This window comes from Parabacteroides goldsteinii (assembly GCF_020091425.1).
GTDB lineage: Bacteria > Bacteroidota > Bacteroidia > Bacteroidales > Tannerellaceae > Parabacteroides > Parabacteroides goldsteinii.
Genome location: NZ_CP081906.1, coordinates 1211098 through 1326440, shown reverse-complemented (window position 1 = coordinate 1326440; position 115343 = coordinate 1211098). Strand labels below are relative to the sequence as shown.

Genomic DNA, 115343 nt, shown 5'->3' with positions numbered 1-115343 from the left:
CCAAGTCACCGACGGAGACTCCGGAAGCCCAATCGTTCAACAGTCCCTCAAACAAGGGGCGGAAGGATATAACACCTTCCTTTATTATAACCGGATAACGCGCCGACTGTTCACTGCCGGCTGCCTGCTCCAGTTTTACAGGAGCCTCGGCCTGATGGGTCGACACGTCGCACAACCCCAAGAGGGAGGCGACGGCATCAAACAGCCGGCCGGCACCCGAGGTATAGGGCGTATTGACGCCTCTCTCCATCATCGTCATCAGCAGGCGGATTTTATCCGCACCTACCCGTTCGGGAAAGCCTTCCGGGAAAGGGGCGGAATCTCCCCAATAATGCCACAGATAAGCGACTGCCATCCGCCAGGGTTCCACAGCCGCCTTATCGCCACCGGGCAGCGGGACATATTCAAAATGCGAGAGGCGGCGGTACTCTTTGCGGTCGCAGAGGAAGAACTCACCTCCCCAGACCTTTCCGTCGTCACCCAGCCCCGTCCCGTCCAGGACGATGGCAACCACTTTCTCATGCAAGCCATATTCCAGCATGCAGGCTGCCGCATGAGCATGATGATGTTGTATTTTCAGCAGAGGCAATCCGGTACGTGCGGCGACGCGCTCCGCTTCCTGCGATGAGAGATAATCAGGATGCATGTCGCAAGCCAGTACAGAAGGGATAAAACGAAAAAGATGCCGGAAGCGGTCCAGCGATTCCGTGTAGAAGCTGAATGTCTCCCAGTTCTTCAGGTCACCGATATACTGGCTTTGCAGAATGGTATCCCCTTTTCCCAAGGCAAACGTATTTACTTTCTCCGCACCGAAAGCCAGGATACCTTCCACGGGAATGTCGGCAAAGAATGGCTCCGGTACATAGCCGCGCGAACGGCGCACCAGGCAAGGTTGCCCGCCGCAAACCTGAAGGACTGAATCGTCCACCCGGTTATGAATATCCCTGTTATGGTGAAGCAGGAGAGCGACCTTTCCGGACAACTGCTCCGCGGCCTCGTCCGGAGTTATGGCGATAGGGTAATCGCTCAGGTTGCCGCTTGTCATCACCAGGGCCGGTGTGTCGAGGGCGGCAAACCAATCCTCATGCAACGGCATATAAGGCAACATACAACCCAAGGTCCGCATGCCGCGGTTTATATCGTCCGCCAGTGCTTTCTTTTGTTTCAGCAAGACAATCGGGCGGCGCCAGGAAGACAGACAGTCTTCTTCGACCGGGCCCGCCTCCGCATAATGCCGCAAATGTTCCATATCGCGGAACATAACGGCAAAAGGCTTGCTGTCACGTTGCTTTATCGCCCGCAAACGTGCCACCGCCTCCCCGTTCAGGGCATCGCATATCAGATGATAACCGCCAATGCCTTTCGCCGCTATCACCTCGCCTTCACGAAGCAGGCGGACGGACAGGTCCAGCAACTTATCATACTCCTTTATCTTTACATTATTATATATGGCATAATAGAAAGGCCCGCAATGATTGCAGGCCACAGGCTGTGCATGGAAACGGCGGTCGCTTACCGTCGTGTATTCCCTCCGGCAGTCGGGACACATGGCAAAGGCGGCCATCGTGGTCTGCTTCCGGTCGTAAGGCAAATCGCGGATGATGGAGAAACGGGGGCCGCAATGCGTACAGTTGATAAAAGGATAACGCAGGCGATGCGGCTGCCTCATCCGGTCGGAAAGGCATTCGGGACAAACAGCGATATCGGGCGCCACCTGCGTCACCTCCTCCGAATCGGAACGGCTGGGTGTAATCATAAAATCCGGATAATCCGTATCTGCAACATCGGCTTCTTCCCATTGAACACTATGGATCGAAGCAACTGCCGGATGCTCATTTCTGATCCGGGAAATAAAAAGTTCCCGCTGCTCCGGAGTCAGGATCGCACGGATCGACACTCCGTTATTCCGGTTACCGACCTCTCCTTTTATCTTCATCTCATTTGCTATACGATAGATAAAAGGACGAAAGCCAACGCCTTGCACTAACCCACGGATTGTCAATATCGATATTCTCACACTGTTTGTTTTACTATGCTCACAAATATAGAGGGTTTAAGTTTAACAAACAACCGAACCCGGCAACAATAGAGATAACTTTTATCTATAAATTAATAGATAATATGTATCATTTAACACACCTTTTCCCAAACATATTGCCTACTTTTGGAGTTGTTAATAAAAAACAAATCAGCTTATGTGTCTGGCAATACCTGGTAAAATTATAAGCATAGACCGTTCCGAGCCTGAGCTGGCCATGGCCAGAGTTGACTTTAGCGGCATCACCAAAAACATTTGCATCCAATGGGTCGATGTGACGGAAGGCGATTATATCCTTGCTCATGCCGGAATGGCGATCTCCGTAGTGAATGCACGAGAGGCAGAAGAAACACTGGAAGATTTAAAGAAACTCCAACGCTTATGAAGTACGTCGATGAATATAGAAATAACGAACAGGTACAGGCACTCCTGCGGGCTATCAGAAAGGTAACGACCCGGCCGTGGCACATCATGGAGATATGCGGCGGGCAAACCCATGCCATTGCCCGTTACCGCCTGGAAGAGATGCTGCCACAGGAAATCCGGCTACTTCACGGGCCGGGATGCCCGGTTTGTGTGACTCCGGTTAGTCTGATTGACCAGGCACTTGAACTGGCGGGACAATCCGATATTATTCTGGCTTCGTTTGGTGACATGATGCGTGTGCCGGGCACAAAAGAAGATTTATTGCAGGCAAAGGCACACGGCGCAGATGTCCGAATGCTTTATTCCCCGCTCGATGCGGTCGAACTGGCGGAAACAAATCCGAAGAAAGAGGTTGTCTTTTTCGCCATTGGCTTTGAAACAACCGCCCCTGTTCATATGATGGCGTTAAAAGAGGCACAACGGCGAAAGTTAAGCAATTTCTCGTTACTCACGTCACTGTTCACAGTTCCTCCGGCCATAGACGCGATTCTTTCGGACCCGGGAAGTAAGGTAGACGGATTTCTGACCGCCGGACACGTCTGTGCCATCACCGGAAATGCGGTTTACCACAAGCTGGCCGAACAATATAAAACGCCGATGGTCGTCACAGGCTTCGAGCCGGTCGACCTGCTATATGGCATTTACCGTTGCCTGCTCCAGTTGGAAGGCGGAAGTCACGTTGTCGAGAATGCCTACCGGCGTGCCGTCCCCGAAACGGGTAACCCGGCCGCCCGCGCATTGATGGACGAAACGCTCGAGGCATGCGACCAGGAGTGGCGGGGCATCGGCATCATTCCCCACAGCGGTTTACGATTAAAGAAAACATATGCAGCCTATTCCTCCCGGGAGAAATTCCCATTCCATCCGAATGGAACAGAAACCCCATCCGAATGTATTGCCGGAGACATCATGCGGGGCGTGAAGCAACCCGCCGACTGTCCTTTCTTCGGAAAGGGTTGTTCGCCGGAACGCCCGAAAGGTGCACCGATGGTTTCGTCGGAAGGAGTTTGTGCGGCTTACTATAAATATAGAAAAATATGAACTATCCCGTTCCCGTGCTTGACACGGGATCGCAGAGGCATAGACCGTTTCCTATATGTATCTTTTGATACAGCCTGCTCCTTTGCGGCCCCGTGTCAAGCACGGGGACAAGATAGTTCAAATATGATAATAATGATTATGAAGAACGAAGATTTTAACTGCCCGATACCGTTGAACGATGCCGACTGTGTGCTGATGGCGCATGGCGGTGGCGGGAGGATGACGCATCAACTGATAAGCAACATCTTCTACCCCGCCTTCCGCAACCCGTTGCTAGAACAGGACCACGATGGCTGCGTATTTCCCGTTCAGGAAGGGCGTATGGCATGTTCGACCGACTCTTTCGTGGTCGACCCGATTTTCTTTCCCGGAGGCGATATCGGCGACCTGGCGGTGAACGGGACGGTGAACGACCTTGCCTGCTGCGGTGCCCGTCCGCTTTACCTCACTGCCGGGTTCATACTCGAAGAGGGCCTGCCGCTTGCCGACCTGCAACGCATCGTGCAGTCCATGAGGAAGGCGGCCGACAAAGCCGGCGTGCAGATTGTCGCCGGTGATACCAAGGTGGTGGAACGTGGCAAATGCGACAAACTCTTTATCAATACCAGCGGCATCGGAGTCGTCGCCGAAAGCATCCGCATCGCCCCCGACCGCGTACAACCCGGAGACGCAGTGATTTGCAGCGGTCCTATCGGAGCGCATGGCATCACCATCCTTTCCGCCCGCGAAAGCCTCGGATTCGAAACAAATCTGAAAAGTGATACCGTTTCGTTAAACAATATGCTCTCCCGGTTGTTAAAAAATATAGAGGAAGTCCATGTGCTCCGCGACCCGACACGTGGCGGGGTGAGCGGAACACTGAACGAAATTGCGAAAGCGGCCAACGTTGAAATCATACTGGACGAAGCGGCCCTCCCCATCCCCGATGCTGTAAGAGGCGCTTCGGAGATACTGGGACTCGACCCGCTGTATGTCGCCAACGAAGGGCTGGTGCTGGTCATCCTCCCCGAAGCACTGGCGGAAGAAGCACTGGTCGTCATGCGCAGTTTCCCGGAGGGAGAAAAGGCTACCGTCATCGGACGGGTGGAAAAGAAAGGCAACGCAGTGGTGAAGATGAGGACACTTTACGGCAACTACCGGATAGTCGATATGCTGAGCGGCGAACAGCTGCCGCGTATCTGCTGAAAAGAGGCGGACTTGTCCGGCACCCGGACCCGGGAAGGTCCGACACTCAGACCCGAGCAGGTCCGGCACCCGGACTCGGTAAGGTCCGCCCCCCGGATAAGTTCGCACCTGAAAACGGAGGCCGATTTGTTACGGCATCCGTAAACGGGCAGTTACGACACCCGTAAATGAGCAGTTACGACACCCGTAAACGAACACTTACGACTGCCGTAATAAAACAAAGAAACCAATAAATTACGAAAATATGGATAACAAAAGACCAACCGTCTACGAGGAATGCCGGCAGAAAGGCATCTCCCGAAGGGATTTCCTGAAATTCTGTACCACCATGGCCGCCTTTATGGGACTGGAAGCCTCCGGTGTCGCCCAGGTTGTCAACGCACTCGAAACCAAGCCGCGCCTGCCGGTCATCTGGCTTCACCTGCAAGAATGCACCTGCTGTACGGAATCGTTCATCCGTGCCGCCCACCCTATCGTGGCGACCCTGCTTCTCGACAAAATCTCACTCGATTATACGGAAACCCTGATGGCTGCCGCCGGCGAACAGGCCGAAGCTGCCAAGGAAGAGACCATGAAGAAATATAAAGGTGAATACCTGCTTATGATTGAAGGCTCGATTCCGACGAAAGACGAAGGTTATTGCTGTGTCGGCGGCAAAAGCGCCCTGCAAATCACCCGCGAGGCTGCCGAAGGCGCCAAAGCCATCATCGCCTGGGGAAACTGCGCATGTGCCGGTTGCGTGCAGGCGGCCAACCCCAACCCGACCGGCGCAAAAGCGATCCATAAGGTTATCAAGGGGAAACCAATCATCAACGTACAAGGCTGCCCGCCAATCGCCGACGTCATGGCAGGTGTAATCATCTATATGTTGACATTCGAGCGTATGCCGCAACTCGACGGGCTGGGACGTCCGCAGATGTTCTATTCGCGCCGCGTGCACGACACCTGCTACCGCCGTGCCAACTTCGACGCCGGCCTCTTCGTGGAGAGCTTCGACGACGAGAACGCCAAGCATGGGTATTGCCTCTACAAAGTGGGATGCAAAGGGCCGAGCACCTACAACTCCTGCGGTATCATCAAATGGAACGAAGGGACGAGCTACCCTATCCAGAGCGGGCACCCCTGCCTCGGTTGCAGCGAAGAAAACTTCTGGGACAACAGCCCGTTCTATAAACGGATGCCCGACGTACACGGGTTCGGCATCGAAGCGACAGCCGACCAGATTGGCCTTGCCCTGGGAGCCGCGACAGCAGCCGGCATCGCCGTCCATGCCGTAGCCACCAACATCCGGAAGAAGAAACTGATCGACAACGAAGAACCGGAAAGCAAATCTACCATCTAACTAAATTAGCAACACCATGTCTGAAAGAATCGTTATAGACCCTATTACCCGTATCGAAGGTCATCTCCGGGTAGAGGCAGCCATCGAAAATGGCAAAATCAAAGATGCATACAGTTCCGGTACGATGGTACGCGGAATCGAAAACATAGTACGCGACCGCGACCCGCGCGATGCCTGGGTGTTCGTAGGCCGTGTTTGCGGCGTGTGTACCTCCATCCACTCGCTTTGCTCGGTTCGCGCCGTCGAGAATGCGCTCGGCATCAGTGTTCCGCCCAATGCCGAAATGGTGCGCAACATCATGGAAGCGGTGCTCTACATGCACGACCATACGGTGCATTTCTACCAGTTGCATGCCCTCGACTGGGTCGACATTGTTTCCGGCCTCAAGGCAGACCCGAAAGCGGCCGCCCTCCTCGCCCAGCAGCTGTCGCCGTGGCCCAAAAACACGGAAGGCTATTTCACAGAAATGCAAAACAAGCTCAAGAAGTTCGTCGCCAGCGGTCAACTGGGCATCTTCGCCAACGGGTATTGGGGGCACCCGGCCTACAAACTGACGCCGGAGCAAAACCTGATTGCCACCATCCATTACCTCGAAGCATTGGAATGGCAAAAAGAGATTGTCAAAGTACATGCCGTCTTCGGCGGAAAGAACCCGCATCCCAACTTCCTGGTCGGCGGCATGCCGTGCAGCATCGACCTGAACGAGGCGAACGCCATCAATGCCGAACGTCTCGCACTGGTGAAACAGAAGTTGCAGGAAGGCAAGGATTTCATCGACCAGGTGTATATTCCCGACCTCCTGATGATTGCCGGCGTATATAAAGACGAATGGAGCAAGATAGGCGGCGGCGTAAGCAATTACCTTTCCTACGGTGATTTTCCCCTGCATGGATACGCCGGTGTAGAAGATTACATGAGTCCGCGCGGCATCGTCCTCGACCGCGACCTGAGCAAGGTTCATCCGGTAGACGCCAACTCGCCGGAGGAAATCAAAGAATATATCTACCACTCCTGGTACAAATACACCGAAGGCGATAAAGCCGGTCTCCATCCGTACGAAGGAGAAACGAACCTCGAATATACCGGTCCGAAACCGCCCTACAAGCATCTGAACGTAGACGATAAATATAGCTGGATTAAAACGCCCCGCTGGAAAGGGCATGCTATGGAAGTCGGCCCGCTGGCCCGTCTCGTCGTAGCCTATGCCGCCGGAAAGGAACCGCAGAAGACAGCTGTCGACAATGTGCTGAAGGCACTCGACCTCCCCGCCTCCGCCCTCTTCTCCACCCTGGGCCGCACCGCTGCCCGCGGCATCGAAACCCAGTTGGTCGCTCAATGGTCGCTCGAGTTTTTCGACCAGTTGATGAAGAACCTGGAAAATGGCGACTCGCGCATGGCCAACCCGGTCATGTGGGAAAACGAGAACTGGCCGAAACAGGCGCAAGGGGTCGGCCTCTGCGAAGCTCCGCGCGGCGCACTGGCTCATTTCGCCGTCATCGAGAACAACCGGATGAAGAACTATCAGATGGTAGTCCCGACCACCTGGAACGCTTCGCCGAGAGACGAGAACGGCAACCTGTCACCCTACGAATCAGCCTTGATAGGCACACCGATACACGATGCCAATCAACCGCTTGAAATCCTCCGGACCATCCATTCCTTCGACCCGTGCCTGGCCTGTGCCGTACACCTGTATGACGAGGAAGGGAAGTATGTGCACCAAATGGATACGTTTTAAAAAGTATTGCTATGAAAAGTCGTAAGAAACGTCTGAGAGAAGTATACGTATGGGAGTTGCCCGTACGTATTTACCACTGGGTGAATGCATTGTGCATCGTCATACTTTGCATTACCGGGTTTATCATTGCCGACCCTCCGGCCATGCTGAATGCTTCGGAAGCCTATTTCAGCTATTGGTTCGGCGTGGTCCGTTTCATCCACTTTGTAACGGCATTCGTGTTTTTCTTCAACTTCGTGTTCCGCCTGTATTGGGGATTCGTGGGAAACCGCTTTGCCCGCTGGAACAACTTCATCCCGTTGAAGAAATCGCAATGGCAGGAAGTATTGGAGGTAATCAAAGTCGATATACTGATGATAAAGAACAAGCCGGTCGACAGTATCGGGCATAATGCGCTGGCGAGCTTAATCTATTTCGGCACGTTCTGGGCCTTCCTGCTGCAAAGCATTACGGGTTTCGGGCTGTATGCCAAAATGAGCCAGTCTGCCTTCCCCCAGCTGTTTGCCTGGACCGTCCCGTTGATGGGCGGCGACCTGATGGCGCGGCAGATACATCATTTCCTGATGTGGTTCTTCATCCTGTTCGCCATCGTCCATGTATATCTGGTATTCTACCACGACTACATCGAACAGCGCGGTGAAACCTCCTCCATCATCGGTGGCTGGAAGTTCATCGAAGAAGAGATAGCCGACAAGGAAGAAATAACAGAGACAGCCGAAACAATCACAAAGGCGGCAAAGAAAAGCAAATAATGAAAAAGAAAACTCTTATATTAGGTGTCGGCAACTTGTTGCTGAAAGATGAAGGGGTCGGTATACACGTCATCCGCGCCCTGGAGAAAGAAACGCTTCCCGCCCACGTCACCCTGATGGATGGCGGGACGGGAGGTTTGCATCTTATCAGCTGGCTCACTGGTTACGACCATATCATCATGGTAGACGCCACCCTCGACAGCAATCCTCCGGGCACCGTCCGTCTCATCTGTCCGAAATACGCCAGCGATTATCCTCCGTTGATGAGTGCCCACGAAATAGGTCTTCGCGACATGATTGAAACAATGATTCTGACCGGCGACCTGCCGGAAGTACATCTGATTGTCGTCTCCGCCGCCAACCTGAACGAGGTCAATATGGAACTGACTCCGGAAGTAGAGGCTTCTATTCCGGAGGTGATAAAGGTTATATGGGGATTGATTTGATTAATCTATTTTCCTACAAATTGCTTGAAGCTAGACGGATTTCGTCGGGCTTTGGCTGACCAGTCTAAATGTATTACCATATACGCATTTCTTTACGTAACTCATCAGTTGAATACACCCGCCCGTTGGCAAAATCATCTTCTGCTTCTGCCAACTCCTGTCTTAATTCTTTGGAGGAAGATGGGTAATAAGGATATTCTCCAACCTCTTCCCTTCCCAGCGACCGCAAATAATCAACCGCCTGCGAAAGGCGCTCCGGGTCGAAGATATTCATCAATTCATTGATTGCTGCCAGCTTCAGGCTGGCGGTATCCTGTGGCAGACCATAAGAAACAGCAGGTTCGGAGACGGGCTGAGACTGTGGAGTTTCGTCTGTGCTATAAGGCTTTGTCGTCATATCGATTGTCTTTTTATTGGTGATGGGCAAATATAAGGATTTATAGAGAAACCCTGTTACTCAAGCGCAGAATTAACAGAAAGAATCTGCTAATCCTGCGCCCGAACCGGAAACCTAAGCAACTCAATAAGGAGAGTTGCTATCCTGATATTCCCGGACATTATCCTTGTTTACGACTGTCGCCGGCATTACAATCTGTTTTTCCTCAATCGTTTTGCCTTTCAGCACATCATCAGCCAAGTCTATGCATTTGGTAATCATGGACGGCGAATAAAGCGTAGTCGCAACATCCGTGACCGTTGTAGAAAGTATCAATGAGAAGAAAGCCTGCGACCCGCCACAACCGACAACGACCTTGATATCATTGCGGCCGGATTCATTGATGGCCTCGATTACACCCGATGCCACCTCGTCATCCTGGGCATAAAAAGCATCCACCGACGGATCATCGGCCAGGATACGGTCTGCGGCTTCCTTGCCGTTAGCGCTGGTATATAATGAAAGAGTCTGTGTAGTCACCTGCGTTGAAGGTGATTTGGATTTCAGTTCCTCTGTAAAAGCATCTACACGGGCATCACTCGACGCTGGGTCTTGTGTAATCTTAAAAGCCACTGCATGACCGGCTCCTTTCGAGGCGACATACTCTGCGGCATTTTTACCGGCAGCCGCATTGTCCCCCTGTACCAACGCGGTATAGCCATCAGTCACTCCGTCTTCAAACATAATGACCGGAATCCCTGCCGAGAAAGCGACATCAAGTGCATCCTTGGCAATACCTTCGGGAGCGACCACCAGTATCTGACAGCCTGATTCCACTGCCATACGAATCTGGTTCGCCTGCTGTGCTTTGTCTTTGGCTACATAAGTCGTATAACTCAGCCCTTTCGATTCCAACTGATTTGTGGCATAATAACTCAGGGCTGTACGCCAACTGTTTGTCTGGCTTTTCAAACAAACTGCCACCTGCGGATGTTGTGACGGACACGGCTCGTCATCATCGCTGCAAGCCGCAAACAGGATTAGTACAGAAAGGATAGTACAGGTAATAGTTAATAATCTCCTTAATAAAAATGGTCTGTTCAATCTTGATAATGTAATCGTTTTCATGTTAGCTAATTTTAATTCATATTATATGATAACTTCAATCAAAAGCCTTACAACGAAAGCGAAACTATGCAATACCGGTGCCATTTCCTAAAAACGGCAATAGACAATTCAATAGACAATTACTATAACAGACTTCTATCTATTGATTTACAAACCATTTAAAATCGACTCATGTAATCTTCCAACGATACGTCTTTGTCCAGCTCCAACTTTTTCCGCAAACGGAAGCGGGAGGTATTCACACTTGCCCGGTTATTTCCGAGGGCAAAAGCTATTTCTTCCGACGAAAGATTCAGACGAATTAGCATAGCCAGCAACTCATCATTACGAGTCACAGCCGAACAAGCCTTCCGCAACCCCGACAGGAACGACGGATAGAGAAGGCAGAACTGGCGACGGAACTCCTGCTCCTCTTCCGCAGTCAGCAAACGGGGAGAAAGACTGTTTATCACCTCCTGCATTGTATGCTGGGCATCTGCCGTTTCAATCTGCATACGTAGTTCTTCGTTTTTACGGTTCAGGTTCTGCCGCTCGGTCAGCATCTGCCGGAGCTGACCTTCCTTTTCCTCAATCAGCCGGAGAGATTTCTTATGACGCATACTCAGCCAAAGCAAAAAAGCAACGCCCAATAAAAAGGATAAGATGCCAATCAGGATATAATATTGCAGGGTACGTTTCTGCAACTGCAACTCGGAACGCAACAACCGGTTATCCTGCTCCTTTTCCCTTGTTTCATATTTAACCCGGAATTGCGAAATTAATCCGGCATTCCGGCGTTCGGTAAACTGTTGGTTAGCCTGATGAGCCATCAGCAGATAGCGGGACGATTCGGCTGGGCGCATTGTTTCTGCATACAGTTTTCCCAACGCATAATAGACCAGACGCTGCTGATTCACCAATTGGTTCTTCTCTATATAGTCACAACAGGCCTGATACGCTTCTATGGATAAGGCCGTCTCCCCTACCTCTGCCAACACATCCCCCAACAGGCGGTATGTCAGGACCGACAAGTTATTCAACGGCCTATCTTTCAACTGCCCGATTAATTGGCGAGCCGAAGCAATAGCCATTCCGCCCTGCCCTTTCGTCTCGCTTACAGCCAGAATACAGGTGTAATTATCATAAAATTCATGATAGAACGAATTTTGTGAACGGTCCGGCATACGAACCTGCATACTGTCCAGCAAAACGGCAGCCTTTTCATATTCTTTACATTGAAGAGCATAATAAACGGATAAATTATCTACCCGGAGAAAGGCATCAGGAACACCGCTCCGGTCGGCAGCTTCACGGGCTTTATCAAGATGGAGCATTACTTCCTCTTCCAAACCCCATTCATCGTAGAGCTGGACAACATTTGTCTCGGCAGCACACAATCCATACGGGTTCTTTTCCCCTTCACCGGAAGCCAGCAGAGCATCATAAGCTGCAAGGGCCTGTTCAAATTCTCCCACCTGCTGATACTGAAAAATCAAGTTACCCAGCACAAACACGATCTTCGACTGGTCTTCCAGTGTTTTTATAATCTCAAGGCTCCGTTCGCCACAGGCAATCGCCTTGCGTATTTCGCCAGCCTGGTTATAAATGACGGATGCAATGCCATTGTCCACGTAAAGTTGCTCATTCTCCCTGCCTTCCTCTTGCCGCGACAAGGCACGGTCTATCAGAGCAACGGCTTCTTCCAGGCGCGTAGCTTCATAGAGGGAATAAGCTGTACTGATTTCCACACTACGGGGATAATTCCGTACAAACCAAAGTTTGTTTTCTTTATATATATGGCTGAAATAGTCTGCCCCGTCTTTCCGTTGCCCGCCAAAGATATAGCAATAGACCAATTGCAGGAATCCTTCATCCATTAGGGTGGCGACAGATTTTATGTCATCATCCGTTGGTTCCAGGGATATTAATTGCTGATAAACCGATATGGCGGCAGGATAATCCTCCCCTTTTTGCAGTTCACGGGCTTTGTCAAACAACTCTTGTGCATGGCTGTAAGGTCCGGATAATGAATCCGGTTCCAATGTAACCTGATTATTTCGAGATTTATGGTTTCCGCATCCGGACAATATCAAACAAAATACTAAAAGTAAAGTGGTTATTCTACTCATTTCAATAGGCTTAAATTGATTCTGGCTATTCTTCTTTTCCAGAATAATACCACGAATATACCACTTTTTAGATTAGATAAAAAACGTTTAAATGCTCTATTTCAGAATATAATAAAGCATCGCTGCCAGCGCAAAGCCTGCAAGCGGTGCAATTCCGGGTATCCAGGCATACTCTTTATATTTCGCTATCCATCGCCCAGTTCATTGTCCGTCCGACCGCCTTATGCCAATCGGAAAGTAAAGCCAAAGCTGTTTCCGGTTTCATCTTGGCAGTGAAGATGGTATCCAGCGACCACTGCTCTTTCAACTCATCCATATCTTTCCAGTAGTTCACTGCCAACCCGGCCAGATAAGCAGCTCCTAAAGCAGTTGTCTCAATTATACTGGGACGGACTACCGGACAGCGGCTGATATCCGCCTGAAACTGCATCAGGAAATTATTAGCAATCGCACCGCCATCCACCCGAATCTCCTTCGGCTTGGCGTGAATATCATTCTCCATCGCGATCAGTACATCATATACCTGGTAACAAATACCTTCCAACGCAGCACGTGTCAGATGCGCAGCTGTCGTACCGCGGGTAATGCCAATAATAGCTCCCCGTGCATACTGGTCCCAATAAGGAGCTCCCAAACCGGTCAACGCAGGTACGAAATAGACACCGCCATTGTCCGGAACCGACTTCGCCATCTGTTCCGTGACCGGAGCATTCGGTATCAACCCGATACCGTCACGGAGCCACTGGATAGCCGCACCACCGACAAACACACTGCCTTCCAATGCATAAGTTACTTTATCACCCAGCTTCCAGGCAATGGTCGTCAGCAGGTTGTTTTGTGAAAGCACCGGTTTGTCCCCGGTATTTACGATCATAAAACAGCCCGTACCATAGGTCGTCTTCATCATACCTTCTTCCAGACACAGCTGTCCGAACAGAGCCGCCTGCTGGTCACCCGCCATTCCCGAAACAGGAATACCGGCTTTAAATATCGGGGTAGAAGTCTCACAATAAACCTCGCTGCTGCTCTTCACCTCCGGCAACATGGAGGCCGGGATTGTAAACAGATCGAGCAACTCCTGATCCCATTGCATGGTATTTATATTGAACAACATGGTCCGGGAGGCATTTGTAATATCCGTAATGAATTGTGTACCCCGTGTCAGCTTCCAGATCAGCCAGGAATCGACTGTTCCAAAGCAAAGTTCACCCCGTTCCGCCCGTTCACGGATACCTTTTACATGATCCAGTATCCATTTTACTTTAGTTGCCGAGAAGTAGGCATCGATGACCAGTCCGGTCTTTTGCTGAATAAAATCGGAATAACCTTCCGATTTCAACTCCTCACAATAATCAGCTGTGCGGCGATCCTGCCACACAATCGCATTGTAAACAGGAAAACCCGTCTCACGGTCCCACACAATCGTCGTCTCACGCTGATTGGCTATACCGATACAGGCAATATGGTCATCCGTCACATCGGCTTTCGCCATCGCTTCCTTGATCGCAAGCGACTGTGTATACCATATCTCGTTCGGGTCATGCTCTACCCAACCCGGCTTAGGAAAATATTGCTGGAACGTTTTCTGAGAGAGTGTGATGACCTGTCCCTGACGATTAAACAGGATGGCCCGGGAAGTAGTTGTTCCCTGATCGATAGCCAATACATATTTATGTCTGAAATTCATGTTATATCACTTTATAATCTGTAAACCACTTTCCTTTGGAATAAGTTCAGATCTTCTTAAAAAATGAACTCCCGCAAATCTAATAAATTATTCAGATTTGCGGGAGTCTCATATAATCAATCTTGTTTACTATTCAAACATTTTATCAATGCCTCCGGGATCTGCCGGGATATGCTTGCGTTCTTCCTCCGTGATGGTTTTACAAGGATTTGCATATTGTTCCGGAATATCGAAATCTTCCTCTTCCGAATAGCCGAGCGTCTTATCAGCATATACTTTCTGCATGAATAAACCATAGATCGGCAACGCCATACTGGCCCCCTGACCTTCAGACAAACGGTCGAAATGGATGGAACGTTCTTCACCTCCAACCCAGCAACCCGACACCAGGCTAGGTGTAAAGGCCATGAACCAACCGTCGGAATTATTTTGCGTCGTACCGGTCTTACCGCCCATCGGAGCCTTGATTCCATAACGGAAACGGACACGGCTGCCTGTTCCGCCATCGATCACATTCTTCAACATATGAAGCATCTTATAAGAAGCATCTTCTGTCAGCACTTCACTCATCTGTGAATTAAAGGAGGCAATCGTATTTCCATACGGATCCTCGATATGGGTTACATAGATCGGTTCAGCACGGATACCTTTATTTGCAAAAACAGTATAACCGCTTACCATTTCGCCTACCGAAACGTCAGGAGTACCGAGACATATCGAAATTACAGGATCCATCTGATTCTTCAATCCAAAAGAGTGAAGCAGGCGCACGAAAGTATACGGAGACATCTGGCTCATCAGCCATGCCGTCACCCAGTTATCCGAATTTTGCAATCCCCATTGGATAGAAACACGTTCACCAACCCGCTTGGCGCTGGCATTACGCGGAGTCCAGGGGATACCGTTCTCGTCAAAATATGTATTTTGTACATGCATCATTTCGTCGCATGGACTGAAACCTTCAATCATCGCCAGAGAATAGAGGAACGGCTTGATAGTAGAACCGATCTGACGGCGTCCGCCATTCACCATATCATACTGGAAGTCATTATAATCGATACCACCCACATAAGCCTTCACATAACCATTACGCGGATCCATCGACATAAAGCCGGTACGCAGGAAGCTTTTATGGTAACGGATAGAGTCCATCGGCGACATGATCGTATCGACAGCCCCGTTCCAGGAGAATACACGCATATCGACAGGTGTATTGAACACTTTGCGTATCTCATCTTCCTTCTCCCCTGCCTTTTTCATAGCCCGGTAACGATCGGTCTGATGCATGGCACGCATCATAATCGTATCCACTTCACCCGGACGAAGATCGATTGAGAAAGGAGCCTGTTTCTTCTTTTGGTTGGCTTTAAAAAAAGCCGGTTGCAGATCTTTACTGAAATGCTCACGGACAGCCTCTTCCGCATACTGCTGCATACGGGAATCGATCGTCGTATATATTTTCAGACCATCAGTATAAAGATTATAATACTCGCCATCAGCTTTCTTGTTCTTGTTGCACCAGCCATAGAGAGGATTGGTTTCCCAAGCCAGAGAATCTTCATAAAACTGCTGTTTCTGCCAACCTCTGTACGTGCTACGATCCGGTTTGGGACGGGTCATCAGGATACGCAGATATTCACGGAAGTAAGGAGCCGGACCATCCTTATGGTCCATACGGGTGAAATGAAGAACCAGCGGCAAAGCCTTCAACGAATCGCATTCGGCACGGGTAATGTAACCAGCTTTCTGCATTTGTTCCAGTACCGTATTACGGCGTCCGCGTGTACGTTCATTCTGACGCTTCGGATTAAAATAAGAAGGGTTCTTACACATACCGACCAAAGTTGCGGCCTCCTCTATCTTCAGATTCTTCGGAGTAGTCCCGAAATAAACTCGAGCAGCCGACTGGATTCCTACCGCATTATACAGGAAGTCAAACTTATTCAGATACATATTAATGATCTCTTCCTTTGTATAATAACGTTCCAACTGAACAGCAATCACCCATTCGATCGGCTTCTGGAAAAGACGTTCCATCAAATTATCTGCATTCGGTGAGAAAAGCTGTTTTGCCAACTGTTGAGTGATAGTACTACCGCCACCACCACTTTTCTGCATCAGGATACCGCGTTTTACAACAGCACGGAAAAGTCCCTGAGCATCAATACCACTATGTTCGGTGAAACGAACATCTTCAGTTGCAATCAAAGCCTTCACCAAATCGGGCGAAAGGTCCCGATAATTCACAAAAATACGGTTATCTTTACTATGCGCATAACTACCCAGCGTCTTTCCATCTGCCGAAATAACCTGGGATGCATATTTATCGATCGGATTTTCTAGCTGTTCTACGGGGGGGACATACCCGATTGAACCATTTGCAATAGCTGTAAATATCAGAAACACAGTTCCCACTGCTGCAACGAACAGTACCCAAAATGAAATTATAATGCCTTTTGTAATCTTAGATGCCATCTTTATTATTCACTTAGAAACCGCAAAGATAGGAAATTAATTCAATAAGAGGGAAGTAAGAGATATGGGTTTCATATTTTTCAGGATTGATTACATTCCATAAAAAGGAGAAGTACAGTTATTCTTGTTTAAAACGGGCCTCCACTTCGTTTAAAACGGGCAAAATCTCGTTTTAAACGAACTTTACCCCCGTTTTAAACAAGATTTTGCTCGTTTTAAACCAACATTATTACTCCTAAACTGATCAACCCGATAAATATCCAAAGGACAACACCTTGCACCATCGGGCGTACGCCTACCTGTTTGATTACTTTCCGGGATAATCCGGCACCGATCAAAAACAGGGTAACCGTTAAACCTTTCTTTGCCAACCAAACCAGTGAACCTGTTATCGTTTCAGGAATTGTCAGGAAAGTATTTGCAACCATAGCCAGAATAAAGAAGAAAATAAACCAGGGTATGCTGATCTTTGCACCTTTCTGTTTGAATATAAACATGGTAGCAATCGTTACCGGGATAATCCATAAAGCACGTGTCAACTTGACCATTGTAGCTATTTCAAGCGCTTGCTCACCGTAAGCGGCACCGGCCCCCACGACAGAACTCGTATCATGTATGGCAATAGCCGCCCACATACCGAACTGCTCCTGGCTCATTCCCAGCAAATGTCCGATAGGCGGGAAAATAAACAATGCGATCGCATTCAGAATAAAGATTGTTCCGAGCGACATCGACATCTCATTGTCGTTGGCTTTTACTACCGGGGCAACGGCTGCTATGGCACTTCCTCCGCAAATCGCAGTTCCGGCGGAGATCAGATAAGCCGTTTTCCGGTCCATCATCAATCTCTTACCCAGATACATACCTAAAGCCAACACGGCAACAACCGATACGACCGTAAAGAGCATCCCTTCTTTTCCGGTTCTCAGCGATTCATGCAGATTCATACCGAATCCCAAGCCTACTACAGAGAACTGCAATAAATATTTAGACGTTTTCTTACTGAATTTCGGGAAAGGTTGTCCGGCTGTCATTCCCAGCGCAAGACCCAGAAACAGAGCTATAGCCGGAGAAATAAAAGGCATCAGACAAAGAACGAATAGGAGAATGAAAAGGGGTTTGTTGTACTTCGTCAGCACTTGTTCAATTGTGTTCATTTCTTATAATATCATTTAGTTATCCTTTGTTTTTGACGGCGCAAAGGTAAGCTTTAAAAAGATATCGAACCAATCACATTATGGAATAGCTGATAACTTGAAGTTATAACACCCTTTTCATTCCGATTGTTCAGATTTTAGCCAGTGCCTGCTCCAGATCTACAAGCAAATCTTCTATGTGCTCCGTTCCTATCGAAAGGCGCACTGTTCCCGGATAAATCTCCTGTTCCGCCAGTTCTTCTGCATTCAACTGCGAATGTGTAGTACTGGCCGGATGAATAACCAAAGATTTTACATCGGCTACATTTGCCAGCAGGGAAAAGATCTCCAGGCTGTCGATAAAACGATGTGCTTCTTCCTGCCCTCCTTGTATCTCGAAAGTAAAGATTGAACCGGCGCCTTTCGGGAAGTAACGTTTATACAACGCCTGATCGGGATGCTCCGGCAAAGACGGGTGATTCACTTTTTTCACCTTCGGATGATTTTGCAGGAAGTCAACTACTTTCAGAGCATTTTCAACATGACGTTCCACACGCAATGAGAGAGTTTCCAATCCCTGTAACAAAATAAATGCATTGAACGGACTGATGCAAGCCCCCGTATCACGTAACAAGACAGCACGGACACGGGTCACATAAGCCGCAGGTCCGGCAGCCTCCACAAAACGTACCCCATGATAACTCGGATCAGGTTCTGTCAGTTGCGGGAACTTACCGGAAGCCACCCAGTCGAATTTGCCGGAATCGACAATGACACCTCCCAGCGACGAACCGTGTCCACCGATGAATTTTGTTGCCGAATGCACTACAATATCCGCACCATGTTCGATCGGACGTATCAGATAAGGTGTTCCGAAAGTATTATCCACAATCAGGGGAATCTTATGACGATGGGCAATGGCTGCCACCTCTTCTATAGATATAATATTTGAATTCGGATTGCCCAAGGTTTCGATAAAGATTGCTTTCGTATTTTCCCGGATAGCCTTTTCAAAATTAGACAAGTCAGCCGGATCAACAAAAGTGGCAGTTACCCCATAAACCGGCAAGGTATGTGCCAGCAGATTATAGCTACCTCCATAAATTGTCTTTGCCGCTACAATATGGTCGCCGGCACGTGTAATATTCTCGAATGCATAGGTAATGGCAGCTGCGCCCGAAGCGACAGCCAACCCGGCAACGCCTCCTTCAAGAGCCGCCACACGCTGTTCAAAAACACCTTGCGTTGAATTAGTCAAACGACCGTAAATATTTCCCGGATCCTGCAAACCGAAACGGGCTGCCGCATGCGCCGAGTTATGAAACACATAGGAAGTCGTCTGATAAATGGGTACTGCACGGGCATCTGTTGCCGGATCCGCCTGTTCCTGTCCTACATGAAGCTGTAAAGTCTCGAAATGTAATTCTCTTTTTGCCATGATCTTATTCTTTTTTTATTTGACTTATTACTGTATCATTTTCCAGCAAAAGTATCATACAAAGAAACATCAAACAAGAAATTATACAAATACAGAAAATAATACTATTTTTACGCCGTCATACAAACAGAATCAACTATACAACAATTAAAAAGAATCAGATAAAAGAATTTTATTCTATGGAGACTTTAGACAAAAAGGATTTGCAGATCCTCCGCACGCTACAGGAAAATGCCCGGCTGACAACAAAAGAACTTGCCGCCCGGGTGAACCTTTCATCAACCCCAGTCTTCGAACGCCTCAAACGTTTGGAAAACGGAGGATATATAAAGAAGTATATAGCCGTATTGGATGCAGAAAAACTGAATCTGGGTTTTGTCGTCTTCTGCCGCGTCAAGCTCAGCAAACTGAACAGGGAGATTGCGACCGAGTTCACACGGATCATACAAGATATCCCCGAAGTAACTGAATGTTATAACATATCAGGCAGTTACGACTATCTGTTAAAGATCCATGCCCCAAACATGAAATACTACCAGGAGTTTATCCTCAATGTTCTGGGAACAATAGACAGCCTCGGTTCACTGGAAAGTACTTTTGTGATGGATGAAGTGAAACACGATTACGGCATCCACATCTGATTTACTTATAGGCTTGCATATACCGGATGAAACTCTCTTCCAGTCCCCCGCTCTGTCCCTGTAACTGTACAAAGGAAAACATACGTTCGGCAGAAAAATTTGTGATATCGATCACTTTCAGCACTCCCGACATCAGTTCACGGGTAACGGCACGTACCGACACGATTGCCAGTGCATCCGAATTTTCCAGAAACAATTTAATACTTTCAGTACTTCCCAACTGCATCAGTACTTTCAGTTGGGATAGCTTGACCTGATGTTCGGCCAATGTGGACTCCAAAACAGCCAACGTCCCTGAACCATTTTCACGCAGCACCAGCGGAAGTGTGCAAAGTTGGTCCAACGTCAGTTCTTCATACCGGGCCAGTTTACTCCCGGTATGTGTAATAACGACCAGTTCATCTTTCATAAAAGGCGTATAATGAAGAGAACTCTGCCGGGCATTCCCCTCCACCAGTCCCAAAGTGATCTTACCTTCACACAAGGCTTTTTCAATATCATGACTATTTCCGTTCAGCAGGGAAGCCCGAATGTCAGGAAATTTTCGGATAAAGGAAGACAAGATGGGAGGCAATACATACTGGGCAATCGTCGTACTGGCCCCCAGGCGCAGGTCGCCACAGATATTATCGGTCAGCAGATTCATCTCGAAGTCCAGTTGCCGGTAAGCAGCCAGCAGCGTATTGGTATGCGACAACAACAATTCGCCGGCCCGGGTCAGCACAATACGGCTACCGGTACGGTCGAACAACGGCGTCTTATACTGCATCTCCAGTTCATGAATATGCTTACTTATAGCCGGTTGACTGATATACAACTCCTTCGAAGCTTTTGTAAAACTCAGGTTAGTCGCTACGCTATAAAATACCTTCAGACGAAAATCCATATGCCTATAATCTTTTAAATAAACTTATCAGGTACAAAGATATGGGTTTATTTACATACTTTTGTATAACCAATACATGAAGGCAATATGAAGATCAATAAAAAATTAATTACGACAATCGCCGTTATCACTGTTACCCTGTTCTTTATCCTTCCGGGCATAGGGTTCAGTATTCTGAACTGGGGCGTTCTTCCTCCGGAGAAACTGACCCCGCTCGTCATCGAACAAACGAATAAGTTTCTTGACGCCCATCTGGATTGCGAGCGGATCGAACTGACTTATTTTGAAACATACCCACATCTGGGCATCCGGCTCACGAACGGCCATCTAATCTCACATACAGCTGAAGATTCAACGACACACAAGGAAGAACTGGCCATTCCGTCCGATTCCCTGATCGCTTTCAAATCCGCCGTTATCTCTTTCCGGCCAACCGATTATCTTTTTAACGGCAAGATAACAATAGGCGAAATCAGTATCGAAGAACCCCGTTTCTATGGCTATGTGAATAAGAAAGGTGCTGCCAACTGGGATATCTATTCCACAGAGACCGACTCTGCCGACACCGGCAAAAAGCCGTTGCCTCCCATCGACCTGCAAAAAGTACGCATCACAAACGGCCGTTTCACTTATGATGACCGCGAAGCCGATCTGTTTGCTGAAATAAACGGCTTCTTCCTCAACCTGGACGGTTCGCTGACCGACGGAAAGAATAAACTGGATATTGAAACAGGCTCAACTTCCATCCTGTTCAGCAGTCCGACTTATACACTGGAAAACAAACTGGCCCTGAAACTGAAAAGCCAGCTTTTACTTTCTGACAACTTCAACACGATCACGTTGAACGATGCCGAACTACTCGTTAACAATCTTCCTTTTACAGCCAACGGCTCTGTCAGCAGTTTACCGCCGCTGAAACAAACTAAAATAGACATGGAAGTCGGCCTCAAAATATCCGACATGAACGATTTATTGAAATTCATTCCCGATGCCTATTTCCAAAACAGAGATAAAACACTGGCAAAAGGAGCTATCATCATGGAAGGGAACATACACGGTTACCTGGGAGACAGCATTGTTCCATCTGTGAACCTATGTTGTAAAATAGAAAACGGTTCTTACCACGTCAAAGGCCTCAAACAAGGAATCGACACCATACAGATGGATATGGACCTCCATCTGAACGGCATGTATCCGGATTCTTCTTTTGTCTCACTGGAACAACTGAGATTAAAAGGACTGACAACCTCTTTGGATATGCGTGGAAAAGTAACCAACCTGCTGACTTCACCGAATGTCGACGCCAATATAAAAGGTAAGATCGACTTCACACGGCTTGCACAGGAATTTCTGAACCCGGACACCCTGTTCCTCCAGGGAGTAATGGATGCCGATCTTTCCGCTTCATTTAATGTAGATGACTTACTGGACAGTCAATACGGCAAAGTTCACGCTTCAGGCCGGTTAAAAATAGATACGCTGAAGGCTTATAGCAAACCGTTAGGTATGGACGTCTTTATAACAAATGCTGGCTTCTCGGTCGACTCCACCCAACAGGGCAGTTCTTATCTGGAAAATAAAGACCTGTTAAGTATATCTTTGTCGGTAGACAGTTTGAACATCAAATACCAGGATGACATCAATACAAATATCAGCCGGCTGGCCATACAGGCAAAAACATCGCCTGTCATAGATACGACAGCCGTTATCCCCATGACTGCACAACTGAAATTTGACTATCTGCGTACCCGCCTGCCCGATTCCGTATGGCTGGTAGCCGGACAAACCGTCATGAAAGGTGGAATCAAATCGTCAGCCTCCAATAAACGGATACCCACCGCAGGTGCCACCATCTCTGTCGATACCCTGCGTTACTTCATCCTGCCGATGCGTACCGGAATGATACTTGCCGGAAACACATTCAATCTAGAAGCACTCCCCTATCGGGATGCCGTGCGCCAGCGAAGACTTGCCCGAGCCGATACGACATCGCAGGCCACCAATACAACCAGACAAGCTCGTATACGCCGCCCAAGAACAACCGATCAAATCCAAACAGATACCACCGACGTGACAACACGATTATTACGTCGCTGGGAAGTCCGCGGCAGCCTCTCCTTCAACAAAATGAGAGGGTTCAGCCGCCTGTTGCCCATCCCCATGCGAATGGATCAGACTACCATGAAATTCAATACCAATGATATTACACTTACCAATGCCCACCTGCATCTGGGAAAAAGTGATTTTATGCTGAACGGAGAAATAAACCGTATCCGCCAGGCCATGCTTCGGGGAGGGAAACTACGGGGTAACTTCTCACTGACATCCGATTATATCGACTGTAACCAGCTAATGAAAGCGATGAACTCCGGCATGCAATATTCGGAACAACATCTCGCTACAGCCGGTCAATCAGTAATGGACGAGGAAAGTTTTGTTACCATGGATACCCATACTCTACAGGATTCCATTGCAACAGCGACACTGGATACAACAGACCGGGTATTTGTCATCCCGGCTTATCTGGACATAACGCTTCACACAAACGCCCAAAAGATCGACTTCAAGGATGCCGAACTTACCAATGTACTCGGTGAAGTGATTATCCGCGATCAAAGTATCAATCTTAGCAACCTCAAGATGGATTCAAATATCGGTCGCGGAAACATGACCATGTTCTACACGGCTAAAGACTATAGCGGGGCATCCGCCGGTTTCGATCTCGATATGGAAGATGTAATGGTTGAGAAACTGATCGGATTGTATCCGGCCATCGACACACTCGTCCCGATGTTACGTTCTTTTGAAGGAGTAGTCGACTGCCAGGTGACGGCAACCTGCAAGATGGATTCCACCATGTCGCTGGAACTTCCTTCCCTGCACTCAGCCTGCTATCTGCATGGGGAAAACATGGTGCTGCTGGACGGTGAAACTTTTACTGAAATATCCAAGACGCTTATGTTCAAGAACAAAAAGCGGAATGTGATCGACAGTATATCGGTCGATCTGGCCATCAAAGACAATAAAATAGAAGTATTCCCCTTCCTGGTGGAAATGGACAGATATAAAGTAGCGGTCGGAGGAACCCATAACCTGGATATGACCTTCAACTATCATCTGTCTGTACTCAAATCACCGGTTCCGTTTAAACTCGGAATCGACATCACCGGTAATCTGGATGATTTCAAATATAAAATTGTAAAGTGCCGCTACAAAGACCTTTTCAAACCGGCTAAAGAAGCGGAGCTGGACAGTACGCGGACAAATGTCCGGAAAGAAATACGGGAATCGATACGTAACCAAATAAAAGAGACTGCTCCCGAACTGGTGAGCAGCCTCTCTCCTAATCATACGGTAACTCCTCCGGAAGGAGAAACCAATGCTTTATAATTCACGACCGGAGTACATCCGGTCGTAATATTTCATATAATCGCCACCCGTGATGTCTTCTACCCACTGTTGATTTTCCAGATACCAGCGGATTGTTTTTACGATGCCGACTTCAAATGTCGTTTCAGGAGTCCAGCCAAGTTCTTCTGAGATTTTCGTCGGGTCAATAGCATAACGCATGTCATGTCCGAGGCGGTCCTTCACAAAAGTAATCAGGCTTTCATTAATCCAGTCGACAGCAATTTCTCCGTCCGGACCAATCTCTTTCTTTTTCAGCACCTGGCGATATTCAGGCTGTTCGGTCATTAAGCGATGGATTGTGCTGATCGTCAGTTTTACAATCTCAATGTTTTGCTTTTCGTTATGACCACCTACATTATAAACTTCTCCTACCCGTCCACGATGAATAACAGCATCGATAGCCTTGCAATGATCTTCCACATACAACCAGTCTCTTACATTCTTCCCGTCACCATATACCGGCAGGGATTTTCCTTCCAGGATATTCTTTATAATAAGAGGAATCAGTTTTTCCGGAAAATGATAAGGGCCATAATTATTGGAACAACGGGTAATGCTTACCGGCATTTTATAAGTATCGAAATACGCTTTTACAAATAAATCGGCACTTGTTTTGGAGGCGCTGTACGGACTTCTCGGATCCAGCGGAGTCGTTTCATGGAAATAACCTTCCGCACCCAGGCTACCGTAAACTTCATCTGTAGAAACCTGATGGAAACGTACGCCTTCACGCCACTGAGGATAACCGGCCTCGTCTTTCCCCGTCACCCAGGCTCTGCGGGCTACATCCAGTAAATTTTGTGTTCCCAGAATATTAGTTACAAGGAATAACTGCGGATTCTCAATACTACGATCCACATGACTTTCTGCAGCAAAATTAACTACATAATCAAAATTATACTTAGCGAAAAGTTCATCAGCCAACGTACGGTCACAGATATCGCCTTTCACAAACTCACAACGTTCGCCATCGATATCTCCTGCTATCGTACCCAGATTTCCTGCATAAGTCAACAAGTCGAGAACTACAATCTTTATATCCTGATGCTCTGCCAGCATATATTTGATAAAGTTAGCACCAATAAAACCGGCAGCACCGGTAACCAGATAAGTCTTCATCGTCCGTATTATTTAAATGTAAAATTATATTCCGCCTCACTGAACAGAGGCGCTTTTGTATCTTTCTCTGATAAATTTACAGCATCGATATCTGTAATTCCCCAATCCACACCTATCGCCGGATCATCAAAACGAAGTCCTTTTTCATGGCTGGGCATATAAGGGTTATTCACTTTATAAGTAAAAATCGCTTCGTCGCTCAACACGTGGAATCCATGGGCAAATCCCTGCGGAATAAAGAACTGTCGTTTATTCTCTGCCGAAAGTTCAACCGATACATATTTTCCGAATGTCGGAGATCCGGCACGCAAATCGACGGCAACATCCAGAACACGTCCTGTGATCACCCGCACCAACTTCGACTGCGAATAAGGAGCCAATTGATAATGTAATCCTCTAAGTACTCCCTTGGAAGAACAGGACTCATTATCCTGAATAAAATTCACTTTACCGATGTGTTGTTCAAACTCAGATTGTTTAAATGCTTCCATAAAATATCCCCGTGCGTCATTAAACACCTTAGGTTCAATGATCCAGACACCGGGTATTTCCGTTTCTATATAATTCATTCCTTTATATTTATACTAACAGGGGACAAAGTAACTTCTTTTTCCTTAGTTCTGCAACAATCAACGCCTGCAAAAAGAATGAAAAAGATTTGCATATCTCAAACATAATGCCTTTCTTTGCACTCGCAAAAATGATAAGACGTTATTTGAAATAGATGGTTCCTTGGATGAGTGGCTTAGTCAGCGGTCTGCAAAACCGTGTACGGCGGTTCGAATCCGCCAGGAACCTCTTTATAATTAAATTTGATATCCGGTTCCTTGGATGAGTGGCTTAGTCAGTGGTCTGCAAAACCATGTACGGCGGTTCGAATCCGCCAGGAACCTCACAGAACAGAAGGGTTAGAAAGTTTTTTCTAATCCTTCTGTTTTTTATACCCATTTGCACTTGCCACCAACTCCTCAAAAAGAAATTATGCCGTTCAACAGCACTTTAATGTCGTCTGTGAAATATATTTTGTGGTTAAATCAGGGACTTCTACATTTGCCGCCGAAAACAAAAGATTATAATTACAAGTAATGAAACAAAATGTATTTCTATTATTAGCTTTTACTGCCTCATTGGTAGCTTGCAACCCTTCTCCTAAACAGGTTTCCACAACGGAAATAGTGGAGATAACCAATACACTGCCACAGAAGAAAACAGACGTTTATAATGTAGATTCACTGGTAAAAGATGACTGCAACAATCCGGAACTTTGGATGGGGCATCTTAAAAACGACCTGATGAAATTCTGGGACGGGAAAGATATGCCGGAAGGAAAAAGCGTATTCTTCTCCACCTTCAGAGGTAATGACGGACAAGTTATCCCGGAAGATTCCACACAATGGCCGGAAGAATATAAGGAAGCAATGAAAGATGAGGACTTGGTAGGATTGGTAGAAGAAGCTACCAAATATAATTATATCCGCGCTCATTCCCGCCAAACCTTTGCCTATGGTATTGCATATAATATGACAGGAGACACTTCCTATCTACAGAAATGTCGCTTGGGAGCAATGGCTATCCTACAGGCAATGGACGAGAACAACGGCCTGTACAACAAACAGGATATTAAAAGTGGTGAATGGATGGATCCTGCCGATGAACGCAACAGCCAGGATTTAGCTTACGGAATCACCGGATTAGGATATTATTACTACCTGACTCACGATGAAGCCGTTCTAAAACCGTTGCTAGCAGCTCGCAAATATATCTTCGATACTTATTTTGATGAAGGAAAAGATTTCCTGACCTGGTTACCTAAATCCATAACCGAAGGTAATGGCAAAGTTGAGATCGTTTCCCAATTGGACCAGTTATATGCCTACATGCTTTGGGTAACTCCCTCCTTGCCTGAACCCTATCAGACAGAATGGAAAGCTGACCTGAAAAAACTGGCAAATGTAATGATCAACCATTTCTATAGCGAACGTTACGGTACATTCTGGGGAAGCGCAACAAACGACTTTTCCAAAGAATTGGGCACAGACCATACCGACTTCGGTCATTCTGTAAAAGCAATGTGGGTCATTTATGAGATCGGTAAAATTACAGACGACATCACGTATGTGAACTTTGCCCGTGAAAAGATAAAGGTGATTTTAAACCGTGCTTATATTAAAGAAGACGGTGCATGGGCACGTCGTTACGATATTGACGGGACACTGGATAAAGATAAAGAATGGTGGGGACTAGCCGAACTCGATCAGGCAGCAGCTATACTTTCACTGAATGACCCTTCTTACCTGCGGTTCACAAATAATACCTATAAATATTGGTTTAAATACATGGTTGATAAACAAAATGGCGAAATATGGCATATGGTAGATCCGGAAACAAATCAACCGATACTGAAATATCCGAAGGTACATGCCTGGAAAACATCTTTACACAGCTTTGAGCATTGCTTCCTGGGTTATGTTATTTCAAGTTATCACCGCAATCAACCAGTTACATTATATTATGCGTTTACAGATAAAGAATCGATCTCTTCTAAAAATGTAAACCCATATTTCCTACGCGGCCATATAAAGGAACAGAAAAAAGGCGAAGCTATTTCATTAAATAAAAATGATAAAGGACGTAACGTTGTAGAAATTACTTTCGATTACATTCATTAAACCAGTACCTAACCCAACTCACATATAATTCTCGCTTTGTAGGTGTGCCGATTCACGTTGGCACACCTTTTTAATAACTAAAACGGCATTTTACACACACAATCCCTATAAATCAAGACAGCCAACAACACAAACAACGTGATTGGAGGTAATATGTGACAGGAAACAACACCCTGAGACTCAATTAGCAAAGAGTACTTTTAATAATTAATGATTATTCGCATTACAGATTGATTTATTTGTCTATTTTTGCGCACTCATTTTAATATTCAATATGAATAATGTGCTGATTCTTTTAGACAGTCTGAATGATTGGAAACCGTATTACAAGACAAGCAGTATCTTAACTGTTTCCGATTATTTAAAAAACAAATCTCTCCAAAAAGAAAAGGGGAGTAAATTTGTCATCAACCTCAGTAATGACTACAGTTATAATTCCGAAGGATATTACTGTTCATTACTGGCTCAAACCCGAGGACACAAGGTGATTCCCGGAGTAGATATCATCAATAAGCTGGAAGCCGGGGCAGGTGTCCGAATGGACCGGAATTTACAGAAGCTCTGTTATCAATGGATACAGAAAAACGATATTACCGACGATATCTGGTATCTGAACCTCTATTTCGGGACTTGCCAGGAAAAAGGGCTGGAGAAAATTGCCCGGTTCATCTTCGAAAACTATCCTGCTCCCCTCCTTAGGATCAGTTTTAATACCCGGGCTAAGAACCAGATCGAATCCATTCAACTCTTGTCATTGGAACAACTGAACGATGAAGAACAAAGTTTCTTCGCTGAAGCGCTCGACCGTTTCAACAAAAAGGTATGGCGTGCACCCCAAACCGTTAAATCCGCCCGCTATAGCCTGGCTGTATTATACGATCCGGAGGAAAAGTTCCCGCCCAGCAACAAACAGGCCATAAACAAACTGTTGGAAGTAGCCAAAAAGATGGATATACATGCCGAACTGATCACGGAAGAAGATGCCACCCGTCTGATGGAGTTCGATGCTTTATTTATACGTACGACGACTTCACTGAACCATTACACCTTCCGGCTTTCGCAATTGGCAAGGCAGAACGGAATGGTCGTGATAGACGATCCGTTATCCATCATCCGGTGTACAAATAAAGTATTCCTGAATGAATTATTTGAAAAGGAAAAGATACCGGCTCCCCTCTCGATGCTGATATTCAAGTCAAACGAAAATACATTCGAACAGATCAGCAGCCAGTTGGGATCACCGTTCATCCTGAAGATTCCGGATGGTTCTTTCTCTTTCGGGATGAAGAAGGTGACCAACGAAGCGGAACTGGAAGCAGCACTCGACCTGCTGTTTGAAAAATCGTCCATCCTCCTCGCCCAGGAATTTACTCCGACTGAGTTCGACTGGCGGATTGGCATCCTGAACGGTGAGCCGTTGTTTGCCTGCAAATATTATATGGCCAAAGGACACTGGCAAATCTACTGTCATTATGATTCGGGAAGAAGCCGGTGCGGACTGGTCGATACCATTCCTATTTATCAGGTTCCCCGCAAAGTGCTCGACACGGCAGTCAAAGCGACTTCATTTATCGGAAAAGGATTATACGGAGTCGATATGAAAATGGTCAACGACCGCGCCATGGTTATCGAGATCAACGATAATCCGAGCATCGACCACGGTATCGAAGACGCTGTACTGGGCGATGACCTGTATTACAGGATACTGAATCATTTCGGACGTATGTTGGATATGAAACACTTCTAAAAGATGGAACAGGAGATTATAACCAGGCAGGCAACCCGGGCAGACCTGGACGGGATTATGAGAATAGAGACATCTTGTTTCGGTCCGGACAGCTTTTCCAAAAAACAATTCGTCTATCTGATCACAAAAGCCAAAGGAATGTTTTATATCGTTGAATACCAAGAGAGAATAGTCGCTTATGTTTCTCTCTTGCAAAACGATCATACCCCCAATCTGCGCATCTATTCTTTAGCCGTACATCCCGGTTTCAGAAGGCAGAAGCTAGGGCAGCACCTGATAGACAAAACGATCGAATTTGCCAGACAGCATAATCATCCAAAGATTACGCTCGAAGTAAACGTATCAAACCCGGCAGCGCTCCGTCTTTACCAAAAAAACAAATTCGAACCGGTCCGCACAATAAACAATTATTATGCGGACGGTTCGAACGCTTATTCCATGCACCGGGAAGTCGGTTATTTATAGATCTTTGCAGCATATCCGCCACCCGGAGCCATTTTGATCTTCAGCTTACGGTCGGCGGGAACCGGGATGATTTCTTTTTTATAATCGCAGGCGGCACGGTCGGCATTGATACCGTCTTTGAAAAGTTCCAGTTTGTAATTGCCGTCACCCAGGAAAGAAAGATCCAGTTCCATCTCGCGCGGCTCCCAATTGGTCAGGGCACCCAGATACCAGATATCGTCGTGCTGGCGGGCCATCGCGATATATTCGGATACTTTTGCATCGAGCACCTGTGTTTCGTTCCAAACGGTCGGGATGTTTGCGATAAACTCGGTACATTCTTTTTCACGCATATAATTGGTCGGATTATCACAAAGCATATTCAGAGGCGATTCGAAAATCACATAAGTAGCCAGCTGGCGGCAACGGGTACCCTGGCTCATCGGTTCGGAGTTGACCGGACGATAGTTGGCACGGGTTGCATTCCGCATAGCCCCCTGTGTATAATCTACCGGACCGGCAACCATACGGATGAACGGGAATGTTACGTCGTAAGTAACCATATCGTAAGAGGCAGGCGACCATTTCAACTGTTCCAAACCATTTACCCCTTCATAATTGATTACGTTTGGATAAGTACGCTGCAAACCGGTCGGTTTACATATGCCGTGAAAATCGACCAGCATCTTATATCTGGCACAAGTTTCTGCCGAGCGGTACAAGAAATTGATAAGTTCCTGATCGTCACGGTCCATAAAGTCAACCTTGAAACCTTTGACACCCATATCCGCATAATGCTTTACCACATTCTCCATGTCACGGTCGAAAGCATAAAAGCCTGCCCAGAGGATAATATCCACATTCTTCGATTTGGCATACGATACGATTTCCTCCATATTGATTTCCGGGATGACTTTCAGCAAGTCAGCTTCCAGGTTAACAGCCCAGCCCTCATCCAGAATTACATATTCGATGCCATGCTCGGAAGCGAAGTCAATATAATATTTATAAGTATCGTTATTGATACCGGCACGGAAGTCCACTCCGTAAATGTTCCAGTCGTTCCACCAGTCCCAGGCAACCTTACCCGGTTTGATCCAGGAAACATCACTTACACGGGAAGGAGAAGCCAGGCGATACACCATATCGCAATCGACCAGCTGCTTGTCATTTTCAGAAACGACAAATACACGCCACGGGAACGAACGGTTTCCTTTGGTTTTAGCTATAAAATCTTCACGTTCCTTGACCAGCATCTGAAGGCGGTTATGTCCGCCCTGTTGTTTTACCTTCGGATAAGGGGCATGCACAGATTTCAGAGAGGGTTTATCTGTTGCATTGTTCAGGAACATACCCGGATAGTCTTCCAAATCGGCTTCGGTGATACACAGTTTCTTTCCGTTACCCAGATCCACCAGATAAGGGAGGATCATCAAACGCTTGTCGTTCAGTTTGGTGATAGCTTCATTCACATAAGGTTGCTCAAACGAGTTGGAGAACTGTTCTTCGAATGTCGGCTTCGTACTGTTCACATAAGCAGAAAATGTCTTATGGTCTGTCGAGAAGTTATAGGTTGCCGCTTCGTCTGCAACGACAATCTCCCCTTTCTTACGGGTAATGAAACGATAAGCCAGTCCATCGTTATATAAGCGGAAGGCGATACTGTAATCTCCACGGAAAGAAATCGTCATTTCATTATAGATATCGCTTACTTCCGTCTTCTTATAGAAAGGAGAAGGGATCACTTTGTCTACCGACCCTTTGGTTACTTTCGATACTTTTGGTTTTGCTCCCAAAACTTCTCCATTCTGTAAAGTCATGGAGATTGCGGATGGAGCCAGGACCTCTGTTCCGTCATGAATCAGGGAAAATTCTACATTATCACCTACGGTAACTACCGTTTGCAGTTTTCTGTCCGGCGATTGTAACTGATAACTCTTCTGAGCCATCAACGACATGCTTCCGGCCAGAAGGAATACGAGCAGTGCTTGTACTTTCATGGTATTTTTACTTTTTGTTTAACTATGGCAAATATACATGAATAAATAAAAATAGAATTCCTGAAATTGTTTTATCTTTGTCAATATCGTATCAAAAAGTAACATAAACACATAATAACGACCATGAAAAGACTCTTTTGCCTACTATTTTTCTGTATGGCATGCCTTTCTGCCGGGGCACAATGGAAATGGCAGAATCCGATGGATGCTGGTTTTCCTGTAGTACAAAACCAGGGATGGCCTGATGAAATAGGTTACAAATATGTCCGTCTGCCTGATCGGGCAGAGAAGGAAATAAGACCCGACGTATGGAACCTCTCCCGCAACTCGGCCGGGTTAGCGATCCACTTTTATAGTAATGCCCCACAGATCACCGTCCGCTACAAAGTGAGTGGCGGATTGAATATGCCGCACATGCAAAGTACCGGTGTATCTGGCGTCGACCTGTACAGTATCGACAGCAACGGAAAATGGGGCTTTTGCTTCGGAAACTATTCTTTCGGAGATACCATAACATACAGTTACAGGAATTTAGGTCAGGACAGCTATCATAACCGTGGATTTGAATACCGTCTTTACTTACCTTTATATAATACAGTAGAATGGATGGAGATCGGCACTCCCGAAGGCAACGAACTGACCTTTATCCCGCAATCGCCGGAAAAGCCGGTCGTACTCTATGGTACCTCCATCGCACAAGGAGCCTGTTCCTCCCGTCCGGCTATGGCCTGGGCCAATATCCTGCAACGTTCGCTGGGCTATCCGCTTATCAACCTGGGATTTTCCGGAAACGGGAAACTGGAAAAGGAAGTGCTGAACTACATCATAGAGCAGGATGCACGTATATATATCCTGGATTGCCTGCCTAACCTGACACCAAACACCGAACAGGAAGTTACAAACCTGGTCGTTGCCGCCGTAAAACAAATCAGGGCGACCCGCAACGCTCCCATCCTGCTTGTCGAACACGCCGGATATAGCAATGCATCGACCGACAAGGGACAATATGAACTATATACCCGCCTCAACAGAGGCTCGCAAAAAGGTTTCCAAATACTACAATCGGAAGGTGTGAAAGACCTCTACTACCTGACACACGACGAGCTCGATTACTCGCCGGATGCCTGGGTAGATTACGTACACCCCTCCGACCTGGGCGCACAGACTCAGGCGACAGCCGTAGAAAAGAAAGTACGTGAAATACTCCGTATCCCGGAAGGTAACCGCCCTACCTGCCAGCCGATAACCCAACGCCGCGAACCGAACAATTACGAATGGCAAAAACGCCATCGCGAAATATTGAGCCATATCAAGCAGCACCCTCCCAAAGCCGTTATCATAGGCAATTCAATTACGCATTTCTGGGGAGGCGAACCTGCCGGCCCATTAAACAGAGGTCCGGAAAGCTGGATGAAATACATGGCAGCCGCCGGTTTCCAGAACCTGGGATATGGTTACGACCGCATCGAAAACGCACTCTGGCGTATCTACCACGATGAACTGGACGGTTACGAAGCAGAGAAGGTCATCCTGATGATCGGAACAAACAACATGGGTTCCAGTACGGACGAAGACATTGTAGAAGGTCTACGATTCCTTATCACAGCCGTTCGTAACCGCCAGCCGAAAGCAACGATCCAGGTAATGGGTATCCTTCCCCGTCGCGAACATGAGGACTGGGTGAAAAACATCAACCGGAATATCCGGACGATGGCCGAGGAGGAAAACTGCCTGTTCGGCGATGCAGGGCCAGCCTTGCTCCTTCCCAACGGAAAGATAGACGAATCCCTCTTCTCCGACGGATTGCATCCGAATGAAAAAGGATACCGGTTAATTGCTCCGATTATTAAATAACGACCTACGTACCAGCCAGAAAGAAACGGACAAGGTACATATCTCAGCGATCGGTACATCATACCAGATGGCATCGATACCGAACACGGCAGGGAGGACAAGTATGCCGATTCCCACAAATACGAGTCCTCTCAAAGCTGAGATAATAATAGATATCTTAGCATTCCCTATCGCCGTAAAATAACTGGAAGCCAATATATTCAACCCGCACAACAAGAAGGCGAAACAGTAAATCGAAACACCCCTCGAAGCAATCTCAAAAGCCTCGCTCCCATGATCCTTAAAAAAGAGTCCGATCACCTGCTCGCCAAACAGCAACAACAGCAAAAACAGACCGATCCCGATCAGCGAATTCGTCCGCGCCGCCAATTTCAGGATCGATTTGATACGTTCCTGTTGTCTGGCCCCGTAATTATACCCGATAATAGGAATGATCCCATCCGATATGCCAAGGAATACGGTCGTTCCGATAAACAATATATAATTGATTGCCGTAAATGCAGCCACCCCACTCTCTCCCAGATACCTCATCATGGTAATATTGAAAAGAAATACCGTAATCGCCACCGACAACTCCGACATACCTTCGGACGAACCGTTATAGAAAGCATTCCACACCAGCCGCCGGTCATAGCGTCCACGCTGCACGGCAACTACTTCATGACGTGAAAACAGACGGGGCACATTGAAACAGGCTCCCATCGTAAAAGCAATACCGGTAGCCAGTCCGGCTCCCATAACGCCCCACCCCAGAACGGCAACAAACACGAGGTCCAGAACAATATTCAGAACCACAGTCATCCCCATAACAGAGGTCGCATACAACGGATGCCCCATCGCCTTGATTATATAGTCGCCGAAAAACATCGCACACAGCAGCGGGAAGAAAGGAACGAGCGCCCGTATATAATGTACCGCATCGGGTAACAACACTTCGTTCGCCCCCAAAAAAGAAGCAATCTTTCCTGCTGACAGAAAAATAACCAGGCTCACCACCACGGACATCCCCAGCAAAAACACGAATACCGAGCGCAAAGCATCATTAGCCTCCTGCTTATCCCCTCTTCCGAGGCTGATACTGACAAGGGTTTGCCCCCCGATACCCATCACGATTGCAAATGCCGAAATCAAACTGTAACACGGCAAAACCAGATTCACACTGGCAAGCGCATTGGCTCCTACGAAACGTCCCAACACAATCCCGTCGATCACGGATTGTATACCCAGGAACAACAATCCCGCAACGCCGGGAAGTGCATACTTCATAAATAAGCGGGGAATCTCACCTGTCAACAATAATTTCTCCCTTTCCAGGCGGAAGAGAGCTTTGTCTTTATTCATAAATCAACTCACTTTTGGTTTCCGGCTGCAAAGGTAGGGAGGTCTTTTCAGAGAAAAATTACCATAGGATAATTTCGGTCTGCTCTTTTTATTTAGAAGAAGAACGAATACGGCTCAACGATTGAGGAGTGATCTGGAGATAAGAAGCGATATGCTTGAGAGGCACTCGCTGGAAAAGTTCGGGATTGCTGCGCAACAAGGCTTCGTATTGCTCGCGGGCATCACTCCAACTATCATTAATAAAATAATTTTCATACTCCCGGAGGTAATAATCAAGCAGTTTGAGTCCCCAGACAGCTATGTCGTGCGACTGCTCGAAAAGCTCTTCCAGTCTGCGGGCAGGGATACGGAGCAAGTCCGAATCTTCCACCATCTCGATATTATAAGCGGCAATATCCCGGTAGACGAAATTTATCATTTCGCCATCCGAAGCGAACCATAATGTGATGTCTTTCGTTTCCCTTTCGACATAAGAACGGATCAATCCCTTCCTGACGAACCACACGAACGGATCACGGTCACCCTCCCTGATAAGAAGATCGCCCTTCGGGAAAGAAACCTCGTCCATCTCATCGATCAGAAGCCGGATGGCTTCGTCCGACATCGGATAGATCAATCGCTGTTGTTCTATGAATTTATCCATCGGACTTCTGTAAAAGTTCCAGTAACATTGTCAAAGCGGCATCGGCTGCCGACTGTATGTTTTCAGCCCGCACCGTACCGAAATGATAACAATGCGAAACGACCTGTTCCTTCAAAGCGGCAGCGATCCAGACCGTTCCTACCGGTTTTTCGGGACTTCCCCCGCCCGGTCCGGCAACTCCCGACGTCGCCACCGAGCAATCGCATCCTAACGTACGGATAGCTCCCTGCGCCATCTGCTCCACCACTTCACGGCTCACAGCACCGTGAAGACGCAAACTGTCTTCCGAAACTCCGAGCACATTATGTTTCACCTCGTTGCTATAAGAAACAACGCCCCCGACAAAATAATCGGAACTACCAGCCACTAGGGTAATCATATTGGCGATACGCCCGCCCGTACAGCTTTCCGCTGTACCCATTGTCAAACCTTTCGAACGCAAAAGTTCGCCAAGTTGTTCGCTGAGCGAATTATTATTATTCATATCGTTTTATTATCAGGTTTAAATGTTTTAATAATTATCAGAAACGAGTCTGTTTATAGTAGCAGGTTGTAACTGATTCCCCTCTCGAGAGGGGGAAGGGGGTGTGTCATATCCCCCACCTATCAACTATCATAATCAGAGTTACTTGACTATTACAGGTCCATTTGCCGTCTGCTTCAGCTGACGGTTTAAAAGTTGTTTCTCATTATTTGGCTTCAGCCACATTTCTCTTAGATAGAAACTTGTAAGAAATGGGACTAAAGTCCGGAGAAATAGATAATTTACCAATCCGTCAGCTGAAGCAGACGGCAAATAAACCTGTAACAAGGTCTGTTTTTATTGACTGGCTTTAACACACCCCCTACCCCCTCTCAAGAGGGGAAACAGTTACAACCAGATTATATAGACGATAGATAAATGATCGTTGAAAACAGCTACTATCATACTATAACAAGCATGTATACAACTACTTATATCGAAATATGATAGTATATTTCTTCCAACCTTTGTATTCTTCTTTAAATAACAACCCTAGAGAAAGGTACTGCATCCATCGGGCAGAAATCCTTATCGAGGTATTTATAATAACCTGTAATGGCGACCATCGCTGCGTTGTCTGTTGTAAACGCAAACTTCGGGATATGTACCTTCCAACCATACCGCTTGGCATGATCCAGGAAAGCATCACGCAAACCGGAGTTAGCCGATACACCTCCGGCCACTGCTACCTCTTTTATATTCAGGTCTTTCGCTGCTTTACGCAACTTATTCATCAAAATATCAACCACTGTAGACTGTAAGGAAGCACAGAGGTCTTGTTTGTTCTTTTCGATAAAATCGGGATCTTCCTGCAACCGATCCCTCAACGTATAAAGGAAAGAGGTTTTCAACCCGCTGAAACTATAATCGTACCCCGGAATATGCGGTTTACTGAAAGCGAAGGCTTTCGGATTTCCTTCGTTGGCCAGACGGTTCACCACCGGACCACCGGGATAACCCAATCCCATCACCTTGGCACATTTGTCGAAGGCTTCGCCGGCCGCGTCGTCTATTGTCTGGCCTATCACCTCCATGTCGTTATATGCGTTCACCTTGATGATTTGCGAATTGCCACCCGACACCAGCAAACAAAGGAAAGGGAAAGAAGGCGCATGATCGTCCTCCGGCGTTTCCTTGATGAAATGAGCAAGCACATGGGCCTGCAAATGGTTGATCTCGATCATCGGGATATCCAGAGAGGCGGCAAATCCTTTGGCAAAAGAGGTCCCGACCAGCAGGGACCCCATCAGTCCCGGTCCTCGTGTGAAAGCGACGGCGCTCAGTTCCGATTTATCGATACCGGCCCGTTTGATGGCTTCGGCAACCACCGGGATAATATTCTGCTGGTGTGCCCGCGAAGCCAGTTCAGGAACGACACCGCCATAAGCCTCGTGAACGGCCTGGCTGGCTATCACGTTCGACAGCATCACGCCGTCGCGTATTACGGAAGAGGAAGTATCATCACAGGATGATTCTATCCCCAATATTGTTACACTCATACTCTTCTCTCGTTTTTTTGTGCAAATTTAATGAAATCTATCGCGATATTGTTGTAGATTTGCGTTTAAAATATAGTAAAGATATCAGAGGACTAAAATACATAATCATTACCCTACTTGTTTTGTTCTGGATATTCTATGCAATGCCTTTCATTTTATTGAAGATACCTTATATCCAATCTCAGGTTTCCGGCATTGCATCGACAGAATTATCCAGCCATCTCGGTGTGCCCGTAAAGATAGGAAATGTAAATATCGAGTGGTTCAACCGCGTGGTACTCGACAACTTATACCTGGAAGACGAGGCTGGTAAAACCTTATTCGAAGCAAATCATGTGGCTGCCGGTTTCGAAGTCCTCCCATTGCTCAAAGGCAAATTCGTATTCTCTACGGTCCGGTTATTTGGCTTTTCGGTCAATCTTAATAAAAAGACTCCCGACAGCCCGCTAAACCTCCAGTTCGTTATCGACGCTTTCGCCAGCAAAGATACGCTGAAGAAGAATCCGAATATCGACCTGCGCTTCAACTCCATCCTGATACGCCGCGGTAATTTCCGGTTTGACGTGGAGAGCGAGGCGCAAACGCCCGGTAAGTTCAACGCCAAACATGTGGACATCAAGAACCTGAGTGCCAAGATTTCCATGAAAGCGTTCAATAAGGACAGTCTCAACGCGAATATCAAAAAGATGAGTTTCGACGAGGCTTCCGGCTTTACGTTGAATAAACTCTCGATGAATATCATCGGCAACCGCGACAGCACATTTATCAATAACTTCGAAATCAAGTTGCCGGAAACCGATTTGAAAATCAGCAAGGCCAGGATAGACATGCGCGAAATCAACAATGCCTCCGAGCTGCTGAACCATGCGCCGCTGGCACTGAACATCTCTCCGTCGCAAATCTGCCTGAAAGACCTTTCGTCCTTCGTTCCGGCTTTTAGTAATTTCACCGAAACCATCGAACTTTCGGCCGAAGCCTCCGGAGCCATCAACAATATCAACCTGAAACAGTTGACATTACGATACAGCGACAAGATGCTGTTTATCGGAAAAATGGACCTGAAAGGAATCAGCCACCCGGAAGACGCCTATATCTTCGGACAGGTGAACAAAATGTATATTACCACCGACGGACTGAGCGGACTGATAAACAATTTCAATAAAAAGCCGGTCGTCCTGCCCGATCCGGTTATCCGGTTGGGTACAATCAACTTTACCGGAGAGATATCCGGCTTCTTCGATAACCTGGTGGCTTTCGGCAAGTTCTCTTCGGCTATCGGTTCCGTACAAACCGATATGATATTCGGTAGTGATAAAGAAAATAATATCGCAGCCTACCTGAAAGGACATGTTTCCACCTCCGGCCTGCTTCTGAACGAACTTTTCGACGAAGGTAACCCTTACGGTAACGCCAAGCTGAACATATCGGTCGATGCCAAACGGCATAAAAACAGCAGTTTCTTTGGTAATATCAAAGCAAATATCGACGAATTCGAATACAAGAAATACAAATACGAAGATATTCAGTTATCCGGAAATTTCAAGAAAAACAGCTTTGACGGGATGGTACAGGTGAATGATCCGAACGGTAAGTTGTATGCAGAGGGTATGTTCCGCCACGAAGGAAAGAACTCCATGTTCAACTTCACCGCCAATCTGGAACATTTCCGCCCGGACAGCCTCCACCTGATCGATAAATACGAATCGCCGGACATCTCGTTATCCCTGAACGCCGACTTCACCGGCAACAATATAGATAACCTGGAGGGGAACATCACGATAGACAGTCTGTCCTTCCTCACAGCACCCAGCAGCTTTTTCCTGAAAAAGTTTCAGGTAACGGCCTCCGGTCATTCGCTGGATCGCCATCTGACGATCTCGTCCGACATTCTGAACGGGGAAGTGACGGGTGCTTACTCGTTCAAAACGATCATCCCGAGTTTCATGAATACCTTCAAAGGATATATACCGGCGCTTATCAATGCCACACAGAAAAAGCAGCAGGTAGAAGAAAACAATTTCTCGCTGTTGCTGACTGTGGAAAACACGGAGAAGATATCCGAAACACTCAAATTGCCGGTAACAGTAGTGAACCAGGCACGTATCACGGGACATTACAACAACCTGTATAACAAATTCCGCATCGAAGCCTTCCTTCCCAAGTTCAGGCTGGGCAAGTCCATGTTCGAATCCGGTTATCTGACATGCGACAACCCGCAGGAAAACATCAACCTGCTATTAAAAGCGATCAACTACAACCAGAAAGGACTTCGCAACTACCTCGATCTGAAAGTGGATGCCAAGGATAACCGGATCAATACGCTGATCGGATGGGCAAACAACAAGGAAAAAGAATTTCGTGCCGAACTTTCGGCTTCCGCCCTCTTTACGGAAGAGGAACAGGAGAAGAAGCCTGCCGTGCTACGAACCGATATTGCCGTGAAAGAGAGCCAGCTGGTGCTGAACGATTCTCTATGGATCATCCACCCGTCGGATATCAGAATAGCCGACGGTAAAATAGATATCCATAAATTCAGGGTAGGCAACGAAAAACAATCGTTGTTGCTGGACGGAAGCATCTCCAAAAATCCGGCAGATACCCTTTTAATGGATCTGAAACAGGTTGAACTCAGTTATATTTTCGATATACTGAACATTCCGGTATTACAATTTGCCGGGAAAGCAACGGGTACATTCAACATCTGCGACCTCTACGGAAGCCGCATGCTGAACACCGACCTTGAAATAAATGACTTTTCATTCAACCAGACTCCCCTCGGCCGGCTAAATCTGTTCAGCGAGTGGGACGATGCCCAGAAAGGTATCCTGATGCTGGGCAGCATCTATAAAAACGATACGACATGGACCGACGTAAGCGGCTATATCTTCCCGGTCGGACAAAATGCCGGACTCTCCCTGTTCTTCGATGCCAACGATATCAACCTGGGATTCCTCCATCCTTTTGTGGAAAAGGTTGCCAAAAACATGAAAGGACGGGGATTCGGAAACGTCCACCTGCACGGCCCGTTCAAAGCGCTGACCGTAGAGGGCGACGCATACGTGCTGGACGGCGGCCTGGGTATCGAATATACCAATACGTATTATACATTCTCCGACTCCATCTACATGGATGCCGGTTCCATAAATATGCGCGACCTGACGGTTCACGACGAGTTCGGCAATCCGGGCACCGTCAACATGAGCGTCTACCATAACCACTTCAAAGATGTCAGCTTCGACGTGAATGTCAAGACAAAGAATATGCTGGTATTCAACGCTACCCGCAAACTGAATCCGCTGATCTACGGTACCGTTTTCGGTAGTGGTTCGGCCTCCATCAAAGGAAATGACAAGCTGATCAACTTCGATATCAATATGCGGAGCGATCCTAAGACGTCCATTACCCTCGACTTCATCAACAATACTACTGCTGCCGACTATGACTTTATCACTTTTGTGGATAAAAAACAATTGAAAGATCTGGCCAACGGTACATTATCGCGGGATTCCCTGAAGATTGTAAACAATGAAGAAGAGGAAGGGGCCGAAATGCGCATGAACTTCCTGCTCGATATCACCCCCGATGCCAAAATCGAACTGATTATGGACCCGATTGCCGGCGACAAAATAACCGGTAATTGCAGCGGAAGCATGCAGATAGAATACGGGACGAAAACAGACTTACGCATGTATGGCAACATGGGAATCGTCAGCGGTAACTATAATTTCAGCTTACAACAGATTATCCATAAAGACTTTAAGATACGTGAAGGCAGTGCAATCGACTTCCGTGGCGATCCCTTCGATGCGACGATGCATATAAATGCTATTTATAACCTGACCGCCAACTTGCGCGATCTGGATGACGGACTTGCCAGGGAAAGTCCACGAACCAACGTCCCTGTCAACTGTGTGCTTAACCTGGATGGTATGTTGCGCAGTCCGGCAATCTCATTCGACCTGGAGCTGCCCGGCACCAACGAAGAGATAGAACGACAGATGAAGGCATTGGTCGATACCGAAGATATGATGACGCGCCAGATCATCTATTTGCTGGTATTGAATAAGTTCTACACACCCGACTATTCTCAGAATGCGTATCGTTCGAGCGAGTTCAGCGCAGTAGCTTCTTCTGCCATCTCTTCCCAGATTTCAAGCATCCTGAACAGCCTGACCGACAAGGTACAGATAGGAACGAATATCCGTACCAGCGAAGACGGCATACAGGATACGGAAGTGGAAATGTTGCTTTCCAGCCAATTACTCGACAATCGCCTGCTGTTCAACGGCAGTTTCGGATACAGGAACAATACGTATCAGCAAAAGAATGATTTTGTCGGTGAGTTCGACCTGGAATACAAGCTAACTCCCAGCGGAGAAATCCGCCTGAAAGCATACAATCATGCAAATGATATGTACAAATACCTCAACGGGGCGTTAACAACTCAGGGCGTAGGTGTCATGTTCAAGAAAGACTTCTCCCATCTCTCCGAGTTTTTCCGCCGGAGAAGGAAATTAGTACCGATTATCCCGCTTGCCCCAGCCGATACAATCGCACCGGCAAAGGCTGATTCAACTATTGTAACAGTTCCTTCACGGCCTGAAGATAAGTAGGCAGTTGGTTGCTTTTCAGTATCTTCTTCCGCAGACGTTTCTCCGCCTCCGGCAACAGGTAATCCCAAAGGGTTTTCATTTTGGCCAGTATCTGATGGTCGCCTCCTTCAAGCGCACTGCTATATTTTTCAAACAACAACGTATGGAAATGTAGCAGTTTCGCTTTCTTTTCTTCATCCGTAAAACCGTTGCCTGCTGCATATTCCGCAGCCAGCCAGGGAGAGGATAACAGGCCACGCCCCGACATCACACCCGCCAGACGGGGAAACCGGCAGAGAATCCGGTCGATATCTTCCAGGCTTTTCAAATCTCCGTTATAGAAAAGCGGATGCCTACATGCCTCATAGAAACGGGCGAAACTATCTGTATCCACATTTCCTTTGTATTGTTGCGTACCTATCCGGGGATGCAAAGTAACATGAGCCAGCCGCAAAGAGTTTATTACCGGAAGCAAGGCAAAGACCTCATCCGGAGCATTCCAGCCTAACCGGAGTTTAACCGAAAAGTTCATCTCCGGAAACTCCCGGATCGTCTGTAACAAAGCCTCCGCCTCTTCAACAAAAGGAAGAATCCCCGCCCCCCGGTGCAAACGCGCCTGCATAGGGTAAGGACAACCCATATTGATATCCGCCTGCCGGTATCCCTTTTCCCGAAACAATGCTGCCAGACGGCGGAACTCATCGGGAGTAGCAGCAATCAGTTGGGGAATCACAGGTGTTTCCGAATTTCTGTCCGGAGCGATATCACGGATATCTTTGTTACGGAAACCGTCTTTCTCCACACGCACAAAAGGGGTGTAATAATTCTCCACCCCACCGAATATACGGTGGTGGACTTCCCGGTACACGGCATCGGTATATCCTTGCAAAGGGGCGAAATGTATCTTATAATCCATCAGGGAAACAGTTCTGAGAATAATGAATGAAGTTGTGTTTTAGCCAGTTCGAAATCCTGCTTTCCACCTAATTCCTTTTCCAGCGAAGTGACGCCTTTATCAGTGAAGCCACAAGGATTGATCAGGGAAAAATAGCTCAGGTCGGTATTGATGTTCAGCGCAAAACCGTGCATGGTGACGTACCGGCTGCTCTTCACCCCGATGGCACATATCTTACGGGCACGGCCTTTTACCAACGGGTCGATCCAGACACCGGTCGCTCCTTCCAGCCGTTCCCCTTTTATCCCGTAGAGAGACAAGAAACGGATGATGACCTCTTCCAGGGTATGGATATATTGTTTCAGTCCCAGTTGCCAATGCTCCAGGTCGAAGACAGGATAACCGGTGATCTGTCCGGGGCCGTGATAGGTGATATCCCCTCCCCGGTTCGTATGGAAGAAAGAAATGCCCCGCAGTTTCAGCAGCTCGGCAGGGATCAGCAGGTTAGCGTCTTTCCCGCTCTTGCCGATCGTCAGCACGGGTTCATGTTCGCAGAAAAACAGTTTATTCTCTCCCTGTCCGCCCCAAACCTTGGCATGCAGCAGTGTCTCAAACGCTTCCGTCTGAACCTTTAAAGCGTCGGCATAAGCGATACGTCCGAGGTCGTGAAAAGTGAAGCTCTCCATTTCTTTCTCTTTTTTATTTTACCATCTTTATTTTCTATCTCTCCGGCACCGTGGCCCATCTGTATCTTTATCAGCTTACCCATCAGGGAAAGGATCTGCCCCTGCCGTTTCAGCATGTAGGGAGAAGGTTTGCCGGAATTGAATTTCCGCGGATTGGGTAGTGAAGCAGCTATCAACGCCGCCTCGCCCGCACTCAACCTGGCTGCCGGCTTCTTGAAATGAGCCTGTGCCACCGCCTCGGCCCCGTAGATGCCGTCCCCCATCTCTATGGAGTTGAGATAGACCTCCATGATGCGTTCCTTTCCCCATATCCATTCGATCAGCAGGGTGAAGTAGGCTTCGATCCCTTTCCGGATATAGCTTTTAGTGGGGAGAAGGAAGACGTTCTTGGCTGTCTGCTGCGAGATCGTGCTGGCACCACGGACACGTTTCCCTTTCTCGGCTTCGTCGCGGGCCTTCTGTATCTGCTCGATATCGAAGCCGTTATGGTCGAGGAACAGGTTGTCCTCCGAAGCGACCACCGCCTGCACCAACGGCTGGGCGATCTCCGACAGAGGCACCCATTTATGGTCGAGCTTGAAGGGTTTGCCGGCCTTATGCTGGTCATACAAACGTGTCAGCATCAAAGGTGTATAGTAAACGGGGATGAACTTATACGCCACCACCGCCAGAATGCTGGATATGAACAGAAAGATAAGTATGTTCCTGCACCAGATCAATATCCGTTTTATAATAGGCATATCCGAAATCTTTTTAATCTGGACAAACTTACATAAAAATCCGGATTTATAAACGTGTCTGGTAAAATATAAACTCTAAAACAGCGAAAGCTGATCATCCCTCAGACTCTTCATCAGCCTGTCTTTTATCACATCCCCCGCTACAACATTACCGATCAGCATGGGAGAGTTTTTATCGTGCTTCCGATTGTTGAACCCGGCGGTATTGTAGTTACCCTTGATAGCGTAGCAATAAATGCAGCCGTTCAGACAACTTTCGTAAGTGCCTATATCGATGCTTTCGATACAGTTGCAGATATCCCGCTGGTTCTTGTCCTTCCTGGCGGAGATAGGATAGCCTATGATCTTTTCGATCAGTTTTTTATCCACACACAGGCCACTGGGTATTCCCAGATAGGTCAAGTCCACCTTCCTCGTGCAGGTATCGAACTCGATAGACGGATACTGATCCATAGTTTGTTTGAAAGAAACGGCCATTTCTTCGATCTCTTCCTGCTTCAGAGGCTGTATGTCGAATTTGCTCACTTCGCCGCGAATATGCTGATAATGGTCGATAAAGCCGAGCATACACCGTTCCGTATGATCTTGGAGGCCATATGCTATCCCGGCAAATGCTTCTTTATGAAAAGAGGTGTCGTATTTCTTATTAGTCAATAAGGGATCGTATCGCCAAACGACCTTTTCCCGGCCTATCTTATCGGAAAGCCGTTTGAATATTTCGATACGTTCCTTCACCGCCGGTAAATGATTTTCCACATCTTCGCCATAAGGATTGAGGGTAAACTGAAAATAATAGTTGTAATCCTTTATCCCCTCCAGCTTGTCGATCATCCGGTTCGGATTCTTCGTCCAGAACACAAAACAATCCACCACCGCAGGGCTCAAATCAATCCTGCTGATCATTTTGGGATTGTACGGATTGGGTACCAATACATATTTCTCTTTAATCCTATTGAAGAACCATTCCGAATAGAAAGCGGGAATATCGGTTCGTCTACTTGCGCTTATAATCATATACCTATAGGAACAAAAAACGTGCCACGTTTGTTGCTCCCATAGGTACCCGCAGGTACGACACAATCATTTAACTTTTACCGCCACCTTTCGTACCGTCGCCCCAACCTGTACGATATAGATCCCCGTCGGCAATTGCCGACGCATCAACCCCGGGGTTGAACGGAAGCTGTCGAGCAGGCGACCCTCCGGCGTAAAGATGCGGACGGGCGACGACGGCAGGCCTTCCGGCAGGCGGATGCAGAGGCAGGCGTTTTCGCTCCATATCTCCGGCGCGGGGGAGGCGGCGCGGATCGGTTCGTTGGCAACGGGAGGCGGGTTCTTCTCGATACCGTCGATGAAGATCTCCACGTCGGTGCGCACGTACTTCACCAGGTAGGCTCCGTCGGAGGTGCGGGGCTGAAGCGTTTCGCCGAGGCTGGTGGTGACCACGGGTTGCGACTCGTCGTAGTCCGCATCCAATGTGAGGTAGAAGCGGAAAGTGCTCCACGACTCCACTTCGTAATCGCCTGCCACGGGGTCGGTCACGGCGCCCTCTACAAAGGGTAAGGTGACTGTGTAGTAGACCGGTGGCGGTGGCGGCGTGGGATCCTCGTAATTGAACCGGGCACTCAGGTAGAGGTCGGCATCGGGCATCGGGATCGTGTTGCCGGAAAGAGTGTGCAGATCGTCGGCACTGCTGCCGGAAAGGTATTCCGAGAAACGGTAATTAGGGTTTTCCGTATACGAAAGCGTCAAGAGGGTGCCGGGAGCTATCTTGCTGTCGTCGAACAGGTCGGTTCCGTTTCCGTCTGTTACCTTCAGGGTTCCTCCGGTGGGAGAAACGATGTGAAGGGTATGCTTCGAAGGGAGATAGGTGGCGGCATCCGGGGGGTTACCACCCATGTTATTCAACTGTGGCAGCTTGTCGGAATTGAATGTCCAGTTCGTAGTCCAGTCACCGTTGGAGTCTTCCTTCTTCAGGTCGGTTTCAAAGCTATCCAGATAGGTGTTGGCACCATTTTTATTGGTTACCTGATTGTCGGGGGGAGTCTGGCCGTTCACCTGTATCTCGGGGGAGGCGTAATTGGTGCCGAGAGTGGCATCACTCTCCTTATGACCAACTATCCGGTTACTGAATGAGTTACCTCCTATTATCCGTCCATTGACGGCCAAACTGTTTGTGAGTGTGCCCTTGCTCCACAAATATCCGCAGATACCGCCGGCGTAACGGCTATTATCTCCTGTTCCCGTTTCAACATCTCCCGTGGCATAGGTGTGGGAGATCGTTGAATTAGAACTACCATACCCGACAATACCACCAACATAAACCATACCTTCAGGTTCTACCTTTACATTTACAGTAGCATAACAATTAGCAAGCGAACCACCAGTGTCAAGATATCCTACGATCCCACCGGCATAGCTATCGACGTTAGAATGTATCTCAATCCCCCCCTCTCCCTCTACGTAGCAGTTAAAGATATTATAAGCCCATCCGGCTATTCCACCGGCATAAACAGCACCATCTGTCGAATTTACCTGTATCCCCACATCCGCCAGACGGACACCGAGGTTGTGGAGGATTCCGCCAGACGTTTTACCAAACAAGCCGACATAAGTATCTTTCGAAGTAGTGTTTTCAACCTTCACCTTCAGCCCGCTCACGCAATGTCCACAGCCGTCGAAATTGCCGCTGAAAGAATGATCAAAGTTCCCTATCGGCGTCCAGTAATAGGCGGACAGGTCGATGTCGGCGGTGAGGGCGAAGTATTCATTTTTGTAGCTCATTCCGCTATTCACCTGCTTCGCCAAATAGGCCAGTTCGGCCCGGTTGGTTATCAGGTAGGGCTCGGAAGAGGAGCCTTTGCCACTGAATTTGGCAATCAGATAGCGGACGGCATCGAGCGAGGATTGTGGGGTGTAGCCTTCACCGGTAGGCCAGGCGGTGTAAGTATAAGAGGGGTCATCGCCTGTCTGCATCTTCAATTGCGGTAAGCGTGTGGCATCGCTTGTATTCCAACCTTCGTTCCCGGAAAATATATCACTAAAGTTACTAATATCAACACTTGGATCGCCATTCTCGCCGTCCCTGGCTCCACCGTTGACAACGCTGCCGTTTACTTGTATCTCGGGGGAGGCGTAGTTGGCGTCGAGAGTGGCGTTATCCCCCTTTCCCCCAACTATCCGGTTACTGAATGAGCTACCTCCTATTATCTGTCCATTGGCGGCCAAACTGTTTTCGAGTGTGCCCCCGTTCTCCAACCATCCGCAGATACCGCCGGCATAATCTCCTGTTCCCGCTTCAACATCTCCCGTGGCATAGGTGTGGGAGATCGTTGATCTAGAATTACCATACCCGACAATACCACCAACATGAACCGTACCATCACGTCCTACCTTTACATTTACAGTAGCATAACAATTAGCAAGCGAACCATCAGTGTCAAGATATCCTACGATCCCACCGACGACATAGCCAAAGCCCGATGAAGAATGTATCTCAATCCTCCCCTCTCCCACTACATAGCAGTTAAAGATTTTATGAGCGCACCCGGCTATTCCACCGACATAAACAACACCATCCGTCGAATTTACCTGTATCCCCGCATCCGCCAGACGGACACCGAGGTTACGGAGGATTCCGACATACGTATAACCGAACAAGCCGGCATAGGCAGCCCCACCACTAACGGTTTCGACCTTCATCACCTTCAGGCCGTTCACACAATGCCCCCGGCCGTCGAAATTACCTTTGAAAAAAGTAGTGTTCCCTATCGGCGTCCAATCATAATTCGACAGGTCGATGTCGGCGGAGAGGGCGAAGTAATAGGATATAAAGCCTCCTGCTTGATCTTTACCGGTCGGACCGATCGATTTGCCGTCACCATAATTGATAGACTGTTTGCTATTCACCTGCTGCGCAAAGTAGGCAAGCTCTTTGGCGGAAGCTATCTTGATGGCCTTGTCCCAGGATGAGCCGTCGCCACCGTTTTGGTTTGCTATCCGAGTCGCACAATGGTCTTTCCAGTTATCCTGCCCTGCCGCCATCGGGGCAAAGAGGCAGAGGAAGAACAGTACCGCCAGAAGGCGGAGAGCGGATTGCTGTTTTGTCTTTGTTATTGTTTCCATACATATTATAGTGTTAATGATTTATACTGAATAGTTTGCTGTCTTCAGGAAGCCATCAAGCAGTGAGGTATCTGATCAGCTCTTGTTTCTGAGCTTTCTCGATTGTTTCTTTCACTTCTTCAGGAGTCATCCCTATGGAAAGTTGGGTAACGGCACCTTCAATCGTGTCAAGACGCAAGTTGCCAATTTTCTTTCCGAAGTTTTCAAACCAGGCCTGCATTTCGATCAGTCCGGCCTTTATGTTTCTCCAATCATCAGCCGTATGGATTTTCTTATCCTTCTCTCTTTCTTCTCCTTCCTTTATTTTATCCGACTCTTCTTTCAAGTCTTCCGCAATGGCTTTCCAGGTATTAGAAATATAGTCCAGATCGGATGTAAGGGCAAACGTTTGTTCGGACAGTGTATTGAAATCATCTGCCATATCCTGAAGTTGCATAACATCGGCTTCATATCCTTTCAATAATTTGCATTCCTCATTAAGTGCGGCAAGCGATTGAACAAGTCCTATAACATCCAACACAATCGGCACTGCCAAAACCAAAGCGCCAACACAGACGAAAAAGCCAATAGCGATTCCTCCGCCTATTCCTCCTGTTACAAATCCGACTATAGTCATCAGGATGCCGCCTCCTATAACAACGGCTTCCCCAATCGACAGAATAAGTAGTGACTTTGACTGATCCACAATCGTTCGCTTTATGTCGGCAACCTGCTTGTTAAGCATCGATACTCTTTGAGAATCGACATTTTTATCGTTCAACGCCATTTTTGCGATCTTTTCCAGATCTTTCCCGATCGGTTCTATATTCGAGGAGAACTCATTTATTCTACCCACCAGTCTTGCAACCTCATCTATCTTTCCGTTAATAATGAAGCGCATATTATCTGCATTGCTGCAAAAATTGTTTTTCAGAATAGAATTGTTTGGAGTTTGAATAAGCCTGTCACAAACACATAACATTGCCTGAAAATTATTCACCATATCATTACTAAATGTTTGCAATTCTACAGGTACGCCTTTCAATTGGGCTAATACGGTATCTGTCCAAACCAGTGTCTTTGCCTGGGCATCGGTAAGGATATTTCCAAAGTCATTCCAATCGGCAGGGAAATAATTCAGTTTGAAATCTCCCAATTTCTTATTCATGACTGTTTTCACCCATTGGGACACGGTTATATAACTCGTCACATATTTCTCGGCCATGTCGCCGTTGTTTCCGTTCTCCCCGGCTACCAGGTGCGAGAAACGTTTAAAATATAATTCACTCATGACTTTTGTTTTTTAATTGTTTATTAATTTTACTATGCAATCTTTCCCCCCTTTTGTGTTTTCCTCCTTTCTGTTGGGTGGAAGGTGAATATTTATCTGATTATTATCTTGCGCACCGTTTCGTCTACCCTGACGATATAGATGCCCGTCGGCAATTGCCGACGGTTCAGTCCCGGGACTGAACGGAAGCTGTCAAGCAGGCGACCCTCCGGCGTAAAGATGCGGACGGGCGACGACGGCAGGCCTTCGGGCAGGCGGATGCAGAGGCAGAGGCAGGCGTTTTCGCTCCATATCTCCGGCTCGGGGGCGGCGGCGCGGATCGGTTCGTTGGCAACGGGAGGCGGGTTCTTGTCGATACCGTCGATGAAGATCTCCACATCAGTGCACACGTTTTCCACCAGGTAGGCTCCGTCGGAGCTGAGGGGCTGAAGCGTCTCGCCACGGCTGGTGGTGACCACGGGCTGCGACTCGTCGTAGTCCGCATCCAATGTGAGGTAGAAGCGGAAAGTGCTACACGATTCTATGTCGTAATCGCCTGCCATGGGGTCGGTCGTGACGCCCTCTACGAGTGGTAACGTGACCGTGTAGTAGACCGTTGGCTCGGGTTCGGGTTCGGGCGCAGGTACCGCCTTCCACTGAGCATAGAGGATTTGCGGCTTAGCGCTGGTTTCTACTTTTGTTCCGTCAGAGGGAGCGTCATACCAACCCAGGAAGGTGTAGTCCGGACGGGTGAAGATATCGGTCGGGAGTGCACCGCCTTGAAGGATATATCTTTCATCAACAACAGGGGAGACCGGATAGTTGGCATTAAAGGTGATGTAATGGTACAATTGACCATTGACAAGATTGCCTGTAAGGGTTCCTTTGTTGTAGATAGAGCCGTTGTTAGTTAGAGTGCCGCTGTTGGTGAGGGAGCCGTTATTCTCAATAGTGCCGCTGTTGGTCAGCGTCTTGCCATTTTCGATGGTAAAGGTTTGGTCGGCGGCAATAGTGACCGTTGCCCAAGCGGGGATTTCGGCGTCGCCGCCCAGGGTAAAGTTGTCACTCAGGCCAGAAGAGGTCTGCAAGATGGTGCCATCGGATTGCAGCGAACCCTGGATAAGGAGGCCGCTATCGAGGTGGGGATTACCGCTTATGCCGCTTGTTGTACCTTTGCCACCGATGGCTACCACGAAGGTATTTTCATTGATATACAAAGAGCTAGCCTGTATACCGGCAGCATCGTCTCCTCCTGTAACTGTCAGGGAGCCGGAGCCCCAAAAGCTTACCGAATTCCCGTTTAAGTTTATCCCAGGCCCACCGGTAGACGTTAGTCTATTTGCTCCATGTAAGAAAAGATTGTACGCCCATTTGATACCGTCACTTGTACGATTATACACCAAAGCTTCACCAGCCTCAATATTCAAGTCTTCAATTGTTAGTGTAATATCCGCCTTCTGCGCAATTACAATCCCGCATTCGACAGCATGATCCTTATTTCTGCCTTTGATTAAGACTTCGTCTGATCCAGTTTCGTCAATGGTAAGCTGTTCCTTCTCTTTTTCATAGTTAAAAGTAACTTCACCATAGGTACAGGTAACATCAAACCCATCACTTCCCCCTATATTAAGAGATTGGTTGACACCAAGTTTGCCCTTGAAGGTGCCGTTGTTGGTGAACGTGCCGTTATTGGTGAAGGTACCGTTGGTGGTGAGAGTGCCGTTATTCTCAATAGTGCCGTTGTTGGTCAGCGTCTTGCCATTTTCGATGGTAAAGGTTTGGTCGGCGGCAATAGTGACCGTTGCCCAAGCGGGGATTTCGGCGTCGACGCCCAGGGTAAAGCTGTTGCCTACCAGTTCGGAAGAGGTCTGCTTGATGGTGCCACCGGATTGCAGCGAACCCTGGATAAGGAGGCCGCTATTGAGGCGGGGACTGTTTATGTCGATGCCGCTTGTTGCACCTTTGCCACCGATGGCTACCACGAAGGCATTTTCATAGATACCCAAAGCGTCAGCCTGTATACCGACAGCACCGTCTCCTCCTGTAACTATCAGGGAGCCGGAGCCCCTAAAGTTTATATTATAAACCCCGCTAAAGTTTATCCCAGGCCCACCGGTAGACGTTAGTCTATTTGTTCCTTGCAGGACAAGAGAGTAGTCTATGTAACCTCCCTCATACACCAAAGCTTCACCAGCCTCAATATTCAAGTCTTCAATTGTTAGTGTAATATCCGCATCCTGCGCAATTACAATCCCGCATTCGACAGCATGATCCTTATTTCTGCCTTTGATTAAGACTTTGCCTGATCCAGTTTCGTCAATGGTAAGCTGTTTCTTCTCTTTTTCATAGTTAAAAGTAACTTCACCATCGGTACAGGTAACATCAAACCCCTCATTTCCCCCTATATTAAGAGGTTGGTTGACACCAAGTTTACCCTTGAACGTGCCGTTGGTGGTGAGGGTGCCGTTGTTGGTGAGGGTGCCGTTATTCTCAATAGTGCCGTTGTTGGTCAGCGTCTTGCCGGCGGGGATGGTTACTGTCTGGCCGGCGGGAATAGTCACGGTTGCCCATGCGGGGATTTCGGCATCGTTTGTCAATGTTATGTTGCCTTTCAGAGTGGAAGAGGTCTGCTCGATGGTGCCGTTGGATAATTGTTTTCCCTGTATGACCAGGCCATTTTTATAGTCATTTTCTCTAATAATACTCCCGGCATCTGTCCCGTTAATAGCCAGAACAAAGGCATCTTGGATTTGAGGACGGTTGGTTGCTGTACCACAATCAATAGCGACGGCACCTTCCCCACCGATAGCGGTCACTGAACCTCCTCTAAGATAAAGTTGCATACGCTCCTGAGTCGGATTGTTTACCCCGATACCGGGTGCACCTTCTCCGCCTTTGGCATGGATGATACCACCCACTATACTCAGATAGTTTCCACCTATCCCCGGCTCTCCGGGACTTCCTTCGACTGTCAAGGTTCCATCTCCTGAAATTGATAATCCATCTCCTGATAAAATCCCAGAGCTTCCGGATGCGGCTGTTGAAACAAACCGGTTCGTTCCTTCTAATTTGATGGCAGAAAAGGACGCAGTTCTTTTTATTTCCAAAGGAACTCCGTTTCTTTCGATATTCAAGTCTCTTATTGTTACCTTGAAGTAGTCCCCCAAGCTTTCTAGTACAATACCCCAATCGGTAACTTTTCCGTCTCCTGTAATGGTAACCTTATCACTACTTCGAATGGTAAGTACTTTATCACCGTAGGTAATATCCTTGTTATTCCCTTCGGCGTTAACCGTAAAAGGACAGTCTTTTTCTTGCGCAGCCACCCCGTTTACTCCGAGCAGCAGTAGAGCTATAATTATAAAGATGTAAGATATAACGTTTTTCATAAGTGATGTAATTATTGCTTGTTTATGATTGCCGGAATGGCTGTTTGCTGTAAAGAACCCGATCGGGCCGCTCCGTTCGACTGGGTCGAACGGAAGCGGTCGAAGAGTTCGAAAGGGAGCGTTCGACCGGGTCGAAAGGAACGGTTCGATCGGATCGAACGGGGCGGTTCGAACAGGTCGAAGGGGTCGGTTCGATCGGATCGAACAAGAACGGGTGTCGTCCGGCCGCGTTTATTCGATCTCCGGACGGTCGTCTTCGCCGCCGCCTCCCGTGCTGCCCACCACCAGCGGAAGGGCATACGTAAGGGTACGCGATTGCTTGAGCTGGGTGTTGTTGGTGCTGAACCAGGTTTCGAGGGTGAGCTCGTATTCACCGTCGGCCAGATCAGCGGGAGTGTTGAACATCAGGCGGCTGGGATCGTTGATACCGAACACGGTGATAGTGGCTGCCACGCTCTTGTCGGCCATATTGACCAGGGTGAGCGAGCCGAGCGAGAGACCGTCGGCTCCGACACAGCGTATCTTCGAGCCGGTGACGTCGAGCATACCGCCGGGGGTGATGGTGCCGTCGGTCTTGCCGGTGGTCACGTCTTTCACGAGTCCGAACTTGGCGCCGCCCATATCTCTTACCGTTCCCGAAAATTCGAGGGCTACGAGATCGGTCTCGGCGCGCATGGCGGCGGTGGGGTTCATGCTGATAACGGCCTTATTCTTCGCCGGGTCTACCAGGCCTGTCTTTCCGAGGAAAAGGCCGGTGATGGCGGGGCCATACTGCACGTTGTCTGTTATCACGATGTTGTTTCCACAAGCCAGTTGGCGGATTTTCGCTTCCACCAGTTTGGTGATGTTCACGATCGTGTCGATGCGGTATTCGGTGCGTTCTTCAGCGATCAATCGCGCCACGTCGGCCATGTAGAAAGTTTGGATCGGTTTCACCTTAGCGGCGAAGTCTTCCTTCACGTCTTTTGTCATCAGGTACTCTTCGAGATCGAATTTCCACACGTACTTTTTTGTTGCCATGGTAATTTGTTTTAAATATTATTACTAGCGATCATTCTGTTTGTTTATTCCTTTTCGTGTTCGTCGAGGATGCGTTGCGCTTCTTTCATCTCGTAATAGAGCCGGCACGCCAGCACGATCAGCACGACCGTCAGCAGGCTCAGCACCGCCACACCTACCCAAAAATACCCTGAATCGTAATAACCGACGAACCAGTCGGGCACGGCGGTATTCCTCTCATCGATGTGTTGCATTCCTATCATGTGCTTTATTTTTATGCCGCAAGGTGAAGAAAAAGGGGGAGAATGTTGTAACATTTTGCAAAATGCGACAAAATAGTGGGGATTTGAAGGAAGAAAAACAAATTTTCAGAGTGAAGACTCCACTATGAGTAAATAATTAGGAATAAACGTATCAAACTTTACGGATGGATTTATATCTTTGTGTAAACGTTAATTATACAAACTATGGCATCGACATCACAAAAACAGCCGGTTGATATGAAATACAGCTTAACCGATATAACAACAGAGCCGTCTGATGAACAGTTATCCCAACTTATGAAAGAAGTTGCAGAAGAAGCAAAACAGAAATCGGAAAAAGCCAAATCGGCTTTCTTCCAGAACATGTATGAATATATCCGCGAGCAGAAAGAGAAATATTCTACCATTAATATCAAGTTGGATAATGCATAAGCCTGTGTTGATAATAATAGCAGGGCCTAACGGTTCTGGTAAGACTTCCATTACATCCCGAATTATTAAACATGACTGGATGGAGGACAGCATTTACATTAATCCCGATAATATTGCTCAGGATAAGTTTGGTGACTGGAATTCTGTTGAAGCCGTGATGAAAGCTGCTAAATATTCGGAGGAACTGAGAGAGCAGTGTTTGAAAGAACGGAAAAGTCTTATTTTTGAAACGGTGTTGTCTGTTTATGATAAAGTAGATTTTATACAGCGTGCAAAGGAGGCCGGTTTCTTTATTCGTTTATTCTTTGTATGTACAAACTCTCCCTCAATAAACGCTTCCCGTATTGCAGATAGAATTATGGCAGGAGGGCATGACGTGCCTATTACCAAAATTATATCCAGGTATCAGAAGTCTATTTCTAATTGTAGTATCGCATCTAAATTTGTAGATCGCACCTATGTTTATGATAACTCAATTGATTATAGTGAAGCCCAGCTGCTATTCAGATTGGCAGAAGGGAAATTAGTAAAACAATATGCCGATCTGATTCCAGATTGGGCAAGACCGATTCTACCGTAAATCATTGTAACCTGTATGTGCAAAAAATAAAGAAAGGAAATCTAATGGAACGATTACTGGAACTGACTGACATAGAAATACGCATGGGATTCGCTGCATCGTGTGTGGAGACGGCGGCAAAACAGGTAGGCTGTACATACAAGGAGATGTATAGACGGATGAAACGCGTAGGCTTGATAGACAAGTATATCCTCCGGCACTACGATACAATCCATACCGAAAGCCGGGAAAATATCACCGCAAACATTCTTGAAAGCCTGGACAACTGGGAAGCCAGCCAAGGTATCACCGCCCCCAAAGGGACTAATCTTTATCTGTTGAAGCAACAGGAGAAAGGAGATGGCAAATGCTGAAAGTTTATCATGGTGCAACTTGTGCAGTCCCCGAACCTCTTTGTAATGCAGGACGTCCGAATCTGGATTTCGGTCAGGGTTTTTACGTAACCGATTTACGGGAACAAGCTGTCGGCTGGGCACAACGTCAAAGCGCAGGACGTAATGTAAAACCGTTACTGAATGTCTATGAGTTGGATATAGAACGCGTTCGTGCAACCTATCGGTGCCTTCATTTTGATGCTTATGACGAAGCATGGCTCAACTTTATAGCTAATAGCCGTAAAGGCCTGGAACCTTGGAAAGGATATGATTTCGTTGAAGGAGGAGTTGCCAACGACAGAGTTGTCGATACGGTAAATCTCTACCTGTTAGGCCTGATGACGGCCGATGTGGCTCTTGAACGCCTGGCACAGCATTTGCCGAATAATCAGATGTGTTTGTTGAGTCAACCGCTGGTAAACGATTGTTTGCGCTATATCGCTACCGAATTATTGACAACCACTGATATTCAGAAAGGAGAGTAAATCATGAGTGACAATAATATCATAAAAGACATTATCCTATGGCAACGTATCGGTTGCATAACCGTCCGTCTTTCGGAGCGGCTGAATGTTTCTCCGGAAAAGGCTTTCGACATCTTTTACGAAAGCGATACCTGCCAGCGTTTCCATGATCCCGATACCGGACTTTATCTGTACGGCGACCTCTATATCGTAGATGAAGTGATGCGCGAATTGCAGGATAAGCAAAGGTAATTGACCTTCTTCCTCCTAAAAGGTGCCGAATTCGACACCTTTAAAGACAGGGTTATTCAATAACTCCCATGTTTCCTCCCTACCCCCTATTCTTCCTGAAAGAAGCCGGGCTAAGCCCTGTTTGTGCCTTGAAGGCGCGGTAGAAGGTTTGGCGGGTGGAGAAGCCGGAGTCGAAGGCGATGGTTTCGAGCGAAAGGTTGTCGTTGGCCGGATCGGAAAGCAGCAGGATGGCCTGACGAACACGGCATTCGTTGATATATGCGGAGAATGGTTTGCCGTGGACGGTATTTACAGCTTTCGAGATCATGTTACGGTGAACACCCATGCGTTGCGACAGGGTTTCGAGATCGAGATCCGGGTCGAGGTAGATATGCTCTTCGTCGGTCAGGCGGCCGAGATTTTCCATCAGGGTCCTGTCGGTAGCATCTGCCTCTGCCGGAGGCACGACAGCCGGGACCTGCTCCGCCCATTCGCGACTACGGGCAACCAGCCTGCGGTAAGCCTGATGCTTTTTCCTGTAAAGGACGGAGATGACAAGCAAGGCGACAAAGATTACCCCCGCCGTCACACCCATACTGACCGAAACGTGCCGGAAGGTAACGAGCTGCGCCTCCTTACGGGCACGCTCCGACTCGAATAACTCCTGTTTGGCGCGGAGAACCAGCAGGCCACTGTACTTTTCGTCCTGCCGACGGTTTGCTACCGTCGTCGAGTCCATATAAGCAATCGAACGCTCCCGGTCGCCGATGCGGGCATAATAGCGAGCCATCACCGGATAGAGGTCGCACGAACGGTACGACATCACCCAGGGCCATTGTTCGATATGGTAAAGGGCACTGTCGATCATTGCCTTGCAACTATCCGGCTTGCCTGTTTCCAGATAACAGTCCGCCAGCCCGACATAGATACCCGAGGTAAAGCTATGATCACCCTCCGCCAGCGAGAATGGCAACGCAGCAGCATGCAAGGCAAGCGCTTCGCAGTATAGACCACGTTGGCGATAATTGGAGGCCAGGTTGCTCAACGCGATGCAGTCGAACATGGGACGCAACTTGACACGGTCTTTACACTCCAGCATGGAACGGAAATAATAGTCGGATGTATCCAGTTCGCCGATATTACGGAAATAAAGGCCCAGTGCGTTGCGTGCCTGAAGGTTATAGAGATTGTAATAACGGGGAACAGGGGTATCCTGCAAAGCCGCTTTCAGGTAAGGGATAGCGATCTCGTAATCGCGAAAGTCGAAATAAAGGCGACCCAGGTCGTACCAGATGTTTTTCTCTTCCGCGGGATCGATATCACCGCCGACCACTTCCAGGCGCTTGGCGATACGTTCAGCACAAAGAAAAGCTGTGTAATACTGTTCATGCAGATACAGTCTGCGAAGAATATAGATGAGCGCTCTCATTTCCATGGAAGGATCGTTGCGGGCAACAGATTTATCGGCAAGAGCATAAAAAGCCTTTACTTTCTTATCGCGCTTTTCCGGCGTATTATCGGGAAGAGCAATCGCTTCGCCGTATTCCAGTTCGCGCCGGAGAATGCTCCCTCCGATCCGTTCGACTGTTTCGCGCATCCGGCGGACGGCTTCGTAACGGTCGGCATCTTCGGGAACGGCGTCGATGGCTTCTTCGTAATAGCGTTGCATCATATCCGCTATCGCTTCGTAGCCGACTTTTGCACAAAGGGCCAGAAGGCTATCGCGATCGGGGATTTTCGTTTCGTTGTTTTCCGGAAGATAGATACTGTCGGCTGCACGGGCCTTCATTTCAGGGATATAACGTAGATCGGAAGCGAAATGATCCTGAAAAAGAGTATCGGCCTTACTCTCTGCTGCTCCGAGGGCAACAGAAAGTAAAAGGCCGATACCAACTAGTATATATATTGCTTTGCTTCTATGCATTCCGTTCTCTTTTAAGATTAACTGGAAATGCAAATATAAGGTTTTTTAGTTAGGCACAAACATGGAAAGCTGGAAAATCAATCATTCCATTATTACCTTTTCCAGTATTGTTCCATCTGTTCCAATGTCTTACCTTTCGTTTCGGGAACGAATTTCCAAATGAAGGCAGCGGCAAGGATACCCATCAGGCCGTAAATCCAGTAAGCGACACCATGATTAAACGTTTCCGTCAGGTACTGGTTCTTGTCAAGCATCGGGAAAGTCCACGATACGAGGAAGTTGGCAATCCACTGTCCGGCAACGGCAATACTCATCACCGTCGAACGGATCGAGTTCGGGAATATCTCGGCCAGCAACACCCAGCAAACAGGTCCCCATGACATAGCGAAACCGGCTGTATACACCAGCATACAAACCAACGAGCCTATGCCGACAGAGTGTGTATAGAATGTTGTTCCCAGGATAATCATGGAAACAGCCATCACCAACGCACCGATAATCATCAACGGACGGCGGCCGAACTTATCGACCGTAAAGATTGCCAGCACAGTGAACGACAGGTTCACGGCACCTACCACAATCTGCTGCAACAAAGCGGCATCGGTAGCAGCTCCCATCGTCTTAAAGATCTCCGGCGCATAATAAAGCACCACGTTGATACCGACAAACTGCTGGAATCCGGACAACAGGACGCCTACCATAATAATAAGTACGCCAAACGAACGGATCGGGAACACCAGCGACACGAAGAAACTGCCGATCAGGGCGATCTCCAACGCACTTGTATTACCGGCCAGCTCCAATGCACCGTAAGCCAACAGGAACAAAACCAGCCACGCCCCCATAAAACGGAAGTACGGACGCATGGAAGGCGCCTTTTCCTTGAAACTATTCTTTATATCCACCAACTCTTTCTCCGCCTCGTCTCTTCCCATCAGACGGTCGAGGATGGTCAATGCCTTTTCACCCTTACCACGCATCACCAGGTAACGGGGTGTTTCAGGTACGAACATCAGCAGGACAAAGAAGAGCACAGCCGGGATAATCTCGGAAGCAAACATCCATCTCCAGCCCTCCGTGTGCAGCCACGTAGCATCCCCCTGCAAAGCGATCGTGTAATTTACAAAATAAACGACCAGCATACCGAAGATGATAGCGAACTGGTTCCACGAAACCAGGTTACCACGACGGTCTGCCGGGGCGACTTCGGCAATGTACATCGGCGATACCATCGAAGCCAGACCGACCCCAATACCGCCAAGAATACGGTAAGCCACAAATAAATACATGTAAGTATGATCTCCGCTTCCGGGTAATCCCAGACCGAATTCGGGCCAAGCCGAACCGATAGCCGAAAGCAAGAAAAGGATAGACGCCACGATCAGCGTCGGCTTACGTCCGTAACGCTGGCTGACCCATCCGGCAAAAGAGGCACCCAGGATACAACCGATCAGCGCACTGCTGACAACAAACCCTTCCAGCGAATTGGCCTGGTCGAGCGGTAACCCGTAAGGTTCAATAAAAAATTTCCGTAGTGATTCTACTGTTCCGGAGATAACTGCCGTGTCATATCCGAATAATAACCCTCCGAGGGTAGCAACGAGGGTAATACCAAAAATATAACTGTTGTTGTTTTTCATGTTTACCAGATTAAGAGTAACTTTTCCCCTCTCGAGAGGGGGCAGGGGGTGTGTTAATGCCAGTTATAGGACTAAATTTAACACACCCCTTAATCCCCTCTCCAGAGGGGAAAGAGTTACTCCTTGTAACTAATTATATATATAAATTGAGAATCATCTCATATAACTCCTGCTTACCGCTGATCTGTTTCGGTTCTCCGTCGCGGAGAGCGATCGTACGCAGGTCTTCCAAGGTAAGTTTACCGTCTTCAAAGGCTTTACCGTCGCCACCATCGAAGCTGGCATAACGTTCGGCACGCATCTTGGTGTAATCAGACTGTTCAATAATAGCGGCTGCACACATCAGAGCACGGGCAAACGCATCCATACCACCGATATGAGCCAGGAAGATATCATCCAGGTCGGTTGAGTTACGACGAGTCTTTGCGTCGAAGTTCGTACCTCCGGTTGTCAGACCGCCACCCTGAAGGATGACCAGCCATGCCTGAGTCAGTTCGTAAATATCCATCGGGAACTGGTCGGTATCCCAACCATTCTGATAGTCGCCGCGGTTTGCATCGATACTGCACAACATGCCGGCATCCACAGCAGCCTGCAATTCGTGTTCGAATGTATGTCCAGCCAGAGTCGCGTGGTTCACCTCGATATTCAAAGCGAAATCTTTATCCAGGCCATAGTGGCGCAGGAAGCCGATAACTGTTTCCGAGTCTACGTCGTACTGATGTTTTGTCGGTTCCATCGGTTTCGGTTCGATCAGGAACGTGCCTCTGAAACCATTCTTGCGGCCATAGTCACGTGCCATGGTAAGCATCATAGCCAAATGGTCTTTTTCACGTTTCATATCTGTATTCAGCAAGGTCATATAACCTTCACGACCACCCCAGAATACATAGTTCTCGCCACCTAAAGCGATACAAGCGTCGATAGCATTCTTAATCTGTGTTCCGGCACAAGCCAGTGCAGGGAAGTAAGGATTGGTTGCAGCACCGTTCATATAACGTTTGTTACTGAATACGTTGGCGGTAGACCATAACAGTTTCTTTCCGGTTGCCTGTTGCAAGCCTTTGGCATGTTCCACCATTGTCTGCAAGTCTTTCTCAAACTGAACCAGTGTAGGAGCTTCGTCCACCACATCCACATCGTGGAAACAGTAATAAGGAATGCTACATTTAGTCATGAATTCGAAAGCTGCATCCATCTTATATTTGGCACGGCTGATCGGGTCGGAAGCTGCATTCCAGGGGAATGATTTTGTTCCTCCGCCAAACTGGTCACCGCCTTCGGCACATAATGTATGCCAGTAAGCCATCGCAAAACGAAGATGGTCTTTCAATGTTTTACCCATTACCACCTTGTTTTCATCATAATAATGAAATGCCATCGGATTCTTTGAATCGCGTCCTTCAAACTGAATCTTTCCTATTCCTGGGAAGAATTCTTTTTCACCTTTATAAAAGTCCATGAAATTAATTGTTTTAATGATTTATATTACATTGGTATGTTATTCTCACACATCAGCTTATCCAGCCGTTCTTTCCATATGCTGTAAGCTGCACAATATTTATCCGCCTTCAGGCCGTCGGGTTCAATCACATCTATCTTCTTCAAGGAGGCAAATGCTTCCTCGGCCGACTGATAGATACCGGCACCGATACCGGCTCCCTTGGCAGCACCTACGGCACCGTTTGTATCGAACAGCTCGATCACCGTTCCGGTCACACCCGACAAAGTATCACGGAAGACCGGGCTCAGGAACATATTGGCACTACCGGCACGGATTACATCTATATCGATTCCCATCTCGTTCATGATATCCATTCCGTATTTGAAAGAGAACACGATGCCCTCCTGTGCGGCACGGGCAATATGGGCTTTGCTATGAATATTAAAATTCAGGCCGTGTATCGAACAATCGATCTGCTTATTCTGCAACATACGTTCAGCACCATTACCAAACGGCAGAATGGACAGTCCTTCCGATCCGACAGGGATACCGGCGGCTAGTTCGTTCAACTCCGGATAACTGATTCCTTCGGGCGCCACATTCTTCTTCACCCAGGAATTCAGAATGCCTACCCCGTTGATACAAAGTAATACGCCCAACCTTGTCTGATCCGCAGAATGGTTTACATGGGCAAAGGTATTTACCCGCGACAAGGTATCGAAATTCACTTTTCCGTTTACACCGTACACCACACCGGAAGTACCACCTGTTGCAGCAATCTCACCCGGATTCAAAACGTTCAGCGACAACGCATTGTTTGGCTGGTCGCCGGCACGGTAAGTCACAGGTGTACCTTTCTTCAACCCCAGTTCTGTTGCAACGGAACCGAGCAGTTCCCCCTGCAAACCGAATGTCGGACGTATCTCAGGTATCAGGTCGTTGCTGAATCCGAAATAGTTCATCAGGTCTTCAGAAACCTGTTCGTTCTTAAAGTCCCAGAAGATACCTTCCGACAAACCGGATACGGTTGTTACGATATCCCCTGTCATCCGCATGGCGATAAAATCACCCGGCAGCATGAACTTATGAACGGAACGGAATAACTCCGGTTCAAACTCTTTTACCCAGGCAAGTTTGGAGGCGGTAAAGTTACCCGGCGAATTCAACAGGTGGGACAAGCATTGCTTCTCCCCTATATTTTTAAACGCACGGTCTCCATAAGGTACGGCACGGCTGTCACACCAGATGATAGAAGGGCGCAACACCTCCATTTTCTTATCGACCAGCACAAGTCCGTGCATCTGGTAAGAGATACCGATCGCTTTGATATCGGTTCCCTGAATACCGGCTTTCGCAATCGCTCCTTTAATGGCTTCTTTCAGATACTTCCACCAATCATCCGGTTCCTGTTCCGCCCAACCGGGTTTTACAGCTTTAATAGGCGCTTCCTCTTTCGGATAGAAATCCGCCCCGATAGTTAATCCCGAACTGGCATCTACAATCGAGGCCTTCACAGAAGAACTACCTATGTCACAACCTAACAAATACATATCTTTACTGATTAATTCTTATTAAATTTCGAATGCAACTTATTATACTTCACTTTGTCGAAACGATAATAGCGGGCGGCACGGTGGGCAACTCCTGTTTCGATCTCGTCGGTCTGTACGATATATTCCAGCGACCCCATTTTCTTATGAAAGTTACGGACATCCATTTCCTTATTATATATGATCTCGTACGTACGACGCAACTGATAGGCTGTAAATTTCAAAGGCAGGTAATCGAAAATGATGGATGGCTCCTTTTCAACCCACTCACGTATTTCCTCCACAGCGGCCTCGATGATTTCTTTATGGTCGAACGGCAAAGAAGGCAGTGCGTCGACAGGAAACCAGGCCAGTGAATTATATTTATTGGTCGGGTTCGACTTCCGTCCGATCTTACTCAATGCCAGATAAGCTACGGTTACGATCCGTTCGATCTTCAGCTTCATGGCGTTTTCCAGCCACTGCATATCATCTTTGTTTTTTGTACGCGAGGGAGAGCCAAAACTGCGGAATTGTTTTAAAGGAACGCGTTTCAAACCTGTAGCCTCATTAAATACACGATGAGCTGCCGTATCCAGATCTTCATTTTCAAAAATCAGACTTCCGGGAAGCTTGTAACGTTTCTCATCGCTATTGTCCATTTGCCGTTCTATAAGCAGCACGCATAGTTTATCTTCGTTTACGCCCAGCAGCACGCAATCAACAGACACATGCGAGTAAAGCATCTTGTTATTTTCCATATGTGTTTCCATAATATTACGTTAAACAGTTGCAAATATAAACATTTATCCAATATACAAAACACACAGAATCATTTTTTCAATATTTATAACAGCTTATTTATCTGACAATTTACTATCTTACCTCATACAATAACATTTATCCCCCATAATGTAAACAAAACAATATTGAGATAAACCGTTGATCTTTCTCTTTTTAACATGCTTTATCTAAACTTTCTGAACTATTCTGTCCTCCAACTACTTTTATTAATACTTTTGCCACAGATTATACTTGAAAATGGACATAAAACATATACAGTTCACATGCCGGATGTACTGGGCGAACATGAAAGGCATCCTGAATATATTCGCGGAAGGCCTCATTCTTCTGGCATCTATCGCTTCCTTATTCGTACTGATCTACCAGTTCGGGTTCCAGCAGACAAGCGAAACCATACACCATTTATATCTGAGCCGTATTTATATTTTACTGGCATTTTTTATCGGTATCACGCTACGCTACATCGTCCGGTTCGGTGAGATCATACAGGAAAAGCTCTTATATCTGGATATCGGCATTTACTTCCTGCTGTTTGCCGTTTTGTCGGCAAAGGTATTTTTCAGAGAGGTGATTCAGCAGTCACTGCCATACCTCGATTTCCTGTCGAAGCCGTTGTTTGTCTATACGCTGATGTTATTGCTCAGTATGATCCATCTGTCACGGCAGACTTTCACGCTTATGCAAACACGTATCAAGCCGTCACTGCTGTTCCTGCTGAGTTTCATATTTGTGATCCTGATCGGAGCCGGATTGCTGATGCTGCCGAACGCGACAACCCGCCCGATCCATTTTGTCGATGCGCTGTTTACGGCAACGACCTCTGTCTGTGTAACGGGACTGACTACGGTTGACGTAGCGACTACTTTTACACATATCGGGCACGTTATTATTATGATCCTGATACAAATCGGCGGAATCGGAGTAATGACTTTTACCAGTTTCTTTGCCCTTTCTTTCATGGGGCATTCTTCTTTCACCAGCAAACTGGTTCTGAAAGATATGCTGAACGAAGACCGTATCGGTGGGTTGTTCCGCGTTATCCTGAATATTCTGTTCGTTACTTTCTTTATCGAAGGAATCGGGGCCTACTTTATATATATGGATATCAGAGGCGTATTGCCGGGAGCCACTACGCAGGATAACATCTTCTTCGCTATCTTCCATGCGGTTTCCGCCTTCTGTAATGCCGGTATTTCCACACTGAGCGGCAATATGTGTGATCCGATAGTGGCCCACAACTACAATCTGCATGTATGGATTTCCCTGTTAATCATCTTCGGTGGCCTGGGATTCCCGATCGTTTTCAATTATCTGAAACTGCTAAGGCATTTCATCGTTAACACTTTTATGATAGCTATCGGACAACAGAAACATTATATCCATACACCCCGTATCATCAATATCCATACATATATAGTAGTAATAAGTACGCTGGTCCTGATCGTCGGAGGCATGTTCTTTTATTTCCTCTTTGAGATGAATAATACGTTGGCCGACCTGCCTCTGAAAGGGAAGCTGGCAGATTCGCTGCTCGGTGCCGTGACACCCCGAACGGCCGGTTTCACCGTGGCAAATATGGATGCGCTTCGTCCGGTAACGCTGATGCTGACCCTTATCCTGATGGTTATCGGGGCGGCTCCGATGTCGACCGGTGGCGGTTTAAAAGTAACGACCGTTTTTGTAGCTATTGCCACAGCATTGAATGTTTCCCGTGAAAAGGAAAAGGTTGAAGTTCGTAAACGCGAGATATCTCCCGCCACTATCCGCCGGGCTTTCGCAACGATTGTCTTCTATTTTATCTTTGCCTCGCTGGCTGTCTGGATATTGTCTTATACGGAAGAAGGGACACCGGTGTTTACACTTACATTCGAAGTTGTTTCGGCTTTGAGTACGGTGGGATCGAGCCTGAACTTCACCCCTATGCTTTCCATGGCCGGGAAGTTGATTATCATCTGTACGATGTTAATCGGACGTATCGGGGTACTGACATTCATGGTCAGCTTTATGAGAGAGTACAAAAAGAGGGATTACACATATCCCCAGGAAAATATATTAATGTAATAAGTAATGCCTTATGAAATTTCTGGTTATAGGATTAGGAAATCTGGGACGCGCCATCGCGGAAAATCTCACCCGTATCGGCGATGAAGTGATAGGTGTCGATCTGAACCTGCATAAAGTGGAGGCCGTAAAACAAACGATCTCCGGCTCCGTCAGCCTCGATACGACTGACAGGGATGCACTAAATACACTGCCGTTGAGCGAAATGGATGCCATCTTCGTTACTTATGGCAAGAATTTCGGAACGTCGGTACAGACTGTCGCCTTATTGAAGAGCCTGGATGCAAGCAGGTTGATCGTCCGTTCGATCTCTCCCATTCATGAAACGGTGATCCGCTCGATCGGTGTATCGGAAATCATTCGTCCGGAACAGGATTATGCAGCAACCTATGCCTCCCAGAGTTTACTGGGCGACCTGTTCCAGCGTTGGTATCAGGTAACGGAAACACATCATTTGTATAAAATAAAGACACCGGGAGCTTTAGTCGGACAGACGCTAAAGACGATCGACTTCCAAACGAACTTCGGTATCCGCCTGGTCGGAGTAGAACGAGCCAAAGAAGTACGAAACCTGATCGGATTGAAACAAACAGAATACTATGTGGTCGACCCACTGACCGATGATCTGGTGCTGGAAGCCAATGACAAGCTGATCCTCTTCGGAAAAATGGAGGTGCTCCATAAGATCAAAGAATTGTAAGGGGAAAAAAACTATACTGAAGGCTTTTTCAAAGCATATATGTTTCGTCATTAAAACATATATGTTTTGAATACAAAAGTCCCTTATTTTGAATACAAAAGAAGGGAGCTTTTCAAACCAGCTTCGCATAAGAGTTCTGCCGGTCCGGCTGAAACCCTAACGGGATAGCTCGCTTTTGTTCTTGCTTCTCTCAATATCCATTAATTTCCGGATTGTTTTTTGATAATCTTCTAAGGTCAGTATATCATAATCCTTGCTGCCTGTCCCTTCTCTAAAATTCCCTCTGATACTTGGAGCATCGGGATATTTCTCTTTTATTATGTCGTCTATCAAATAACCATACAATCCTTGAGGACTACTTTTGAACAGAAAACTTTGAAACAGCCTCTCAATATAGTCCGGATTTTTACCAATGAAAGTCTTATAATTCAGATATGCTTCAGATTTCATATAATCTTCGGCACAACTACTAAAGTTAGGCTTTTGTAATTCCTCAAATAAAGCTCTTTCCAGTTTCTTATATCCAAGGATATCGGTTAAGTCGCCTTTTTCCAAACAGTGAATTCTTTCCTCTTCTACATCCATTTCTTCCCTGATTCGCCGAAACATAGTTTTCAGATCATACCCTTTATAAGTAGAAATAGAGAAAGTACCACTTTCTATCCGTGCATTTACCTGCGGATCTGTGATAACTTTATTGTCAAAAACAAAACAAATTCGTTTGCCGATAGATCTTTCCGTAGCGTCTGCCCATCGACTCACTAGGGATTGGTTTATAGTCCCAACAATCATATACATCATTCTATTATCCGAGTATGAGAAAGAATCCAATCTTAGAAAGGCAAAATCTTTGACTGTTATAATTGATTCTTTTGAGATACTGTCTTTCCTCCCTTCCATTATATAATACCAGCCATTTTCTCTTTCTATCGTTTGTGCGTTACAATATAATATACAATGCAATGCAAGGAGCAACATAATAAGTTTAGATGCTTTCATATTAATACTACTTTTTAATTAAATAATAAATTGCAACTCCCAATATAGGAATAAGAAGGATAATCAGGATATACAACAATTTATACTTCTGCTGCCGGACAGAATGAATTACACTCCAGATCACAGCTATATCCAAGAGCAGCACTAACAATATTACAGTCAGCCCATTAACCATATTCATCAAATTGCATAACCTGCATGCATAGAACTCGCAGCTAATAACATTAAGGCCACTATCAAGAAGGGAATACGATATATTCCTCTATCGAATAAAGCAGCTATACAAACGGATGCTGTCGATAAAGCTATCAGTTTGTTATCAGTTTCAATAACGATAAAACTAACAGCAATAGCAGCTATCGCTATAAGTATCAACAGGTAATTTAAAGTCTTCATCTCCACAGATCATTTGATTTCCTCATCCTCGAAGATGCAATATTAGGTATTATAAACAAGAAAAGCCTTGAATTGCTTCAAGACTTTTCCGGGTATGACAATTTTTTTCGTATATGGCTTACGGTTTCAGGGGTTACACCCAGAAAAGAAGCAATTTCTTTTAGCGGAACCTTCTCTTTCAGGTTGGGACAACGCTGCATTAACTTGACATAACGTTGCTCGGGAGTGTCGCAATAAGTTTCTAACAACCTCATATATACCATTTCAAACAAAGCCTCAGCTGCTTTATGCCTAAAACGTTGTTCCTCTGGTCCTGTATTTAAATATTCCAAATAATCAGATAACGAAACGACATATACAACACTCTCTGTTGTAGCCTGAATATTAACGACAGAGGTTGTCCTTTTAAGAAAAGAGGAATAGTCGCAAATAAATTCTTTCTCAAACGAATATCCAACCACCGCCTCTTTACCATTGTCGCCAATACGAGTGAGGCGGAAGGCCCCTTTTTCAACATAGCCTGCATAAAGTGAACTATCATTCTGACGAAGAAAAAACTCTTTTCTTTTGAGAATACGTTTTTCTCCCTTCTTATAGAAGAAGTCTGTTAGTCCGGAACAATCCAGCAGATCTATATAGGTATTGAATCCTTCCACTATTTAATCTTCGCACAAAGATTATCAATCGATCTTCTTCACCAGCACCTTGTCGATACGTGCACCGTCCATATCTACGATTTCAAATTCAAAGGTCAGCCAGGTCAGCGTCTCACCGGTCTTCGGAACGCGTTCAAGAATTTCCAGGATCAGACCACTCAATGTATTATAATCGTGTTCGGCATACAGATCTTCCATATCGAAATACTCCAGAAAATCATAGAAGTTATACTGTCCGTCGACCAACCAGGAACCATCGGCACGCTGCACGATCTCAGCCTCCTCTCCCACTTCCGGAACCTGTCCGATCAACCCTTCCATAATATCTTTCAATGTTACAATACCCTGGATTCCTCCAAATTCATCCGTAACAATACCATATTTAACACGTGCTTCCTTAAACTGTTCCAAAGCATTATACACACTCTGGTTCTCGGGAAGGTATTGGGCGGGGCGTATCACCTCTTCCAACGAAAAATCTGGTTCGTCAATCCGGCCGAACAGGTCTTTCAGATAAACAACACCTTTGATATTATCAAACTTCTCGGAAGCTACCGGATATATATTAAACAGATTTTCCTGTACCTTTTCACGGATCTTCTCGATACTGTCGGTGACATCCAGCCATACCAGATCGCTCCGGTGTGTCATGATCGAACCGACATTTCGGTCTCCCAGGTTGAATACACGTTCCACGATGTCCTGTTCCACTTCCTGCACTTCACCGCCGTCAAAGCCTTCTTTGACGATTGCCTTGATCTCCTCTTCCGTTACTTTATTTTCTTCGTTTGCTTTAATTCCGGTAATTTTTATAACAAGGGAAGTGCTTTTCGACAACAACCAGACAAAAGGCAAAGCCAGCTTCGATAAAAAGTACATCGGTTTAGCGACCAACATAGAAACCCGTTCGGCATACCCCATACCGATACGCTTCGGAACAAGTTCACCCATAATCAAAGTCAGGTAAGTCACAATTATAACGATTATTGTTTTAGATACTCCCAGTGCATAAGGCTCCAGCACAGGCACATGACGCACCACTTCTGCCAGGTTATAGGCAAACGCCTCTCCTGAATACAAACCGGTCAGGATACCGATTAGCGTAATTCCGATCTGGATAGTTGATAAAAACCGGTCGGGTTCTCCAGCCAGCTTCAAGGCTGTTTGCGCTGATTTATTACCTCTTTTTGCATCCAGTTCCAGCCGGGCCTTGCGGGCAGACACCAGAGCAATTTCAGACATAGACAAAATTCCGTTCAACAAGATAAGGCCGATAATAATAAAAATTTCCATTTGCTATATATACAGCGATTGATTAGGCAACGAAGATATGAATTATATCGAAATTAATACTACATTTAGAACCTTAATTAATACATGATTTAAAACATGAAACATCAGATCATATTACTTGGCAAAGATATAACCTCCGTTTATCACGGAATCAAAGAATTCGGCCCCGACCATGTGCATTTGCTTTGCACGAATGAAACAAAAGAGGTGGCAGCTCCCCTATTTCCGCTCCTTCCCGACAGCATTCGCCGGACATTATACCGGACCGAACCATACGACGGAGAACATGTCCGTAACGTTTGCCGCAAAATACACCAAACGTATCCTTCCGCCGAATTTGCCTACAACCTGTCGGAAGGTACCAAAGTAATGGCATTCGCAGCTTTCACCATCGCAAAAGAATACAGCGTCCCAGCTTTTTATCTGTCACAATTAGGCGAACTGATCCGACTGGACAGCTTTGAGAAATACCCGATGCAAAGCCAACTGGATAACAAGGAGATACTGGGACTGAGCGGAAATATCCTGACAGAATATCAGGACGCCAAACACTTGAGTGATACCGACGTGCAGGCTTCCGGCCTGATCAAACAGTTCATCGAACAATATCCGAAAGAGCACACCATGATACAGAAGTTCTTCAACATCTTCTGTAACAGGGAGCTGTCACGCCTTCCGGCATCACGTGTTTTTAAAAACGGACTGCGTTTCAAACAGAGGCAAGGTACTTTTCTTGTTGCCCAACAGAACCGTGTGTTGCTCAGGCTAACGACACCGAACGCCAGCATGCTGTTTTTCAAAGGACGCTGGTGGGAAACACTGGTAGCACATACAGTCAGATTATGGAGCCAAAAACGTCCCAACAGCCCTGAGGTATGGCAAAGCGTCCTGTTTCAGACAGAGGGAAACAATCCAAGAACAAAGAATGAAGTAGATGTACTGCTGAACAACCAACAGAAACTAATCTTTATCGAATGTAAATCAGGACAGGTCACCCAAAATGATATTTATAAGATTGATGCGGTGCGCGAAACATACGGCGGAGATATTTCTTTAGCCGTTTTAGCCAGTTATTACCCGGTAGAAGACAACCTGCGGGAGAAATGCAAGGATTTACAAATAAACCTGTTCGCCCCTTCTTATATAGAAGAGCGCATCAACCACCTGAACATGCTACCTGCATGGCTTGAAAAGTTATCCAACTCCCTGCAACTATAAAATAAAAGAAGCCGTTCTACCTTCTCAGGCGGAACGGCTTTTATCAATCGATAAGTTTTTGCTAATCTAATACATATTAGAAAACAATATCGGGAGATAGATACTTACACTTATTCTAAATTCTAAACTTCATCATCATATTCATAGAGGGAAACTTGTTTGTTTCCCTAACACCTACTTACACTGCAAATGACGTGCCAAAAACAGCAAGGAATAGAAAAACAATCACTAACAAACTAGTTGTCAGATAATAAAAGATCATTTTACGACATTTCCAATTTTACTCTACCGCAGAAGTGTGGTGGGGAATCAATGGGGAAATGGGGAATTTTTCCACACCACACTCCTATTGCATATCACAACTGTGTTCCTTTTGTTTCACAGATGGATTCCGTTTGTATCACAGTTGGATTTCCTCTGTTTCACAGCTGTGATACGAATAAGGAATATGATAAAAAGAGAAGCATCTAAAGGGTTTACGGCACTGACTGCCGGGTAGTCCTTAACAAACGGGCAGATGACCGAAGTTATATCCCGACAAAAAAGCCAGTCCTGCAACAGACTGGCTTTCATGCGTACCTTATATATAATTAAGACTTTACTTACTTTACAAACTTTGCTTTCAACAGATAATCAGCACAGCCTTTCACCCCAGCAAACTGGGTACGACCATCCGGCATACCTTCCAGTTCCACGTAATATTCTTTCACTCCAATCTGATACGCCTGTTTGAAAATCATTTCAAAGTTCATGAAGCCGGATTGTCCCAGAATGGCGCGATCTTTAATATGCAACAGTTTAATACGATCCGGATATTTCTTCATATATTCCACCGGATCATTCTGCCCAATCACCGTCCAGTACACATCCATTTCAAAAAATACCAGATCAGGATCCGTGTCTTTCAAAAAAAGATCATAGATTTTTTTGCCTTTATTATGGCGACCAAAGACAGCTCCCGTACCTCCCGGAACTACTTTGGCAAACTCAAAATCATGATTATGGTAACCGAACGGAATACCAGCTGCTCTGACAATCTTTCCAGCTTCATTGAATACATCGCAAACATAAGCAACCTCTTCCACACTACGGGTGCGTGGTTGTCCGGGCTGAACCAGATATTTCACACCTAACTTGGCATGATCGTCTGCCGTCTTTTTCCAATATTCCATAATTGTATTGCGGGTATCCGGCGTGTACTCGCCTGTCGGAGGATTCACATGGGAACTGGTGATCTTCAATCCGGCATCTTCTGCCATCTTCTTGAATTCCATCATATCGACACCATTGATCTTGCCATTATTGTAACCTGCCAGTTCAAGGGTAGAATAACCCATCTGTTTAAGTTGTTTCATTCCGGCAGGAACATCTTTGGTTAACTCGCCTCCTAAAGAATAAATCTGCAAACCGATACTTTTTTTGGCTGTCGTTTCCGTACGAACGGGAGTGGCTGCCTGTAACGCTTCTGCCTTTCCGGCTACTAACCCTCCAAGAGTTAGAAAAGAAGCACTTTTCAGGAAATTTCTTCTATTTACCATGGTCTATAAAATTTAAAGTCTCCAAAGGTATTATTTTAAATCTGAAAAATAATTCTATATTTGTCCTAATTTAAGAACCTTATAAATAAATTTAAGAGTATGAACCCTATTTATTGCCAAAGTTGCGGTATGCCGAAAAAAACGCTGGAAAAAGGATTGAGTATCCGGCGAAACCTATAAAACCGTGTAGACCGTTATGTATCAGGAATATCCTCCATGCCAACTGCTTGCCCCCTATATTGACAAATACTGGGAGTTCAAGGGTGAAACCGAATACGATATGCACTATAAGATACTACCCGACGGCTGCACGGACTTTATCTTTTCTATCGAGGAACCGTCGCAACCCCTGAACGGAGAGATGCTGATGCAACCCTACCGTTTCTATTTTGTCGGTCCGATGCGGGTTTACTCGGAGCTGGTGACCCGCTCTACCCGCCTTCATATGATGGGTGTGCGCTTCTCTCCCTGCGGACTGGCGGCTTTTGCCCGGATGCCTTTAGGCGAGTTTACCGACACGAGAGTCAATGCATCCGAGTTGAATGTCCTTTTCGACGATCATTTTGCAGAAATGTTATGCGAAAAGGAGTCTTTGCAGGAACGCATACATATAATAGATAGACATCTTATCGCCCGTCTGCCGGGACTCCAGCCGGTAGACCCGCAGATCATCCGGGCTACCGATCTGATCGTCCGGGCAAACGGGATGCTGCCCATACAGCAATTGACGGACAAATTGTACATCGGGCAACGGCATTTCGAGCGCAAGTTCAAACACATCACCGGCTATACTCCCAAAGAGTTCAGCAGAATCACCAAGTTCCGGTATGCAACCCGCGTATTAAGACAGATGAAGGGGGAAGATATGCAGCAATTGGCTATCGACTGCGGCTATTACGATCCGTCCCATTTCATCAAGGAATTCAGGAAGTTATCGGGGAGTAACCCCTCCGCTTTCATGGCTTTGCCGATACCGGAAGACGATCCGCTTACTTACATAGAATAAAGAAAGTCGATTTTTTACAACAGGAAGCGGGAAGTTTCCTTTATGTTTGCCGAACGAAATTAATAAATCAGAACATGGAAAAAATCAAACAACAAGCGATCGATTTGCTGAATAAATGCGAAGTCTTAACCCTTGCCTCCATCGACGAACGGGGCTGTCCGCGTCCGGTCGTCCTGTCGAAGATTAAAACGGAAGGGATCGATACGATCTGGTTCTCAACGGGAACAAGCTCGGAGAAGACAAAAGATTTTATCAAAAACCCGAAAGCCGGAGTCGCTTTCTACGAAGGACACGACAGTGTTACGCTGACCGGCACAATCGAAGTGGTAAGCGATGTGGAAGAAAAGAAAGCCCTCTGGGTGGATTGGTTCTATGAACACTTTCCCAAAGGGGTGGACGATCCGGAGTATTGCATTCTGAAATTCACGGCTGAACAGGCAACGTACTGGATCGGCAATCAGTTTATCAAAGGAAAAATTTAACCGGTAGGTATCGGTCGAAAGATTGCTGCCAACGTTTTTCCGAAAAGCATGCACCCTCTTGGTAAAAAGCATGTATCCTTTTCGGAAAAACGTCGGCAGCTATTTTTTTAATCGTCCAGTTCTCCCTGGTTACGCATGTGTTTTCCGTCGCAGAACGGTTTATTCTGCGACAAACCGCAACGGCACAAAGTGACACGGTTGCGGACAGGATAAACCCGTCCGTGTTCATCTTCTATCGGGATGCCGCCTTTCACCCAGATAGGGCCGTGAACGCTGAGAGCCACGTCTTCGAGGATACTGATGCCTTCGGGCAGTTCCGGTTCGATACGTTTTCCGTCTTTCGTGACAGCTGTGAGACGTCCGCTGGGACAGTTGGCACATTGCTGTTTCACGATTTCAATCGTTTCGGCCGAGTCGCCCTCTTCCACTTGTTCCCAGGACGTACCGTGGGTATCACAGAAACGGGCCACGGCGCAAAGGCTTTCGGCGTCCAGCATATCAATCACCTTCCCTTCGTAGAGGACAGACATTTCATCGTATGTGTCATGGCTGGCGGTCGTATCTCCTTTAAAGCCGTTTTTCTTATGCGTCCCGTCGCAGAACGGTTTGTTATGCGAACCGCCACAACGGCACAGATGATATACGCCTTCCGGAGCATACTTTTGTATTTCCTTATAACCGATGGAAGCGCCTTTACGGTCGTTTACATAACGCAATTGGTTCAGGGGAATATCCCCGATCACTTCATAAGGCCCGTTGCGAAGAACCTTGATTTTCTTTTCACTATTAGCATCCATTACCTAAGTTGTTTTAATTTTATGTACTATTTAATAAACAACCGGCAAATGGGTTTGTTTAGGCATATCTCCGGAAAAACAATCCGGAAAGATCAGAAACCCAGCCCCAACTCAAACATAAAACGGAAACTGTCGGTTGAGCCGAAGCAGGAATATTTCGTCGTAATCTTATTAATCAACGTCAGCCAGATACCTCCCCCGTAGGACGTATGCCATCTTTTGGATTGCTCTCCGGGAAACCAGACACGCCCGTAATCGAAACCGGCGAAGACACCATACTTCAGCGGGGTAAACGGATTCTTCAACTTCCCCATGTCCAGCCGAATGTCCGAATACTGGTAAAAAGATTGCTTTCCGATGAAACGGTTGTCCCTGTAACCACGCAATTCGGTGGATGCTGCCTGGTAAAACTCATACTTATTATTGAAAAGCTGCTGGGTTTTCGCCATCGTAGCCCAGGTAAGGCGGTCGGTTATCTTTACATCCAGCTCCACCGATGCTTCGGCGTAAGGGAAATTACGGCTTGCATCTTTCAGGTTCATCTTCCAACCTCCGGTAAGCGTTCCTCCCAGTTTGGGGATGAAGGAACAGATCTCTTTTTCCGTATGGAAGGAAAGTCCGAGGTCGATAAACAGGTTGGTTTTGAAGATACGATGATCCTCGGGATAAAACTGATTAATGAAACGGTCGTTGGTCTCCTTGGCTTTAAACATTTCCCAGGAGGCTTGCAAGACCAACCTCTCCTTTTCGCTGAAATCCAGATGGAAGGAAGGGGATAATTTGAACTGGCGGATATGCAGGCGGTTGTAATTCTTCTTCGCATCCTTATAGCCGTCCGTATTGTTTCCGAAGCCGAAGAAATTGTAAAAGTTCCTCCGCGAGCTGATCGTTGCATCTATATTAAACGATTTCTTTCCGTCATAAGACGGAAAAATTCCCTGATAGACAAAGCCTTGTATATAGTTGTACCCGATACGGTGCTGGTAGGTAAAGGGTGAACGCTTGAAACCATACATCGTATAGGTAAAGAAGGTTCCGAGACTGAATCCCTTGTCCGAGTCGTAAATTCCCCAGGGAGTGAAAGACATCTTATGATGCTTTATCTTATTATAATCGTACTGATGAATCTCAGGGATATCCGAAAATACCTTTTTGACATGGGGCACGGTATCGAGGACTGCCTTCCCCGACTCATATTCATAAACACGTATGTGGTGACCCGGTTCCATCCGGTAGGTATTCTTTCCTTTCCCGGCAATCAGGAAAACAGGCACCTCCTTGTTTACCCTGCCACTTACTTCGAAACGGTCGTCACCCTCCAGGCCGTAGAGCCAGATCTCTTTTGTCTTTTTCCGGCTGTATTTCCGGTCGAACACCCGTTGCCCGGTCTGCTGGTCGTACATCTGTATGAACAGACTGTCCGGGTTATGGCGGTCGATCACGAAACGGTCTGAACGGTTGGTTCCCGTCAGCACCGGAGTTTGTTGCAACGAAGCAAAATAATTTTTTGCTATCACCTCCAGCTTCTCCCGCCTTTCCTTTATTATCCGGGTAATCCGTTTAATTTCTTTGTCTTCTATTCCTTTGGGAAGCCTTGAAAAAGCCTTGTCGATGATAGAGTCGGTAAGCGTCTGCCGGATAAATCGCGCCTGTCCGGTCCATACGGAAACGTCGCTTTGGGAAGTCAACGCCATATCCAAAGCAAAGCCCAACGTATTCTCTTTCCGGACACTTTTCGGGGAAGCGTCGTAATTGACGATGAAACCCAATCTCAGCACACGGAGCATTTGTTTGAACAAAACACCGTCTACCTTCGTAAAAGCGTGGTTACGGTCTATGACTATCGGGGCATAGAGGATGCTGTCTCCTTCGGAGCGGCCCAGCCAGTTCCAGTTTTCAGGTATTTTATTCCAGTCGCCTATCAGCATATCCAGCAGGCGTTCACGGATATAAAGCACCTGATCTACCTGAAAATTCTTGTTGGCCTGCAGGGTATCCAACAATTCTTCCGTCAGGAGAATATTCGGACGGGTATTGAAATCCGGTACATCAATAACACTAACCAACTTATTTTCGATAGACGTCCCGTTGGCAACCGTATCGCGGGTCGAATGTTCCGGCAGGTAAAATATCCGCGAATTGTTTGAACTCAACCCCGACGAGCGTGCCAGATAATCGGCGGAAATAAAGGTATAGGGATTGATTATCGTATAGGCATCCCCGATAAACTGATCCAGGTAAGTATTTTTAAATACCTTCTTGTTATAGACTTCCTGGAAGAATTTCGACTCGATAAATGTGGTATATCCGCCTAACGGTTTCAAAAGACAGAGTTGTTGCTGGTTGTTTTCAAGCAATAATCCTTGAAAATCGGCAGCCTGTTCAACCACCTTCACCCCTCCCCACAGCGATTGCAAGGTAACGGCGGGAACGGTAATAGGGAGAGAATAAAGTGTGCGGTAATGCTCGCCCCACAGTTTATTATACAAATCGCTTTTGCGCGTGGCAGAAGGAGGGTAAATGGATTTTCGGACAAGAGAATCACCTTCGCCCACCCGTGGTAAGACAGAGGCCGTCATATCCGCAGAAAAGACAAACAGCATAACAAGAAAGACTATATAAGAAGCAGGACTAAGCCGCATTTTCATCATCATCAGATAATTAAACAGTAATTACTTCCTACAGATAAAGACCTGTATATATAAGTAACATATCAGGCGTTTAACTTGTTTTATTCATACTGCCCGGCGACCTGTCCCAGTTTCTTTGCCATCTCTTAACAGCCTTCCTGTATTTAGCAAACTGTCAATTCACCCCATTCTTAAAGGAGCTGTACGTAGACCTAATCAGTACCTGTCTTTTTTCATGCAACTGTCCGCGACTTAACAAATAACACTTCATTCAGATAAAGCCCAATAAAGTGACATTATAAGACTAAAAAAGAATAGAACGAATCACTCAAGCAATAAGATCTCCCATACGAAGCAAATTTGTCAATCTATTTGCAATGCTTATTTACTATGCTACAGAAAATAAAAATGTTATTCAACATACGATTTTAGCACAAAACTACTTTCAGGAAGACTTGATTAAACACTTATTAACCATTATCCTATTTAAAACAAACCTCCATTTCGTTTTAAACAAGTTTTTTGTTCGTTTTAAACGAAGTTCAAATTCCTTTAAAACGAAATGAAAAAGCATTTATCGGGAAGCAGCTGTTAATTTTTGTATCCACAAGCATTCTGTAAGATAGATTTAAACCAGCGCACTCGTCACAAATAATCGAATAATAAAGTCTTTATGCTTAACAAGTAGTATATTCTATTACATTTTGTCAATTACGAATAAATACACAATAATTTGCATAACATTTATGGTCTTGAGCTATTTTTTTCCGTTCTTTGTTATACAGTTGAATATTCATCCCTAATTATAAGCTTATGAGTTTTGCCGGCCATGTTTTCGATATGATACGAAGAAATAAGGAAGATCGCGAAAAGCTCAGCCAGCTTCGCGGGAAGGGAAAAGATATGCGTACCAAATATTCTTCCCATATCCCAGACATCAGTGTCGAAGAATATGAAAAGATCAACCAACAATTGAAAGAACGTGAAAGAAACGAACAAATCTACATTTCACGAATAAAACTATTTGCTTTAGCTGCTATCATAGCCATAGTTATGCTATCATGGATTCTATTTAAACTCTTTTCTTGGTAAAAACATCAAATTATCAATGTCACTCCCCCGGCACAACCTTCAGGGCGGTCGTATGCTTGATCTCGTTCAACACGAAGGAACTCTGCATCTTTACGATGCCATTTACTTTGGTTAGCTTATTAAAGACAAACTGGTCGTATGCGGCCAGGTCTTTAACAACTACCTTTAGAAAAAAATCATAGATACCGCCGATCGAATAACATTCCATCACCTCATCAATCTCTTGTATCTCTGCTTTGAAACGTTGGATATGCTCATCGTTGTGCACCGCCAGCGAAACGTTGCAGAAGACCACCAGCGGAAGTCCTACCTTCTTATTATCCACCAGCGCAACATAATTCCTGATATACCCCTCTTCCTCCAGCCGCTTCACCCGTTCGTAAACAGGAGTTTTCGAGATATTCAGTTCCGCCGACAACTCTTTCATGTTCACTTTTGCATTATTCTGCAACGCTTGTAAAATCTTAATATCAATCTGATCCAGTAAAGCCATAGTATTTTTTCCTATTTTCGTTATCAAAGTTATTCCTAAAACATACAACGTCCTGTATTCACACCAAATATAGGAATAATTCCTTATTTTCAACAAATCATCAGAACTGATTTACTAAATACATATATTTGCAGTACGATTTTCCTGAATTATTAATAGAAATTTACCGACAACATGGCAAAAACAAATCTAACTTACTGGTATCACCTGATCGCGATCATAACGGTTATTATCTGGGGTACTACATTCGTATCGACAAAAGTACTGATCCACCACGGGCTTTCGCCGGTCGACATCCTCTTTTACCGTTTCGCGCTGGCTTATATATGTATCTGGTTTATCTCGCCGAAGGTGTTGTTTGCCCGGAGTAAGAAAGACGAGCTTATGTTCGTTGCCGCCGGACTTTGTGGGGGATCAATCTATTTTATTACTGAAAACACGGCTTTAGGCATCACGCTGGCCTCGAATGTGTCGCTGATTATCTGTACAGCTCCTATCCTGACGGCATTTCTTTCGTTGCTTTTCTATCGGCAGGAAAAGATAAAGTCAAACCTGATATATGGCTCGGTCATGGCCTTGATCGGCGTAGCGTTTGTGGTGTTCAATGGTAGTTTCCTGCTGAAAATCAATCCGCTGGGAGATATGCTTACGCTAATTGCTGCATTGATGTGGGCGTTTTACTGCCTGATACTGAAACAGATGGGGAACCGTTATCCGACATTGCTGATTACGCGGAAAGTGTTTTTCTACGGGCTTGTCACGCTGACGCCGATGTTTCTGATTCATCCGTTGAATACGGATACCACGATCCTCTTCAACCCGATCGTGGCAGCTAACCTGCTGTTTCTGGGAGTGATAGCATCGATGCTTTGCTACATCATGTGGAACACGGCGGTAAAAGAGCTGGGACCGTTCCGTACGGCAAATTATATCTATATCGTTCCGCTGGTGACGCTGATCACTTCGGCCATCGTGATTGATGAAATCATCACGGTCGTTGCCCTGATCGGTTCAGTGTTTATCCTGAGCGGGGTGTATATTGCGGAGAGAGGGTTTCGGTTCGGAAAGAAACAGAATTGTCCCCCAAATTGAGGGACAATATAAAAACTATTCTTATTTCAGTGCCTCAACCACCTTCGGCAGCATCGTCCAGATGGCATTTTCGCACTGGGCGGTGTAGAAGTTTCCGTCTATTTCAGATTTTTCGTCGGTGGCCAGTCCGGATTGGATGGCGGGTTTTGCCAGCGGATGTACGGCTACTTTCTTGCCTTTCGCAACACCTGCAATTTCAAACATCAACGCAGCTGCACAATGGCCTATCATCATCTTTCCTTTATCACCAAAAACTTTGATGACAGCCAGCATATCCTGGTTGTACTGCTTTCCGGCGTTTTCGCTGAACACAGGAACGGCATCCCCGCAACCGAACACTAAAGCGTCGAACTCGTCCTCATGCCCTTTCAGGTTGGCTACCACATCGTCCACCGTCAGCTTAATACCCGAATTAGTCTTAATCTCTGTCGTTTCGGCAACAGCAAATACCTTATAAGAAATTCCATTTTCAAAAAATGCTTCCAGATACTGGAACAAACCTGATCCGTTTACCGGATTTACTGCTAAAACTGCTACTCTTTTTGACATAATTGTAATTATTAAGTGAAACAATAGTTACCTTTTGTAAGTTTATTACCTTTGTGCAGCAAATGTAGACGTTCCGTGCGAAACAAACAAGAACGCACTCCGGGATAAGCTACTTACACAGAGGTAACTATTATTGAATTTCAGTTTGATAGAAAAAGGAAAAAAATGAAAAATTTTCACCCCACAGGAAATTGTCCGGTAAGGGACGTACTCAGCCGGCTGGGCGACAAATGGTCGATGCTTGTCCTGACTACTTTGAGCGTGAACGGCACGATGCGTTTCAGCGACATTCACAAGACCATCGACGATATTTCACAGCGGATGCTGACCGTCACGCTCCGGACTTTGGAGGCCGACGGCCTGGTGCACCGCAAAGTATACCCCGAAGTGCCGCCCCGCGTGGAATACTGCCTCACGGAACTGGGCACAACTCTGATGCCACATATCGAAGCCCTTGTAAATTGGGCAGTCGGAAACATGGACGAGATACTGACGAACCGGCAGACTGCCGGGCAGTAAATCGCCGGAAGGACGGCGTTACAGCTTGATTTTCGCAATCAACTCCCTGACGACCGTTTTGAGTTCGGGCGGCCCGATAATCTCGGAGCGGTCGGCAATGGAGAGATACCAGCGACCGAATGCTTCGAGCGAATAGGTCTGGTATTTCTGGAGGTAATACTCTCCGTCGGGTTGCTCGTCGTAAAGTCCGTAAGTGTACTTGGAGACTTCCGTATCGCGTGCGACATCGCGGTGGACACGAAGTTTCACCTCGATATCGACTTCGGAATAATAGACTTGTTCTATCAGTTCGTTCAGCGGAGGATGTGCTTCCTCAAAATCGTTTTCGGTCAAAGATAGATGGACAATCCTTCCCAGGTGGAAAGTACGGTAATCCCTCCTCAACTTGCACCAGGCGAGGACATACCAGATGCCTCTCGAGAAAAACATGCCCTGAGGCTCGACCGTCCGTTCGGTGACCTGGTGGTTATAGCCGGCACGGTAGGTCATCAGTAATTGCTTCTTATTCAACAAGCCTTTCAGAAGCGGCTGAAGGACATTTCCGGGGATGGCAGGCGGTGCGCTGTAACTCCCCGAAATCCGGATGTACTGGTCGAAATGGTGAAGGATATCTTTTTCGGCTGTTTTCAGTACTGCACGTATCTTATCCATGCCACTGCGGAACAGTCCGTAGGTATCGCCGTCGGTCTGATGGCTGACAAGTTTCTCCGCCACCAGGAAAGAGAGAGCCTCCTCGGTATTGAACATCAGGGGCGGCAACTTGAAACCGTCCACCAGCGAATACCCTACCCCGGCCTCGCCACCGACAGGGATGCCGGACTCTTCAAGCGCACGTATGTCGCGATAGACCGTCCGGAGACTTACTCCGAACTGCTCTGCAATCTCGCTTGCCGTGACAACAGGGCGGGATTGCAGCTTGACCAGGATAGCGGATATTCGTTCCAGACGGTTCATTGTACGCGCTTCTTCGATTGATTTTTTACAAAGATATCAACTTTCCGGTTATCTGTCGAACGATTAGCAAATCATCACCCGGATTGATTGGGGGACCAGGCGGATGATGCAAATGCCGTCGCCGGTAGGGCCTTCGGGGGAGTATTCGTTCATCCAGTCTTGCCAAAGTTCGCGCTTCAATTCCACGTCGGTGACAATCTCGGCCTTACCCGCAATCTGCATCTGGCCGCCTTCCAACGTAGCGTACATCACTTCGCAGCGCGGATCCTGACGGAGGTTCGCTAATTTCTGCGTGGTGGCTTCTGTCGCGAAATGGAGTTGCTGCAATGTTTGTCCAGCTAGGTTGTTCAAGGCCGAAAGACGCGGGCCTGTCTCGGCATTGCAGGTGGCGATGATGCCGTATTCAAATCCCTTGATAAACTTTTCCGCTTCTTCCACCTGCTCTTTCGTCATCCCGGAAACCTCTCCTAAATAATACAATTTTAATTCCATCTTCGTAGCTTTTTAATGTTTATACTCGAACTATGGGGCAAAGGTATGGGGCGGGGGTGACAACAGTATGTCAGGAGGGGGAGGATAATTAACTACAATACTGATTTTATTTCCACACTTATAATAAAAGCTATACCCCCAAAACAATATTAGCATCAATATTCAGCTTCCGGCTTATGTCTCTGGCAACTTTCAACGTAGGTTCGCATTTACCGGAAAGATACTCACTAACCCGGGAAGGACTCACGCTCAACAGTTCCGAGAGCTTAGTTTGAGTAAGATTCATTTCATACATACGAAGTTTAAGAACGTCCACCAGCAACGGAGTTTCCACAGGAAAATGTTCTTCTTCATAATCAGCGACTAAATCAGACAGCAAATCCAACTCAAGGTAATTCTTGTCATCCGTAGGAGTGTTATTACTTACAACTTTCAGCAATTCTTCAATTCTTGCACAGGCCGCATCGTACTGTTTTTTATCTTTTATCTTTGCCATAATTTACTTACAGTTTATACGTGTGTCTCACGAATACAAAATCCTAAATTTTGGAACAATCTATTTTATCGTATTCTTTATGTGTGCCGATAAAGCGGATGAAAACCTTCCTGGCGGCAAACAAGATTATCGCAACCAATCTATACTCATTGCCCTTAATATTGAAAACAAACCTGTCATTACCCACATAATCAACACTATTGAACGTTTGCTTTATATCTGCCAGGCATGACCAGTCACTCTTTTCCGTCTTTTTGTACCAATCTCTCAAAGGAACATCTGCGTCAGCATGCTTCTTAGAATATTCCCTCAGAGTAGCAAATGTGATTATTCTCATGATTACTTCTTTGCGACAAAGCTACCCACTATTTTCCAAATATCAAAACATTTTTCCAATATTCAGAAATAACTCTAATAAAAAACAGAGATTATCCATCAAGTAATATTTAGTTCTATTTCTTTTATATACATTTGCGAACAGGGATAAGCCTATAATAAATCATCTTACCATGAACGACAAATTAAACATTCTCTGGACAACCGACAATAAAGACACCATATTCAATATGTTAGCCATGTACACCCTCAACTCCAAAAAGAGAGGCTGGTGGCAGGAAGTGAATGTGATTCTTTGGGGAGCTTCCGTAAAGTTAGCCGCCCAGGACACACAGGTTCAAACGGAAATTCTGGAAATGCTTCAAACGGGTGTCACCGTCGAAGCCTGCCAGGACTGCTGCGAAAGGTTCGGAGTGAAACCTGTAATTGAGAAACTGGGAGTTACCGTCAGATATATGGGAGCTCCGCTAACCGAATATCTCAAAAACGGAGAAAAGGTATTGACTCTTTGATTTGCAAGATATACCTACAAAATAAACTTTATTTTTCACACTGAAATACACAACATTATGGAACTTCCTATTTTAAAAGACAAAAACATCTTCCCCACTAATGAAGTACTTGCCGACGTTCTGGAGGCTAGTTTCCCTGCATTCGAAACATTCAGCGCATCGGCCGAAGCCGCCGGTCTGACACTCGAATGGAACTATTACAACGACGGAAAGGTCTGGTTATGCAAAGTCCTGTCGAAGAAGAAAAACCTCGCGTGGCTGGTTGTTTACCAGAACTACTTCAGAACCACCTCCTACTTCACCGAAAAGCATCTGGACCGTATCGCTGACATGGAAATTACGGAAAGCATCAAAGAGGAATTCTACCGGGCGAAACCTAGTGGAAAACTCATCCCCATGAGCGTTGTCATCACCGAAAAAGAACAAGTGAAGGATGCCTTGTCAATGATACTTTTCAAGAAAGGATTAAAATAAACATATATGGAACCTAACGGAATCATAAAAAAACACATCGCCCCTTGCGGACTTCACTGCGGAGGTTGCTTTGCTTTCAACGGTGGCAACATACAGAGACACAGCACCGAACTTGCCAAAAGCCTGGGAGACTTCGATGTTTACGCCCAACGCTTCGTCACCATGCTCGACGAACCAGTCTTCGAAAACTACCAGAGTTTCAAAATGATGCTGCATTATTTCTCGGAAGCCAAATGCAACGGCTGCCGCGAACAGGCATGTGCCCTGTTCAAAAGTTGCCATGTCAGGGATTGTTTCCGTGAGAAGGGTGTCGATTTTTGTTTTCAATGTACCTCTTTCCCCTGCGAACAAACCGGGTTCGACGAACATTTGCAAAAACGTTTCATCTCCATCAACGAAAAAATACGGAAAATCGGCATCGAAAACTATTACGAGGAGATAAAAGATGTTCCTCGATATTAGTTTTACTGCTTGACAAACAAGAGAATGACCAGCAAAGCATGCCTACCGGACAACTACAATATGTAAATATTAATATATAACTTATCTGATTTCATGGACAAAACATTACATATAGCTTCAGAACCATCAGGAATAGGTACAATAAAGTTATTTTTTAAAAGATCAGGCATCAACGACAAAGTCTTAGTTTTTGAAAATACACTTAAACATGCTTCCCTTTCCCCCATTAAAGATTTAAATAATGAAGGACTGAAAAAACGATCACAATCTCTTGAAAAACTGATTGGGAAACATCATTTTCCTGATAGTCATCTGATAACTTTACAGGACTTCATAAAATATGATTTCGATAAATACGATAATATCGTTGTTTGGCATGGAAATGATGTTGATGGACGACTCTTTTTTTATATGGCTTGCTCACTAATCAAAGGTCAGTTATATGAAGCTGACACCACTGAAATAAAGGTTTTATTTCCTCATCTTGAACAAAATCCGTTTATATTGCCGCTAGCATGTTGTTCTATCGATAATATAGCTGTTTTATATGATAAGATTAAGCACATATCAGATGATCAAAAAAAAGAGTACGCTTTACTTTGGGAAAAATGGTCGCAATCGGATGCTCCAATAAGAATTATCAATAAAGAGAATGCAATCCAGGAAGTGGAAGAAGATTATTTTGACGAATCTATTCTCTCCAATTGTACTAACGAATTCCGAAATGTAGCACGAGTTATAGGAGAAACTTTATACGACAGCAACTTTCTCATAGGTGACTCATTTCTCCACATAAGAGTCATTGACTTAATCGCTCGCAAGAAGTTATCTGCACAAGAAAACGAAAAATTCACACAAGAAATAGCAACATCTAATCTGTCGGATAAAAACAAAATCGTTATAAATGGAGTAAATGTAACCGAGTTAAGGTTTTTCTCTATCAAGAAACTATAACCGGTGTCAGATATCGGATGATACTATAAAAAATGTACCTTTGTCCATCATGAAGAAATTAGTAATTGTCGGATGCGGACGGCTGGGCGGTATCGTCGCCGAAGCCGTTATCAAAGGCATTTTGCCTGAATATGATTTAGTTGGTGTCTATTCCCGTACGGTATCGAAGGCCGAAAGCATGGCCGCCCGGATGCAGGAACAGGGAAAACCTTGCCTAGCGTGTACAACCATAGCGGATTTGCTGGCGCTGAAACCCGATTACCTGGTGGAAGCTGCCTCCCCTGCCGCCATGAGGGAATTGGCTATCCCCACCCTGAAAAACGGTACTTCAATTGTAACCCTTTCTATCGGAGCGCTTGCCGACGACGACTTCTACCGCGAAGTCTCGGAAACAGCCAAGGCACACGGTACGCGCGTCTACCTGGCCTCCGGAGCAACCGGCGGTTTCGATGTGTTGCGGACGGCTTCCCTGATGGGAAACGCCACCGCGAAGTTTTTCAATGAGAAAGGCCCCAACGCCCTGAAAGGCACGCCCGTCTACGACGAGTCACTGCAAACGGAACAACGTACCGTCTTCTCCGGAAGTGCAAAAGAAGCCATCAAACTCTTCCCAACCAAGGTCAATGTCACCGTTGCCGCCTCACGGGCTTCGGTAGGCCCCGGGAACATGCAGGTCACAATGCAGTCCACCCCCGGATTTACGGGCGATACACAACGGGTAGAGATCAGGAACGACCAGGTACATGCCGTAATCGACGTCTACAGTGCGACAGCCGAGATAGCCGGTTGGTCGGTAGTGAATACGCTGCTGAACATCACCTCACCCATCGTCTTTTAAAAGGTTCATAAACAATCCTTACCGAAAAAACAGTCATTATGGAAACCAACTATCAGAAATTCCTGTCGGGAGAATATTGCAACCGCCTGGATAAAGAAGTGTTTGATATGATCGTCCGTAACAAACGGTTGCTTGCGGAATTCAATTCGACCGACATTTCGGACAGCAAAGCAAGGACAGCTTTGCTGCATGAGCTATTCGGTCGCGTCGGAAAACACTCGAAAGTCGATATAAACTTCCACTGCGAATGCGGCAAACATATCTTTATCGGGGATAAAGTGATTATCAACATGAACTGTACCTTCCTCGACAACAATTATATAACGATAGGAAATAACGTCCTGATAGCTCCCAACGTGCAACTCTACACTGCAACCCACCCGGTAAGTGCGTCCGAGAGATTTGTGGAAGACTGGGATGAAAACTCGGGAGAGCTGTTCTTTCGTACAAGAGCGCTGCCTATTACGATAGGAAACGATGTCTGGATTGGTGGCGGAGTAATCGTACTGCCCGGCGTTACTATCGGCGATAACTGCGTAATCGGTGCCGGAAGCGTTGTCACCCGGTCAATACCCTCCAACAGTCTGGCGGTCGGGAATCCCTGCCAGGTTGTCAAAACTATATAAAAATATAGAGCACGCGGATAAAACACTGATAATTAATATTTTTCAGTGATTATTCGCGTGCTACCTATTCCAACTCTGTTTATTTGCAATTGGCCGAAAGGTTTGCCAACACTTTCTCGCTCAGACGATCAAAAGCCTGGCGCGTACGTCCTGTCGAGACTTGCATGCAACGTACATGCGGATGGTTCAGCAGGTGGCTGTCTCCCAATGCTCCGGCGGTATCGCAGAAGCAGAGATTGTCGCCTTCGAGCCATTTCATGAAGGGAGCCTCGTCCCAGGCCGGAGACAAACCGGTGTTAAACAGTATCTTTTTATTGCCCAACTGCCCGAATTCGGCTTCATGCAACAGGACAGTGTTCTTATTCAGGCAACAGAAAACGGCTTCACTCTGCGACAACAGTTCGCCAAGCGGCAGGAAACGGTAGCCCTTCCCGCGTGCCGCCTCTTTCTCGCTCCGGGAGAAATAGGCAACATCAGCCCCGAAGAACTTCAAGGCATCCGCTATCATGCCACCGGACTTACCCAGTCCTACGATACCGACTTTCATCCCGGTAATCTCACGGGGGATGTCGTCCCACGCCTCCTGCTCAAAACCATGCAGGCAACGCACCAGTTCGCTGATGACATACTCCACCACCCCTTCATCGCCATAATCGCGGATACCGGTGACAACGATACCCCGTTCGTTCGCATAGCGAATATCGACATTCGCGCTTTCCGGCGAGTAAAGCGAGCAACACATCCCGATATACCGGACGTTCGGACACTTTTCCAGTGCCGCCCTCCCAATCCGCGAGGTGTAACTCAACAAAACAGCGTCCGCATCCCCGATACGGCTTGCCACCTCCTCATCGCCGGATGGTATATCGTCGTACATAATAACTTCTTTCGCAAAATCTTGCAATTTCTTTTCTGCTGATGGAATCAGGCTTACAGGCTCTATCGCCACAAGTTTCTTAAACATCGGAATTTCTGCTTATTTTTATCGCACAAAGATAGCCCTTTCTTCCCACAAAGCGGAATTATCCCTCTCCATTCTTACAAATCAAAAACTTATTCTATCTTTGGGAACATGGAAACAAAGAAAGCTACAATCAGCAAAATCAACGTCGTCATCGATTGCAAAGATGCAGGCATCATGGCACGTTTTTACAGTCAGCTTCTGAATTGGGAGTGGACACACCCGCAGGCAAACGGTTGGTCAGCCATCACTTCGCCCGCCGGTATGGTCATCGCCTTCCAGGAGATTGAAGAATACGAACCGCCCGTCTGGCCCTGGCAGGCAGGGAAACAGGGGCAAATGCTACACCTCGATTTCTATGTGGACAACCTCGAAGAAGCCGTCCGCCACGCCCTCAGCCTGGGAGCACGCCTTGCCGGTGAGCAATATTTCAAAACTTCCCGCACATTGATCGACCCCGCCGGCCATCCTTTTTGCCTGGATACGGACGAACCGGAGTAACCTGTCAAAAACGAACATCATGAAAAAAAAGGACTTGAACGAAATGAGCAATGAGGAACTTTGGCAACTGTTCCCTATTATACTGTCGCCCCATAACCCGGAGTGGCCCGGACGTTACAAAACAGAAAAAGAGCTGCTCATAAAAACCATCGGAGCGGAAAACATCGTCCGTATCAACCATATCGGAAGCACTGCCGTCCCCGGTCTGACAGCCAAACCGACGATCGACATTTTGCTGGAGATACAGCAGAAAACCGATCCCGTCCGCCTCATCCCGACTATCGAGTCAGCAGGTTACATCTATTGCCACAAACCCGACAACCCGCCTCCCCACATGATGTTTATGAAAGGATATACGCCCGAAGGATTTAAAACTCAAGCCTTCTATCTCCACATAAGATACTCCGGTGATTGGGACGAACCTTATTTCCGCGACTATCTCCTCGCCCATCCCGATACGGCCAAGGTCTACGGTGAGTTAAAGGTCAAACTACAAAAGCTATACGAACACGATCGCGACGGCTACACCGATGCAAAAACCGATTTCATCCGGGAGATAACAAACCGGGCAAAAGAACAGATTACCTATCCCACAAACATGGAATAAATTATGAAAAACAAAGAGGACACACGGGATGGCTAAGAGTACATCCATTACACCTAAAAAACAATGACACAACAACAAGCTAAATTTATATACATATAAAATAATAGTATGATGAAAACAAAATACATCACCCTGACAAAAGAAAACATCGGAACGGAACATATTTGTTGCGCCTTCTCCGACAAAAAATGCAAGGAAGGCTACGAGCTGAAAAAAGAATGGCTCAGGAAAGAATTCGACAACGGATACGTATTCCGCCGCCTCGACGAACGTGCCAAGGTATTCATCGAATACGTCCCCGCCGAAAAGGCCTGGGTTCCCGTCAACGCCCCCGGCTATCTGATGATCAACTGTTTCTGGGTATCCGGACAATACAAGGGATGCGGACACGGCAAGGCGCTGTTGCAATCCGCCATCGACGATGCCCGGTCGCAGGGAAAAGCAGGACTGGTCACCGTAGCGGGTACATCCAAATTCCATTTCATGAGCGACACCAAATGGCTTCTGCGCCAGGGTTTCCAGACGGTGGAAAAACTCCCCAACGGTTTCAGCCTGCTGGTTCTGAAACTGATGTCCGATGCGCCCGAGCCCTCTTTCAAGGCCTGCACGAAAAGTGGGGAATGCGAGGAGAAAAACGGGCTGGTCGTTTACTTCACCAACCGCTGCCCGTACACAGAATACCACGTCCTCGGTTCGCTGGCAGATGTAGCCCAAAGCAAAGGAATCCCGCTGAAAATAATCAAACTGGAGACACTGGAGCAGGCACAGGCTGCCCCCACCCCGGCCACCATATTCACGCTTTTCCACAACGGGCAGTTTGTCACCACCGACCTCAGCGTATGTCTTGAGAAACGGTTTGAAAAGGCAGTAAAGATATAAGACGGAGGAGATAAACACTTCCCCTCCTGTATTCCCGGATTGCCCGCAACAATCCGGGGACACAATGTCTTAAACGCAAAAAATCCCTGCAAGCAACTTGCAAGGACTTCCGTTTTTCAGCGGAGAGATAGGCTCTCGAACCTATGCTTTCAAGAAATATCATAAAATTGCAAATCACTGATAATCATATACTATCTAAAGCGCAGAGTAAATCTAAATCTTTCTGAATATCTTTTGCTATTCCAAATATTGGGTGTATATTTGGGTGTAGAATTTCAAACGCACCCAATTATGAATATCAAACGTAACATCATTTTTGCATTGGAAAGCCGGAAAAAGAACGGTGTGCCAATCGTAGAGAACGTACCCATCCGTATGCGTGTCATATACGCAAGCCAACGCATCGAGTTTACAACAGGCTACCGGATTGACGTAGCCAAATGGGATGCCGACAAACAACGGGTAAAGAACGGATGCACCAACAAACTAAAACAAAGCGCATCCGAAATCAATGCGGACTTGCTGAAATATTATGCCGAGATTCAAAACGTGTTCAAGGAGTTTGAGGTACAGGAAACCATACCGACCACCCAACAGCTAAAGGATGCGTTCAACCTGCGGATGAAAGACACCAGCGAAGAGCAGCAGGAAGAAACACAAATAAGTTTTTGGGAAGTATTCGATGAGTTTGTAAAGGAGTGTGGCAATCAGAATAACTGGACGGCATCCACCTACGAGAAATTCTCAGCAGTGAAAAACCACCTCAAAGAGTTCAAGGAAGATGTAACCTTTGAATACTTCAACGAGTTCGGCTTGAACGAGTATGTAAATTTCCTGCGTGACAAAAAGGATATGAGGAACAGCACCATCGGCAAACAGATGGGATTCCTCAAATGGTTTCTGCGCTGGAGCTTCAAGAAAGGGCATCATCAGAATATTGCATACGACACTTTCAAGCCCAAATTGAAAACCACCTCTAAAAAGGTGATATTCCTGACTTGGGACGAATTGAACAGGCTGAAAGATTATCGGATACCGAAAGACAAACAATATCTGGAACGTGTCAGGGATGTTTTTCTGTTCTGTTGCTTCACAAGCCTGCGATATTCAGATGTTCGTAATCTGAAAAGAAGCGATGTGAAACCCGACCACATCGAAGTTACCACAGTCAAAACGGCAGACAGCCTGATAATTGAACTGAACGACCACAGTAAAACCATACTCGAAAAATACAAGGAAGTCCATTTTGAAAACCACATGGCACTGCCTGTTATCAGCAATCAGAAGATGAATGATTATCTGAAAGAACTGGGGGAACTGGCTGAAATCAACGAGCCTGTACGGGAAACATATTATAAAGGAAATGAACGTATAGATGAAGTCACCCCGAAATACGCATTATTAACCACCCATGCAGGAAGAAGAACATTCATCTGTAATGCGCTGGCTCTCGGTATTCCGGCACAAGTCGTGATGAAATGGACGGGGCACAGTGACTATAAAGCCATGAAACCCTATATTGACATAGCGGATGATATTAAGGCAAATGCCATGAACAAGTTTAACCAACTATAAAAGTATCAATCAGTTTCATAGATTATCAGCTATTTGAATTATATTTGCGACAACAATAAACATTAGAATGGAAAATAACAGAGAATATCATATAGGAAGAACGGACTTTGACGCATTTGTTCATGCCGTCGGTTCGGAAATAGAACAGGCGCAAGTCCGGCTGATTGCCGCAGCCAATGCGCAAATGCTGTTCCATTACTGGAAAATGGGCAACTATATCCTGTATCATCAGAACTTGCAAGGCTGGGGAAGCAAAATCATCAAGCAACTGGCAAAGGCTATCCGGTTCAATTACCCCGAAAAGAAAGGTTATTCGGAGCGTAACCTTACTTATATGTGCCAATTTGCACGGTCATATCCGTTGAACGTGCTACGAAGTTTCATTGATACAGACACAAGGCTGTCTGTTCCAAGCATACAGAATGTTACAGATGAAGTATTGAAACTGAACAACGGACAATTTACGCAGGAACTTACTGCGCAAATACAATCCGCTGATTGTCAATCTTTAGAAATTACGCAGGAAGTTCCTGCGCAAATTCAGGATGTGGAGAAAACAGTTTCTGCCATTTACAGGATGGAGATTAGGGAAATAGAAAAAGTTTTCCTGAAATCCCCTGTTGCCAAAATAAACTGGGCAAGCCAAATGGTCATACTTAACGGTTCGTTACCGTTAGGCATAGGATATTGGTATATGAAACAGGCTGTAGAAATGGGCTGGAGTAGCAATGTGCTGAAAATGCAAATTGAAAACAACCTATATAACAGACAAATCAACAACAACAAGGTAAACAATTTCACAGCCACACTTCCAGCACCACAAAGCGACCTTGCCAATTACCTATTGAAAGACCCGTACATCTTCGATTTGGCTGGAGCGAAAGAAAAGGCAGACGAAAGGGACATAGAAGAGCAGCTGGTAAAGCACGTTACCCGTTATTTGTTGGAAATGGGCAATGGTTTTGCCTTTGTCGCCCGGCAGAAGCATTTTCAAATAGGTAACAGTGATTTCTTTGCCGACTTGATTCTATATTCTATTCCGCTACACGCATACATTGTTGTAGAACTGAAAGCTACTCCATTCAAACCGGAGTATGCAGGGCAACTGAATTTCTACATCAATGTGGTGGATGACAAACTGAGGGGAAAAAATGACAACAAGACTATCGGGCTGTTGCTGTGCAAAGGAAAAGATGAGGTGGTAGCACAATACGCATTGACAGGCTACGACCAACCGATAGGCATCAGCGATTATCAACTGAGCAAGGCTATACCCGAAAACTTGAAATCAGCTTTGCCAAGTGTGGAAGAGGTGGAAGAAGAACTGGCATCTTTCCTTGACAAGGACAATAATCCCCAAAATTGAAGTCTATGGCAGGAGAAATAAACAAACTGATTCCCCAATATGGAGAACTCAATAGAATATATAATGATTGGGTAACCAATTATGCTTTTTCTTTTGACAAGCAGAAATTCATCACCGACTTTTACAGGCAGCACAATGATACAAAGGCTTTTGAAGCCGCTATCCTTGAACTGGTACTTGACAAGCAGAAAGAACAATACACATTGATTCTCAATAGTCTGAAAATCGAAATAGAAAAAAATATACGGGCTTATGAAACAAAACCGCTGAATGATGACGTCATAAAGCGTGTGTGTTTTCACTACGCAGACAGGCATAATTCTGCAATTAAAGACCAGTTGGAGATTACCACCAAGTTGCACGAGCCTTTGAATGACGCATACCACAGATATGATTTCATTGGTTTTCGGGAGCATACGGACGAAGAAGAAATACAGGCAGAAAAGGAATATGAACGCTGCAAGGCTGAATACGACAAGGAAAAGAAAGAATTGGATAAACTTTATGAACTGCAAAAGCAAGACAGGAAAGAGGCTTTTCAATATATAGAAAACCTTTCCGGCAATGTTTACCGCCTAAGTCTTCTTTTTATGGAAGTCCTAAAAAAGTACCTTCCTAATGATAGGGAAGAAAAACAGCAGGATGAACCAGTCAAGCAAAACGAACAAGAAGAAGTACAGAATAGCCCGGAGGGACAACATGAATATTTTGACATGAAGCAGCTTTCGCCCATTCATGAAACCTGTGTCGGGGAACAGTTCGAAGCCATTACCATAGCGGATTTCTATGCCAATATAAACCTGTACCCCTGCAAGAATAAACTAAAAATCAAGGCAAGGGAAAAGATACGGGTGTGTTACCTGATATTCCTGATGAGCGAGAAACTATCCAAGCAATACAGGGATGAATGGAGAAGCCAAATATTAAAATTGTTGGATATTGACGAGAGCTATTACAGGTCGAAATACAAAGAACCTGTTTCCGATTTTCCGAGTGACAGCAACCAGAAATTCGCAAAGGAAATGGAAAGCATATTCGGATAATTCGTGATATAACCTGACATTCTACGAAATTACCACTTTTACCACTCAAATTAATTTTTGAGTGGTATTTTTATTGTCTGATATTTAATGAGATAGCGCAGTATCCCATTTGTATTATCCACATCCTTACCACTTACAGCCATACCTAATTTTGCATCGTTCGAGAACAGAAATAACAGCCAGTGCGCAGGGCTGATTGTTTAACGACTAAATAGATTGGACGATGACAAATCTTCAAGAGTTATTATTAAAACCCGTCTGGCAGATGACAGGCGAAGAGTTCATATTTCTAAGCAAGTACGCTTCCAACCAAACGGAAGCGCAGCCACAGCCCGTTACGGACACAGAAAGAAAGTATGTGTACGGAATACTTGGCATTGCCAAATTGTTCGGGTGCAGTCTGCCTACCGCCAACCGTATAAAGAAAAGCGGAAAGATAGACAAAGCCATTACGCAAATAGGGCGCAAGATTATCGTGGATGCGGAACTTGCCCTTGAACTGGCTGGAAAGAAAACCGGAGGACGAAAATAACGGGAGGTGTACTTATGGATTATATGAAAGATATAAAAGAAATATCGGCGGAAGAAGCCGTAATCCTTTGGCAAGCCTCACGCCTGAGCCTGTCGAAAATCTATGAGAAAGCACCTGAGATTCTAAAAGTGCAAGGTTCGGTCATTGGTACACTGGGTAATTTCAGTGCATCAATCGGCAAAGCCAAAAGCAAAAAGACTTTCAATGTGTCGGCTATCGTGGCGGCAGCATTGAAGAATGGTACAGTGCTAAGATATGTGGCGGAACTACCCGAAGAGAAACGGAAAATCCTGTATGTGGACACGGAACAAAGTCCTTATCATTGTCTGAAAGTCATGAAACGTATTTTACGGATGGCTGGGCTTCCAGATGACAGGGACAATGAGCATCTGGAATTTCTTGCTTTGAGGAAATACACGCCCGAACAGCGTATCAGGATTGTAGAGCAGGCTATTTACAATACGCCTGACATAGGGCTTGTAATCATAGACGGCATCCGTGACATGGTATATGACATCAACAGCCCCGGTGAATCGACACGCATCATATCAAAGCTGATGCAGTGGACGGACGACAGGCAGATACATATCCACACGATACTCCACCAAAACAAGGGCGATGAGAACGCAAGGGGGCATATCGGTACGGAACTGAACAACAAGGCTGAAACTGTCCTTCTTGTGGAAAAGGACAAGAGCAATGGAGATATAAGCAATGTTTCAGCCATGCACATACGGGCAATGGACTTCGAGCCTTTTTCATTTCGCATCAATGACAATGCCATACCTGAACTGTTGGAGGGTTACAAGCCCGAAACCAAGAAACCGGGAAGACCGGAAGAGGAAAAGTTCGACCCTTACAGGCATATCACCGAACAGCAGCACCGCATCGCATTGGAAGCAGTTTTCGGGCTGAAAGAGGAATATGGCTACAAGGAACTGGAGGACACCTTAATTAAGACTTATGTGTCTGTGGGGGTAAAGTTGAACCACAAAAAGGCGGTATCGCTCATCACCATGCTTCGGAACAAACGAATGATAGTGCAGGAGAACGGCAGAAAGTACACGTTCATGCCCGACTTCCACTATTAGCCCACACCTTGCAATCGCTTCACTTTATTCCGGGGGTCTATATATTAGGGATAAAGCGAAGTGGTTGCGAAATGTGGCAAAACCGCTTCACTTTATTACCGTACTCTATATATACGAAAATAAAGTGAAGTGATTATACAGACCGTACTTCATAAAGAGGTACGGGCGAAAAGAGAAAATAAACCAATTCAACTATCATTAAACCTATCGTCTTATGGATATACAGACAGCGAAACAAATCAAAATAGCGGATTATCTGCACAGTTTAGGATTTTCACCCGTCAAACAACAGGGCATAAACCTGTGGTATAAGTCACCACTAAGGGAAGAAACGGAAGCATCGTTCAAGGTAAATACAGAACGTAACCAATGGTATGATTTTGCACTCGGCAAAGGTGGGAATATCATCGCACTGGCACAGGAACTTTATTGTTCCGACCATGTGCCTTACCTCTTGCAAAAAATCGAAGAACAGACACCCCGTATTCGCCCCGTGTCTTTTTCTTTTGGCAAGCAATCATCTTCCGAGCCAAGTTTTCAACAACTGGAGATTGTACCGCTTTCTTCTCCTGCCCTGCTTGCTTATTTGCAGGAAAGGGGAATAAACATTGCAATGGCGAAAAGAGAATGCAGTGAAGCGCACTTCACCCATAATGGCAAACGGTATTTCGCCATCGCCTTTCCCAATGTGTCGGGTGGGTATGAAATCCGCAACCAGTATTTCAAGGGATGCATCGCACCGAAAGAGATTTCTCATATCAAACAGCCGGGAACAGCGAGGGAAACATGTTATGTGTTTGAGGGATTTATGGACTATCTTTCATTTCTTACTTTGAGATTGGAGAATTGCCCGAAATATCCCGAACTGGACAGGCAAGATTATATGGTGTTGAACTCAGTAGCCAATGTTTCCAAAGCAATCTATCCGTTGGGAAGCTATGAGCGCATCCACTGTTTCTTTGACAATGACCGTGCAGGAATGGAAGCCATGCAGCAAATCTATAAGGAATACGGCAGGGACTTATACATCCGTGACGCTTCGCAGACATACAGCGGATGCAAGGACTTGAACGAATACTTACAGAAACAGACTGAAAGAAACAGGCAAGTTCAATCTGCAAAAGGGGTGCGCAGCCAACCACCGAAAAAGAAAAACGGCTTTCGGTTATAGCCCACTATAACTACACGCTTCGCTTTCGTAGTTGTGGGCTCTCCCGAGGGGATTAGGGCTTTGCCCTAATGACCCACTCAGGGCGTTTCTCCCCTAAGAACCCCGAGCAAAGAGTGCCCCTCTCTTTGCAATCTCCGCTTATGGGTTGCACCCCTAAGAACCCTGTGCGGTTATGAGCGGACAACAGAAGATTTCATCAACAATCCAAATCAAATTTTAAGAATATGGCAACAAAATCAAGCATACATATCAAACCCTGCAGAGTGACATCAAGCGGGGCTCATAACCGGAGAACTGCCGAGTACATGCGCAATATCGGCGAGTCCAGAATCTACATTGTACCCGAACTGACTTCCAATAACGAGCAGTGGATAAACCCGGGCTTCGGCAGTCCTGACCTGCAGGCGCACTATGACAGCATCAAACGGATGGTCAAGGAAAAGACCGGACGAGCGATGCAGGAAAAGGAGCGTGAGCGCAAGGGAAAGAATGGAAAGATTATAAAAGTGGCTGGATGTTCTCCAATCCGTGAGGGAGTATTGCTCATCAGACCAGATACAACACTGGCAGATGTACGAAAGTTTGGTGAGGAGTGCCAGAGACGCTGGGGTATTACACCGCTCCAAATCTTCCTGCATAAGGACGAGGGACACTGGCTTAGTGGACAACCCAAAACCGGGGATAGGGAGAGTTTCCAAGTCGGTGAAAAGTGGTTTAAGCCGAATTATCATGCCCATATCGTATTCGACTGGATGAACCACGACACGGGCAAGAGCCAAAAGCTCAATGATGACGATATGATGGAAATGCAGACTTTGGCATCTGACATCCTCTCCATGCAACGTGGGCAATCTAAATCCGAGACCGGAAAGGAACATTTGGAACGAAATGATTTCATCATTGAAAAGCAGAGAGCCGAACTGCAACGCATGGATGCTGCAAAACGGCACAAAGAAGAACAGATAGGTCTTGCTGAACAGGAACTGAAACAGGTGAAATCAGAAATACGCACTGACAAGCTAAAGAAAACAGCCACCAATGCAGCCACCGCCATAGCAAGCGGAGTTGGTTCTCTTTTCGGAAGTGGAAAGATGAAAGAGCTGGAGCGAACTAATGAAGATTTGCACCAAGAGATTGCCAAACGAGACAAAGGTATTGACACCCTCAAAATCCAAATGCAGGAAATGCAAGAGCGACATGGCAAACAGATACGCAATCTTCAGAGCATACACAACCAAGAACTTGAAGCCAAAGACAGGGAAATATCACGATTGAACACTCTGCTTGAAAAGGCATTCAAGTGGTTTCCGATGCTTAGAGAAATGTTGAGAATGGAAAAACTCTGCGCTGTCATTGGATTTACCAAAGATATGATAGATTGTCTTTTGACAAGGAAAGAAGCTATCCAATGTAATGGCAAGATTTATTCCGAGGAACATAGAAGAAAGTTTGAAATCAAAAACAACATCTTCAAGGTGGAGAAGAATCCGACCGATGATAGCAAACTTGTACTGACCATAAACAGGCAACCGATAAGCGAATGGTTCAAAGAGCAATGGGAGAAACTTCGGCAAGGTTTGCGACAACCAACGGAAGAACCAAGAAAAAGTAGAGGATTCAAGTTATAATAGAAAAAAAAGACAATATAAAAGCACTCTGATAGTTACGAAGTGCTTTTATATTGTATAAATTATATAATGTTTACCATTGAAGCTTCAAAGTAAACGCAACTTAAGGAATTGCCGAATTTTGTATTAATAAAGAATATACGACCTCTGATATATGCGCAACATATTGTGATGCTTGTGATTCATTACCCTTGAAATCCTTAACAAATATCGCTAAAGTATAGCAGACATTATTAGGCAGGCATATATAGGCAACATCATTGTGAGCTGCAAGAATACCATTTTCATTGACATAACCAGAACCCGTCTTATGTGCAATAGAAACCCTTTCTTTATCAAGAAGCGGAGCGACTATTCTATCTGTACCTGTCACACATTCTTTTAATGTATTCTTAATGAAACTTTGCTTCTCACCACTGACAATACTTTCGGTAAACAAACGGTTCATCAACATTGCGGCACCAAGAGGAGATGTATAATTAAAGTAAGCCCTATCGTGGTCAGCCGACATTTCCTCTTCTGTATAAGCTATCTGAAAACTTGAACGAGGAATAAGTGTGGCTATAAAACTGTCAGTTTGAGCAACATTGACCATATCTTTAAACATCAGATTGCTTGCATTATTATCACTTTGAGCAATAGTATAACGAAGTAAATCTCTCACGGTTAATGATATAACCAACTCGGAATAATCTTTCATCATAGGACTCCAAGTCTTTGAATCAAGTCTATTCCTATCTATCTTTACTAAGGTATCAAGTGAAATCCCTTTGTTATCAAAATCATTGCAAAGAGCTAATGCCTGATGAACCTTAAATACACTCATCATAGGATATACACTCTTATCATTAACTTTAACTGTATCTGTGTTATTAATAATAATTGCCACTCCAATTTCACCAGGACAAGCTGATACTATCCGAGAAATGCTATCAGTCAAAACATCTGTCAAAGGTGGATTTGTACTATTATTAGAAGTTGATTTAGAGAACAATAAAAAAACTAAAACTATGATACAAACTAAAGCTATACACAAAATTACAAGGCGTTTTCTTCTACTTTTTTTCATACTACGATTTTTAAACATTATATATTATCATGACAGACCCTGATTTATTATTTACTGCAAAGATACGAAATCTTACGGAAAATGAATTGGTTGTTTTTTTCGTTTGTTCTGTTTTTTATCAAATTATTTTCCGAGCGAATATGATTCGTCTTAAATAAAATAAAAACACCCAACTTTACATTCTTGGGTATAAAATTGGGTGTTTGTTTTATAATTTGCTGATTTTCAGCGTTTATTGCGGAGAGATAGGGATTCGAACCCCAGGAACCTTTCAGTTCAACGGTTTTCAAGACCGCCGCAATCGACCACTCTGCCATCTCTCCAGTATGTTTTGCTATCGTTTTCTCTCGATTGCGGTGCAAAGGTAGTGATATTTTTTATATCTCCTAATTTTACGAAGCATTTTTTTCTTTTTAAGCTATTATTTTTCTTTTAACCACTCAGGATGGAGAGTCGTATCCGTTTTATTACTATTTTTGTATTCTATAATTATCAATGAAGTAATAAGTTTTATATGAGAAAGTTGAAAGATTTATTCCTGATTTCGGTGGTGTTGCTGCTGGTTAGTTGCTCCATGTCTGCCAAATCGGATAAAAACGAAACAGGAAACGTAGCTGCCCAGGGCGAAGTTGTAGTACTTAACAAAGCTGACTTTCTGACCAAAGTATATAATTACGAGAAAAACCAAACAGAATGGGTCTATGAAGGCACCAAGCCTTGCATCGTCGACTTCTATGCTGACTGGTGCGGACCTTGCAAAAAGATTTCTCCTATATTAAAGGAATTGGCCGGAGAATACAAAAACGACATCATCATTTATAAGATCAATGTCGATAACGAAAAGGAACTGGCTGCCGCTTTCGGCATACAGAGCATCCCTACCCTACTGTTTATTCCTGCTAAAGGAAAACCGCAACTGGCACAGGGAGCACTTTCAAAGGAACAGTTCGTTGAACAAATCAACGGTTTCCTGCTGGGAAAGAAATAAGGGGACACACAATAAAAAAGAGGACACTCCACATAGGAAATGTCCTCTTTTTATTTGGCATTAAGCGAATCACTCAGCGCTTTCTGCTGCAGGAGCTTCTTCAGCAGGAGCGTTTGCTGCTGCTTCTTCAGCTGCCTTTGCTGCAGCGGCGGCTGCTAATTCAGCTTTCTTTTTAGCTACTTCTTCTGCTTTTGCCTTGTTAGCTTCTTTTTCAGCTTCCAGACGAGCTTTTTCTGCAGCCTTAGCCGCTTCGCTGTCTTTCGATTTTACTGCTTCAACAGAAGCTTGTTTGTTTTTCAACCAAGCCTGGAATTTAGATTCCGCTGTAGCTTCGTCGAATGCACCTTTCTTAACACCTTCCAGTAAATGCTTTTTCATGCATACACCTTCGCGTGACAGAATGTTGCGAGTTGTGTCTGTAGGCTGTGCACCTACCTGTAACCAATACAAAGCTCTTTCGAAGTTCAAATCTACTGTAGCAGGATTAGTGTTCGGATTATAAGAACCTATCCTTTCAATAAACTTTCCATCACGTGGAGCCCTGCTGTCTGCAACTACGATCTGATAAAAAGCGTAGCTTTTGCGACCGTGTCTTTGCAATCTAATTTTTGTTGCCATGTTTGAATAATTAATTTAAGCTGTTTGTATTAGCGGGTGCAAAGATAAGTTGTTTCAAAACATAAAACAAATATTCCAAACATTTTTCCTACCTTTGCGCCTTCTTTTTACACATATATATAATGTACGTATGATTTCTATTGATGGACTGACAGTGGAGTTTGGCGGAAGTGCCCTCTTTTCTGATATATCTTTCGTTATAAACGAGAAAGACCGAATTGCCCTGATGGGGAAAAACGGTGCGGGCAAATCAACTTTGCTCAAAATACTTGCCGGGGTACGCGAACCGACACGCGGAAAGGTTTCGGCACCCAAAGATACGGTCATAGCCTATCTGCCGCAACATCTGATGACGGAAGACGGGCGTACCGTATTTGAAGAAACGGCACAGGCTTTCGCCCACCTGCATGAGATGGAGGCCGAGATCGAAACGATCAACAAAGAGTTGGAGACACGTACTGACTACGATTCGGACAGTTATATGGAGCTGATCGAGCGCGTCTCCACGCTCAGCGAGAAATTTTATTCCATCGAGGAGATCAATTATGACGCCGATATCGAGAAGACATTGCTCGGACTGGGTTTCAAGCGCGAAGATTTCAACCGGCAGACCAGCGAGTTCAGCGGTGGCTGGCGCATGCGTATCGAGTTGGCGAAGTTACTCTTGAAGAAACCAGACGTGTTACTGCTCGACGAGCCTACGAACCATCTGGACATCGAATCAATCCAGTGGCTGGAAGATTTCCTGATCGATAACGGGCAGGCGGTGGTTGTCATCAGCCACGACCGGGCATTCGTCGACCATATCACCACCCGCACAATCGAAGTCACCATGGGCCGCATCTACGACTACAAGGTGAATTACAGTAGTTATCTGCAACTCCGCCAGGAACGCCGCGTACAACAACAAAAGGCGTTCGACGAACAACAGAAGATGATTGCCGAAACCCGGGAGTTTATCGAACGTTTCAAAGGGACATACTCCAAAACGCTACAGGTACAAAGCCGTGTCAAGATGCTTGAAAAACTTGAGATACTTGAAGTGGATGAGGAAGACACATCGGCACTCCGCCTGAAGTTCCCGCCCTCTCCCCGCTCCGGTACATATCCGGTGATTATCGAAAACGTGGCAAAAACATACGGCGACCATACGGTGTTCCGCAATGCCAACCTGATGATTGAACGGGGCGACAAAATCGCTTTCGTAGGAAAGAATGGCGAAGGAAAGTCCACGCTGGTGAAATGTATCATGAAAGAGATCGAACACGACGGCACGCTGACCATCGGACATAACGTGATGATCGGTTATTTCGCTCAGAATCAGGCTTCGCTGTTGGATGAGAACCTGACCGTCTTTCAAACGATAGACGATGTCGCCCAAGGTGATATCCGTAATAAAATTAAGGATTTGCTCGGCGCGTTCATGTTCGGCGGAGAAAATTCAGCCAAGAAAGTGAAGGTTTTGTCGGGTGGAGAGCGCACGCGCCTGGCGATGATCAAGCTGCTGCTCGAACCAGTCAACCTGCTGATTCTCGACGAGCCGACCAACCATTTGGACATGAAAACGAAAGATATCCTGAAACAGGCGTTGCTCGACTTCGACGGTACGCTGATTGTGGTGTCTCACGACCGTGATTTCCTGGACGGACTGGTGACGAAAGTCTACGAATTCGGCAACCAGCGGGTCACTGAACATCTTGAAGGCATTTACGAATTCCTCCAACGGAAGAAGATGGAGAATCTCAACGAACTCGAAAGAAACAAAACAAGATAACAATCAGTCAATTACAGTTTCCTCGTAGTCCCACTTTCAGGAAACTGTAATTTCTTAACAATTCCTTTATTTGGAAACTCTAGTTCCCTGCCTAAGAAACGCCAGTTTCCTAATAGCAGAACTACGAGGATACTGTAATGAAGTAATAATCAATAGCAAAGCATTAAATCTTCACTCCCAAAGAAAGCATCAAATCGTAGGTAGCTCGGTTCACGTCATCGTGGTAGCTGTAATGCGTGCGACGGGAAAAGTAGCGGTTCGAGAGCGATATATTCCATTTTTTGCTGGAAAGATAAACCAGTTTGATGCCCATCACTGTCAAGCGGGAATGACCTTTGTCACCTTGTACGCTGAAAGTATTCGGGTCGACCGTGCTCAGGTCTATGTCCGGATTGTAGCCTTTCCAGGTAAAAATATGATAGTTTTCCATATTTAGCAAAAATGTCCAGTGCTTGTTGTAAGTCAAACCTGTAAAGGCTTTTACACTATAACCGCTTCCCATGTTGTAATCGCGTTCATCGAGACGAAAATAGTCTGACGAGCCACCTCCCAGGGCAACACCGTTCACATAAAATTCGCCGTAGGCATCGACCTTGTCGCTGGGTTCCGAACGTTTGTAATAGATCAAGCCACCTCCTACAGCCGCCGCCTCCGAAATGCGGTAGGGCGACACCTTGCCACCGTCGCTGGAGCGCAACTGCGAATCGTAATAGTCGAAGTGCTGGAAGACACCGGCCGTCAGCGTGCGCGGCCCTTTCTCCCAAACCCGTTTGCCCCACAAGGCACCGATAGCATTCACCTGCGTGATGACCGGCTGACTGGAAAAGAAATCGAATCCGGCACGCAGCTGAAACCATTCGTAGGGCGAATAAAACTCATCCTCAAAAGGGTCGCCATAATCCAGACGCAGCGAAAGATGCATACTGGTCGTCCCATGTTTCGAATGCTCCTGCTCCGCCAGGAAACGAGGACCGGCACTCACGATAAAGTTCACGGGCACAAACGAGTATGCCCTACCTTTATGCGGCCTGTGACGCCATGCCTCACCGGTTATCAGACGGTTTATGCCACGCACGGGCGATATCAGTCCAGAAAGTATCTCACGCCCTACACGCTCCGCCCCACTCGACCGGTCGTCGATAAAAAGGTCGGACAGACGGTAAGTGATTTCACCTAACTCCACCCCTCCGAACGTGGTAGCCATCAGGTCGTTGATAGAGGGTGGTTCATTCTCCATGAAGAATTCCCACATCAAACTCCCACCGGCGGCGAAAGGGATAGACTGCCAGAAATTCATCCCGTTGCTGCGTGCGGCATTGAAGTAAAGCGAGCCGTGGTAGGGATGCGCCACCAGATTGGTCGAAAACTTGTCGGTATCCCAGACAGGGCCGGTTTTGAAATTGTTCTTAATCGTATGACCATTAATATGAGCAAAGTCCTCGTTCATCAGAAAACGGTCGAAAGCCCATATCCCGACATTCAAGCCGAACACCTCGCCGGCTGCCAGCCAGGGCTTTTTAGGCATGAAAACAGTCGAGTCGCTCACGTAATTTCTTGTATCCATTTTAGGGAAGTGTTGCCCCTGCATCCACTGTGCTGAAAGCAAAGCCAGCAATCCTATCCATATAAATCTCTTCATCATCTAACAATCTTTTGGCCTGAGCCTTATACCTATTACTCATGCAAACTTATATATAATTAACAGTAAAGGATTCGTTTGGTTTAAATTATTCTTAGGTTGTGTCGCTAGAAACAAACACAATTCAAAGGAAATACTTACTTTTGCAGAAAAAAACAAAATGATAGATTTTATCACCTTTTGCGACTATACAGGGACGTTTGCATTCGCAATTAGTGGGATCAGATTGGCCTCTGCAAAACAATTTGACTGGTTTGGCGCCTATGTGGTCGGACTGGTTACTGCCGTGGGCGGAGGGACAATACGCGATATCCTGCTGAATGCAACCCCTTTCTGGATGGAACAAACATCTTATTTAACTGTTTCCGCACTAGCTTTATTGTTTGTTATCATCTTCCGTAAATATGTGATCCGGCTGAATAACACGTTCTTTATATTCGACGCCATCGGACTGGGTCTGTTCGGCGTGGTCGGAATCGCTAAAACACTCGAATTCGGCTTTCCTATGTGGGTAGCTATCGTAATGGGAACGATCACCGGATCATTCGGGGGAATGATGCGCGATATATTAATCAACGAGGAGCCGCTAATCTTCCGAAAAGACATCTATGCCCTGGCATGCGTGTTCGGTGGCGGTGTATATTATTTATGTATGCTCGCCGGGTTAACACCCTCCATCACCCAGTTCGCTGCAGCGTTGGGGATATTCCTGGCACGTATCATAGCCGTAAAATATCACATAAGCGTTCCCGTTTTGAAGGGAGAAGAATAAATTTATTACCTTTGCATTATGACAGTAAACATGAACGATCAGCGCGATAAGGCTTCTATCCTGCTTATCTATACAGGCGGAACAATCGGAATGATTGAAAATCCTGAAACCGGAGTATTGGAATCTTTTAATTTCCAACATCTTAGAGACAATATGCCGGAACTGAAAAAGCTCGGTTACTCAGTATCGACTTATCAGTTCGATCCGGTAATGGACTCGTCCGAAATGGGGCCTGACTCATGGATGAAGATTGTGAAAATCATCGCAGATAATTATGCGAAATACGATGGTTTCGTGGTGCTGCATGGCACCGATACCATGTCGTTCACCGCCTCTGCCCTGAGTTTCATGCTCGAAAACCTCAGCAAGCCGGTCATTTTCACCGGTTCACAATTGCCCATCGGCATGTTGCGCACAGACGGGAAGGAAAACCTGATCACGGCGATCGAGATTGCTGCTGCCAAAGAAAACGGAATACCTATTGTACCCGAAGTCTGCATCTTCTTTGAAAACGATTTGCTGCGAGGTAACCGTACGAGCAAGATCAATGCCGACAACTTCAATGCGTTTCGTTCATACAATTATCCGGCCCTGGCACATGCCGGGATATACATTAAATACGATACGGGACAAATTTATCACCCGGTTTCGCGTAAGCCGCTGAAACCGCATTATCTGCTGGACCGGAACATCGCTATCCTGAAGTTGTTTCCGGGTATCTCGCCGCAGGTGGTGGAAAGCATCCTCAACATTCCCGACCTGAAAGGGGTCGTGATGGAAACTTTCGGTAGCGGGAATGCCCCGAGTTACGACTGGTTTCTGACCATGCTCAAAGATGCAGTAGACCGGGGTATCGTAATCGTCAATGTAACCCAGTGTAGCGCCGGAAGCGTTGAGATGCACCGGTACGAGACGGGGCATAAATTATTGGAAGCCGGCGTCATAAGCGGGTTCGACAGCACGACGGAAAGCGCTGTCGCCAAATTGATGTTCCTTTTCGGCCACGGGTTATCGCCCGAGGAGGTGAAGGACCACATGAACTGTTCGCTTATCGGGGAGGTGACGATCCCTGATACGTTCCGTTCCTGATTATACTATGTAAAACAGAATAGGCCGCGAGGCGGAATAGAAAAATATGAAACTATCATTTCTTAGCTTAGCAAGTGGAAGCAGTGGCAACTGCTATTATCTGGGTACTCCCGAATTCGGGATACTGATTGATGCTGGTATCGGAATACGTACCATAAAGAAGGTGTTGAAAGATAAAGCGATCGACTTTTCCAAAATCGTGGCAGTCCTGATAACGCACGACCATGCCGACCATATCAAGACGGTTGGTTGCCTGGGAGAGAAAATGAATATCCCGGTATACACTACCGCTGCCGTCCACCGAGGAATAGAAAAAAGCCGTTATGTGGAAGAGACGTTGATCGGTTCACGCCGGGTCATCGAAAAAGAAGTACCTTTTACCATCCGCAACTTCAATATCATCGCTTTCGAAGTGCCTCACGACAGCACGGACAACGTAGGCTACTATATCGAATACGGAGAGCATAAGTTTACTTTTGCGACCGACGTGGGCCATATTACGGATACAGTGAGTCGTTATATGCGAATGGCTAACCATCTGATCATCGAGGCCAACTACGACGAGGAAATGTTGAAGTTCGGCACCTACCCCGCTTTCCTGAAAGAACGTGTAGCGAGTCCGACAGGCCACCTGAGTAACCGTGAAGCTGCCGAATTCCTGGCAGCCAACTATGACCCGAAGCTGAAGGACATTTGGTTGTGCCACCTCAGCCGCGACAACAACCACCCGGAACTTGCCTATAAGACAGTCGACATCCGATTGTTTCAAGAAGGGGTCCGTGTCGGCAAAGATGTCTCTCTGATAGCACTTAAGCGCACGACTCCGTCTGATATCTTTGAATTCGAGTAAAAAATAGTTAGAAAAAAGCGACCGAAAAGTTTGCAAAGAAAAATTAAACCTCTATCTTTGCACCCGCAATCGAGAAACAAAGTCCATAAGCAGGAAACAAGGATTGCAACAGATTGACTTGGTAGCTCAGTTGGTAGAGCAAATGACTCTTAATCATTGGGTCGAGGGTTCGAGCCCCTCCCAGGTCACTCAAAGAAAAAACCGATTGACTCGGTAGCTCAGTTGGTAGAGCAAATGACTCTTAATCATTGGGTCGAGGGTTCGAGCCCCTCCCGGGTCACAAAAAGCCTGTTATAGAAAGTTCTATGACAGGCTGTTTTGTATTATCTATCCTCCTGATATCCCGATTCTAATAAATTGTTAATCATTTTAATTTATTCTTTTCTGTCACATATGTTACAATTTAAAAAGGACAGATGGTGTACTTTTGTCTCAAATCATTTAATAATCAGTTTATGGAACAGTTACATGCACATGAAGTTCTTTTCATGATGGAAGGAAACAGTTACTCAGAGAGCAGCCTGAGAGCAGCTATCATTAATAAATTCGGTTCGGAACAACGTTTTTATGCCTGCTCGGCCGATAACATGAATGTGGATGAATTAATCGAATTCTTGAAAGAAAAAGGGAAATTCATGCCTATGAATGATGGTTTTACGGTAGATGTCAGCAAGGTTTGCAGTCATTAAATCGATACAAATTATTTTTACCCGAGCCTTTTAAAATACAAAAGCCGCCCTATTCTCACGAACAGAGCGGTTGTTTGCCCACTGAAGGGCTTGGGATACAACGTTATTAGATATGAGGATTAACGTTATAGAGTAAAAAGTATGATTTCACCAATTACATTGAATTTATTGATATACTAGTTAATCCAATCAACAATAAAATCAGCTCGCGGGCCCTCACCAGGACTCTTCGGCTCAATAGGGACTTCCCAGTCCGTTATAAAAGTACCTGTATAATCAGATTTGTAACTCACCTCACGGTCTTTTTTATCTCCATTCGATGAATCGTCGCAACCCCATACAAGTGAAGTTCCACGCTCGCCTGCGCGAACGGCATACATCGATCTCTGTTTTTTTTCAGTCCTTCCCCACGCCAAGGGGAGGATACTAGTTTCAGCCAAAGTCATTAACCTAAAATATTTATATACATCTAATCAAACTCACAAAACAACATCTCTTAAAAACTTTGATGTAAAGGTATCCTGCCCGACGCAATGTTTTGCGACAATCTCCGGCTATTTTATTTACGATATTTATAAATGTAGACCCAATACGGAAGCAAACCCTCCGAAAAGGAGGAAACAGACCGAAAAAGAAGAAATTTACTCATTTCATAACAATCCGGCCCATTTTATGATAAAATCAGCTTATTTTGCAACGGCTGGCGGAAAAGGCCCGATACAGGCTTCCAACATTTCCCGCACACCCATTGTTGTATTGATATAAAAATGAACAGAATGAAAAATAAAACACATCAGAAAAGGGTCGCAGCCATACACGACCTGTCCGGATTCGGAAAATGCTCACTCACCGTCGCATTACCTATTTTATCTGCCGCAGGCATTGAAACATCAGCTCTCCCCACAGCCATCCTGTCCACTCATACCGGAGGTATCAGCGGATACACCTACCACGACCTGACGGAAGATATGCGCCCGGTCATGAAACACTGGAAGTCGCTCGACATAAAGTTCGATGCCATCTACACCGGCTTCCTCGGTTCGTTCGAACAGCTCGACATCGTTAAGGAGTTTTTCGACGCATTCAGGCAGGAAGACAACCTGATACTGGTTGACCCGGTTATGGGCGACAACGGCGAACTGTACACCGTCTTCACTCGCGAGTTCGCAATCGGCATGAGGATGCTTTGCCAAAAAGCCGACATCATCGTGCCCAACCTCACCGAGGCGGCCTTGCTGCTCGACGAACCGTTCCATCCGGGGCCTTACACCCACGCATATATCGAAAGCCTGCTGAGGAAGCTCGGCGCACTGGGTCCGCAGAAAGTAGTACTGACCGGCGTTTATTTCAAGGAAGACGAATTGGGGGCCGCCACCTACGACCGGACGACCGACACGATAGACTACGTCTTCACCCAGAAAATACCCGGTTATTACCACGGGACAGGCGATGTGTTTGCCAGCGCCCTGCTGTCGGCCTTGCTCAACGACTTCAGCCTGATCGACGCGGCGGCCATTGCCGTTCATTTTACGACCGACAGCATCCGGCGGACTTACAAGGCAAAGACCGACTATCGCTTCGGTGTTAATTTTGAACAAAGTTTTCCCGACTTTCTAAAAGAACTCAAACTCGTATAAAGGGTTTCGATTTTATTTTTCATCTTTGCGGCATCATATATATAAGAATATAAACTTCAAAACTCCTATACAATTGATATGAGTAAAATAAAAATTGCTATTTCCGGAATAGGGGCTGTAGGGGGTTACTACGGGGGGTTGCTCGCTGCCCACTACCAGGATTCGGAGGATGTGGACATTTTCTTCATCTCCCGCGGCGAGAACCTGAAGGCTATCAAAGAATTTGGCTTGGAAATAAAAAAATCTTTCAAGAAAACAATAGCCATACCAACCCTCGCAACCGACAATCCGGCAGAGATAGGTCCGGTGGATTACCTGCTCTGCTGCACGAAAAGCTACGATCTGGAAGAAAATATCCGTCACCTGAAGCCGGTCATCAGTCCGGAGACTGTCATCCTACCCCTGCTCAACGGGGCCGACATCGCCGAACGGATAGAAAAAATACTGCCCGGAAGCAGAATATGGAAAGGCTGTGTTTACATAGGTGCGCGGCTCGTTTCGCCCGGATATATCGAGAAATTCACCCTCAAGGACCGTTTGTTTTTCGGACTCAACGGCAAGGATAAGGAACAACAACTGGAGTTAAGGAATATATTGAGCTCCGCCCGCGTGTTATCGACCAACCCGGAGGACATCGACCTCGAGATATGGAAGAAATTCTTTATGATCTCCACGGCAGCAACCATCACTTCTTACTTCAACGAACCGATTAACAGTGTGATAGAAAATCATATCGACCTGTTCATCACGCTGGGATACGAGTTGAAAGACGTTGCCGAAGCCAAAGGAATCAAACTGCCGGAAGATATTGTTTTCTCGTCTATCCAGGCCCAAAAGATGATGCCGAACGGTGCGACCACTTCAATGCACAGTGACTTCAAGCGCGGAGGCCAGACGGAAATCGAGACACTGACCGGCTACGTAATCCGCGAGGCGGAAGCCCTGGGGCTGGATGTCCCCACCTACCGGTTCATGTACAACGGGCTGACACAATTCCCCTATCCCCAATAAGATCATTAGGAAATCAGCATAGCCTAACAAAATAACAGGGAACGCATACGACGCAGAAAACGCAGAGAAACGCAGATATTATATTGATTATTAATAAAATATTCTGCGAAACTCTGCGTTTTCTGCGTCGTTTCTGTTTCCTAATTCCTTTTTTCAGGAAAATTATCCAATATAAGTCTCCATGAATTTGGCATTCGGAGCCGGAGAAATCGTCACCACCTCGGTATCTGCCGGGATAAGCACCGTCTGACCCTGATGAACGAATATTTCGTTTCCTTTATTGTCGCGGATAGAAGCCTTACCCTCCATACATATATATACGACAAACGAATCGAGTTCGGAGAAGTCGCGCACCATCATCGTATCGAGGTCGAGCAGGTTTGTCGTGAAATACTTGCAGTTGGCCAGTTCGACTGTCGCGTTGGTATGTGCCTTATAATGCGTGCGGTAGTCGGGAGACATGGTATAGTCGATGGCATCTTTGGCCAGCTCGGTATGCAGTTCACGCCCGTTACCGTTGGCATCCTTACGATCGTAGTCGTAGATGCGGTAAGTGATGTTGCTGGTCTGCTGTATCTCTGCGATAAAGCATCCGGCACCGATGGCGTGAACGCGACCCGCAGGCAGGAAGAACACATCGCCCGGCGACACTTCATAACGCTGGAGAACGTCCATGATAGTGTTATCGCCTACCCGTTTCACATACTCCTCTGCGTCAATTTGTTGGGAGAAACCGGAATAGAGGCCAGCTCCCTCCGCGGCGTTGATTACGTACCACATTTCGGTCTTGCCAAAAGAATTGTGGCGTTTCATAGCCAGCTCGTCGTTGGGATGCACCTGGATAGACAGGTCATCACGGGCGTCGATAAACTTAATCAGCAGCGGGAAAGTAGAGCCGAACTGGTCCATTACCTTCTCACCGAGCAACTGCTTGCCGTAAGTGCGAATCAGTTCGTCGAGCGACTTGCCTTCCAAGTCACCGTTATTGACGATGGAATAGTTACCCTCTACATGCGAAAGTTCCCAACTTTCACCGATACCTTCTTCAACCGGTGTGATGCCCTTAAATGGGCAGATGTCTGAGCCTCCCCAAATAATCTTCTTGAGGATAGGCTTAAAAGTCATTGGATATAACATACTGTGTGTTTTGTTGTTTGATTACTTCTTTATCTTTACTTTTCTCAGTACAACAGCACTGCGTGCCGGAATGTACAGTTTAAGCCATTCTTTTTTGTCTTTTTTAAATAATGGGTCGAATTGTGTGAAATGACGCACCGAATCGTCCGCCAGGCCGAAACCACCGAAACGGGGGGCATCTGTGTTGAGAATCACTTCATACTCGCCTTTAGGAACCAGGAAGCCGTAGTCGGTGTACGATTTCGTCGGACTGAAGTTGAACACAAATACCAGGTCTTTGCGCATGTAGGCCAGAATCTGGTCGCCATCGCTATCCCACACCTTCTGTATTGGGGTAGACTGGAAGTTTTTCACGCTACGGAGCAGTTCGATCATTTCGCGGTCGAAGTCGCCCAGATAGTGATATTTCAAATCCATATTATCTACCAGTTCCCACTGGCGGCGTGCATATTTGTGCGACCATCCGTTGCCTTCGCGCGGGAAGTCGATCCATTCGGGATGTCCGAACTCGTTGCCCATAAAGTTGAGGTATCCGCCGTTGATGGTCGAGGCGGTCACCAGACGGATCATCTTATGGAGCGCCACACCGCGTTCAACAACAGCGTTGTGGTCGTCCTTCTGCATGTGCCAGTACATGTCCGCATCTATCAACCGGAAGATGATGGTCTTATCTCCCACCAGTGCCTGATCGTGGCTTTCGGCGTAACTGATTGTCTTTTCGTCGGCACGGCGGTTGGTCGTTTCCCACCAGATGGACGAGGGATGCCAGTCTTCATCTTTCTTTTCCTTGATCGTCTTGATCCAGTAGTCGGGAATGTTCATTGCCATGCGATAGTCGAAACCATAGCCGCCGTCTTCATAGTTGGCAGCCAGTCCGGGCATGCCGCTCACTTCCTCGGCGATGGTGATGGCGTTCTTATTTACCTCGTGGATCAGTTTGTTGGCCAAGGTGAGATAAGCAATCGCGTCGCCGTCCTGATGTCCGTTGAAGTAGTCGCCGTAATTGCAGAAAGCCTCGCCCAATCCGTGACTGTAATAGAGCATGGAAGTGACACCGTCGAAACGGAAACCGTCGAACTTATACTCTTCAAGCCAGAATTTGCAGTTCGAGAGCAGGAAATGCAACACCTCGTTCTTGCCATAATCGAAGCAAAGCGAGTCCCAGGCGGGATGCTCGCGGCGTGTACCGCTCAGGAAATATTGATTATAGGAACCGTCGAAACGTCCGAGGCCCTCCACTTCATTCTTAACAGCATGGCTGTGTACAATATCCATGATGACAGCGATTCCCATGCCGTGGGCGTCGTCTATCAGCTGTTTCAGCTCTTCGGGCGTACCGAAACGGGACGAGGCGGCGAAGAAGCTGCTGACGTGATAACCGAACGAGCCGTAGTAAGGATGCTCCTGTATCGCCATGATCTGTATCGCGTTGTATCCTTCGCGGGCAATGCGGGGTAGCACGTTGCAGCGAAATTCATCGTATGAGCCGACTTTTTCCTCGTTCGTCGACATACCGATATGGCATTCGTAGATCAGCAGCGGGGCGGTGTCAGGCTTAAAGCGTTTGTTTTTAAACGCATATGGCTTGACTGGGTTCCACACCTGTGCACTAAATATTTTAGTTTGTTCGTCTTGCACGACACGGCGTATCCAGGCCGGGATGCGTTCACCGCTTCCTCCGTCCCACTCAACCAGCAGTTTGAAAAGGTCTTCGTGACGGAGCAGCTCTTCTTCGAGCGCAATCTCCCAGACACCGTATCCGAGGCGTCTCATTTTATATCGTTCGTCTTTCTTCCAGTCATTAAATGTACCGATAAGATAGATAGCTGTAGCATTCGGGGCCCATTCGCGGAACACCCACCCCTTGTTGGTTTTATGCAAACCGAAGTACAGATAGCCGGAAGCCATCTCGGCCAACGTCTGTTTCCCGTTGTTGGTCAGGCTCTTTTCCTTGTCAATCACGTATTGATACCGTCCTTCTATCGCCTCTTTATAAGGGGCAAGCCAAGGGTCATTCTTTATTAGATTCAGCGACTCCATGATTTATTTGAGATTGGTTTAGCGCAAAGATAAAAGAAAAAAAGATACCGTATTGATATTCCCGGGATATTTCTTACTTTTGCATCAAACCCCATGCAATATATGAGTAGAGGAACAAAGAGTATAGCCTTTTATTTAGTGATGATCCTTGTATTCGGTTCATTGATGTATTTTATCGCCAAAGAAGGAGAGAGCCAACAGATTGAAAGCGCCATGACATCGGCCTACGACGCCCCTAAAAACCTCAGTGAAGGTTTTTCCTTATTTTGGGAACTGATGATGCATCATATCCAGTCGCCTATCGGCATCCTGCTGTTGCAGATCATTACGATATTGATTACCTGCCGCCTGTTCGGCTGGTTGTTTCAGAAGATTGGCCAGCCTACGGTCATCGGCGAGATTGTGGCCGGTATCGTACTGGGGCCATCAGTGCTGGGGCATTTGCTACCGGAGGCTTCGGGATTCCTTTTCCCGGTCGAGTCGCTGGCCAACATCACTATCCTGAGCCAGTTCGGGCTGATCCTGTTTATGTTTGCCATCGGTATGGAGCTGGATATC

At 46.4% G+C, this 115343-nt stretch carries 104 protein-coding genes and 5 tRNA genes (2 of these 109 only partly in view); 56 read left to right on the top strand and 53 right to left on the bottom strand.

The window, feature by feature from the left end:
• Window positions 1-2017 carry the 5' portion of a carbamoyltransferase HypF gene (hypF, locus tag K6V26_RS06480; RefSeq protein ID WP_224264879.1) on the bottom strand. Its footprint begins 251 nt before the window's first position, so 2017 of the gene's 2268 nt are visible here — the first part of the coding sequence; the start codon lies at window positions 2015-2017; its stop codon lies beyond the left edge, outside the window.
• 238 nt (window positions 2018-2255) lie between these two features.
• On the opposite strand from hypF, the gene K6V26_RS06475 reads away from it, so the two are divergent.
• The 7 genes from K6V26_RS06475 to K6V26_RS06445 all read left to right on the top strand — a co-directional run bounded on the left by K6V26_RS06475 (window position 2256) and on the right by K6V26_RS06445 (window position 8968).
• Window positions 2256-2423 carry a HypC/HybG/HupF family hydrogenase formation chaperone gene (locus K6V26_RS06475; RefSeq protein ID WP_232434120.1) on the top strand — a complete coding sequence of 56 codons (168 nt, stop codon included), beginning with the start codon at window positions 2256-2258 and terminating at the stop codon, window positions 2421-2423.
• The gene (gene hypD / locus K6V26_RS06470; protein WP_224264878.1) at window positions 2420-3505 is read left to right on the top strand and encodes a hydrogenase formation protein HypD; all 1086 of its coding nucleotides are present in this window, start codon (window positions 2420-2422) and stop codon (window positions 3503-3505) included. The genes K6V26_RS06475 and hypD overlap by 4 nt, the downstream gene beginning before the upstream one ends.
• A 138-nt stretch (window positions 3506-3643) precedes the next feature.
• Window positions 3644-4690, top strand: coding sequence for a hydrogenase expression/formation protein HypE (gene hypE / locus K6V26_RS06465; protein WP_048316905.1), 1047 nt, complete (start codon window positions 3644-3646; stop codon window positions 4688-4690).
• 244 nt (window positions 4691-4934) lie between these two features.
• Window positions 4935-6032: a hydrogenase small subunit gene (locus K6V26_RS06460; protein ID WP_046146805.1), complete on the top strand. Its 1098-nt coding sequence runs from the start codon at window positions 4935-4937 to the stop codon at window positions 6030-6032.
• A gap of 16 nt (window positions 6033-6048) precedes the next feature.
• Complete coding sequence (locus K6V26_RS06455; RefSeq protein ID WP_010803649.1) at window positions 6049-7770, top strand: nickel-dependent hydrogenase large subunit; 1722 nt, start codon at window positions 6049-6051, stop codon at window positions 7768-7770.
• An 11-nt stretch (window positions 7771-7781) separates the two neighbouring features.
• Entirely contained in the window at window positions 7782-8522 is a 741-nt protein-coding gene (gene cybH, locus K6V26_RS06450) for a Ni/Fe-hydrogenase, b-type cytochrome subunit (RefSeq protein WP_010803650.1), read from the top strand.
• Window positions 8522-8968 carry a HyaD/HybD family hydrogenase maturation endopeptidase gene (locus K6V26_RS06445; RefSeq protein ID WP_224264877.1) on the top strand — a complete coding sequence of 149 codons (447 nt, stop codon included), beginning with the start codon at window positions 8522-8524 and terminating at the stop codon, window positions 8966-8968. Before cybH ends, K6V26_RS06445 begins: the two co-directional genes overlap by 1 nt.
• Before the next feature lie 73 nt (window positions 8969-9041).
• On the opposite strand, the gene K6V26_RS06440 is transcribed toward K6V26_RS06445, so the two are convergent.
• The 7 genes from K6V26_RS06440 to K6V26_RS06410 form a co-directional block, all read right to left on the bottom strand.
• Window positions 9042-9365 (bottom strand): hypothetical protein, encoded by a 324-nt coding sequence (locus tag K6V26_RS06440; RefSeq protein WP_046146801.1) that lies wholly within the window; start codon window positions 9363-9365, stop codon window positions 9042-9044.
• A 123-nt stretch (window positions 9366-9488) separates the two neighbouring features.
• Window positions 9489-10472, bottom strand: a complete 984-nt coding sequence (locus K6V26_RS06435; RefSeq protein WP_195438436.1) for a substrate-binding domain-containing protein — start codon at window positions 10470-10472, stop codon at window positions 9489-9491.
• 158 nt (window positions 10473-10630) lie between these two features.
• Complete coding sequence (locus tag K6V26_RS06430; RefSeq protein WP_224264876.1) at window positions 10631-12580, bottom strand: hypothetical protein; 1950 nt, start codon at window positions 12578-12580, stop codon at window positions 10631-10633.
• Between the two features lie 175 nt (window positions 12581-12755).
• Window positions 12756-14267: a glycerol kinase GlpK gene (glpK, locus tag K6V26_RS06425; RefSeq protein WP_048316890.1), complete on the bottom strand. Its 1512-nt coding sequence runs from the start codon at window positions 14265-14267 to the stop codon at window positions 12756-12758.
• Between the two features lie 129 nt (window positions 14268-14396).
• Window positions 14397-16742: a transglycosylase domain-containing protein gene (locus K6V26_RS06420; RefSeq protein WP_048316887.1), complete on the bottom strand. Its 2346-nt coding sequence runs from the start codon at window positions 16740-16742 to the stop codon at window positions 14397-14399.
• A gap of 215 nt (window positions 16743-16957) precedes the next feature.
• Window positions 16958-17899: a YeiH family protein gene (locus K6V26_RS06415; protein WP_007653224.1), complete on the bottom strand. Its 942-nt coding sequence runs from the start codon at window positions 17897-17899 to the stop codon at window positions 16958-16960.
• A gap of 130 nt (window positions 17900-18029) precedes the next feature.
• A complete protein-coding gene (locus tag K6V26_RS06410; RefSeq protein WP_224264875.1) occupies window positions 18030-19316 on the bottom strand; it encodes an O-acetylhomoserine aminocarboxypropyltransferase/cysteine synthase family protein in 1287 nt (428 codons plus the stop codon).
• A gap of 179 nt (window positions 19317-19495) precedes the next feature.
• On the opposite strand from K6V26_RS06410, the gene K6V26_RS06405 reads away from it, so the two are divergent.
• On the top strand, window positions 19496-19957 hold the full coding sequence (locus K6V26_RS06405; protein WP_044245796.1) for an Lrp/AsnC family transcriptional regulator: 462 nt from the start codon (window positions 19496-19498) through the stop codon (window positions 19955-19957).
• Window position 19958: 1 nt separating this feature from the next.
• Here K6V26_RS06405 and K6V26_RS06400 read toward each other — a convergent pair whose 3' ends face one another.
• On the bottom strand, window positions 19959-20843 hold the full coding sequence (locus tag K6V26_RS06400; protein WP_224264874.1) for a LysR family transcriptional regulator: 885 nt from the start codon (window positions 20841-20843) through the stop codon (window positions 19959-19961).
• Window positions 20844-20930: 87 nt separating this feature from the next.
• Here K6V26_RS06400 and K6V26_RS06395 point away from each other — a divergent pair, with 87 nt between their 5' ends.
• Complete coding sequence (locus tag K6V26_RS06395) at window positions 20931-24233, top strand: AsmA-like C-terminal region-containing protein (protein ID WP_224264873.1); 3303 nt, start codon at window positions 20931-20933, stop codon at window positions 24231-24233.
• Here K6V26_RS06395 and rfbB read toward each other — a convergent pair.
• Entirely contained in the window at window positions 24228-25373 is a 1146-nt protein-coding gene (gene rfbB / locus K6V26_RS06390; RefSeq protein ID WP_224264872.1) for a dTDP-glucose 4,6-dehydratase, read from the bottom strand. The two genes, K6V26_RS06395 and rfbB, sit on opposite strands and share 6 nt — an antisense overlap.
• Before the next feature lie 8 nt (window positions 25374-25381).
• Window positions 25382-25942 carry a dTDP-4-dehydrorhamnose 3,5-epimerase gene (gene rfbC / locus K6V26_RS06385; protein ID WP_224264871.1) on the bottom strand — a complete coding sequence of 187 codons (561 nt, stop codon included), beginning with the start codon at window positions 25940-25942 and terminating at the stop codon, window positions 25382-25384.
• Window positions 25943-26099: 157 nt separating this feature from the next.
• On the opposite strand from rfbC, the gene K6V26_RS06380 reads away from it, so the two are divergent.
• The 5 genes from K6V26_RS06380 (at window position 26100) to K6V26_RS06360 (ending at window position 30254) form a co-directional block, all read left to right on the top strand.
• Window positions 26100-26171: transfer RNA gene (locus K6V26_RS06380), tRNA-Cys, on the top strand.
• A gap of 23 nt (window positions 26172-26194) precedes the next feature.
• A tRNA-Cys gene (locus K6V26_RS06375) sits at window positions 26195-26266 on the top strand.
• Between the two features lie 192 nt (window positions 26267-26458).
• A complete protein-coding gene (locus K6V26_RS06370; RefSeq protein WP_224264870.1) occupies window positions 26459-28042 on the top strand; it encodes an AGE family epimerase/isomerase in 1584 nt (527 codons plus the stop codon).
• Window positions 28043-28316: 274 nt separating this feature from the next.
• A complete protein-coding gene (locus K6V26_RS06365; RefSeq protein WP_224264869.1) occupies window positions 28317-29789 on the top strand; it encodes a RimK family protein in 1473 nt (490 codons plus the stop codon).
• Between the two features lie 3 nt (window positions 29790-29792).
• Window positions 29793-30254, top strand: coding sequence for a GNAT family N-acetyltransferase (locus K6V26_RS06360; RefSeq protein ID WP_224264868.1), 462 nt, complete (start codon window positions 29793-29795; stop codon window positions 30252-30254).
• Here K6V26_RS06360 and K6V26_RS06355 read toward each other — a convergent pair.
• Window positions 30245-32233, bottom strand: coding sequence for a glycoside hydrolase family 97 protein (locus tag K6V26_RS06355; RefSeq protein WP_224264867.1), 1989 nt, complete (start codon window positions 32231-32233; stop codon window positions 30245-30247). The genes K6V26_RS06360 and K6V26_RS06355 overlap by 10 nt on opposite strands.
• Before the next feature lie 123 nt (window positions 32234-32356).
• Between K6V26_RS06355 and K6V26_RS06350 the strand changes: the two genes are divergently transcribed.
• On the top strand, window positions 32357-34087 hold the full coding sequence (locus tag K6V26_RS06350) for an SGNH/GDSL hydrolase family protein (RefSeq protein ID WP_224264866.1): 1731 nt from the start codon (window positions 32357-32359) through the stop codon (window positions 34085-34087).
• Here the strand turns inward: K6V26_RS06350 and K6V26_RS06345 are convergent.
• From K6V26_RS06345 to tsaD, 4 genes are all read right to left on the bottom strand, one after another.
• Window positions 34064-35428: an MATE family efflux transporter gene (locus K6V26_RS06345; RefSeq protein ID WP_224264865.1), complete on the bottom strand. Its 1365-nt coding sequence runs from the start codon at window positions 35426-35428 to the stop codon at window positions 34064-34066. The genes K6V26_RS06350 and K6V26_RS06345 overlap by 24 nt on opposite strands.
• Window positions 35429-35516: 88 nt before the next feature.
• Window positions 35517-36071: a Crp/Fnr family transcriptional regulator gene (locus K6V26_RS06340; protein ID WP_007653179.1), complete on the bottom strand. Its 555-nt coding sequence runs from the start codon at window positions 36069-36071 to the stop codon at window positions 35517-35519.
• Window positions 36064-36555 (bottom strand): CinA family protein, encoded by a 492-nt coding sequence (locus K6V26_RS06335; RefSeq protein WP_224264864.1) that lies wholly within the window; start codon window positions 36553-36555, stop codon window positions 36064-36066. The genes K6V26_RS06340 and K6V26_RS06335 overlap by 8 nt, the downstream gene beginning before the upstream one ends.
• Window positions 36556-37073: 518 nt before the next feature.
• Entirely contained in the window at window positions 37074-38093 is a 1020-nt protein-coding gene (gene tsaD / locus K6V26_RS06330) for a tRNA (adenosine(37)-N6)-threonylcarbamoyltransferase complex transferase subunit TsaD (RefSeq protein WP_007653177.1), read from the bottom strand.
• Between the two features lie 143 nt (window positions 38094-38236).
• On the opposite strand from tsaD, the gene K6V26_RS06325 reads away from it, so the two are divergent.
• Window positions 38237-42706 carry a translocation/assembly module TamB domain-containing protein gene (locus K6V26_RS06325; RefSeq protein ID WP_224264863.1) on the top strand — a complete coding sequence of 1490 codons (4470 nt, stop codon included), beginning with the start codon at window positions 38237-38239 and terminating at the stop codon, window positions 42704-42706.
• Here the strand turns inward: K6V26_RS06325 and K6V26_RS06320 are convergent.
• From K6V26_RS06320 to K6V26_RS06280, 9 genes are all read right to left on the bottom strand, one after another.
• Window positions 42669-43601: a tRNA dihydrouridine synthase gene (locus K6V26_RS06320; protein ID WP_224264862.1), complete on the bottom strand. Its 933-nt coding sequence runs from the start codon at window positions 43599-43601 to the stop codon at window positions 42669-42671. The two genes, K6V26_RS06325 and K6V26_RS06320, sit on opposite strands and share 38 nt — an antisense overlap.
• The gene (gene lipB, locus K6V26_RS06315) at window positions 43601-44266 is read right to left on the bottom strand and encodes a lipoyl(octanoyl) transferase LipB (RefSeq protein ID WP_129699344.1); all 666 of its coding nucleotides are present in this window, start codon (window positions 44264-44266) and stop codon (window positions 43601-43603) included. The genes K6V26_RS06320 and lipB overlap by 1 nt, the downstream gene beginning before the upstream one ends.
• Window positions 44212-45006, bottom strand: a complete 795-nt coding sequence (mtgA, locus tag K6V26_RS06310; RefSeq protein WP_129699346.1) for a monofunctional biosynthetic peptidoglycan transglycosylase — start codon at window positions 45004-45006, stop codon at window positions 44212-44214. Before mtgA ends, lipB begins: the two co-directional genes overlap by 55 nt.
• A gap of 75 nt (window positions 45007-45081) precedes the next feature.
• On the bottom strand, window positions 45082-46020 hold the full coding sequence (locus K6V26_RS06305; RefSeq protein WP_129699348.1) for a DUF1848 domain-containing protein: 939 nt from the start codon (window positions 46018-46020) through the stop codon (window positions 45082-45084).
• A 66-nt stretch (window positions 46021-46086) separates the two neighbouring features.
• Window positions 46087-49131 (bottom strand): GLUG motif-containing protein, encoded by a 3045-nt coding sequence (locus tag K6V26_RS06300; protein ID WP_224264861.1) that lies wholly within the window; start codon window positions 49129-49131, stop codon window positions 46087-46089.
• Between the two features lie 55 nt (window positions 49132-49186).
• Window positions 49187-50401 (bottom strand): hypothetical protein, encoded by a 1215-nt coding sequence (locus K6V26_RS06295; RefSeq protein WP_224264860.1) that lies wholly within the window; start codon window positions 50399-50401, stop codon window positions 49187-49189.
• Window positions 50402-50493: 92 nt separating this feature from the next.
• Entirely contained in the window at window positions 50494-53769 is a 3276-nt protein-coding gene (locus tag K6V26_RS06290) for a hypothetical protein (protein WP_224264859.1), read from the bottom strand.
• A 231-nt stretch (window positions 53770-54000) separates the two neighbouring features.
• On the bottom strand, window positions 54001-54789 hold the full coding sequence (locus K6V26_RS06285) for a DUF4469 domain-containing protein (RefSeq protein ID WP_224264858.1): 789 nt from the start codon (window positions 54787-54789) through the stop codon (window positions 54001-54003).
• A gap of 44 nt (window positions 54790-54833) precedes the next feature.
• Window positions 54834-55031 (bottom strand): hypothetical protein, encoded by a 198-nt coding sequence (locus tag K6V26_RS06280; RefSeq protein WP_007653156.1) that lies wholly within the window; start codon window positions 55029-55031, stop codon window positions 54834-54836.
• A 237-nt stretch (window positions 55032-55268) separates the two neighbouring features.
• Between K6V26_RS06280 and K6V26_RS06275 the strand changes: the two genes are divergently transcribed.
• From K6V26_RS06275 to K6V26_RS06255, 5 genes are read left to right on the top strand one after another with little or no spacing between them, the layout of a single operon-like run.
• The gene (locus K6V26_RS06275) at window positions 55269-55463 is read left to right on the top strand and encodes a hypothetical protein (protein WP_148499115.1); all 195 of its coding nucleotides are present in this window, start codon (window positions 55269-55271) and stop codon (window positions 55461-55463) included.
• Entirely contained in the window at window positions 55456-56043 is a 588-nt protein-coding gene (locus K6V26_RS06270) for a zeta toxin family protein (protein ID WP_046146781.1), read from the top strand. The genes K6V26_RS06275 and K6V26_RS06270 overlap by 8 nt, the downstream gene beginning before the upstream one ends.
• A 44-nt stretch (window positions 56044-56087) precedes the next feature.
• Entirely contained in the window at window positions 56088-56396 is a 309-nt protein-coding gene (locus tag K6V26_RS06265; protein WP_046146780.1) for a DUF3791 domain-containing protein, read from the top strand.
• Window positions 56390-56902, top strand: coding sequence for a DUF3990 domain-containing protein (locus tag K6V26_RS06260; RefSeq protein ID WP_046146779.1), 513 nt, complete (start codon window positions 56390-56392; stop codon window positions 56900-56902). Before K6V26_RS06265 ends, K6V26_RS06260 begins: the two co-directional genes overlap by 7 nt.
• Before the next feature lie 3 nt (window positions 56903-56905).
• Window positions 56906-57133 (top strand): hypothetical protein, encoded by a 228-nt coding sequence (locus tag K6V26_RS06255; RefSeq protein WP_046146778.1) that lies wholly within the window; start codon window positions 56906-56908, stop codon window positions 57131-57133.
• A gap of 79 nt (window positions 57134-57212) precedes the next feature.
• On the opposite strand, the gene K6V26_RS06250 is transcribed toward K6V26_RS06255, so the two are convergent.
• From K6V26_RS06250 to K6V26_RS06230, 5 genes are all read right to left on the bottom strand, one after another.
• Window positions 57213-59036, bottom strand: a complete 1824-nt coding sequence (locus K6V26_RS06250) for a helix-turn-helix domain-containing protein (protein WP_224264857.1) — start codon at window positions 59034-59036, stop codon at window positions 57213-57215.
• 92 nt (window positions 59037-59128) lie between these two features.
• Window positions 59129-60676: a D-xylose transporter XylE gene (gene xylE, locus K6V26_RS06245; protein ID WP_224264856.1), complete on the bottom strand. Its 1548-nt coding sequence runs from the start codon at window positions 60674-60676 to the stop codon at window positions 59129-59131.
• A gap of 133 nt (window positions 60677-60809) precedes the next feature.
• Entirely contained in the window at window positions 60810-62138 is a 1329-nt protein-coding gene (xylA, locus tag K6V26_RS06240) for a xylose isomerase (protein WP_224264855.1), read from the bottom strand.
• A gap of 26 nt (window positions 62139-62164) precedes the next feature.
• A complete protein-coding gene (locus K6V26_RS06235) occupies window positions 62165-63670 on the bottom strand; it encodes a xylulokinase (protein ID WP_224264854.1) in 1506 nt (501 codons plus the stop codon).
• An 11-nt stretch (window positions 63671-63681) separates the two neighbouring features.
• A complete protein-coding gene (locus K6V26_RS06230) occupies window positions 63682-64422 on the bottom strand; it encodes an NUDIX hydrolase (RefSeq protein ID WP_007653150.1) in 741 nt (246 codons plus the stop codon).
• Window positions 64423-64690: 268 nt separating this feature from the next.
• Here K6V26_RS06230 and K6V26_RS06225 point away from each other — a divergent pair, with 268 nt between their 5' ends.
• Together K6V26_RS06225 and K6V26_RS06220 are read left to right on the top strand one after the other, a co-directional pair.
• Complete coding sequence (locus K6V26_RS06225; protein ID WP_007653148.1) at window positions 64691-66514, top strand: TrkH family potassium uptake protein; 1824 nt, start codon at window positions 64691-64693, stop codon at window positions 66512-66514.
• 13 nt (window positions 66515-66527) lie between these two features.
• Window positions 66528-67214: a potassium channel family protein gene (locus K6V26_RS06220; RefSeq protein WP_007653146.1), complete on the top strand. Its 687-nt coding sequence runs from the start codon at window positions 66528-66530 to the stop codon at window positions 67212-67214.
• Window positions 67215-67370: 156 nt separating this feature from the next.
• Here the strand turns inward: K6V26_RS06220 and K6V26_RS06215 are convergent, their stop codons facing one another.
• The 5 genes from K6V26_RS06215 to K6V26_RS06195 all read right to left on the bottom strand — a co-directional run bounded on the left by K6V26_RS06215 (window position 67371) and on the right by K6V26_RS06195 (window position 70558).
• Window positions 67371-68213: a SecDF P1 head subdomain-containing protein gene (locus tag K6V26_RS06215; RefSeq protein WP_122327900.1), complete on the bottom strand. Its 843-nt coding sequence runs from the start codon at window positions 68211-68213 to the stop codon at window positions 67371-67373.
• Window positions 68214-68220: 7 nt separating this feature from the next.
• Window positions 68221-68388: a PLDc N-terminal domain-containing protein gene (locus tag K6V26_RS06210; protein WP_224265813.1), complete on the bottom strand. Its 168-nt coding sequence runs from the start codon at window positions 68386-68388 to the stop codon at window positions 68221-68223.
• A gap of 5 nt (window positions 68389-68393) precedes the next feature.
• On the bottom strand, window positions 68394-68609 hold the full coding sequence (locus K6V26_RS06205; RefSeq protein WP_007653141.1) for a hypothetical protein: 216 nt from the start codon (window positions 68607-68609) through the stop codon (window positions 68394-68396).
• Between the two features lie 77 nt (window positions 68610-68686).
• Window positions 68687-69265 (bottom strand): Crp/Fnr family transcriptional regulator, encoded by a 579-nt coding sequence (locus K6V26_RS06200; protein ID WP_129699087.1) that lies wholly within the window; start codon window positions 69263-69265, stop codon window positions 68687-68689.
• A gap of 24 nt (window positions 69266-69289) precedes the next feature.
• Window positions 69290-70558: a hemolysin family protein gene (locus tag K6V26_RS06195; RefSeq protein ID WP_007653132.1), complete on the bottom strand. Its 1269-nt coding sequence runs from the start codon at window positions 70556-70558 to the stop codon at window positions 69290-69292.
• 96 nt (window positions 70559-70654) lie between these two features.
• Here K6V26_RS06195 and K6V26_RS06190 point away from each other — a divergent pair, with 96 nt between their 5' ends.
• On the top strand, window positions 70655-71776 hold the full coding sequence (locus K6V26_RS06190; protein ID WP_224264853.1) for a Card1-like endonuclease domain-containing protein: 1122 nt from the start codon (window positions 70655-70657) through the stop codon (window positions 71774-71776).
• A 378-nt stretch (window positions 71777-72154) separates the two neighbouring features.
• Here K6V26_RS06190 and K6V26_RS06185 read toward each other — a convergent pair whose 3' ends face one another.
• On the bottom strand, window positions 72155-72349 hold the full coding sequence (locus K6V26_RS06185; RefSeq protein WP_010803720.1) for a hypothetical protein: 195 nt from the start codon (window positions 72347-72349) through the stop codon (window positions 72155-72157).
• A 29-nt stretch (window positions 72350-72378) separates the two neighbouring features.
• Entirely contained in the window at window positions 72379-73314 is a 936-nt protein-coding gene (locus K6V26_RS06180) for a sugar phosphate isomerase/epimerase family protein (RefSeq protein WP_224264852.1), read from the bottom strand.
• 196 nt (window positions 73315-73510) lie between these two features.
• Between K6V26_RS06180 and K6V26_RS06175 the strand changes: the two genes are divergently transcribed.
• The gene (locus tag K6V26_RS06175) at window positions 73511-74320 is read left to right on the top strand and encodes an AraC family transcriptional regulator (RefSeq protein ID WP_129699088.1); all 810 of its coding nucleotides are present in this window, start codon (window positions 73511-73513) and stop codon (window positions 74318-74320) included.
• A gap of 74 nt (window positions 74321-74394) precedes the next feature.
• Complete coding sequence (locus K6V26_RS06170; RefSeq protein WP_224264851.1) at window positions 74395-74802, top strand: pyridoxamine 5'-phosphate oxidase family protein; 408 nt, start codon at window positions 74395-74397, stop codon at window positions 74800-74802.
• 107 nt (window positions 74803-74909) lie between these two features.
• On the opposite strand, the gene K6V26_RS06165 is transcribed toward K6V26_RS06170, so the two are convergent.
• Together K6V26_RS06165 and K6V26_RS06160 are read right to left on the bottom strand one after the other, a co-directional pair.
• Window positions 74910-75599, bottom strand: coding sequence for a CDGSH iron-sulfur domain-containing protein (locus K6V26_RS06165; protein WP_224264850.1), 690 nt, complete (start codon window positions 75597-75599; stop codon window positions 74910-74912).
• A gap of 92 nt (window positions 75600-75691) precedes the next feature.
• Window positions 75692-78253 (bottom strand): hypothetical protein, encoded by a 2562-nt coding sequence (locus K6V26_RS06160; protein ID WP_224264849.1) that lies wholly within the window; start codon window positions 78251-78253, stop codon window positions 75692-75694.
• A gap of 816 nt (window positions 78254-79069) precedes the next feature.
• On the opposite strand from K6V26_RS06160, the gene K6V26_RS06155 reads away from it, so the two are divergent.
• Window positions 79070-79321: a hypothetical protein gene (locus K6V26_RS06155; protein WP_224264848.1), complete on the top strand. Its 252-nt coding sequence runs from the start codon at window positions 79070-79072 to the stop codon at window positions 79319-79321.
• Window positions 79322-79340: 19 nt separating this feature from the next.
• On the opposite strand, the gene K6V26_RS06150 is transcribed toward K6V26_RS06155, so the two are convergent.
• Complete coding sequence (locus tag K6V26_RS06150; RefSeq protein ID WP_007653114.1) at window positions 79341-79814, bottom strand: Lrp/AsnC family transcriptional regulator; 474 nt, start codon at window positions 79812-79814, stop codon at window positions 79341-79343.
• Between the two features lie 174 nt (window positions 79815-79988).
• Here K6V26_RS06150 and K6V26_RS06145 point away from each other — a divergent pair, with 174 nt between their 5' ends.
• On the top strand, window positions 79989-80906 hold the full coding sequence (locus K6V26_RS06145; RefSeq protein WP_224264847.1) for a DMT family transporter: 918 nt from the start codon (window positions 79989-79991) through the stop codon (window positions 80904-80906).
• A gap of 21 nt (window positions 80907-80927) precedes the next feature.
• On the opposite strand, the gene K6V26_RS06140 is transcribed toward K6V26_RS06145, so the two are convergent.
• The gene (locus K6V26_RS06140) at window positions 80928-81455 is read right to left on the bottom strand and encodes a DJ-1/PfpI family protein (protein ID WP_224264846.1); all 528 of its coding nucleotides are present in this window, start codon (window positions 81453-81455) and stop codon (window positions 80928-80930) included.
• Window positions 81456-81620: 165 nt separating this feature from the next.
• Between K6V26_RS06140 and K6V26_RS06135 the strand changes: the two genes are divergently transcribed.
• Entirely contained in the window at window positions 81621-81974 is a 354-nt protein-coding gene (locus tag K6V26_RS06135) for a winged helix-turn-helix transcriptional regulator (protein ID WP_007653108.1), read from the top strand.
• 18 nt (window positions 81975-81992) lie between these two features.
• Here K6V26_RS06135 and K6V26_RS06130 read toward each other — a convergent pair whose 3' ends face one another.
• From K6V26_RS06130 to K6V26_RS06115, 4 genes are all read right to left on the bottom strand, one after another.
• A complete protein-coding gene (locus tag K6V26_RS06130) occupies window positions 81993-82928 on the bottom strand; it encodes a helix-turn-helix transcriptional regulator (RefSeq protein WP_007653107.1) in 936 nt (311 codons plus the stop codon).
• A gap of 63 nt (window positions 82929-82991) precedes the next feature.
• Window positions 82992-83420, bottom strand: a complete 429-nt coding sequence (locus K6V26_RS06125; protein ID WP_224264845.1) for a pyridoxamine 5'-phosphate oxidase family protein — start codon at window positions 83418-83420, stop codon at window positions 82992-82994.
• Between the two features lie 130 nt (window positions 83421-83550).
• On the bottom strand, window positions 83551-83916 hold the full coding sequence (locus tag K6V26_RS06120; protein ID WP_007653102.1) for a helix-turn-helix domain-containing protein: 366 nt from the start codon (window positions 83914-83916) through the stop codon (window positions 83551-83553).
• Between the two features lie 43 nt (window positions 83917-83959).
• Window positions 83960-84253 carry a type II toxin-antitoxin system HigB family toxin gene (locus K6V26_RS06115; RefSeq protein ID WP_007653100.1) on the bottom strand — a complete coding sequence of 98 codons (294 nt, stop codon included), beginning with the start codon at window positions 84251-84253 and terminating at the stop codon, window positions 83960-83962.
• Window positions 84254-84425: 172 nt separating this feature from the next.
• Here K6V26_RS06115 and K6V26_RS06110 point away from each other — a divergent pair, with 172 nt between their 5' ends.
• From K6V26_RS06110 to K6V26_RS06085, 6 genes are all read left to right on the top strand, one after another.
• Window positions 84426-84764, top strand: a complete 339-nt coding sequence (locus K6V26_RS06110) for a DsrE family protein (RefSeq protein WP_007653099.1) — start codon at window positions 84426-84428, stop codon at window positions 84762-84764.
• A 57-nt stretch (window positions 84765-84821) separates the two neighbouring features.
• Entirely contained in the window at window positions 84822-85238 is a 417-nt protein-coding gene (locus tag K6V26_RS06105; protein WP_224264844.1) for a DUF3788 family protein, read from the top strand.
• A 6-nt stretch (window positions 85239-85244) separates the two neighbouring features.
• The gene (locus tag K6V26_RS06100) at window positions 85245-85700 is read left to right on the top strand and encodes a DUF3795 domain-containing protein (RefSeq protein WP_224264843.1); all 456 of its coding nucleotides are present in this window, start codon (window positions 85245-85247) and stop codon (window positions 85698-85700) included.
• A gap of 93 nt (window positions 85701-85793) precedes the next feature.
• Window positions 85794-86654, top strand: coding sequence for a DUF3658 domain-containing protein (locus K6V26_RS06095; RefSeq protein WP_007653092.1), 861 nt, complete (start codon window positions 85794-85796; stop codon window positions 86652-86654).
• 49 nt (window positions 86655-86703) lie between these two features.
• Window positions 86704-87492, top strand: coding sequence for an aspartate dehydrogenase domain-containing protein (locus K6V26_RS06090; RefSeq protein ID WP_224264842.1), 789 nt, complete (start codon window positions 86704-86706; stop codon window positions 87490-87492).
• 38 nt (window positions 87493-87530) lie between these two features.
• Window positions 87531-88118, top strand: a complete 588-nt coding sequence (locus tag K6V26_RS06085; RefSeq protein ID WP_224264841.1) for a sugar O-acetyltransferase — start codon at window positions 87531-87533, stop codon at window positions 88116-88118.
• 79 nt (window positions 88119-88197) lie between these two features.
• On the opposite strand, the gene K6V26_RS06080 is transcribed toward K6V26_RS06085, so the two are convergent.
• The gene (locus K6V26_RS06080) at window positions 88198-89082 is read right to left on the bottom strand and encodes an NAD(P)-dependent oxidoreductase (RefSeq protein ID WP_224264840.1); all 885 of its coding nucleotides are present in this window, start codon (window positions 89080-89082) and stop codon (window positions 88198-88200) included.
• A gap of 108 nt (window positions 89083-89190) precedes the next feature.
• On the opposite strand from K6V26_RS06080, the gene K6V26_RS06075 reads away from it, so the two are divergent.
• From K6V26_RS06075 to K6V26_RS06030, 10 genes are all read left to right on the top strand, one after another.
• Window positions 89191-89580, top strand: a complete 390-nt coding sequence (locus K6V26_RS06075; protein ID WP_122327885.1) for a VOC family protein — start codon at window positions 89191-89193, stop codon at window positions 89578-89580.
• Window positions 89581-89599: 19 nt separating this feature from the next.
• Window positions 89600-90187, top strand: a complete 588-nt coding sequence (locus K6V26_RS06070) for a GrpB family protein (protein WP_224264839.1) — start codon at window positions 89600-89602, stop codon at window positions 90185-90187.
• Window positions 90188-90298: 111 nt separating this feature from the next.
• A complete protein-coding gene (locus K6V26_RS06065; protein WP_010803737.1) occupies window positions 90299-91066 on the top strand; it encodes an N-acetyltransferase in 768 nt (255 codons plus the stop codon).
• A 291-nt stretch (window positions 91067-91357) separates the two neighbouring features.
• Window positions 91358-92641, top strand: coding sequence for a site-specific integrase (locus K6V26_RS06060; RefSeq protein ID WP_004292952.1), 1284 nt, complete (start codon window positions 91358-91360; stop codon window positions 92639-92641).
• A gap of 67 nt (window positions 92642-92708) precedes the next feature.
• Complete coding sequence (locus tag K6V26_RS06055; protein WP_004292951.1) at window positions 92709-94007, top strand: PDDEXK nuclease domain-containing protein; 1299 nt, start codon at window positions 92709-92711, stop codon at window positions 94005-94007.
• Between the two features lie 5 nt (window positions 94008-94012).
• Window positions 94013-95050, top strand: a complete 1038-nt coding sequence (locus K6V26_RS06050) for a hypothetical protein (RefSeq protein WP_004292950.1) — start codon at window positions 94013-94015, stop codon at window positions 95048-95050.
• Window positions 95051-95273: 223 nt separating this feature from the next.
• On the top strand, window positions 95274-95582 hold the full coding sequence (locus K6V26_RS06045) for a DUF3853 family protein (protein ID WP_004292949.1): 309 nt from the start codon (window positions 95274-95276) through the stop codon (window positions 95580-95582).
• A gap of 14 nt (window positions 95583-95596) precedes the next feature.
• Window positions 95597-96673 (top strand): AAA family ATPase, encoded by a 1077-nt coding sequence (locus K6V26_RS06040; protein ID WP_004292948.1) that lies wholly within the window; start codon window positions 95597-95599, stop codon window positions 96671-96673.
• Window positions 96674-96887: 214 nt separating this feature from the next.
• The gene (locus K6V26_RS06035; RefSeq protein WP_004319668.1) at window positions 96888-97844 is read left to right on the top strand and encodes a toprim domain-containing protein; all 957 of its coding nucleotides are present in this window, start codon (window positions 96888-96890) and stop codon (window positions 97842-97844) included.
• 224 nt (window positions 97845-98068) lie between these two features.
• Window positions 98069-99472, top strand: a complete 1404-nt coding sequence (locus tag K6V26_RS06030) for a hypothetical protein (RefSeq protein WP_004292946.1) — start codon at window positions 98069-98071, stop codon at window positions 99470-99472.
• Window positions 99473-99575: 103 nt separating this feature from the next.
• On the opposite strand, the gene K6V26_RS06025 is transcribed toward K6V26_RS06030, so the two are convergent.
• Window positions 99576-100541 carry a CfxA family broad-spectrum class A beta-lactamase gene (locus tag K6V26_RS06025; RefSeq protein ID WP_004319679.1) on the bottom strand — a complete coding sequence of 322 codons (966 nt, stop codon included), beginning with the start codon at window positions 100539-100541 and terminating at the stop codon, window positions 99576-99578.
• Window positions 100542-100779: 238 nt separating this feature from the next.
• Window positions 100780-100864: transfer RNA gene (locus K6V26_RS06020), tRNA-Ser, on the bottom strand.
• A gap of 191 nt (window positions 100865-101055) precedes the next feature.
• Here K6V26_RS06020 and trxA point away from each other — a divergent pair.
• Window positions 101056-101529 (top strand): thioredoxin, encoded by a 474-nt coding sequence (gene trxA / locus K6V26_RS06015; protein WP_010799832.1) that lies wholly within the window; start codon window positions 101056-101058, stop codon window positions 101527-101529.
• A 69-nt stretch (window positions 101530-101598) separates the two neighbouring features.
• On the opposite strand, the gene K6V26_RS06010 is transcribed toward trxA, so the two are convergent.
• The gene (locus K6V26_RS06010) at window positions 101599-102147 is read right to left on the bottom strand and encodes a 30S ribosomal protein S16 (protein ID WP_007653006.1); all 549 of its coding nucleotides are present in this window, start codon (window positions 102145-102147) and stop codon (window positions 101599-101601) included.
• 130 nt (window positions 102148-102277) lie between these two features.
• Between K6V26_RS06010 and K6V26_RS06005 the strand changes: the two genes are divergently transcribed.
• Window positions 102278-103921, top strand: coding sequence for an ABC-F family ATP-binding cassette domain-containing protein (locus tag K6V26_RS06005; protein WP_122329395.1), 1644 nt, complete (start codon window positions 102278-102280; stop codon window positions 103919-103921).
• A 163-nt stretch (window positions 103922-104084) separates the two neighbouring features.
• On the opposite strand, the gene K6V26_RS06000 is transcribed toward K6V26_RS06005, so the two are convergent.
• Entirely contained in the window at window positions 104085-105560 is a 1476-nt protein-coding gene (locus K6V26_RS06000; protein ID WP_010799834.1) for a DUF3943 domain-containing protein, read from the bottom strand.
• Window positions 105561-105720: 160 nt separating this feature from the next.
• On the opposite strand from K6V26_RS06000, the gene K6V26_RS05995 reads away from it, so the two are divergent.
• The 6 genes from K6V26_RS05995 to K6V26_RS05970 all read left to right on the top strand — a co-directional run bounded on the left by K6V26_RS05995 (window position 105721) and on the right by K6V26_RS05970 (window position 108960).
• Window positions 105721-106332 carry a trimeric intracellular cation channel family protein gene (locus K6V26_RS05995; protein WP_007653002.1) on the top strand — a complete coding sequence of 204 codons (612 nt, stop codon included), beginning with the start codon at window positions 105721-105723 and terminating at the stop codon, window positions 106330-106332.
• Between the two features lie 30 nt (window positions 106333-106362).
• Window positions 106363-107421: an asparaginase gene (locus tag K6V26_RS05990; RefSeq protein ID WP_369978355.1), complete on the top strand. Its 1059-nt coding sequence runs from the start codon at window positions 106363-106365 to the stop codon at window positions 107419-107421.
• A gap of 46 nt (window positions 107422-107467) precedes the next feature.
• Window positions 107468-108271 carry an MBL fold metallo-hydrolase gene (locus tag K6V26_RS05985; RefSeq protein ID WP_007653000.1) on the top strand — a complete coding sequence of 268 codons (804 nt, stop codon included), beginning with the start codon at window positions 107468-107470 and terminating at the stop codon, window positions 108269-108271.
• A 115-nt stretch (window positions 108272-108386) separates the two neighbouring features.
• A tRNA-Lys gene (locus tag K6V26_RS05980) sits at window positions 108387-108459 on the top strand.
• Window positions 108460-108478: 19 nt separating this feature from the next.
• Window positions 108479-108551: transfer RNA gene (locus K6V26_RS05975), tRNA-Lys, on the top strand.
• A 175-nt stretch (window positions 108552-108726) separates the two neighbouring features.
• Window positions 108727-108960, top strand: a complete 234-nt coding sequence (locus K6V26_RS05970; protein ID WP_010799837.1) for a YecH family metal-binding protein — start codon at window positions 108727-108729, stop codon at window positions 108958-108960.
• Window positions 108961-109136: 176 nt separating this feature from the next.
• On the opposite strand, the gene K6V26_RS05965 is transcribed toward K6V26_RS05970, so the two are convergent.
• Entirely contained in the window at window positions 109137-109340 is a 204-nt protein-coding gene (locus K6V26_RS05965) for a hypothetical protein (protein ID WP_224264838.1), read from the bottom strand.
• A 396-nt stretch (window positions 109341-109736) separates the two neighbouring features.
• On the opposite strand from K6V26_RS05965, the gene K6V26_RS05960 reads away from it, so the two are divergent.
• Complete coding sequence (locus K6V26_RS05960) at window positions 109737-110597, top strand: pyridoxamine kinase (protein WP_122329382.1); 861 nt, start codon at window positions 109737-109739, stop codon at window positions 110595-110597.
• 78 nt (window positions 110598-110675) lie between these two features.
• Entirely contained in the window at window positions 110676-111608 is a 933-nt protein-coding gene (locus K6V26_RS05955; protein ID WP_007652996.1) for a ketopantoate reductase family protein, read from the top strand.
• 162 nt (window positions 111609-111770) lie between these two features.
• On the opposite strand, the gene K6V26_RS05950 is transcribed toward K6V26_RS05955, so the two are convergent.
• Window positions 111771-112745 carry a type I phosphomannose isomerase catalytic subunit gene (locus K6V26_RS05950; RefSeq protein WP_128135459.1) on the bottom strand — a complete coding sequence of 325 codons (975 nt, stop codon included), beginning with the start codon at window positions 112743-112745 and terminating at the stop codon, window positions 111771-111773.
• Window positions 112746-112766: 21 nt separating this feature from the next.
• On the bottom strand, window positions 112767-114785 hold the full coding sequence (locus K6V26_RS05945; RefSeq protein ID WP_224264837.1) for an alpha amylase C-terminal domain-containing protein: 2019 nt from the start codon (window positions 114783-114785) through the stop codon (window positions 112767-112769).
• A 102-nt stretch (window positions 114786-114887) separates the two neighbouring features.
• Between K6V26_RS05945 and K6V26_RS05940 the strand changes: the two genes are divergently transcribed.
• Window positions 114888-115343: the 5' portion of a cation:proton antiporter gene (locus K6V26_RS05940; protein ID WP_007652993.1), read on the top strand. The gene runs 1842 nt beyond the window's last position; only the first 456 of its 2298 coding nucleotides appear in the window; its start codon is at window positions 114888-114890; the stop codon falls past the right edge of the window.

What these genes read in the sequence shown, in the direction of transcription:
- K6V26_RS06475 (WP_232434120.1), top strand. Translation starts at nt 2,256, where the DNA reads ATGGCCAGAGTTGACTTTAGCGGCATCACCAAAAACATTTGCATCCAA.
- hypD (WP_224264878.1), top strand. Translation starts at nt 2,420, where the DNA reads ATGAAGTACGTCGATGAATATAGAAATAACGAACAGGTACAGGCACTC.
- hypE (WP_048316905.1), top strand. Translation starts at nt 3,644, where the DNA reads ATGAAGAACGAAGATTTTAACTGCCCGATACCGTTGAACGATGCCGAC.
- K6V26_RS06460 (WP_046146805.1), top strand. Translation starts at nt 4,935, where the DNA reads ATGGATAACAAAAGACCAACCGTCTACGAGGAATGCCGGCAGAAAGGC.
- K6V26_RS06455 (WP_010803649.1), top strand. Translation starts at nt 6,049, where the DNA reads ATGTCTGAAAGAATCGTTATAGACCCTATTACCCGTATCGAAGGTCAT.
- cybH (WP_010803650.1), top strand. Translation starts at nt 7,782, where the DNA reads ATGAAAAGTCGTAAGAAACGTCTGAGAGAAGTATACGTATGGGAGTTG.
- K6V26_RS06445 (WP_224264877.1), top strand. Translation starts at nt 8,522, where the DNA reads ATGAAAAAGAAAACTCTTATATTAGGTGTCGGCAACTTGTTGCTGAAA.
- K6V26_RS06440 (WP_046146801.1), bottom strand. Translation starts at nt 9,365, where the DNA reads ATGACGACAAAGCCTTATAGCACAGACGAAACTCCACAGTCTCAGCCC.
- K6V26_RS06435 (WP_195438436.1), bottom strand. Translation starts at nt 10,472, where the DNA reads ATGAAAACGATTACATTATCAAGATTGAACAGACCATTTTTATTAAGG.
- K6V26_RS06430 (WP_224264876.1), bottom strand. Translation starts at nt 12,580, where the DNA reads ATGAGTAGAATAACCACTTTACTTTTAGTATTTTGTTTGATATTGTCC.
- glpK (WP_048316890.1), bottom strand. Translation starts at nt 14,267, where the DNA reads ATGAATTTCAGACATAAATATGTATTGGCTATCGATCAGGGAACAACT.
- K6V26_RS06420 (WP_048316887.1), bottom strand. Translation starts at nt 16,742, where the DNA reads ATGGCATCTAAGATTACAAAAGGCATTATAATTTCATTTTGGGTACTG.
- K6V26_RS06415 (WP_007653224.1), bottom strand. Translation starts at nt 17,899, where the DNA reads ATGAACACAATTGAACAAGTGCTGACGAAGTACAACAAACCCCTTTTC.
- K6V26_RS06410 (WP_224264875.1), bottom strand. Translation starts at nt 19,316, where the DNA reads ATGGCAAAAAGAGAATTACATTTCGAGACTTTACAGCTTCATGTAGGA.
- K6V26_RS06405 (WP_044245796.1), top strand. Translation starts at nt 19,496, where the DNA reads ATGGAGACTTTAGACAAAAAGGATTTGCAGATCCTCCGCACGCTACAG.
- K6V26_RS06400 (WP_224264874.1), bottom strand. Translation starts at nt 20,843, where the DNA reads ATGGATTTTCGTCTGAAGGTATTTTATAGCGTAGCGACTAACCTGAGT.
- K6V26_RS06395 (WP_224264873.1), top strand. Translation starts at nt 20,931, where the DNA reads ATGAAGATCAATAAAAAATTAATTACGACAATCGCCGTTATCACTGTT.
- rfbB (WP_224264872.1), bottom strand. Translation starts at nt 25,373, where the DNA reads ATGAAGACTTATCTGGTTACCGGTGCTGCCGGTTTTATTGGTGCTAAC.
- rfbC (WP_224264871.1), bottom strand. Translation starts at nt 25,942, where the DNA reads ATGAATTATATAGAAACGGAAATACCCGGTGTCTGGATCATTGAACCT.
- K6V26_RS06370 (WP_224264870.1), top strand. Translation starts at nt 26,459, where the DNA reads ATGAAACAAAATGTATTTCTATTATTAGCTTTTACTGCCTCATTGGTA.
- K6V26_RS06365 (WP_224264869.1), top strand. Translation starts at nt 28,317, where the DNA reads ATGAATAATGTGCTGATTCTTTTAGACAGTCTGAATGATTGGAAACCG.
- K6V26_RS06360 (WP_224264868.1), top strand. Translation starts at nt 29,793, where the DNA reads ATGGAACAGGAGATTATAACCAGGCAGGCAACCCGGGCAGACCTGGAC.
- K6V26_RS06355 (WP_224264867.1), bottom strand. Translation starts at nt 32,233, where the DNA reads ATGAAAGTACAAGCACTGCTCGTATTCCTTCTGGCCGGAAGCATGTCG.
- K6V26_RS06350 (WP_224264866.1), top strand. Translation starts at nt 32,357, where the DNA reads ATGAAAAGACTCTTTTGCCTACTATTTTTCTGTATGGCATGCCTTTCT.
- K6V26_RS06345 (WP_224264865.1), bottom strand. Translation starts at nt 35,428, where the DNA reads ATGAATAAAGACAAAGCTCTCTTCCGCCTGGAAAGGGAGAAATTATTG.
- K6V26_RS06340 (WP_007653179.1), bottom strand. Translation starts at nt 36,071, where the DNA reads ATGGATAAATTCATAGAACAACAGCGATTGATCTATCCGATGTCGGAC.
- K6V26_RS06335 (WP_224264864.1), bottom strand. Translation starts at nt 36,555, where the DNA reads ATGAATAATAATAATTCGCTCAGCGAACAACTTGGCGAACTTTTGCGT.
- tsaD (WP_007653177.1), bottom strand. Translation starts at nt 38,093, where the DNA reads ATGAGTGTAACAATATTGGGGATAGAATCATCCTGTGATGATACTTCC.
- K6V26_RS06325 (WP_224264863.1), top strand. Translation starts at nt 38,237, where the DNA reads ATGCCTTTCATTTTATTGAAGATACCTTATATCCAATCTCAGGTTTCC.
- K6V26_RS06320 (WP_224264862.1), bottom strand. Translation starts at nt 43,601, where the DNA reads ATGGATTATAAGATACATTTCGCCCCTTTGCAAGGATATACCGATGCC.
- lipB (WP_129699344.1), bottom strand. Translation starts at nt 44,266, where the DNA reads ATGGAGAGCTTCACTTTTCACGACCTCGGACGTATCGCTTATGCCGAC.
- mtgA (WP_129699346.1), bottom strand. Translation starts at nt 45,006, where the DNA reads ATGCCTATTATAAAACGGATATTGATCTGGTGCAGGAACATACTTATC.
- K6V26_RS06305 (WP_129699348.1), bottom strand. Translation starts at nt 46,020, where the DNA reads ATGATTATAAGCGCAAGTAGACGAACCGATATTCCCGCTTTCTATTCG.
- K6V26_RS06300 (WP_224264861.1), bottom strand. Translation starts at nt 49,131, where the DNA reads ATGGAAACAATAACAAAGACAAAACAGCAATCCGCTCTCCGCCTTCTG.
- K6V26_RS06295 (WP_224264860.1), bottom strand. Translation starts at nt 50,401, where the DNA reads ATGAGTGAATTATATTTTAAACGTTTCTCGCACCTGGTAGCCGGGGAG.
- K6V26_RS06290 (WP_224264859.1), bottom strand. Translation starts at nt 53,769, where the DNA reads ATGAAAAACGTTATATCTTACATCTTTATAATTATAGCTCTACTGCTG.
- K6V26_RS06285 (WP_224264858.1), bottom strand. Translation starts at nt 54,789, where the DNA reads ATGGCAACAAAAAAGTACGTGTGGAAATTCGATCTCGAAGAGTACCTG.
- K6V26_RS06280 (WP_007653156.1), bottom strand. Translation starts at nt 55,031, where the DNA reads ATGATAGGAATGCAACACATCGATGAGAGGAATACCGCCGTGCCCGAC.
- K6V26_RS06275 (WP_148499115.1), top strand. Translation starts at nt 55,269, where the DNA reads ATGAAATACAGCTTAACCGATATAACAACAGAGCCGTCTGATGAACAG.
- K6V26_RS06270 (WP_046146781.1), top strand. Translation starts at nt 55,456, where the DNA reads ATGCATAAGCCTGTGTTGATAATAATAGCAGGGCCTAACGGTTCTGGT.
- K6V26_RS06265 (WP_046146780.1), top strand. Translation starts at nt 56,088, where the DNA reads ATGGAACGATTACTGGAACTGACTGACATAGAAATACGCATGGGATTC.
- K6V26_RS06260 (WP_046146779.1), top strand. Translation starts at nt 56,390, where the DNA reads ATGCTGAAAGTTTATCATGGTGCAACTTGTGCAGTCCCCGAACCTCTT.
- K6V26_RS06255 (WP_046146778.1), top strand. Translation starts at nt 56,906, where the DNA reads ATGAGTGACAATAATATCATAAAAGACATTATCCTATGGCAACGTATC.
- K6V26_RS06250 (WP_224264857.1), bottom strand. Translation starts at nt 59,036, where the DNA reads ATGCATAGAAGCAAAGCAATATATATACTAGTTGGTATCGGCCTTTTA.
- xylE (WP_224264856.1), bottom strand. Translation starts at nt 60,676, where the DNA reads ATGAAAAACAACAACAGTTATATTTTTGGTATTACCCTCGTTGCTACC.
- xylA (WP_224264855.1), bottom strand. Translation starts at nt 62,138, where the DNA reads ATGGACTTTTATAAAGGTGAAAAAGAATTCTTCCCAGGAATAGGAAAG.
- K6V26_RS06235 (WP_224264854.1), bottom strand. Translation starts at nt 63,670, where the DNA reads ATGTATTTGTTAGGTTGTGACATAGGTAGTTCTTCTGTGAAGGCCTCG.
- K6V26_RS06230 (WP_007653150.1), bottom strand. Translation starts at nt 64,422, where the DNA reads ATGGAAACACATATGGAAAATAACAAGATGCTTTACTCGCATGTGTCT.
- K6V26_RS06225 (WP_007653148.1), top strand. Translation starts at nt 64,691, where the DNA reads ATGGACATAAAACATATACAGTTCACATGCCGGATGTACTGGGCGAAC.
- K6V26_RS06220 (WP_007653146.1), top strand. Translation starts at nt 66,528, where the DNA reads ATGAAATTTCTGGTTATAGGATTAGGAAATCTGGGACGCGCCATCGCG.
- K6V26_RS06215 (WP_122327900.1), bottom strand. Translation starts at nt 68,213, where the DNA reads ATGAAAGCATCTAAACTTATTATGTTGCTCCTTGCATTGCATTGTATA.
- K6V26_RS06210 (WP_224265813.1), bottom strand. Translation starts at nt 68,388, where the DNA reads ATGGTTAATGGGCTGACTGTAATATTGTTAGTGCTGCTCTTGGATATA.
- K6V26_RS06205 (WP_007653141.1), bottom strand. Translation starts at nt 68,609, where the DNA reads ATGAAGACTTTAAATTACCTGTTGATACTTATAGCGATAGCTGCTATT.
- K6V26_RS06195 (WP_007653132.1), bottom strand. Translation starts at nt 70,558, where the DNA reads ATGGAAATTTTTATTATTATCGGCCTTATCTTGTTGAACGGAATTTTG.
- K6V26_RS06190 (WP_224264853.1), top strand. Translation starts at nt 70,655, where the DNA reads ATGAAACATCAGATCATATTACTTGGCAAAGATATAACCTCCGTTTAT.
- K6V26_RS06185 (WP_010803720.1), bottom strand. Translation starts at nt 72,349, where the DNA reads ATGAAAGCCAGTCTGTTGCAGGACTGGCTTTTTTGTCGGGATATAACT.
- K6V26_RS06180 (WP_224264852.1), bottom strand. Translation starts at nt 73,314, where the DNA reads ATGGTAAATAGAAGAAATTTCCTGAAAAGTGCTTCTTTTCTAACTCTT.
- K6V26_RS06175 (WP_129699088.1), top strand. Translation starts at nt 73,511, where the DNA reads ATGTATCAGGAATATCCTCCATGCCAACTGCTTGCCCCCTATATTGAC.
- K6V26_RS06170 (WP_224264851.1), top strand. Translation starts at nt 74,395, where the DNA reads ATGGAAAAAATCAAACAACAAGCGATCGATTTGCTGAATAAATGCGAA.
- K6V26_RS06165 (WP_224264850.1), bottom strand. Translation starts at nt 75,599, where the DNA reads ATGGATGCTAATAGTGAAAAGAAAATCAAGGTTCTTCGCAACGGGCCT.
- K6V26_RS06160 (WP_224264849.1), bottom strand. Translation starts at nt 78,253, where the DNA reads ATGATGATGAAAATGCGGCTTAGTCCTGCTTCTTATATAGTCTTTCTT.
- K6V26_RS06155 (WP_224264848.1), top strand. Translation starts at nt 79,070, where the DNA reads ATGATACGAAGAAATAAGGAAGATCGCGAAAAGCTCAGCCAGCTTCGC.
- K6V26_RS06150 (WP_007653114.1), bottom strand. Translation starts at nt 79,814, where the DNA reads ATGGCTTTACTGGATCAGATTGATATTAAGATTTTACAAGCGTTGCAG.
- K6V26_RS06145 (WP_224264847.1), top strand. Translation starts at nt 79,989, where the DNA reads ATGGCAAAAACAAATCTAACTTACTGGTATCACCTGATCGCGATCATA.
- K6V26_RS06140 (WP_224264846.1), bottom strand. Translation starts at nt 81,455, where the DNA reads ATGTCAAAAAGAGTAGCAGTTTTAGCAGTAAATCCGGTAAACGGATCA.
- K6V26_RS06135 (WP_007653108.1), top strand. Translation starts at nt 81,621, where the DNA reads ATGAAAAATTTTCACCCCACAGGAAATTGTCCGGTAAGGGACGTACTC.
- K6V26_RS06130 (WP_007653107.1), bottom strand. Translation starts at nt 82,928, where the DNA reads ATGAACCGTCTGGAACGAATATCCGCTATCCTGGTCAAGCTGCAATCC.
- K6V26_RS06125 (WP_224264845.1), bottom strand. Translation starts at nt 83,420, where the DNA reads ATGGAATTAAAATTGTATTATTTAGGAGAGGTTTCCGGGATGACGAAA.
- K6V26_RS06120 (WP_007653102.1), bottom strand. Translation starts at nt 83,916, where the DNA reads ATGGCAAAGATAAAAGATAAAAAACAGTACGATGCGGCCTGTGCAAGA.
- K6V26_RS06115 (WP_007653100.1), bottom strand. Translation starts at nt 84,253, where the DNA reads ATGAGAATAATCACATTTGCTACTCTGAGGGAATATTCTAAGAAGCAT.
- K6V26_RS06110 (WP_007653099.1), top strand. Translation starts at nt 84,426, where the DNA reads ATGAACGACAAATTAAACATTCTCTGGACAACCGACAATAAAGACACC.
- K6V26_RS06105 (WP_224264844.1), top strand. Translation starts at nt 84,822, where the DNA reads ATGGAACTTCCTATTTTAAAAGACAAAAACATCTTCCCCACTAATGAA.
- K6V26_RS06100 (WP_224264843.1), top strand. Translation starts at nt 85,245, where the DNA reads ATGGAACCTAACGGAATCATAAAAAAACACATCGCCCCTTGCGGACTT.
- K6V26_RS06095 (WP_007653092.1), top strand. Translation starts at nt 85,794, where the DNA reads ATGGACAAAACATTACATATAGCTTCAGAACCATCAGGAATAGGTACA.
- K6V26_RS06090 (WP_224264842.1), top strand. Translation starts at nt 86,704, where the DNA reads ATGAAGAAATTAGTAATTGTCGGATGCGGACGGCTGGGCGGTATCGTC.
- K6V26_RS06085 (WP_224264841.1), top strand. Translation starts at nt 87,531, where the DNA reads ATGGAAACCAACTATCAGAAATTCCTGTCGGGAGAATATTGCAACCGC.
- K6V26_RS06080 (WP_224264840.1), bottom strand. Translation starts at nt 89,082, where the DNA reads ATGTTTAAGAAACTTGTGGCGATAGAGCCTGTAAGCCTGATTCCATCA.
- K6V26_RS06075 (WP_122327885.1), top strand. Translation starts at nt 89,191, where the DNA reads ATGGAAACAAAGAAAGCTACAATCAGCAAAATCAACGTCGTCATCGAT.
- K6V26_RS06070 (WP_224264839.1), top strand. Translation starts at nt 89,600, where the DNA reads ATGAAAAAAAAGGACTTGAACGAAATGAGCAATGAGGAACTTTGGCAA.
- K6V26_RS06065 (WP_010803737.1), top strand. Translation starts at nt 90,299, where the DNA reads ATGAAAACAAAATACATCACCCTGACAAAAGAAAACATCGGAACGGAA.
- K6V26_RS06060 (WP_004292952.1), top strand. Translation starts at nt 91,358, where the DNA reads ATGAATATCAAACGTAACATCATTTTTGCATTGGAAAGCCGGAAAAAG.
- K6V26_RS06055 (WP_004292951.1), top strand. Translation starts at nt 92,709, where the DNA reads ATGGAAAATAACAGAGAATATCATATAGGAAGAACGGACTTTGACGCA.
- K6V26_RS06050 (WP_004292950.1), top strand. Translation starts at nt 94,013, where the DNA reads ATGGCAGGAGAAATAAACAAACTGATTCCCCAATATGGAGAACTCAAT.
- K6V26_RS06045 (WP_004292949.1), top strand. Translation starts at nt 95,274, where the DNA reads ATGACAAATCTTCAAGAGTTATTATTAAAACCCGTCTGGCAGATGACA.
- K6V26_RS06040 (WP_004292948.1), top strand. Translation starts at nt 95,597, where the DNA reads ATGGATTATATGAAAGATATAAAAGAAATATCGGCGGAAGAAGCCGTA.
- K6V26_RS06035 (WP_004319668.1), top strand. Translation starts at nt 96,888, where the DNA reads ATGGATATACAGACAGCGAAACAAATCAAAATAGCGGATTATCTGCAC.
- K6V26_RS06030 (WP_004292946.1), top strand. Translation starts at nt 98,069, where the DNA reads ATGGCAACAAAATCAAGCATACATATCAAACCCTGCAGAGTGACATCA.
- K6V26_RS06025 (WP_004319679.1), bottom strand. Translation starts at nt 100,541, where the DNA reads ATGAAAAAAAGTAGAAGAAAACGCCTTGTAATTTTGTGTATAGCTTTA.
- trxA (WP_010799832.1), top strand. Translation starts at nt 101,056, where the DNA reads ATGAGAAAGTTGAAAGATTTATTCCTGATTTCGGTGGTGTTGCTGCTG.
- K6V26_RS06010 (WP_007653006.1), bottom strand. Translation starts at nt 102,147, where the DNA reads ATGGCAACAAAAATTAGATTGCAAAGACACGGTCGCAAAAGCTACGCT.
- K6V26_RS06005 (WP_122329395.1), top strand. Translation starts at nt 102,278, where the DNA reads ATGATTTCTATTGATGGACTGACAGTGGAGTTTGGCGGAAGTGCCCTC.
- K6V26_RS06000 (WP_010799834.1), bottom strand. Translation starts at nt 105,560, where the DNA reads ATGAAGAGATTTATATGGATAGGATTGCTGGCTTTGCTTTCAGCACAG.
- K6V26_RS05995 (WP_007653002.1), top strand. Translation starts at nt 105,721, where the DNA reads ATGATAGATTTTATCACCTTTTGCGACTATACAGGGACGTTTGCATTC.
- K6V26_RS05990 (WP_369978355.1), top strand. Translation starts at nt 106,363, where the DNA reads ATGAACGATCAGCGCGATAAGGCTTCTATCCTGCTTATCTATACAGGC.
- K6V26_RS05985 (WP_007653000.1), top strand. Translation starts at nt 107,468, where the DNA reads ATGAAACTATCATTTCTTAGCTTAGCAAGTGGAAGCAGTGGCAACTGC.
- K6V26_RS05970 (WP_010799837.1), top strand. Translation starts at nt 108,727, where the DNA reads ATGGAACAGTTACATGCACATGAAGTTCTTTTCATGATGGAAGGAAAC.
- K6V26_RS05965 (WP_224264838.1), bottom strand. Translation starts at nt 109,340, where the DNA reads ATGTATGCCGTTCGCGCAGGCGAGCGTGGAACTTCACTTGTATGGGGT.
- K6V26_RS05960 (WP_122329382.1), top strand. Translation starts at nt 109,737, where the DNA reads ATGAAAAATAAAACACATCAGAAAAGGGTCGCAGCCATACACGACCTG.
- K6V26_RS05955 (WP_007652996.1), top strand. Translation starts at nt 110,676, where the DNA reads ATGAGTAAAATAAAAATTGCTATTTCCGGAATAGGGGCTGTAGGGGGT.
- K6V26_RS05950 (WP_128135459.1), bottom strand. Translation starts at nt 112,745, where the DNA reads ATGTTATATCCAATGACTTTTAAGCCTATCCTCAAGAAGATTATTTGG.
- K6V26_RS05945 (WP_224264837.1), bottom strand. Translation starts at nt 114,785, where the DNA reads ATGGAGTCGCTGAATCTAATAAAGAATGACCCTTGGCTTGCCCCTTAT.